The sequence below is a fragment of the Gordonia sp. VNK1 genome (genome assembly GCF_040049135.1).
Classification (GTDB): Bacteria; Actinomycetota; Actinomycetes; order Mycobacteriales; family Mycobacteriaceae; genus Gordonia; species Gordonia oleivorans.
Map to the genome: position 1 here is coordinate 1 of NZ_JBDZDJ010000016.1, position 115,343 is coordinate 115,343.

General features: G+C 67.8%; 87 protein-coding genes, 1 tRNA gene, 1 pseudogene and 1 riboswitch (1 of these 90 running past the window's edge). Of the genes and pseudogenes, 50 read left to right on the forward strand and 39 right to left on the reverse strand.

The genetic code is table 11. From position 1 onward, the window contains the following. The 4 genes from ABLE94_RS18215 to ABLE94_RS18230 all read left to right on the forward strand — a co-directional run. The coding region (locus ABLE94_RS18215; protein WP_348809461.1) for a transposase at positions 1–565 on the forward strand (565 nt) is incomplete at its 5' end. Between the two features lie 197 nt (positions 566–762). Continuing rightward, positions 763–942 (forward strand): hypothetical protein, encoded by a 180-nt coding sequence (locus tag ABLE94_RS18220; RefSeq protein ID WP_348809462.1) that lies wholly within the window; start codon positions 763–765, stop codon positions 940–942. 145 nt (positions 943–1,087) lie between these two features. Next, the gene (locus tag ABLE94_RS18225) at positions 1,088–19,435 is read left to right on the forward strand and encodes a non-ribosomal peptide synthetase (RefSeq protein WP_348809463.1); all 18,348 of its coding nucleotides are present in this window, start codon (positions 1,088–1,090) and stop codon (positions 19,433–19,435) included. 82 nt (positions 19,436–19,517) lie between these two features. Further along, complete coding sequence (locus ABLE94_RS18230; protein ID WP_348809464.1) at positions 19,518–20,450, forward strand: hypothetical protein; 933 nt, start codon at positions 19,518–19,520, stop codon at positions 20,448–20,450. 74 nt (positions 20,451–20,524) lie between these two features. On the opposite strand, the gene ABLE94_RS18235 is transcribed toward ABLE94_RS18230, so the two are convergent. After that, on the reverse strand, positions 20,525–20,881 hold the full coding sequence (locus ABLE94_RS18235) for a hypothetical protein (protein WP_348809465.1): 357 nt from the start codon (positions 20,879–20,881) through the stop codon (positions 20,525–20,527). 147 nt (positions 20,882–21,028) lie between these two features. Here ABLE94_RS18235 and ABLE94_RS18240 point away from each other — a divergent pair, with 147 nt between their 5' ends. Both ABLE94_RS18240 and ABLE94_RS18245 read left to right on the forward strand, forming a co-directional pair. Beyond that, entirely contained in the window at positions 21,029–21,451 is a 423-nt protein-coding gene (locus tag ABLE94_RS18240; RefSeq protein WP_348809466.1) for a nitroreductase family deazaflavin-dependent oxidoreductase, read from the forward strand. 66 nt (positions 21,452–21,517) lie between these two features. Then, entirely contained in the window at positions 21,518–21,883 is a 366-nt protein-coding gene (locus ABLE94_RS18245) for a VOC family protein (protein WP_348809467.1), read from the forward strand. Here the strand turns inward: ABLE94_RS18245 and ABLE94_RS18250 are convergent. Continuing rightward, a complete protein-coding gene (locus ABLE94_RS18250) occupies positions 21,844–23,187 on the reverse strand; it encodes an MFS transporter (RefSeq protein WP_348809468.1) in 1,344 nt (447 codons plus the stop codon). The two genes, ABLE94_RS18245 and ABLE94_RS18250, sit on opposite strands and share 40 nt — an antisense overlap. A 320-nt stretch (positions 23,188–23,507) precedes the next feature. On the opposite strand from ABLE94_RS18250, the gene ABLE94_RS18255 reads away from it, so the two are divergent. Continuing rightward, positions 23,508–24,095: a hypothetical protein gene (locus ABLE94_RS18255; protein WP_348805915.1), complete on the forward strand. Its 588-nt coding sequence runs from the start codon at positions 23,508–23,510 to the stop codon at positions 24,093–24,095. Here the strand turns inward: ABLE94_RS18255 and ABLE94_RS18260 are convergent. Next, positions 24,049–25,142, reverse strand: a pseudogene (locus ABLE94_RS18260) (threonine aldolase family protein). The gene ABLE94_RS18255 and the pseudogene ABLE94_RS18260 sit on opposite strands and share 47 nt — an antisense overlap. Positions 25,143–25,251: 109 nt before the next feature. Here ABLE94_RS18260 and ABLE94_RS18265 point away from each other — a divergent pair. Then, the gene (locus ABLE94_RS18265; protein ID WP_348805914.1) at positions 25,252–26,274 is read left to right on the forward strand and encodes an LLM class flavin-dependent oxidoreductase; all 1,023 of its coding nucleotides are present in this window, start codon (positions 25,252–25,254) and stop codon (positions 26,272–26,274) included. Between the two features lie 344 nt (positions 26,275–26,618). On the opposite strand, the gene ABLE94_RS18270 is transcribed toward ABLE94_RS18265, so the two are convergent. Further along, the gene (locus ABLE94_RS18270; protein WP_348805913.1) at positions 26,619–28,472 is read right to left on the reverse strand and encodes an acyl-CoA thioester hydrolase/BAAT C-terminal domain-containing protein; all 1,854 of its coding nucleotides are present in this window, start codon (positions 28,470–28,472) and stop codon (positions 26,619–26,621) included. Between the two features lie 110 nt (positions 28,473–28,582). Here ABLE94_RS18270 and ABLE94_RS18275 point away from each other — a divergent pair, with 110 nt between their 5' ends. From ABLE94_RS18275 to ABLE94_RS18300, 6 genes are all read left to right on the forward strand, one after another. Next, positions 28,583–29,584 (forward strand): hypothetical protein, encoded by a 1,002-nt coding sequence (locus ABLE94_RS18275; RefSeq protein ID WP_348805912.1) that lies wholly within the window; start codon positions 28,583–28,585, stop codon positions 29,582–29,584. A gap of 99 nt (positions 29,585–29,683) precedes the next feature. Next, a complete protein-coding gene (locus tag ABLE94_RS18280; RefSeq protein ID WP_348805954.1) occupies positions 29,684–32,125 on the forward strand; it encodes a Tex family protein in 2,442 nt (813 codons plus the stop codon). Between the two features lie 4 nt (positions 32,126–32,129). Continuing rightward, entirely contained in the window at positions 32,130–32,552 is a 423-nt protein-coding gene (locus ABLE94_RS18285) for an NUDIX hydrolase (RefSeq protein WP_348805911.1), read from the forward strand. 368 nt (positions 32,553–32,920) lie between these two features. Beyond that, positions 32,921–35,203, forward strand: coding sequence for an HNH endonuclease signature motif containing protein (locus ABLE94_RS18290; RefSeq protein ID WP_348805910.1), 2,283 nt, complete (start codon positions 32,921–32,923; stop codon positions 35,201–35,203). Between the two features lie 268 nt (positions 35,204–35,471). After that, positions 35,472–36,284 (forward strand): shikimate 5-dehydrogenase, encoded by an 813-nt coding sequence (locus ABLE94_RS18295; RefSeq protein ID WP_348805909.1) that lies wholly within the window; start codon positions 35,472–35,474, stop codon positions 36,282–36,284. A gap of 151 nt (positions 36,285–36,435) precedes the next feature. Then, the gene (locus ABLE94_RS18300; RefSeq protein ID WP_425476240.1) at positions 36,436–37,770 is read left to right on the forward strand and encodes a glycoside hydrolase family 183 protein; all 1,335 of its coding nucleotides are present in this window, start codon (positions 36,436–36,438) and stop codon (positions 37,768–37,770) included. Positions 37,771–37,775: 5 nt separating this feature from the next. Here the strand turns inward: ABLE94_RS18300 and poxB are convergent, their stop codons facing one another. The 3 genes from poxB to ABLE94_RS18315 all read right to left on the reverse strand — a co-directional run bounded on the left by poxB (position 37,776) and on the right by ABLE94_RS18315 (position 41,115). Continuing rightward, positions 37,776–39,509, reverse strand: coding sequence for a ubiquinone-dependent pyruvate dehydrogenase (gene poxB / locus ABLE94_RS18305; RefSeq protein WP_348805907.1), 1,734 nt, complete (start codon positions 39,507–39,509; stop codon positions 37,776–37,778). A gap of 10 nt (positions 39,510–39,519) precedes the next feature. Continuing rightward, entirely contained in the window at positions 39,520–40,644 is a 1,125-nt protein-coding gene (locus tag ABLE94_RS18310; protein ID WP_348805906.1) for a baeRF11 domain-containing protein, read from the reverse strand. Between the two features lie 81 nt (positions 40,645–40,725). After that, on the reverse strand, positions 40,726–41,115 hold the full coding sequence (locus ABLE94_RS18315; RefSeq protein WP_348805905.1) for a hypothetical protein: 390 nt from the start codon (positions 41,113–41,115) through the stop codon (positions 40,726–40,728). Between the two features lie 33 nt (positions 41,116–41,148). On the opposite strand from ABLE94_RS18315, the gene mug reads away from it, so the two are divergent. Beyond that, entirely contained in the window at positions 41,149–41,727 is a 579-nt protein-coding gene (gene mug, locus ABLE94_RS18320; protein ID WP_348805904.1) for a G/U mismatch-specific DNA glycosylase, read from the forward strand. 25 nt (positions 41,728–41,752) lie between these two features. Here the strand turns inward: mug and ABLE94_RS18325 are convergent, their stop codons facing one another. The 4 genes from ABLE94_RS18325 to ABLE94_RS18340 form a co-directional block, all read right to left on the reverse strand. Beyond that, complete coding sequence (locus tag ABLE94_RS18325) at positions 41,753–42,052, reverse strand: DUF503 domain-containing protein (RefSeq protein WP_348805953.1); 300 nt, start codon at positions 42,050–42,052, stop codon at positions 41,753–41,755. A gap of 7 nt (positions 42,053–42,059) precedes the next feature. Continuing rightward, positions 42,060–42,887 carry a polyphosphate kinase 2 gene (gene ppk2 / locus ABLE94_RS18330; RefSeq protein WP_348805903.1) on the reverse strand — a complete coding sequence of 276 codons (828 nt, stop codon included), beginning with the start codon at positions 42,885–42,887 and terminating at the stop codon, positions 42,060–42,062. Between the two features lie 84 nt (positions 42,888–42,971). After that, positions 42,972–43,961, reverse strand: a complete 990-nt coding sequence (locus ABLE94_RS18335) for a malate dehydrogenase (RefSeq protein ID WP_348805902.1) — start codon at positions 43,959–43,961, stop codon at positions 42,972–42,974. A gap of 104 nt (positions 43,962–44,065) precedes the next feature. Continuing rightward, a complete protein-coding gene (locus ABLE94_RS18340) occupies positions 44,066–44,605 on the reverse strand; it encodes an META domain-containing protein (protein ID WP_348805901.1) in 540 nt (179 codons plus the stop codon). A 53-nt stretch (positions 44,606–44,658) separates the two neighbouring features. Here ABLE94_RS18340 and ABLE94_RS18345 point away from each other — a divergent pair, with 53 nt between their 5' ends. Beyond that, entirely contained in the window at positions 44,659–45,801 is a 1,143-nt protein-coding gene (locus ABLE94_RS18345; protein ID WP_348805900.1) for a hypothetical protein, read from the forward strand. On the opposite strand, the gene ABLE94_RS18350 is transcribed toward ABLE94_RS18345, so the two are convergent. Then, positions 45,795–47,294, reverse strand: a complete 1,500-nt coding sequence (locus ABLE94_RS18350) for a hypothetical protein (protein ID WP_348805899.1) — start codon at positions 47,292–47,294, stop codon at positions 45,795–45,797. The two genes, ABLE94_RS18345 and ABLE94_RS18350, sit on opposite strands and share 7 nt — an antisense overlap. A 152-nt stretch (positions 47,295–47,446) precedes the next feature. On the opposite strand from ABLE94_RS18350, the gene secA2 reads away from it, so the two are divergent. From secA2 to gcvP, 8 genes are all read left to right on the forward strand, one after another. Continuing rightward, positions 47,447–49,999, forward strand: coding sequence for an accessory Sec system translocase SecA2 (secA2, locus tag ABLE94_RS18355; protein WP_348805898.1), 2,553 nt, complete (start codon positions 47,447–47,449; stop codon positions 49,997–49,999). After that, a complete protein-coding gene (locus ABLE94_RS18360; protein WP_348805897.1) occupies positions 49,996–50,628 on the forward strand; it encodes a CDP-alcohol phosphatidyltransferase family protein in 633 nt (210 codons plus the stop codon). The genes secA2 and ABLE94_RS18360 overlap by 4 nt, the downstream gene beginning before the upstream one ends. Positions 50,629–50,692: 64 nt before the next feature. Then, the gene (gcvH, locus tag ABLE94_RS18365) at positions 50,693–51,097 is read left to right on the forward strand and encodes a glycine cleavage system protein GcvH (RefSeq protein ID WP_348805896.1); all 405 of its coding nucleotides are present in this window, start codon (positions 50,693–50,695) and stop codon (positions 51,095–51,097) included. Positions 51,098–51,415: 318 nt separating this feature from the next. Further along, positions 51,416–51,865 carry a glycogen accumulation regulator GarA gene (gene garA, locus ABLE94_RS18370; protein WP_348805952.1) on the forward strand — a complete coding sequence of 150 codons (450 nt, stop codon included), beginning with the start codon at positions 51,416–51,418 and terminating at the stop codon, positions 51,863–51,865. Positions 51,866–51,908: 43 nt separating this feature from the next. Beyond that, complete coding sequence (gene ftsR, locus ABLE94_RS18375) at positions 51,909–52,589, forward strand: transcriptional regulator FtsR (protein ID WP_348805895.1); 681 nt, start codon at positions 51,909–51,911, stop codon at positions 52,587–52,589. Positions 52,590–52,673: 84 nt separating this feature from the next. Beyond that, positions 52,674–53,174 (forward strand): bifunctional nuclease family protein, encoded by a 501-nt coding sequence (locus ABLE94_RS18380; protein ID WP_348805894.1) that lies wholly within the window; start codon positions 52,674–52,676, stop codon positions 53,172–53,174. Between the two features lie 271 nt (positions 53,175–53,445). After that, positions 53,446–54,072: a MerR family transcriptional regulator gene (locus tag ABLE94_RS18385; protein WP_348805893.1), complete on the forward strand. Its 627-nt coding sequence runs from the start codon at positions 53,446–53,448 to the stop codon at positions 54,070–54,072. A gap of 101 nt (positions 54,073–54,173) precedes the next feature. Further along, positions 54,174–54,278: riboswitch (glycine riboswitch) on the forward strand. Between the two features lie 180 nt (positions 54,279–54,458). Next, the gene (gene gcvP, locus ABLE94_RS18390) at positions 54,459–57,413 is read left to right on the forward strand and encodes an aminomethyl-transferring glycine dehydrogenase (protein ID WP_348805892.1); all 2,955 of its coding nucleotides are present in this window, start codon (positions 54,459–54,461) and stop codon (positions 57,411–57,413) included. 2 nt (positions 57,414–57,415) lie between these two features. Here the strand turns inward: gcvP and ABLE94_RS18395 are convergent, their stop codons facing one another. The 9 genes from ABLE94_RS18395 to ABLE94_RS18435 form a co-directional block, all read right to left on the reverse strand. Continuing rightward, entirely contained in the window at positions 57,416–58,600 is a 1,185-nt protein-coding gene (locus ABLE94_RS18395) for a hypothetical protein (RefSeq protein ID WP_348805891.1), read from the reverse strand. Positions 58,601–58,670: 70 nt separating this feature from the next. Beyond that, the gene (locus tag ABLE94_RS18400; protein WP_348809469.1) at positions 58,671–60,863 is read right to left on the reverse strand and encodes a malate synthase G; all 2,193 of its coding nucleotides are present in this window, start codon (positions 60,861–60,863) and stop codon (positions 58,671–58,673) included. A 42-nt stretch (positions 60,864–60,905) separates the two neighbouring features. Further along, positions 60,906–61,844, reverse strand: coding sequence for a 3-methyladenine DNA glycosylase (locus ABLE94_RS18405; protein WP_348805888.1), 939 nt, complete (start codon positions 61,842–61,844; stop codon positions 60,906–60,908). Positions 61,845–61,867: 23 nt separating this feature from the next. Beyond that, positions 61,868–62,944, reverse strand: a complete 1,077-nt coding sequence (locus ABLE94_RS18410; RefSeq protein WP_348805887.1) for a hemolysin family protein — start codon at positions 62,942–62,944, stop codon at positions 61,868–61,870. Beyond that, on the reverse strand, positions 62,941–64,359 hold the full coding sequence (locus ABLE94_RS18415) for a hemolysin family protein (protein ID WP_348805886.1): 1,419 nt from the start codon (positions 64,357–64,359) through the stop codon (positions 62,941–62,943). The genes ABLE94_RS18410 and ABLE94_RS18415 overlap by 4 nt, the downstream gene beginning before the upstream one ends. A gap of 7 nt (positions 64,360–64,366) precedes the next feature. Continuing rightward, positions 64,367–65,800 carry a GMP reductase gene (guaB1, locus tag ABLE94_RS18420; protein WP_348805885.1) on the reverse strand — a complete coding sequence of 478 codons (1,434 nt, stop codon included), beginning with the start codon at positions 65,798–65,800 and terminating at the stop codon, positions 64,367–64,369. 20 nt (positions 65,801–65,820) lie between these two features. Continuing rightward, the gene (gene gnd / locus ABLE94_RS18425; RefSeq protein ID WP_348809470.1) at positions 65,821–67,278 is read right to left on the reverse strand and encodes an NADP-dependent phosphogluconate dehydrogenase; all 1,458 of its coding nucleotides are present in this window, start codon (positions 67,276–67,278) and stop codon (positions 65,821–65,823) included. A 349-nt stretch (positions 67,279–67,627) separates the two neighbouring features. Further along, positions 67,628–68,581, reverse strand: a complete 954-nt coding sequence (locus ABLE94_RS18430) for a M56 family metallopeptidase (RefSeq protein WP_348809471.1) — start codon at positions 68,579–68,581, stop codon at positions 67,628–67,630. 67 nt (positions 68,582–68,648) lie between these two features. Further along, positions 68,649–69,047, reverse strand: coding sequence for a BlaI/MecI/CopY family transcriptional regulator (locus ABLE94_RS18435; protein ID WP_348805882.1), 399 nt, complete (start codon positions 69,045–69,047; stop codon positions 68,649–68,651). A gap of 323 nt (positions 69,048–69,370) precedes the next feature. Here ABLE94_RS18435 and ABLE94_RS18440 point away from each other — a divergent pair, with 323 nt between their 5' ends. The 8 genes from ABLE94_RS18440 to ABLE94_RS18475 all read left to right on the forward strand — a co-directional run bounded on the left by ABLE94_RS18440 (position 69,371) and on the right by ABLE94_RS18475 (position 75,727). Beyond that, entirely contained in the window at positions 69,371–69,808 is a 438-nt protein-coding gene (locus ABLE94_RS18440; RefSeq protein WP_348805881.1) for a PaaI family thioesterase, read from the forward strand. Next, entirely contained in the window at positions 69,805–71,049 is a 1,245-nt protein-coding gene (locus tag ABLE94_RS18445; RefSeq protein ID WP_348805880.1) for a DUF6986 family protein, read from the forward strand. The genes ABLE94_RS18440 and ABLE94_RS18445 overlap by 4 nt, the downstream gene beginning before the upstream one ends. Positions 71,050–71,170: 121 nt before the next feature. Continuing rightward, positions 71,171–71,473, forward strand: a complete 303-nt coding sequence (locus tag ABLE94_RS18450) for an urease subunit gamma (RefSeq protein ID WP_348805879.1) — start codon at positions 71,171–71,173, stop codon at positions 71,471–71,473. 66 nt (positions 71,474–71,539) lie between these two features. Next, complete coding sequence (locus tag ABLE94_RS18455) at positions 71,540–71,869, forward strand: urease subunit beta (RefSeq protein ID WP_348805878.1); 330 nt, start codon at positions 71,540–71,542, stop codon at positions 71,867–71,869. Between the two features lies 1 nt (position 71,870). After that, complete coding sequence (locus ABLE94_RS18460; RefSeq protein ID WP_348805877.1) at positions 71,871–73,589, forward strand: urease subunit alpha; 1,719 nt, start codon at positions 71,871–71,873, stop codon at positions 73,587–73,589. 9 nt (positions 73,590–73,598) lie between these two features. Next, positions 73,599–74,264, forward strand: coding sequence for an urease accessory protein UreF (locus tag ABLE94_RS18465; RefSeq protein WP_348805876.1), 666 nt, complete (start codon positions 73,599–73,601; stop codon positions 74,262–74,264). Positions 74,265–74,330: 66 nt separating this feature from the next. Beyond that, entirely contained in the window at positions 74,331–75,014 is a 684-nt protein-coding gene (gene ureG, locus ABLE94_RS18470) for an urease accessory protein UreG (protein WP_348805875.1), read from the forward strand. Beyond that, the gene (locus tag ABLE94_RS18475; protein ID WP_348805874.1) at positions 75,014–75,727 is read left to right on the forward strand and encodes an urease accessory protein UreD; all 714 of its coding nucleotides are present in this window, start codon (positions 75,014–75,016) and stop codon (positions 75,725–75,727) included. Before ureG ends, ABLE94_RS18475 begins: the two co-directional genes overlap by 1 nt. Before the next feature lie 12 nt (positions 75,728–75,739). Here ABLE94_RS18475 and ABLE94_RS18480 read toward each other — a convergent pair whose 3' ends face one another. Both ABLE94_RS18480 and ABLE94_RS18485 read right to left on the reverse strand, forming a co-directional pair. Beyond that, on the reverse strand, positions 75,740–77,176 hold the full coding sequence (locus ABLE94_RS18480; protein ID WP_348805873.1) for an NAD(P)/FAD-dependent oxidoreductase: 1,437 nt from the start codon (positions 77,174–77,176) through the stop codon (positions 75,740–75,742). A gap of 113 nt (positions 77,177–77,289) precedes the next feature. Then, positions 77,290–77,865, reverse strand: a complete 576-nt coding sequence (locus ABLE94_RS18485; RefSeq protein ID WP_348805872.1) for a GNAT family N-acetyltransferase — start codon at positions 77,863–77,865, stop codon at positions 77,290–77,292. A 203-nt stretch (positions 77,866–78,068) separates the two neighbouring features. Between ABLE94_RS18485 and ABLE94_RS18490 the strand changes: the two genes are divergently transcribed. Genes ABLE94_RS18490 through recD form a run of 4 tightly spaced genes read left to right on the forward strand, consistent with a single transcriptional unit; the run spans position 78,069 to position 87,352 of the window. Then, positions 78,069–78,566 carry an acyl-CoA thioesterase gene (locus tag ABLE94_RS18490; protein WP_348805871.1) on the forward strand — a complete coding sequence of 166 codons (498 nt, stop codon included), beginning with the start codon at positions 78,069–78,071 and terminating at the stop codon, positions 78,564–78,566. 13 nt (positions 78,567–78,579) lie between these two features. Continuing rightward, on the forward strand, positions 78,580–82,014 hold the full coding sequence (gene recC, locus ABLE94_RS18495) for an exodeoxyribonuclease V subunit gamma (protein ID WP_348805870.1): 3,435 nt from the start codon (positions 78,580–78,582) through the stop codon (positions 82,012–82,014). Beyond that, positions 82,011–85,445, forward strand: a complete 3,435-nt coding sequence (locus tag ABLE94_RS18500; protein WP_348805869.1) for a UvrD-helicase domain-containing protein — start codon at positions 82,011–82,013, stop codon at positions 85,443–85,445. Before recC ends, ABLE94_RS18500 begins: the two co-directional genes overlap by 4 nt. A gap of 29 nt (positions 85,446–85,474) precedes the next feature. Beyond that, positions 85,475–87,352 (forward strand): exodeoxyribonuclease V subunit alpha, encoded by a 1,878-nt coding sequence (gene recD / locus ABLE94_RS18505; protein ID WP_348809472.1) that lies wholly within the window; start codon positions 85,475–85,477, stop codon positions 87,350–87,352. A 329-nt stretch (positions 87,353–87,681) separates the two neighbouring features. On the opposite strand, the gene ABLE94_RS18510 is transcribed toward recD, so the two are convergent. Further along, the gene (locus tag ABLE94_RS18510) at positions 87,682–88,434 is read right to left on the reverse strand and encodes a PIG-L family deacetylase (RefSeq protein WP_348809473.1); all 753 of its coding nucleotides are present in this window, start codon (positions 88,432–88,434) and stop codon (positions 87,682–87,684) included. Between the two features lie 189 nt (positions 88,435–88,623). Between ABLE94_RS18510 and htpG the strand changes: the two genes are divergently transcribed. Next, positions 88,624–90,615 carry a molecular chaperone HtpG gene (htpG, locus tag ABLE94_RS18515; protein ID WP_348805866.1) on the forward strand — a complete coding sequence of 664 codons (1,992 nt, stop codon included), beginning with the start codon at positions 88,624–88,626 and terminating at the stop codon, positions 90,613–90,615. Further along, the gene (locus ABLE94_RS18520; protein ID WP_348805865.1) at positions 90,612–91,670 is read left to right on the forward strand and encodes a hypothetical protein; all 1,059 of its coding nucleotides are present in this window, start codon (positions 90,612–90,614) and stop codon (positions 91,668–91,670) included. Before htpG ends, ABLE94_RS18520 begins: the two co-directional genes overlap by 4 nt. Before the next feature lie 23 nt (positions 91,671–91,693). Here the strand turns inward: ABLE94_RS18520 and ABLE94_RS18525 are convergent, their stop codons facing one another. Continuing rightward, positions 91,694–92,215: a hypothetical protein gene (locus ABLE94_RS18525; RefSeq protein WP_348805864.1), complete on the reverse strand. Its 522-nt coding sequence runs from the start codon at positions 92,213–92,215 to the stop codon at positions 91,694–91,696. Positions 92,216–92,337: 122 nt separating this feature from the next. Here ABLE94_RS18525 and ABLE94_RS18530 point away from each other — a divergent pair, with 122 nt between their 5' ends. Continuing rightward, complete coding sequence (locus tag ABLE94_RS18530; RefSeq protein WP_348805863.1) at positions 92,338–92,817, forward strand: nitroreductase family deazaflavin-dependent oxidoreductase; 480 nt, start codon at positions 92,338–92,340, stop codon at positions 92,815–92,817. Positions 92,818–92,863: 46 nt separating this feature from the next. Here the strand turns inward: ABLE94_RS18530 and ABLE94_RS18535 are convergent, their stop codons facing one another. Then, positions 92,864–93,691, reverse strand: coding sequence for a crotonase/enoyl-CoA hydratase family protein (locus tag ABLE94_RS18535; protein WP_348805862.1), 828 nt, complete (start codon positions 93,689–93,691; stop codon positions 92,864–92,866). A gap of 159 nt (positions 93,692–93,850) precedes the next feature. Between ABLE94_RS18535 and ABLE94_RS18540 the strand changes: the two genes are divergently transcribed. Together ABLE94_RS18540 and ABLE94_RS18545 are read left to right on the forward strand one after the other, a co-directional pair. After that, positions 93,851–94,804, forward strand: coding sequence for a helix-turn-helix domain-containing protein (locus ABLE94_RS18540; protein ID WP_348805861.1), 954 nt, complete (start codon positions 93,851–93,853; stop codon positions 94,802–94,804). Beyond that, a complete protein-coding gene (locus ABLE94_RS18545) occupies positions 94,801–95,391 on the forward strand; it encodes a dihydrofolate reductase family protein (RefSeq protein ID WP_348809474.1) in 591 nt (196 codons plus the stop codon). The genes ABLE94_RS18540 and ABLE94_RS18545 overlap by 4 nt, the downstream gene beginning before the upstream one ends. Here ABLE94_RS18545 and ABLE94_RS18550 read toward each other — a convergent pair. After that, entirely contained in the window at positions 95,378–96,466 is a 1,089-nt protein-coding gene (locus tag ABLE94_RS18550; RefSeq protein WP_348809475.1) for an NAD(P)H-dependent amine dehydrogenase family protein, read from the reverse strand. The two genes, ABLE94_RS18545 and ABLE94_RS18550, sit on opposite strands and share 14 nt — an antisense overlap. Before the next feature lie 131 nt (positions 96,467–96,597). Here ABLE94_RS18550 and ABLE94_RS18555 point away from each other — a divergent pair, with 131 nt between their 5' ends. After that, positions 96,598–97,332: a glucose 1-dehydrogenase gene (locus ABLE94_RS18555; RefSeq protein ID WP_348809476.1), complete on the forward strand. Its 735-nt coding sequence runs from the start codon at positions 96,598–96,600 to the stop codon at positions 97,330–97,332. Positions 97,333–97,377: 45 nt separating this feature from the next. Here ABLE94_RS18555 and upp read toward each other — a convergent pair whose 3' ends face one another. The 4 genes from upp to ABLE94_RS18575 all read right to left on the reverse strand — a co-directional run bounded on the left by upp (position 97,378) and on the right by ABLE94_RS18575 (position 101,318). Then, a complete protein-coding gene (gene upp, locus ABLE94_RS18560) occupies positions 97,378–98,007 on the reverse strand; it encodes a uracil phosphoribosyltransferase (protein ID WP_348809477.1) in 630 nt (209 codons plus the stop codon). Between the two features lie 41 nt (positions 98,008–98,048). After that, entirely contained in the window at positions 98,049–99,293 is a 1,245-nt protein-coding gene (locus ABLE94_RS18565) for a URC4/urg3 family protein (RefSeq protein WP_348809478.1), read from the reverse strand. Next, complete coding sequence (locus tag ABLE94_RS18570) at positions 99,290–100,549, reverse strand: GTP cyclohydrolase II (protein ID WP_348809479.1); 1,260 nt, start codon at positions 100,547–100,549, stop codon at positions 99,290–99,292. The genes ABLE94_RS18565 and ABLE94_RS18570 overlap by 4 nt, the downstream gene beginning before the upstream one ends. Before the next feature lie 175 nt (positions 100,550–100,724). Next, complete coding sequence (locus ABLE94_RS18575; protein WP_348805855.1) at positions 100,725–101,318, reverse strand: class I SAM-dependent DNA methyltransferase; 594 nt, start codon at positions 101,316–101,318, stop codon at positions 100,725–100,727. A 253-nt stretch (positions 101,319–101,571) separates the two neighbouring features. On the opposite strand from ABLE94_RS18575, the gene ABLE94_RS18580 reads away from it, so the two are divergent. Beyond that, a complete protein-coding gene (locus tag ABLE94_RS18580; protein WP_348805854.1) occupies positions 101,572–102,057 on the forward strand; it encodes an FBP domain-containing protein in 486 nt (161 codons plus the stop codon). A gap of 92 nt (positions 102,058–102,149) precedes the next feature. On the opposite strand, the gene katG is transcribed toward ABLE94_RS18580, so the two are convergent. Then, positions 102,150–104,378, reverse strand: a complete 2,229-nt coding sequence (katG, locus tag ABLE94_RS18585; protein ID WP_348809480.1) for a catalase/peroxidase HPI — start codon at positions 104,376–104,378, stop codon at positions 102,150–102,152. 36 nt (positions 104,379–104,414) lie between these two features. Beyond that, entirely contained in the window at positions 104,415–104,831 is a 417-nt protein-coding gene (locus tag ABLE94_RS18590; RefSeq protein ID WP_425476241.1) for a Fur family transcriptional regulator, read from the reverse strand. Positions 104,832–104,963: 132 nt separating this feature from the next. Here ABLE94_RS18590 and ABLE94_RS18595 point away from each other — a divergent pair, with 132 nt between their 5' ends. Continuing rightward, positions 104,964–105,725 (forward strand): GNAT family N-acetyltransferase, encoded by a 762-nt coding sequence (locus ABLE94_RS18595; protein ID WP_348809481.1) that lies wholly within the window; start codon positions 104,964–104,966, stop codon positions 105,723–105,725. 14 nt (positions 105,726–105,739) lie between these two features. Here the strand turns inward: ABLE94_RS18595 and ABLE94_RS18600 are convergent, their stop codons facing one another. Continuing rightward, entirely contained in the window at positions 105,740–106,360 is a 621-nt protein-coding gene (locus ABLE94_RS18600) for a LysE family transporter (RefSeq protein ID WP_348809482.1), read from the reverse strand. A 62-nt stretch (positions 106,361–106,422) separates the two neighbouring features. Between ABLE94_RS18600 and ABLE94_RS18605 the strand changes: the two genes are divergently transcribed. Together ABLE94_RS18605 and ABLE94_RS18610 are read left to right on the forward strand one after the other, a co-directional pair. Then, on the forward strand, positions 106,423–107,307 hold the full coding sequence (locus ABLE94_RS18605) for a hypothetical protein (RefSeq protein WP_348805848.1): 885 nt from the start codon (positions 106,423–106,425) through the stop codon (positions 107,305–107,307). A 458-nt stretch (positions 107,308–107,765) separates the two neighbouring features. Continuing rightward, positions 107,766–107,836, forward strand: a tRNA-Cys gene (locus ABLE94_RS18610). Positions 107,837–108,171: 335 nt separating this feature from the next. On the opposite strand, the gene ABLE94_RS18615 is transcribed toward ABLE94_RS18610, so the two are convergent. Together ABLE94_RS18615 and ABLE94_RS18620 are read right to left on the reverse strand one after the other, a co-directional pair. After that, complete coding sequence (locus ABLE94_RS18615) at positions 108,172–109,104, reverse strand: alpha/beta hydrolase (RefSeq protein ID WP_348805847.1); 933 nt, start codon at positions 109,102–109,104, stop codon at positions 108,172–108,174. Between the two features lie 3 nt (positions 109,105–109,107). Beyond that, complete coding sequence (locus tag ABLE94_RS18620) at positions 109,108–110,412, reverse strand: VWA domain-containing protein (RefSeq protein WP_348805846.1); 1,305 nt, start codon at positions 110,410–110,412, stop codon at positions 109,108–109,110. A gap of 121 nt (positions 110,413–110,533) precedes the next feature. Between ABLE94_RS18620 and ABLE94_RS18625 the strand changes: the two genes are divergently transcribed. Continuing rightward, on the forward strand, positions 110,534–110,965 hold the full coding sequence (locus ABLE94_RS18625; protein ID WP_348805845.1) for a PPOX class F420-dependent oxidoreductase: 432 nt from the start codon (positions 110,534–110,536) through the stop codon (positions 110,963–110,965). Positions 110,966–111,026: 61 nt separating this feature from the next. Further along, positions 111,027–111,980: an arsenic resistance protein gene (locus ABLE94_RS18630; protein ID WP_348805950.1), complete on the forward strand. Its 954-nt coding sequence runs from the start codon at positions 111,027–111,029 to the stop codon at positions 111,978–111,980. Between the two features lie 24 nt (positions 111,981–112,004). Here the strand turns inward: ABLE94_RS18630 and ABLE94_RS18635 are convergent, their stop codons facing one another. Beyond that, positions 112,005–112,454: a DUF8820 family protein gene (locus tag ABLE94_RS18635; protein ID WP_348805844.1), complete on the reverse strand. Its 450-nt coding sequence runs from the start codon at positions 112,452–112,454 to the stop codon at positions 112,005–112,007. Positions 112,455–112,509: 55 nt separating this feature from the next. After that, a complete protein-coding gene (locus tag ABLE94_RS18640) occupies positions 112,510–113,583 on the reverse strand; it encodes a DUF6745 domain-containing protein (protein ID WP_348805843.1) in 1,074 nt (357 codons plus the stop codon). Between the two features lie 241 nt (positions 113,584–113,824). On the opposite strand from ABLE94_RS18640, the gene ABLE94_RS18645 reads away from it, so the two are divergent. Next, positions 113,825–114,376, forward strand: a complete 552-nt coding sequence (locus ABLE94_RS18645) for a YceI family protein (RefSeq protein ID WP_348805842.1) — start codon at positions 113,825–113,827, stop codon at positions 114,374–114,376. Positions 114,377–114,530: 154 nt separating this feature from the next. Here the strand turns inward: ABLE94_RS18645 and ABLE94_RS18650 are convergent, their stop codons facing one another. Next, complete coding sequence (locus ABLE94_RS18650; RefSeq protein WP_348809483.1) at positions 114,531–114,974, reverse strand: GNAT family N-acetyltransferase; 444 nt, start codon at positions 114,972–114,974, stop codon at positions 114,531–114,533. Between the two features lie 65 nt (positions 114,975–115,039). Here ABLE94_RS18650 and ABLE94_RS18655 point away from each other — a divergent pair, with 65 nt between their 5' ends. Next, positions 115,040–115,343: the 5' portion of a (4Fe-4S)-binding protein gene (locus ABLE94_RS18655; RefSeq protein ID WP_348809484.1), read on the forward strand. 191 nt of this gene lie beyond the right edge of the window; the window shows 304 of its 495 coding nt (coding positions 1–304); the start codon lies at positions 115,040–115,042; its stop codon lies off the right edge, out of view.

The following is a 115,343-nucleotide window of genomic DNA, read 5'->3' on the forward strand; positions in this document are numbered from 1 at the left end:
CGGTGCGGAGTGGATCTGGTCGGCGGTGACCGCCCACGCCCCGCACGCCATTCCATGTCTGGATCTGTTCCACCTGATCCAGTGGGCTGGCGACATGGTCGACAAGGTGCGGCGCCGTACCGTGGCCACCCACGGAGGCCGGAAGGGTGCGATGTGGGCGGTCCGCAAGACCCATACCGATCAGTCACCCGAGCAGCGTGGCATCGTCGAGCAGCTCCGTGAGGACAACCGCGAGCTGTACGAGGCGTACATGCTCAAAGAGCAACTGCGCGATGCGATCCGCGCCACCGAAGGAAGGCGGTTCGTGTTGCTGACTGGGGCACAGGCATGGGCCCGAGACAGTGACGTCCCGGAAATCGCAGTTCTGGGAAGAACGTTGGAGCGTTACAATGCTCGTATCCGGAACGCGTTGCGTCACAACCTGACCAACGCGCGCACTGAGGCCACCAACACCCATCTACGCGCACTGACCAAGCGGGCCTACGGATTCCACACGCCAGAAGCGCTGATAGCGATGGCCGAACTCACCCGCGGCGGCGCCTGCCCCGAACTGCCCTGGCCGTAACCCACCCACAAGAACGTCAGGAGATCCGAAGGATTTCTGTGAGACTCTCATCGTTCGGTTCCGTCGCCAGGCGGAGAAATCGCTCCGAATCAAACGAAGGACATGGACGTAGTGTGTTCGCACTACCTCTTTGTGGGGGCTCGAATGAAGCCAAAAACATTGCTTAGCAATATATTACGAGTTCACGGGAGGGCCTGGTGGAGCGCGGCGACGATGTTTTATCCGAAATCGCTGGTTTCTTACAGTTTGCTGAGGGTATCGTCCATTTCTGTCGAGGAGTTGCCAAAAAGTCGCCAATCACGACGCTCGGGCGGGCGGTGGTCGGTGATGGAGGAAATGCGGACGCGACCGTGGTGACGAATCGAAAACGCGACTGACCCAAACCACAAGAAGACCACATATTCACCCAATTGATCCTTCTCGCTTCACGACGCGGAGGGACGTGGACGATGTGCGGCCGAAATCAACTCCGCGGGCGCCGACCGGCACCCCGGATGTGATGAGAATCTGCCTGGAGATCACATGGCCCTCTCCGAAGAGAACTTCGTGAACCCGCCTCGGCGGCTGCAATCGCCGGCGCCGAACGCGTCAGATCGATTCGGCCATCCCAGCCCGGCCACGTCGGCGGTGGTCCCACCCGGGGGCGCCCCGGTGAACCCGCCGGCCGAGACCCTGCCGCTCTCCGCGGCACAGCGCGGCATGTGGTTTGCCCAGCATGTCTCGGGTGATCTGCCGATCTCGGTGGCCCAGTACGTCGAGATCGACGGTGTACTGGACACCGATCGGCTCGAGGACGCGTGTCGCACCACCGGACTCGAGTTCGGTTCCGGGAACCTGCGTCTGATCGAGGTCGACGGCGAACCGCGCCAGTATGTGGACGAGACACGCGGTTCCCCGGTGACCACGGTCGACCTGTGCGATGAGGAAGACCCCGTCGCCACCGCACACGAGTTGATGCGGCTGGACTATTCGAGTCCCCTCGACCTGCTCACCGACGACCTCATGACCAGCGTCGTGTACCGCGTCGGGACCGATCGGTACCTGTGGTACGTCCGCGCGCACCACATCGCCCTCGATGGATTCGCCGCGGTCACGATGCTGCGCCGGATCACCGAGCTCTACAACGCGGATATCCGTGGCGAGGAGGCTCCGCGTTGCACCGCAAGCGATTTCGGCGACATCATCGCGCAGGACATCTCCTATCCCGGTTCGTCACGCCACGACAACGATCGCAAGTACTGGAGCGAACACCTCGCCGATGCGCCACCGGTCGTGAGCCTGGCGGGACGACTCGGCAAGCCGACACTGCATCCGGCGCTGGTCAGTACTCCGCTGCCCGATGACACCGCACAGCTGCTCGCAACGGCCGCACGCGAGGGTGCCGGTGGCGTGACCCCGGTGATCGTCGCCGCGTTCGCCGCCTATCTCGCCCGGATGACCGGTAGCCCCGAGGTACTCCTGAGCCTGCCGGTCTCGGGCCGGCACTCCGCGGTCCTGCGCCGATCCGGCGGCATGGTGGCCAACGTGGTGCCGCTGCGCGTCGGCGTCGCCGGACGCACACTCGCCGAGGTGACCGCGGCCGTGGCAGGCGAGTTGATGAGCGCTCTGCGTCGGCAACGTTATCGCCAGGAGGACATCTTCGCCGACATGGGCCTCACCCGGGATCAGGCGGCGTCCTTCGGACCCGCGGTGAACCTGATGATGATCGACAACGAGGTGGTGCTCGGTGACGTCACCGGGCGTCTGCACGTCCTGACCTCGGGCCCGACGTCGGATCTGTTCGTCAACATCTACCCCGGTGCGGGAAAGAGCAGTACGCACATCGACTTTCAGGGCAATCCGAACATCTACACCGACGCCGAACTCGCCGGCCACCATCAGCGCTTCGTCGGCTTCCTGCACGAGTTCCTCGCCGGTGCGCCCGACTGTCCGGTCGGGCGGCTTCCGCTGCTCGCCGAGGAGGAACGCGCCGAGATGCTGTCGGTGCGCGGCGATTCTCCGCTCCCGCCGCGTCTGCTGCCCGACATCCTCGCCGACGGCGCCCGCCGCCACGCCGACGCCGTGGCGATCTCCGCCCAGGGCCGAACCCTGAGCTATCGGGAACTGGACACCGCGACGTCGCGACTCGCTCGCCGACTCATCGGATTGGGTTGTGGTCCCGACACGGCGGTCGCCATCCTCCTCCGGCGTTCGGTGGCGTCGGTGGCGGCCGCCTGGGCGGTCGCGAAGTCGGGGGCCGCGATCGTGCAGATCGACCCGGACTATCCGCGTGCGCGCATCGAACACATCCTCGCCGACAGCGGCGCCGATGTGGTGATCACCATCGACGATCACCGCGACACCCTCGCGGATTCCCCGGTGGTTCCGGTCATCGTCGACGACGCCGACCCGGCGCTGGGAATCGACGACGCGATCGATGGCGGCGCGATCGGCGACGACGACCGAATCCGACCGGTGCGCCCCACCAACATCGCGTACATGACCTACACCTCCGGCTCCACGGGTGTGCCGAAGGGCGTGCAGGTCACCCACGGTGGCCTGGCGAATCTCATCGCCGACCGCACCGCCGCGCAACACCTGGGAGCGGGTTCGCGGGTGTCCTACGCACTGTCACCGAGTTTCGACGCCTCGATGGAACAGTTCCTGACCTGCTTCGCGACCGGATCGACGTTGGTGATCGTGCCACCGGCGGTGATCGGTGGCGAGCGGCTCACCGAACTGCTCGCCGACGAACACGTCAGCCACCTCACGTTGACGCCGACCATGCTGGCCACCGTCGATCCCGAGCCGCTGACCGATCTGCGTACCGTCGTCGTCGGGGGCGACGCCTGCCCACCGCATGTGGTGCAACGGTGGACGCGGACGGCGTCGATGATCAACGAGTACGGACCCACCGAGGCCACCATCACCGCGGCCGCTGCGAGGATCGATCCCGCGGCGGCCCTCACCGCCGGCGGCCCGATTCGTGGCATGTCGATGTTGATCCTGGACCCGACCCTGCAGCCGGTGCCCGCGGGCACGGCAGGTGAACTGTATCTCGCCGGACCCGGGCTGGCCCGCGGCTACGCACACCTGCCGGCCCAGACGGCCGGTCGATTCGTCGCCCACCCGTACGGTGGGGCGGCGGGGGAGCGGATGTACCGTACCGGGGACCTGGCCCGGTGGGTCGGAGAAGGGTCGACGAAGTCCCTGGAACTGTTGGGCCGCACCGACTTCCAGTTGAAGATCCGTGGCTATCGGATCGAACCCGGCGAGATCGACGCGGCGCTCGTCGGCCACGACGACGTCGACCAGTCGATCACGGTGCCGGTGGAGAACAATGCCGGCGCGACCGTCCTGGCCTCCTATGTGGCGCCGGTCGCCGGTCGCCGCATCGACCCCGTCGAACTCGGCCGGTACGCACGCGCCTGCCTGCCGCCGCACATGGTGCCGACGGTGATCACGTCGCTGGACGCGCTACCGGTCAACGCGTTCGGCAAGGTCGACCGGCGTGGCCTGCCCGCACCGGTCTTCGAATCCACCGGAGCCGGAAGGTCGCCCGCGACGCCGCGGGAATGCCAACTGGCCCAACTGTTCTCCGAGGTCCTCGGAGTCGCGCAGGTCAGTGCGGAGGACAGCTTCTTCGTCCTCGGCGGCGACAGCATCCTGTCCATCCAGCTCGTCGCGCGGGCCAAACTCGTCGGGCTCGCCTTCTCGACGCAGGACGTGTTCGAGAGCAAGACGGTCGCGGCGTTGGCCGCGGTGGCCACCGACGTCGGCCAGGGCGCAATGCTCCCCGAACTCCCCGGCGGTGGCATCGGAACGCTCCCGCTGTCGCCGATCATGCACGCCATGTTCGACCGCGGACACATCGACCGATTCACCCAGTCGGCGCTGGTGGAACTGCCCGACCACATCGAACGCGCCACGCTGGTGGCCGCGCTCGGTGCCCTGCTGGACCGCCACGACATCCTGCGCGGCGTCCTGTGCGGTGAGCACCCGCTCGATGGTCACGTCGAGGTTCGCGAGCGCACCGCGGTCGATCCCGATGCGGTCCTGCGCCACGTGTGGCTGCAACGGCGCGACGCCGCCGAGATCGACGCGCACCTGCAGGCGGCCGCCGACGAATTGGACCCGCGCGCAGGCCGACTGGTGCGATTCGTCTGGATGCAGGATCGTCGGGGCAGCGCACCGGACCTGATGTGGCTGGTGCTCCACCATCTCGCCGTCGACGGGGTGTCGTGGCGGATCATCCTCACCGACCTGGCCCGCTCGTGGCAACAGATCAGCGAGGGTGGTCACGTGCGACCGGGTCCCGCGACCACCTCGTTCCGGCGGTGGGCGCACGGTCTCGTCGAACAGGCACCGGCCCGGACCGACGCCGAACTCGAGCACTGGACCGAGGTCCTCGATCATCCCGGCCACCATCTCGGTACGCGCCCGCTCGACGCCGCCACCGATGTGCGTGCCACCGCCGGAACGGTCGAGGTCCGCGTCCCGACGGAGGTCACCGACGCGGTCCTCACCACCGTCCCCGCACGATTCCACGGCGGTGCCAACGATTCCCTGCTCGCGGCGCTGGCACTGGCGCTGGCCCGGTGGCGCCGGCGCCGCGGCATGGCCGGCGACGCCGAGGTGATCTCGCTGGAAGGCCACGGCCGCGAGGAGGGCGTCCTGCCCGGTGCCGACCTGACCGAGACGGTCGGGTGGTTCACCTCACGATTCCCGGTGCGACTCGACCTCCACGACGTCGACATCGACGACGCGTTCACCGGCGGTCCTGCCGCCGGTCACGCGATCAAGCGGATCAAGGAGCAACTGCGAGCGGTGCCGGACAACGGCATCGGCTACGGCCTGGTGCGCTACCTCGATCCACGCGGACGCGACGCCCTCGGGCCCCTCGCGGAGCCGGCGATCAGCATGAACTATCTCGGCCGGGCCGGCTCCCACGAGTATTCGGGACCGTGGGCGCCGGCCGCCGAGTTCGCGTCGCTGCGCGGCACCGACGACCCGCAGATGACGCTGTCGGCACTGCTGGACATCAATGCGATCGCCGAACCCGGCCCCGACGGTCCGGAGCTGGCCGCGACATGGGAATTCGCCTCGCTCGCACTGGATCGCGCCGACGTGGAGGAACTGGCCGGGCTGTGGGTACAGGCCCTGACCGCGTTGGCCGGGCATGTGCGCTCCGAAGGCGCGGGCGGTCACACCCCGTCGGACTTCGCACTGGTCGCGACGACACAGGACGACATCGATCGGTGGACTCAGCAGCACCCGTCGATGACCGACGTGTGGCCGTTGACGGCGCTGCAGTCCGGGTTGATGTTCCACGCGCTCTACGACGAGGCCGCCGACGGCTACACCGTGCAGGCCGAGCTGACTCTCCGTGGATCACTCGACCCCGAACGCATGCGGCGTGCCGCCCAGACGATCATCGACCGCCACGACAGCCTCCGTGTGTCCTTCGTCGAGTCGGGTTCCGGACCCCGGCAGATCCTGCTCCGCGACGCGACGGTGGACTGGACCTTCTCCGACGTGACCGGCTTCGCCGACACCGCCGACACCGACTCGTCGGCTCGCGCACGCGAGGTGCGGCGCCTGACCGCGGAATCGGCCGCCCCGTTCGACCTGGCCCGTCCGCCGCTGGTGCGTTTTCACCTGATCCGGGTCGACGACGACGAGTTCACGCTGGTCATCACCAATCACCACATCGTGCTCGACGGGTGGTCGGCGCCGGTGCTCATCGGTGAGTTGCTCATGCTCTACATCGGTGATGGTTACGCGGGCGACGGAGGGGCACCGGAACTCCCCGCTCCTCAGTCCTACCGCGAGTATCTGCACTGGCTGCACACGCGCGACCACGAGGCGGCCGTCGACGGATGGCGGCAGGTCCTCGCCGGGATCGAGAGTCCGACCCTGTTGACCGGCAAGCCCGAGCGCGCGGCCGGGGCCCAGACCGGTGAGGTCACACTCGATCTCGATATCGCGACCTCCGACTCGGTCCTGCGACTCGGGCGCACGCTCGGGGTCACCGCCAACACGTCGGTTCAGGTGGCGTGGGCCGTGCTGCTCACGATCATGACCGGCCGCCGTGACGTGGTCTTCGGCAACACGGTCTCCGATCGGCCCCCGCACATCCCGGGGATCGAGCGGATGATCGGACTGTTCATCAACACCGTGCCGGTCCGGATCCGGCTCGAACCCGACGAGAGCGTCGCCGACCTGCTGGCGCGGACCCAGGCTGAGCAGGCCGCCACCCTCGATCACCGTGACGTCGGGCTGGCCGAACTCCAACGGGCGACCGGCATCGCCGACATGTTCGACACGGTCACGGTCCTCGAGTCCTACCCGCTCGATCGGGCCGGCCTCGAGGCGACACTGGCCGACGCCGGCCTGTCCTGGGTCGATCTCGTCGCCCACGACGCCACCCCGTACCCGGTCAGCCTGCAGGTCACGCCGCCGCGTCCGGCCGGCGCCGGACCGTCGGTCACCGACGAGCCGAGCACCTTCGGGCTGACACTGCGTTTTGCCACCGACCGCCTCGACGACCGGTCGGCCGCCGCACTGCTCGACCGATTCGTCATGGTGCTGCGCCAGATGGTCGGCGATCCCGGGTGCACCGTCGCCCAGATCGCCACCTGCCGGGACTCCGAACGCTCGGAGCTGCTGTCGGTGCACGGTCCCGCACCGGTCGCCGAGCGGATGTTGCGCGACATCCTCCGCGACAGTGCCCGGCGCCATCCCGACGCGGTCGCGGTGCGCGCGGGTGAGCACGAGGTGACCTACCGCGAACTCGATCACCGCTCGGACCGGGTGGCGGCCGAACTCCTCCGCCGCGGTGCCCGACCCGAGTCCTTCGTCGCCCTGGCGATACCCCGGTCGCCCGAACTCGTCGTCGGAATGTGGGCCGTGGCCAAGACCGGAGCCGCCTTCGTCGCGCTCGACCCGGACAATCCCGCCGAACGACTCGCCGAACTCCTCGCCGACTCGTCCTGCCCGCTCGGGGTCACCGTCGACGCCGTCGCCGAGCGGCTGCCGGACGCCGTCGACTGGCTCCTGCTCGATGATGCCGCGACCGCCGGCGGACCCGTATGTTCCGGCGACTCCGTCGACTCCGTCTGGTCCATCGACTCCGGCGGCGGTCTGCGCCCGGACAATGCGGCATACCTGATCTACACCTCCGGTTCGACCGGTCGGCCCAAGGCCGTCCACGTGACTCACCGAGGACTGGCCGATCTGGTTGCCGCACAGGCCGAATCCTTCGCCGCCGGCCCGGGCTCGGCCGTCCTGCAGGTCGCCTCACCCGGCTTCGACGCGTGCGTGTCGGAGGTGTTGCTCGCCCACGCCGACGGGGCCTGCCTCGTGGTGGCACCGCCACACGTCTACGGCGGTCCCGATCTCGAGGAACTCGTGCGGGTACACCGTGTCACCCACGCGATCATCACCCCCTCCGCGCTGAACACCATGGATCCTGCTCACGTGCCGTCGCTGGCCACCGTCGCCGTCGTCGGTGAGGCCACCGGCGCCGACCTGGTGAACCGGTGGGCGCCGGGGCGTCGACTGATGAACCATTACGGCCCCACCGAATGCACGATCTGGGCGACCGGTGCCGACGACCTGCGGCCGGGGGAGCCGGTGACCATCGGACGCCCGATCTGCGGCCTGTCCGCCCTGGTCCTCGATGCCTGGCTGCGACCGGTACCCATCGGCGTCACCGGTGAGCTCTACCTCGGCGGACCCGGGCTGGCCCGCGGCTACTTCGACCGGCCCGGCACCACAGCATCCCGATTCGTCGCCGACCCGAACTCCAGCACCGCGGAAAGGCTTTATCGCACAGGCGATTCCGTCCGGTGGCAACGCTGCGCCGACGGGCTCCGGCTGGAGTACCTGGGACGCAACGATCAACAGGTCAAGATTCACGGGCTGCGGATCGAACCGGGTGACGTCGACGCCCACCTCGCGGCCCACCCGGCGGTGGCACAGGTCGCCACCGTCGCCCGGCCCGGGCCGGCCGGCCACCCGATCCTGGTGTCCTACGTCGTCGCCGCCGACGGTCACACGCTCGACATCGCGGCACTCCATGACGACCTCGCGGCCACCCTGGCCCACTACATGAACCCGACGGCCATCGTCGAACTGGACACGATGCCGTTGACGCGCACCGGAAAGATCGACCGCCGGGCGCTGTGTGAGCGTGAGTTCCGCGCCGACACCGACGGCCGGGCACCGCAGACACCGGCAGAGGAGGTGATGGCAGCGCTCTTCGCCGAGGTCCTCCACCTCGACACCGTCTCCGCCGACAGCAACTTCTTCGCGTTGGGTGGCGACAGCATCGTGTCGATGCAACTGGTGGCACTCGCGAAGTCCGCGGGACTGTCGATCACCCCCCGCAACGTCTTCGAGGCCAAGACGGTCGCCGCGCTGGCCGCGTTGGCAACCGACGACGACAGCGCCGCGGAGCCGTCCTACTCGACGCCGGCGCGGCGGGTCGCCCCGGAACGCGGATTCCGTCCCTCGGATTTCCCGCTCGTCGACCTCACCCACGCCGACGTCGACATGCTCGCCCGACGGTATCCGTCGCTCTCGGATGTGTGGTCACTCTCGCCGATGCAATCGGGCATCCACTTCCATTCGACGTTCGACGCCGGTGGATTCGATATCGGGGGATTCGACCCCGGTGGATTCGATACCGGCCTCCTCGACACCCGTCCCGGTGGCCACCCGGACGACTACACGGTGCAATCGACCATCGCCTTCTCCGGCGAGATCGACGGGGACCGGCTGCGTCGCGCGGCCCAGGCGCTCGTCGACCGCCACGACATCCTCCGGGCCGCATTCGTCGAGACGTCCACCGGCATGTGCCAGATCGTGGTCGGCGACGCCGAGGTCCGGTTCCGGGTACTCGACCTCACCGACGACCCCGACACCCGTCCGGACCTCGCCGCGGACGCCCTCGCCGCCGCGGACACCGCCGCCGGATTCGATCTGTCGGCGCCGTCGCTGATCCGATTCACCTTGGTGCGGGTGGGATCCGGCGCCTTCCGCCTCCTGATCACCAACCACCACGTGATCCTCGACGGGTGGTCGATGCCGCTGCTGATGGGTGAACTCCTCGAGTACTACGGAACCCCGGAACGCATCGACGAGGCCCGCCCGGCGTCGTCCTACGGTGATTACCTGCGCTGGCTGAACGAACAGGACGTCGACGCCGCCACCTCGGCCTGGGCGCAGGCATACGCCGACATCGACGCACCCACCCTTGTCGGCGACCGCCGGGTGGGCGGGGCGTCGGGCACCGCGGGCGAGGTGCGCGCGGAGATCTCGGCCGAGCAGTTCACCCACCTCCGAACGGTCGCGGCCGACGCCGCCGTCACCGTCGGCGCCGCCCTGGCCGCCGCGTGGGCGCTGAACCTGAAAGTCCTGACCGGCGAGGACGATGTGATCTTCGGTTCGGCCGTATCGGGTCGCCCACCGGAGCTGCCGCACGTCGATCAGACGCTCGGGATGTTCCTCAACACGGTGCCCGTGCGGGTGCCACTGGACCCGGGACTGTCGTTGCGGGAGTTGCTGATCCGCGTCCACGAACACCAGGCGACGATGCTCGATCATCACTTCGTCGGTCTGCCGGAGATCCACCGCAGCGTCGGCGTCCCGGATCTGTTCGACACCGCACTCGCCTTCCAGTCGTTCCCCCTGCACGAGGCGGCACTGGCGCAACTCGTCGAGGCGGCCGGACTCCGGGTGGAGGCGATCACCGGAGTCGACGCCACGCCGTATCCGCTGAGCCTGGTGGTCGCACCGACCCTCGACGGCGAGGGGAACGGGACCGGACTGTCGATCACCCTGCGGTTCCGGCACGACGTCGTCGACACCGGGCGGGCCCACGACATTCTCGATCGATTCGTCGGCGGACTTGTCCGCATCGCCGAGGCGCCCGCGACCCGACTGGCCGAGATCCCGGCCGGCGGCGCGGAGATCGCGTGGCCGGCGGGCGCACTCGCGCGGTCGGGATCGAGCACGCTGGGCGACATCCTCGAGCGCACCGCGCACCGTGAGCCCGACGCGCCCGCGGTCACCTACGGCAGCGCATCGGTGTCCTACCGCTGGCTCGACGAACGCTCCAACCGGCTGGCCCGCATCCTGCTCCGGCGCATCGCCGATCCGCACGGGGTGCTGGCGTGCGCGCTACCGCGATCCCTCGACGCCGTCGTCGCGATCTGGGCCGCGGCCAAGGCCGGTGTCGCCTTCCTGCCGGTGGACCCGAACCTTCCGGCCGAACGCATCGGATTCCTGCTCGCCGACTCGAACGCGACCCTGGGACTGGCAACCGCCGGTTCCCGGTCGGCGTTGCCGGGCATCGTGGACTGGCTCGTCGTCGACGGCCCCGACCTGTCCCGTGACATCGAATCCGAGAGTGCCGCACCGATCACCGCCGGTGAACGTGCGACATCGATCGGCGTCGATCACACCGCCTACGTCATCTACACCTCCGGGTCGACCGGCACGCCCAAGGGTGTCCGCGTGAGTCATCGCGGGCTCGCACCGCTGATCGCCGCGCAACGTCGGGTGCTGGGCGTCGAGCCCGCGTCGACCGTCCTGCAGGTCGCCTCACCGAGCTTCGACGCGTCGCTGTTCGAACTGCTGATGGCGCACGGCTCCGGCGGGCGCCTGGTGGTGTCCCCGCCCGACGTCTACGGCGGCCCGGAACTCGCGGCACTGATGCGCGGTGAGGAGGTCTCGCACGTCGTCCTGACCCCCTCCGCGCTGGCGACGGTGCCCGCCGACGGTCTCGAGGGGCTCGCGGTGCTGGCGACCGCGGGCGAATCCGTCGGACCCGAACTGGTCGATCGGTGGGCATCCGGGCGCAGCATGGTCAACCTGTACGGTCCCACCGAGGGCACCATCTGGGCGACGGCGAGCGAACCACTCGAGCCCACCGCACCGATCACGATCGGCACACCGGCCGGGCCGGTCGGCGTCGCGATCCTCGACACCTGGCTGCGACCGGTTCCCGACGATGTCGCGGGAGAGCTCTATCTCGTCGGGGCGGGCCTGGCCGACGGATACATCGGCAAACCGGGGACGACGGGGTCGCGCTTTGTGGCCTGCCCCTTCGGTGAACCCGGTCGACGGATGTATCGCACTGGCGACCTGGTGCGCCGGAACGTGCACAAGCAGCTGGAGTTTCTGGGACGCAACGACTTCCAGGTGAAGGTGCGGGGCACCCGGGTGGAGCTCGGCGAGATCGATGCGCTCCTGGGCAACCGGGCGAACGTCGCCTATGCGGTCACCGTCGGCGCCGAACACGACGGCCGCCCGCCCATCCTGGTGTCCTACGTCGTGGCCGATCCCGGCACCACCGTGTCCGGTGTCGAACTCCGCACGGCCCTGACGGAGTCGCTACCCGCCTACATGGTGCCGGCCTCGGTGATCGTTCTCGACGAGATCCCGCTGACCCCGACCGGAAAGCTCGATCGCGCCCGGTTGCCGAAGCCGGTGTTCGAGGCGTCGGGCTACCGGGCGCCGTCGACGTGGGTCGAAGGAAGGGTCGTCAGCGCTTATGAAGAGGTCCTCAAGGTCGATCAGGTCGGTGTGGACGACGATTTCTTCGGACTCGGAGGCGACTCGCTGAGCGCGTCACTGGTGGCCGCGCGCGTGGGCGCCGCCGTCGATGTCCGGATACCGGTACGTCTGGTCTTCGAGGCACCGACTCCGGCGACCCTGGCAGCGGCGGCGACCTCGCTGACCGGTGGCGGCCGTCCACCCCTGACCCCGACGATACGTCCGGACATCATCCCGTTGTCGCTGGCGCAGCAGCGGATGTGGTTCCTCAACCGGCTGGAACCGGACTCGCCGGCCTACAACATCCCGGTGACGCTGCGCCTGTCCGGCAGCCTGGACCTTCCTGCCCTGGAATCGGCTCTCGCCGACGTCATCGGCCGCCATGAGGTGCTGCGGACCATCTACCCGGAGACCGACGGACAACCACGGCAGATGATCCTCGACGACGTGCCGCTGAGCGTGGATATCCGGCACGTCGCGGCGTCGGAGGTCGGGCAGGTCGTCGGCGGACTCGTGCGCTCCGGTTTCGACGTCACCTCACGGATCCCGATCCGGGTGGGTGCGCTCGAACTCGACGATGAGCGCGACGGCGACGTCGGGGAGTACCTGCTGGTACTCGTGGTTCATCACATCGCCGGTGACGGTCAATCGATGGGTCCGCTATCACGGGATGTGATGTCGGCGTACGCATCCCGACTGGCCGGCCACGAGCCAACCTGGGAGCCGCTCGCGGTCGGGTACGCCGATTATGCGTTGTGGCAGCGGCAGATTCTCGGCGAGGCCGATGACCCGCAGTCGCTGATGCACGCGCAACTGGGATTCTGGACCTCGACACTGGCCGACGCGCCCGATCTGCTGGACCTGCCGACGGATCGGCCCCGCCCCGCGGTGGCATCGTTGGCCGGCGGTCGGGTGCCGGTGCAGATCGGCGCCGCCCTGCACGGAAAGTTGCTGGCGTTGGCGCGCTCGCGCGGGGCGTCGCTGTTCATGGTGATGCATGCGGCGCTGACGGCGGTCCTCGGGCGTCTCGGTGGCGCCGACGACGTGGTGATCGGCACCCCGGTCGCCGGGCGCGGCGAACCCGGCCTCGACGACCTGGTCGGCATGTTCGTCAACACCCTGGCACTGCGCACCGCCGTCGTGGGTACCGAGCCCTTCACCGAGCTCCTCGATCGGGTGCGCGACACCGACCTCGCCGCATTCGAGCACGCCGACGTGCCCTTCGAACGGATCGTGGAGGAGGTCAATCCGAACCGATCGACGGCGCATCACCCACTGTTCCAGGTGATGCTGGCGTTCCAGAACCTCTCCGATGTCCGGGTGGAACTGCCCGGGGTCACCGTGTCACGCGCACAGGCCGATACCGGGATGTGCCAGTTCGACCTGCAACTGGTGATCGCCGACGAGTACGGCCAGGACGGTGCGGCACAGGGCATCTCCGGCGTCATGATGTTCGCCCGCGACCTGTTCGACGATACGAGCGTCGTCGACGTCGTCCACCGGTTGACTCGCGTCCTCGAGGCCGTCGCCGACGACGCGGCCCGACCCCTCGGCGCCATCGAGTGGCTCGCCCCCGACGAACGCGCACATCTGCTGTCCCGGGTGGGTTCCGGCGCCGCCGGGGCACCGGTGCTGCTGACCGACGTGTTCGCCGCGGCCGTGCGCCGCAACCCCGACGGACCCGCCGTGATCGCGGGATCGACCGAACTCACCTATACCGACCTCGACCGCCGGTCGAATCGTCTGGCACGCCGGCTGATGGCGTTGGGTGCCGGTCCCGAGCAGCGCGTCGTGGTGTCGATCGAACGGTCGGTGGAGTCGCTGGTCGCCTGGTGGGCGGTGGTCAAATCCGGTGCGGCGTATGTGCCCGTCGATCCGCACTACCCGACCGCACGCATCGATCAGATGGTCGCCGATTCGGGAGCGGCACTGGGCATCACGACGCGGGCGGCCCGACCGGCGTTGCCCGACGAGGTGGACTGGGTGGTCGTCGACACGGCCGCGGCCGCCGCGCAGATCGCCGCGTCGGCCGACGCCCCGATCACCGCGGACGAGCGGACCCATCCGCTGCGGTTCACCAACACCGCCTGGGTGGTGTTCACCTCCGGGTCGACCGGTGTGCCCAAGGGAGTCGCCGTCACCCACGCGGGTATCGCCGACTATCTCGCCGGACTCCACGTCGATCCGGCCGACGGTCCCACCTCACGCGTATTGCATTTCGCGTCACCGTCATTCGACGCCTCCCTGCTGGAGATCCTGCTGGCGGTGAGCGCGGCCTCGGCGCTGGTGGTGGCGCCGACCGGGGTCCGCGGTGGCGACGAACTGGCCGATTTCCTCCGCGAACGACGAATCACGCACGCCTTCGTCACCCCCGCGGCTCTGGCCTCGGTGGACGACATCGGACTCGACGACCTGCAGGTGGTGTTGTCCGGTGGGGACGAGGTGCCCACCGATCTCGTCCGTCGGTGGGTCGGTTCCGATCCGGCCCACACCCGGGAATTCCGGGTCCTCTACGGTCCGACCGAGACCACGATCGTCGCGACGGCGTCGCAGCCCGTGCGCGCCGGGCAACGGTCGACGATCGGCAACCCGATGCCGGGAATGCTGGCGCTGGTGCTGGATTCGCGGATGCAACCGGTGCCCGCCGGGGTTGCCGGGGAACTCTACGTTGCGGGCCCGGCGCTTGCCCGCGGATACCTGAACAGGCCAGGAATCTCTGCGTCCCGGTTTGTCGCCCATCCCTTCGGGCCGGCCGGGCAACGGATGTATCGGACCGGTGACGTGGTCCGTTGGGGTGCAGACGGAACGCTGGAGTTTCTGGGACGCAACGATTTCCAGGTCAAGATCAACGGCTTCCGGGTGGAACTCGGTGAGATCGACGCGGCACTGGGTGCACGATCCGACGTCGGATTCGCCGTCACGCTGCCGCATCGCGACGAGGCCATCGGCCTTCGTCTGGTGTCGTATGTGGTGCCCGCCGCCGACGCGGTGATCTCGGGGGAGAAACTGCGTGCCCTGCTCGCCGAGGCATTGCCGTCGTATATGGTTCCGGCCGCGGTGATGGTCGTCGACGAGGTTCCGCTGACCCCGAGCGGCAAACTCGACCGCACGGCACTGCCCGCGCCGATGATCACCACCCGGGCGTTTCGCGCCCCGTCGACACCGGTGGAGGAGATCGTGGCGGGTGTGTTCGCCGACGTCCTCGGAATCGAACGCAACGTCGGCGCCGACGACGATTTCTTCGATCTCGGTGGCAACAGCCTCATCGCCACCCGGGTGGTGGCGCGGATCGGTGCGGCACTCGACACCAACGTTCCGGTGTCGATGATCTTCGAGGCATCCACGGTCGAGCGGTTGGCCGCACGTGCCGAATCGCACACCGACACCGGCCGGGTGGCATTGCGACCACAGGAGCGCCCCGAACACATCCCGCTGTCGTATGCGCAGCAACGGATGTGGTTCCTCAACCGCTTCGAGCCGGATTCGCCGGCCTACAGCATCCCGATCGTCGTGCGTCTGTCGGGGGAGTTGGACGTCGCCGCCCTGCAGTTGGCGATCGACGACGTCGTCGCCCGGCACGAGATCCTGCGGACGGTGTACCCGTTCGAGGCGGGTGCACCGACGCAGGTGGTCCTCCCCGTCGCCGCCCGACGCTCGTCGATGGTCGTCACCGACATCGCCGAAGATGAGCTTGCCCAATCGATCTCGGATCTGGTGCGAACTCCCTTCGAGGTGACCTGCGAGGCGCCCGCACGCATTCACCTGTACGCGCTCGGTGACGACGAGTGGGTGCTGGCCGTGGTGCTGCATCACATCTGCGGTGACGGTTCATCGCTGGCGCCGCTCGCGGGAGACATGATGACCGCCTACTCGGCCCGGATGCTCGGAGACGCACCGGGCTGGGCGCCACTGGAGGTGCAGTACGCCGACTACGCCCTCTGGCAGCGCGAGGTGCTCGGCTCCGCCGACGATCCCAACTCCCTGCTCCGCGCGCAGATCGACTACTGGACAAGACAATTGAGCGGAAGCCCGGCACTGCTGGAACTGCCGACCGATCGTCCCCGCCCGCCGGCGCAATCCTATGCGGGCGCGACCATCCCGCTGACGATCGACGCCCATCTGCACGCCGGGCTGCAGCGCGTCGCCCGCGAACACAACACGACCTTGTTCATGGTCGTCCATGCCGCACTGGCGGCGCTGCTGGCCCGGCTCGCCGCCACCGACGATGTCGCCATCGGAACGCCGTATGCCGGACGGGGTGCTCCCGAACTGGATGATCTGATCGGGATGTTCGTCAACACGCTGGTGCTGCGCACCCAGGTGCGGGGCGGGAAGTCGTTGCGCGAGTTGATCGACAGCGTTCGCGAGACGGATCTGGCCGCGTTCGGACATGCGGACGTACCCTTCGAGCGTTTGGTGGAGGAACTCAACCCGGTGCGCTCGCATTCCTACAATCCGCTGTTCCAGGTCATGCTGGTGTTCCAGAACCTGGCCGCCACCGACATCGCATTGCCCGACCTGTCGGTGTCGGCGGTGGAGTCCGAGAGCGACGTCTCACTGTTCGACATGCAGGTGACCGTGTCGGACACCTACGACGACGCCGGCGCGCCGGCCGGCATCACCGGTGGCGTCACCTACGCCACCGATCTCTTCGACGCCCCGACCGTCACCACCTTCGTCGAACGCCTCATCCGGCTGATGTCGGCGCTGGTGGACGACCCCACGCAGGCCGTGCACGACATCGACCTGCTCGACGCCACCGAGCGTGACGAGATCGCGGCACAGTGGGATTCGACGACCCACCCGATCGACTGGGACGAGACACTGGCGTCGACATTCACCCGATCGGTACGCGAGCACGCGGATGCGCCCGCGGTCACCGTCGACACGGTGACCTGGACCTACGGCGAGTTCGCCGCCCGGGTCAACCGGCTGGCGCGATGGCTGATCGCCGAGGGCGTCGGTCCGAACTCCCTGGTGGCGCTGCGGATGCGGCGTTGTGTGGATCAGCTGACCGCGATGTATGCCGTCCACGCCGCCGGTGCCGGATACGTTCCCGTCGATCCCGATCACCCGGCCGAACGCATTGACTACATGCTCGAGTGTGCCGAACCGGTGGTGGTTCTGAGTTCGCTCCAGACCATCGAGCTGAGCGGGTTTGACGACGCACCGATCACCGACGACGAACGGATCGCACCGCTACGGCCCGACGACATCGCCTATGTGCTGTTCACCTCCGGTTCCACCGGGCGGCCGAAAGGCGTTGCCGTATCCCATCGTTCGGTGGTGAATCAGATCCGGTGGATCGCGCAGGCCTATGCCCTGACCGACACCGATGTGGTGCTGCAGAAGACGCCGGCCACCTTCGACGTCTCGGTGTGGGAACTGTTCGCCACCCTCGCCGTGGGTGCCCGACTCGTGATCGCCCGGCCCGACGGGCACACCGACCCTGCATATCTCGCCGAAACCATTGCCGCGCAACACGTCACGATCACCTCCTTCGTACCGTCGATGCTCGCACTGTTCACCGCGACGGCCCCCGCCGGGTCATTGGACTCCTTGCGGGCACTCTTGGTCGCAGGCGAGGCATTCGGCCCGGATGTGGTGAGCGCGGCACGGCGGGTGCTGCCGCGCGTCGCGCTGCACAACCTCTACGGTCCGACGGAGTTCACCGTCCACGCCACCGCCCATCAGGTGCGGCCCGCCGACACCGGGGCCGTCCCGATCGGAACGCCGGTGTGGAATGCCCGTGCCTATGTGCTGGATTCGCGTCTGCGTCCCGTTCCGGCGGGCGTCGCCGGCGATCTGTACCTGGCTGGCGTTCAGGTGGCCCGCGGATACCACGGGCGGTTCGGTCTCACCGCCGAACGATTCGTACCGGATCCGTTTGTCACCGGTGAGCGGATGTACCGCACCGGCGACGTGGCCCGCCGGAACGCGGGCGGCGAGTTGGAGTATCTCGGCCGCAACGATTTCCAGGTGAAGCTCCGCGGTCTCCGGATCGAGCTCGGTGAGATCGAATCGGTGTTCGCCGGCCACCACGACGTCGCGCGGGCGGTGGCCTCGGTCAGGGCCACCGACGCCGTCGAGTACCTCGTCGTATACCTCGTGCCTGCAGTCGGGGCCGTGGTCGACACCACCGAGGTCACGGAGTTCGCGGCCGCCTCATTGCCCGGCTACATGATTCCCACCGCAGTGATGGTCCTGGAGACGGTGCCGCTCACCGCGTCGGGCAAGTTGGACCGCGCGCGGTTGCCGATACCGACGCTGGTTGCCGCCGAAGGGTTCCGCGAACCGTCATCCTGGCTCGAAGGCGAGATCGCGCACACCTTCGAGGAGGTGCTCGGCCTGCCACGGGTGGGTGCCGACGACGACTTCTACTCGCTGGGTGGCAATTCGCTGCGATCGGTGCAGGTCGTCAATCAGCTCACCAGTGAACTGCATGTGGACATCCCGGTCCGGTGGATGCTCTCCGACCCGAATCCGGCCGACCTCGCCAAGCGGATCGAGACCGGGATGCGGGAGGGAATCGACGCCACCGAGCCCAGCGCGCTCGGCCTCGAGGTCCTGCTGCCGATCCGCACCACCGGTGAACGGGAACCCCTGTTCTGTGTGCACCCCGCCTCCGGTCTGGCCTGGTGCTATCACGGCCTCGAACAGCAGATCGGTGCCGATCGTCCGATCTACGGCCTGCAGGCACCGCAGATCGGTGGGGAGAACCCCGGTCCGACAACCATGCCCGAGATCGCCCGGCGTTACGCCGCGGAGATCCGGACAGTACAGCCCCAGGGCCCTTATCACCTGCTCGGGTGGTCGCTGGGCGGCGTGATCGCACATGCCGTCGCCGCCGAGCTGCGCGCCGCCGGCGAGGACGTCGCCCTGCTGGCGTTGCTCGACGCCGAGGCGGATGGCATCGATGCCTCGTCGGCGACCACCGTCACCGCGGGAGAGTTGATCGCCAATCTCGGCCCGGTACTCGGGATCGACTTCGTCGACCCGGACGCCACCGCGGCGGAGGCGGCCGCGGCGATCGCCGACCACCTCGGGGACGGCCTGGGTATCGACGAGGCGACGATCGAACGGCTCACCGATGCCTACAACCTGATGATCCGGGCCGCAGGTGACTGGCAGCCGCCGGTCGTGGATGTCGATGTGCAGTACTTCACCGCGACGCGGGATCGACGCCCGGACGCCACGGGGCATCACGGGTGGCGTGCACACGTTCACGGGACGATCGCCAACGTCGACATCGACGTCGATCACCTGGGGATGACCGACACCAACTCGATCGCGGCGATCGCCGCGGTCCTCAACAAACAGATGGGTTGATCACATGGCCGGACGGCATCGTCGTAGCGAAAACTCCTGTTGTGCAGTAGCTCTCGTCTCCCGATCACCAGTGAGGTACCCCATGAGCGAATCCGCCGGCCCGGTCTCGCACCGCCGTCCTCAATCCCATCTCCCGGTCGCCACGCTGCTGGGTGCGGCGATGACGGTCACGGTGCTGGCCGCGGCTCCGGTGCTCGCCGACGCACCGACGTCCGCGGCCACGGCCCGGATGACTCCGCTCGCGGTCCCGATCGTCGGCGACGCGACACCGGTCCATCCGGTCGTTCGGAACGCGCTCGATGCCGCAGACGCCGTGTCGGGGGTGGTGCCGTGGACCACGCCGGGTGGCGTGGCAGGCGTATCGCAGGTCGTGCCGGGGTCACCCGCGACAGCGGCCGATACACGTCTCTTCGGAATGGCGGTGCCCGCATCCACGTCGACGCCGGCGGCGGATACGGACATGGTCGAGGTGGGCCACCTCCGGCTGCATCGGCCACGAGCGGTTTCGCCGGCGCTGGCGGCTGAGATCACCGCCACGTCAGGGGAAGTGGTACAAGGGATTTCCGATGTCCTGCAGAGCAACGGAGTCGGGCCGGAACGTGCGGACACGGTCGCCGAACACATGGTCGGCGACGCCGCGGTCGGCGCGGTGGTCGGTGGTGTGGTGGCCGCGCCGGTCGCCGCGACCGTCGGTGCGGTGGTCGGTGGAACGGCCGGTCTCGTCTTCGGGATACCGTTCCTGCCAACGGGTCTCGTGGTGGGTCCGCTCGTCGGTACCGCCCTCGTGGCATCGCTGGTGGAGATCCCGGCGGTGACGACCGGCGCAATCGTCGGTGCGGCAACGGGATACCAACGCGGCTGGGAGGTACCCCTCGACACACCCACCTCGACGCCCCGTCACGACGTGTCCCAGCAGGTCGTGGTCGCCACACCGGCACCGAGCGCGGCCGCATCGGCTCAGCCGGTGTCGCATCCGTCGGCTCCGCTGCCCCTGCCGCTTCCCGCCCTGAGGTGAGGTGGCGCGGAGATGACAACGCACGAGGCGGGTGGGCGCCTCGTGCGTAGTCGGGTGTGATCAGGCGGGTGTGATCAGTCTGCGACGGGATTGAACGTCGACGTCGCAATGGGAACGCCGAGCACGGAATTGATCGCCTTGTATCCGTCGGCGGTCTTGATGAAGGTCACCCGGCTGACCGGCTCGATGTCGGCATACGCGCCGTTGGGTGTGCTGATGAGGGTGAGCGGGGTGTTGGCGGGCCCGATGAGCTTGTCGCCCTCCACCCGGTATTCGTTGCAGCGTTCCTCCACCGAGGAGCCGTACTGGGTCTGCACGCAGTAGTTGTAGGTTCCCTCGGCGACCGCGGCGGAGGAATGTCCGGCCCCGGCGGCCATGGCGGCAACGGCTCCGGCTCCGGCGGCAACAGTGATGATCATCTTCTTCGACATATCGCGAAGATTGCCGTAGCCTAACCTAAGAAGTCAAGCCCGATGTGTCCGTCCGCAGGCGTGAGGAATGTCGTATTCGTCCGGTCGCCGGTCGAGCCGCGAGACGGCGGCCGGAATAGGGGAGGCCGACCGGTGTTGTCTCCGGGTATGACCGAACAACCAGAACTCAGCCCCACCGAGTGGGTCCGCACCCAGACCGAGACGATTCTCGAGCAGGGGACCACCGACGGTGTGCAGGTGCTGGACCGGCCCATCGTGCTGTTCACCACCACCGGCGCCAAGTCGGGCAAGAAGCGGTACGTTCCGCTGATGCGGGTGGAGGAGAACGGCCGCTACGCGATGGTCGCGTCCAAGGGTGGCGCGCCCAGCCATCCGTCGTGGTACCACAACCTCAAGGCGCACCCGGAGGTCACCGTCCAGGATGGTGACACCGTGCGGGACATGACGGCGCGCGAGGTCGACGGCGACGAACGCGAGCACTGGTGGACGTTGGCCGTGGCGGCGTATCCGCCGTACGCGGAGTACCAGACCAAGACCGACCGCCTGATCCCCGTCTTCGTCCTGGAGTAATCCTTTCTGCGATGACGGCGGGCCCGCGCCTGGCGCTCCCGATCCGCCGCATCCACAATGGGTTCCATGACTCTGACCGTGGGCATGATCACCGTCGACTCCACCGATCCCATCCCGCTCGCGCGGTGGTGGGCCGAACGCATCGGCGGCACCGTCATCGCCGAGAACGACGGTTTCTTCGTCATGGTGTCCGGTCCGGCGGCGGGCGCTCCGGTGCTGGGCTTCCAGCAGGTCGATGATCCGACGCCCGGCAAGAACCGTATCCATCTCGATCTCACCACCACCGACATCGACGCCGAGGTCGAGTCACTCGTCGCCGCCGGTGCCACGAGAATCGCCGATCACGAACTCGGCGATTTCGCGTGGGTCACGCTCGCCGACCCGGACGGCAATCAGTTCTGCGTCTCCCTGGCACACGAGCCGTCCGCGTAGTCGTCGTCGTTTTCGGGACGCGGACTCCTCGCCGCACGGGTCCGTCGGTACTCCCGACACACCATCGTCGTGCCCACGAGCCACAGCGGGATCTGCCACAGCATCGCCACGCGGAACGACGCCGGATCGTAGGTGCCGGGCGAATCCGACGCGAGATTCAGCGTCACACCGATCAGCAGGATCGCGATCACACTGGCCAGGAATCCGCCGGCGTTGACGATGCCGGTGGCCGTGCTCAGCCGGTCGGCCGGATTGTATTCACGGGCGAAGTCAAACGCGACGATCGACGCCGGACCGCCCGCGCCGATCGCCATCGCGAGCAGATAAAGCACCCAGTGCGGTGCCGTGCCCGGGTAGAGCAGAACCGCTCCCCACGCCAGCACCTGACCGGCGACGAGCCCGACCACGAGGTGAACACGCCGAGCGGGGAATCGGGCGGAGATCAGGCCGAGGACGGGGCCGGCGACCACACCCACCAACACCGAAGTGACCAGGACCGTTCGTGCGGTCGACTCGGGCACGCCCTCGCCCGCCACCAGGAAGGGAAAGCCCCACAGCACCCCGAAGGTGTTGGCGGAGAACGGGGTGACGAAATGTGTCCAGAACGCCAGCCGGGTGCCGGGCTCGGTGATCGACGCGCGCAGGCGGGCACCGACCGCCGAACCCGATACGCCGATGGTGGTGGGACGTCGACCGTCGCTGACGATCGCCGCCGACAGGACCGCCACCAGCACCGCCGTCGCGGCCAGGAGCAGGAAGCCGGACTGCCAGCCTTTGGCGTGCACGAGATGGGCGAAGGGGATGATGCTGACGACCTGCCCCAACTGCCCGATCACCGCGGTGATCTGCACCATCAACGGCGCCATCCGGCGCGGGAAGCGAATCCCGATGATGCGTAGCACGCAGGGGAAGACCGCGGCGTCGCCCGCGCCGAGCAGCACGCGGGCCGCAATGGCGATCCACACGCTCGGTGCCACCGCCAGCACCACCTGCGACACCGCCATCAGCCCGACACCGACGGTCAACACCGCCCGCGATCCGTAACGGTCCAACGCCATGCCGACCGGTATCTGTGCCACGCCGTACACGCCGAGCTGGATCACCGCGAACAGTGACAGTGTCGCCGGGTCGATCGAGAAGTGGTGGGCGGTATCGATTCCCAACGCCGACATCGAGGTGCGATTGGTGATGGCGACCAGATAGGCCAGTGCACCCACCGCCCATGTCGCACCCACCGCGAGGCCAGGTTGGCGGTGCCGCACCGACGGGTTCCGCACCGACGACGGGGCGGACACAGCAGACATGACGCCTTTCGGGCACGACGAGCAGGGATGGGCGGGCGGACTCGCCCTGCGATGCTACGCGGATGCGCGCGCGATCACGATCGCGTCCCGGCGGGGTGCCCGGAGGCATGAGTGGTTGTCCCGCAACGCTTGTGGGCGTGAAGCCGGCCCCTGATGGTCCGCGTAGTGGCCAGGATCACTCTGTGGCATGCCGCACCGGGATCCCGCACTGACGACGCCTGCCGAGGAGAAACGGCCCGGCTTGTGGATATCGGCGGATGTGTCCACAGATCGCACCGAGGGCGCCGATCTGTGGACCGGCGGCAGCAACCATGTGCGACATGACAAGTCGCTACTACGCCTATCCGGTGCGCGCGGACGCCGTCGAGGCCGCGCGCCGTGACCCGATCTCGGTCATCCCCGCCGATCCTCTCGCCGATGCCTGGGGTCTGGTACCGGTGGCGGTCGGTTCGGGGGCGTTCGCCTCGGGTATCGGTGCCCACGCCCGTCCCGTCGTCTGGACGATGGTTCCCGAGATCCGCAACGTCGACATGTTGTGCCTCGACGACCGGTGGCTCGTGCTCAGCGCCATGCTGTGGCGCGGACCGGGACGCGGCGCCCCGCCACGCCCGGCCTCGGCACTGGTTGCGCCCGGTGCCGGAACCCGTGACGCGGTGTGCCGGCGACGGACGACCGTCCTGGACGCAGGGCAGGTGGCCGGGGTCGCCGCCGACATCGCGCTGATCGAACCGGTGACCGACCGCGATCCGATCCTGCGGTATGCGCCGGGGTGGACTCCCGCCGACATCAACCACACGATCGGCCGGACGCGCCGGTTCGTGGCCGGAGTCGCCTCGCGCAGAATGGGACTGGCGTACTCGATCAGCCCCGCCGAACCGGCGACCCGGATGCGAACTGCTGCCGGATGATCTCGGCGAACTGATCGACATCCGCGGGAGTGGTGTCCCACGATGTCATCCAGCGCACCTCACCCCGCTCGCGCGCCCAGTCATGGAAATGGATCTTCTCGCGGATGGCGTCGGCGATGTCGGTGGGGAGCGTGGCGAAGATCGCGTTGGCCGGGCTGTCCTGGGCGAAACCGAAACCGGGCAGCGCGCCGTCTGCCATGGCGGCCTCGAGATGGGTACGCAGCCGCCGGGTCATGGCATTGGCGTGGCGGGCGTTGCGCAGTCCGAGATCGTCGGTGAACATGGCCTCGAGTTGCGCCGACAGGAACCGCATCTTGCTCGGCAACTGCGCGGCGGCCTTTCGGACGTACTCGATACCCGCGACGCGATCGGGGTCGATGACGACCACCGCCTCGGAGCCGAGCGCACCGTTCTTGGTTGCGCCCAGGCTGAGTACATCCACCCCGACATCGGTCGTGAACGCACGGAAGGACTCTCCGAGCGCGGCCGCGGCGTTCCATAATCGGGACCCGTCGAGGTGCACCGGCAGACCGACGTGGTGTGCGGTCTCGCAGATCGCGGCGATCTCGTCCACGGCGTACACCGTGCCGAGCTCGGTGACCTGGGTGATGCTCACCGCGGACGGCTGGGCGCGCTGCGGATCTCCCCGGGCGGCGGCCTTCTCGATGATCTGATCGGGAGTGAGTTTTCCGTCGGCGGTCGGGGCCGTCAGCAGTTTGATACCGGAGATCTGTTCGGGCGCAGCACCTTCGGACGTCGCGATGTGAGCGGTGTCGGTGGTGATGACCGCTCCCCACCGGGGGGTGAGCGCGGTGAGGGCGACCACGTTGGCGCCAGGTTCCGTTGAAGACCAGGCAGCACCTCGGCTCGGGGACCGAAGACGTCGCGAATCGTCGCGCGCAACGCGGCGGTGTGGGTGTCACCACCGTAGGCGGGTTGGTGTCCGGGGTTGGCCCGCGTGATGGCGGCGAGCACATCGGGGTGGACGCCGGCGTGATTGTCGCCGGCGAAAGTGTGCCGACCGGCGTCGTTCGATGTCGGGGTCATGCGAAACAGACTCTCACACCACACAATCGGCGACGGCGCAACCGAGTCGTATCGATGGTGTGAGACTGTTGGGGACGACGCCGCGCCGGTACGAGAGGAACCCGTAGTCATGCCCACCCCGGATCGGCCGTTGCGCAAGCTCGGCTTCCTCACCATCGGATCGTTCGATCCCGACCGCCCCCGAGAGGGTCATCTCGAGACACTGTCGGTGATCGAACGCGCAGAGGACCTCGGATTCGACAGCGTGTGGTTACGTCACCGGCACCTGCAGTACGGGATCTCCTCGCCGGTGGCGATGATGGCGGCAGCGGCCGTGCGGACCCGTCGCATCGAGTTGGGTACCGCCGTCACCCCACTCGGCTGGGAGAATCCGCTGCGGTTGGCCGAGGATCTCGCCACCGTCGACCTCCTGTCCGGTGGACGCATCAATCCGGGTGTGTCGGTGGGGACGCCGATGCGATACGACGACGTCAAGGCGGCCCTGTACCCCGACACCTTCGACATCGAGGACTTCTCCAAGAACCGTGTGCAGCGGCTGCTGACGTGCCTGCGCGGGGAGCCGGTCAGCGACTTCGAAGGGCTCGTCGGAATCGAATCGTTCTCCCGCCGCGTCCAGCCCCACTCGCCGGGGCTCGCCGATCGGGTCTGGTACGGCGGTGGTCGGGATTCGGCGATCTGGACCGGGCAGCAGGGACTGAACTACCTGACGTCGTCGGTGGTGTCGATCGAGGGCACCGAGTCGCGCGATTTCGCGACGATTCAGGCCGAGCACATCGACGCCTACCTCGCCCATCATCCGAATCCGGCCGCGGCCCGCGTCTCGCAGGGGCTCGTGGTGATCCCCACGGACTCCGCCTCACCCGATCAGATCGATCGGTACCGGGCCTACGCCGCATCACGATTCGAACGCACACTCACCCCACAGGGACCCCGCGGCATGATGTTCGCCCCCGACTTCGTCGGGCCCAGCGAGGAGATCGCCCAGATCCTGCACGCGCACGCCGGTTTTCGGCGCGCCGACGAGGTGGCGTTCGCCCTACCCTTCAGCTTCGCCGCCGAGGACTACGCGCAGATCATCACCGACATGGCGCAGCGATTGGGGCCGGCACTGGGCTGGACGCCGAAGAGTTGATCTCAGGGTTTCGCGGTGCGATGCGAATTCGTCAGCGCGGCAACGGCTTCGTCGTCGACGGTGGGTAGCTCGCGATGAGCTCCATGTAGTACGCGTTCGGCGCGAAGGGGTACATGTAATGCCAATCGCCGAACGGTCCGCGCTGTAGGTAGGTCACCGACCGGTTGCCCGAGATGGTGAAGCAGTAGATCCCGGCGGTGCCGTAGGGGCTGAGATAGATCGGTCCTCTCGAGTGGTGGTGACGCGTGCTCGTGGTCGTTCCCCCTCTTCATCGCGCTGACGATTGTCGTGTTACACGTCGTGTGACACCGACGGTCCGCGGTCACGCGGTCACCGAACGCGCGTCACCCGGCAATGAATGTGACGATGTCGTCGGTGAGGGCGAGGCATGCCGAGGCGTGCTCTGCCGCACGCCCGCCCAAGTCGATCCCGCCGGCCAACTGCACGGTCGTCGGGAATAGTCCCGGGCGAAGGAAGTGGCCGGCGCCCTCATACCGGATGTGCTTGTCCGAGGGATTGTTTCGTCGGCCGAGGAGGGCATCGGCCATGTGTTCGGACGGCCAGAGCGCATCGTCGGAGCCGCTGATGCACAGCATGGGGCCGACGATCCGCTCGGATGCCGGCTGGGCCTCGGGGTCGATGCCTCTGCGCAGCCCCTCGTCGTAGGCGGGGTGCAGTCGAAGTACGGTCGGTCGCTGGGCGCCGACGTCGCGCGACAATCGCCACGCATTGCCCACCAGTTGTGGCATCAGTGCGCCGGTGGGCACCGCGGCAAATGGGCATGGCCGGGCGTCGAGGGTCCACGACGACGTGCCGGGTATCTCCCCGTCGGGGCCGATGGCCTGCCAGACGACACTGCTGGGACTCAGCAGGATCACTTGGGACACATCGAGATCCGGGCGGCGGGAGAGGGTCGCGGTCAGCCCTTCCGCTCCCCGGGACAGGCCCACCGCCGCCACCGATGAACCACTGCGAGCGCTCAGCCACGAGATCGCCGAGGCGAATCGCTCGAGCGGGATCTCGCTGACCGGGGCGGCCTCGGGGTCGTCGTCGAGCCAGCCGTACGCGAGTGCGGTGTGACCGCGGGAAGCCAGGGCGCCGATCATCGCACGCTGGGAGTCCACCCCGCCCTCCGAGCCGCCGAAACACACCACTGCCGGCCCGGTCGCGGACGCCGGTGAGGCGAGTAGCCCAGGCCGCCCGTCCACCACGACATCGGTGATCTCGACGCCGGCCGCGACCGGGTGCCGTCGGCACGTCACCGCGGTGCGGTGATCTCCGGCCCGGGCTTCCACCCGGAGGAGCCACGGTTCGATCGGCGGGATGAAGAGGTCGGCGTGATCGGCGGGTCCGTCGAACTCCATCGCCCAGATCGGGACGTTCGTGATCTCGGCCGAACCACTCACATGTGTGTTCCAGCGCCACAGCCCGCCGTACAGGTCGGTGGTCGTCGTGGTGAGATCGACGGTCTCGCCGGTGGATTCGAGGGTAATGGTCAATGGTTCGTCGTGGCGGGAGTCCTCGGGGACATCCACCCCGAGGCGCGGGTCGATCGATGCCGCCTGCGCCGGTGGCTGGGGCACCGGGCTTCCCGGCGCCAGCGACGCGTCCCGGCGCGCCATCTGTGCCGACTTCTTGTCGAACCACGCCGGGAACACCCCGGACGCGGTACCGGCGATCCCCATCAGCGTGAACGGAAGGACCCAGTAACAGATGATCGACAGTGTCGATCCGCCGTCGCGAATGGTGGCGTCGCCCTGCACGATCGGCGGGATGAGCGAGACAACGGTCATCAGGCCGAACACCGCGGTCCACATCCAGGTCATGGCGGTGGTGATGACGCGGAAGCCGTCGGTGGCCGCCGTCGCCGAATCGACCGATGCGGTTGCGTACTCGCGGACGAATGGTCGCCCGACGAGCAGACCGGCCAGGGCGACGAGGAAGATTCCGGCATTCCCGAGTGGCTGCAGCCAGCGTTCCAGGAAGGCGTCGCTGACCGAGAACGACAGTGCCGAGAGTACGACGAACACCGCGACCGCACCCACCTCGAGGGAATGCCACGGGCGACGGAGCACCCGGTTGATCACCACGGCAAGTGCCGAGAGTCCCAGGGCGATCAGCACAGCTCCCCGAAACGGCATGTTGCCCACCAGAATCCAGTACACAATCCACGGGGAGAAGCCGATCAGAAATCCCACTCCGAACACCTCCGTGATCAAGTGCCGACCCTGCGTGGAAATGGTATGCCGCACGTGTGGTGGCGTGTGGGCAATCGCGACAGACCGACGGATGTGACACCCTGATTCCCATGAGCGATGACGTGGCGCAACGACTCCTCGACGCCCAGATCGCCTTCACCCGACGCCAATTGCTGACGCCCGCCGAGTACGGGAGCCTCGTGGTGGAGGTCGTCGACGCATTCCTCGACGACGCGGCGACACTGACCCTCGACAATGTGGTCACCCGCGAGCTCATCAAACTCGTCGCGCACAAGTACACGGTGCAGATGCCGGTGGAGGGGTCCATCCCGGAGCTGGTCGGCGAGATCGGCGGACGCATCTACCGGCACCGGGCCAACGACGAGTACCGACTCGCCGACATCGCGGACCCCGCCGAATTCGACGCACTGATCACCGCGATCACCGACACCGGGCTCGTCCGGCGTGTGGCCACCCAGATCATCGAGAGTCCGGCCGCGATGGACGCCTGCGTGGAGCTCGTGACGCAGACCGTCGATGCCGCGATCGAGGAACGACGGGCGGGCGGCGAGACCGACGGGGTGCGTGCGGCGGTGATCCGTGCCGTCACCCGAGTGACCGCACCGGCGGTTCCGGTGCTCGAATCGGGCGTGGAGCGAGTGGCCCGGATCGGTGTGCGTCGTCTGGCGATGATGGCCGAACGCGATGGGGACGACGTGCTCGGTGCCGCGGCGCGGGATGTCTGGCGGCAGCGCTCGGATGAGGTGATCGGCCGTTTCCGTGATGTGCTCGAACCCGGCGATGTCGAGGATTTGGTGGTGGTGGCGTTCGAGTTCTGGAAGTCGTTCCGTGACACCGACTATTTCCGGTCCCTGCTCGACGAGGGCATCGATCACGTCTTCGACAAGTACGGCGAGGTAGCGCTCACCGACCTGCTGGCCGACCTGGGGATCGGTCGGGCAGATCTGATCGAGGAGGGACTGCGGTTCGGGCCGGTGGTTCTGGCCCGCCTGGACGAGCAGGACATGCTCGAACCGCTGCTGCGACGTCAGTTCGCGCCTTTCTACTCCTCTCCGGAGTTCCGGGCGGCGCTGGGTGGTGACGGTCTGTGAGACCTCGAGTCCCCGGTGCGGATCTCGAGTCTCTGGCGGGGACCCCGAGAACCCGACACACCTCGCCGGGCGCCGAGCCTGTCGGTGGTCTTCGGTAGGGTGCTGCGGGTGAGTTCGAGCGCACCAGCAGTACCCGGAGTGAAAACAGTCAACGCGCGTCTGGCCGAGGAGTTGGCGGTCGGCGAGAACCAGGTGGCCGCGGCCGTGCGGTTGCTCGATGACGGGTCGACCGTCCCGTTCATCGCGCGCTATCGCAAGGAGGTGACCGGAAGCCTCGATGACGCGCAGTTGCGCACCCTCGACGAGCGGCTGCGGTATCTCCGCGAACTCGACGAGCGCCGGGCGGCCGTTCTGTCGTCGATCGAGGAACAGGGCAAACTCACCGACGCGCTCCGCGCCGCCTTGGTGGCCGCCGACACCAAGTCCCGCGTCGAGGACATCTATCTTCCGTACAAACCCAAGCGGCGCACCAAGGCTCAGATCGCCCGCGAGGCGGGTCTGGAACCGCTGGCCGACCGGCTGCTCGCCGATCCCGCGCTCGTCCCGGACGAGGCTGCGACCGCCTTCCTCTCCGACGACGTCGCCGATGCTGCCGCCGCACTCGAGGGTGCTCGTCACATCCTGATCGAGCGCGCGTCCGAGGACGCAGAGTTGGTGGGCGCGGTGCGCGAGAAGTTCTGGGCCGACGGGGCGCTGCGGACCACCCCGCGATCCGATCAGGCCGCCACGTCGCCTGCGGGACAGAAGTTCCGAGACTACTTCGACTTCTCCGAGCCGCTGGACACGATGCCGTCGCACCGCGTGCTGGCGGTGCTGCGCGGTGAGAAGGAGGAGGTGCTCTCACTCGATTTCGACGGCGGCGAGGACGACGCCTATCAGGCGATGGTTGCCGCGACACTGGGTGTCGACACCTCCCACCCCGGACCGGGGACGCCGTGGCTGACGCAGACCGTGCGCTGGGCCTGGCGGACCAAACTGATGGTGTCCACCGCCGTCGACGCGCGGGTGCGTCTGCGGCAACGGGCCGAGGAGGCCGCGGTCGCGGTCTTCGCCACCAACCTCAAAGACCTGCTGCTGGCCGCGCCGGCCGGCGAGCGCGCCACCCTGGGCCTGGACCCGGGTTTCCGCACCGGAGTCAAGGTCGCCGTGGTCGATTCGACGGGGAAGGTCCTCGACACCTGCGCGATCTACCCGCATCAGCCGCAGAAGCAGTGGGATCAGGCCAAGGCGACGCTCGGGGCGCTCGTCGCGCGTCACGGTGTCGATCTGATCGCCATCGGCAACGGCACCGCGTCCCGCGAAACCGACGCTCTGGCAACCGAACTCATCGCCGACATCAAGCGCTCAGGCGCAGCTGCGCCCACCAGGGCGATGGTCAGTGAGGCCGGCGCATCGGTCTATTCGGCTTCGGAGTACGCCTCCCGCGAACTGCCGGCGCTCGACGTGTCACTCCGCGGTGCCGTCTCGATCGCCCGGCGACTGCAGGATCCCCTGGCCGAATTGGTCAAGATCGAGCCGAAGTCGATCGGCGTCGGCCAGTACCAGCACGACATCACCCCGGGCACCCTGGCCCGCAGCCTCGACGCAGTGGTCGAGGATGCGGTGAATGCCGTCGGTGTCGACCTCAACACCGCGTCGGTTCCGCTGCTGTCGCGGGTCTCGGGGGTGACCACCACTCTCGCCGAGGCCATCGTCGCCCACCGGGACAGCGTCGGCGCGTTCCGCAACCGCAAAGCCCTTCTGAACGTTCCGCGGTTGGGTCCCAAGGCATTCGAACAGTGCGCCGGGTTCCTGCGAATCCGCGGGGGAGACGACCCGCTGGACACCTCGGGTGTGCATCCCGAGGCATACCCGGTGGTGCGCCGCATCCTCGACCGCTCCGGGGTCACGCTGACCGAACTCATCGGGAACGAGCGGACGCTGCGTGGCCTGCGTCCGGTCGACTTCGCCGACGATCGCTTCGGCGTGCCGACGGTGACCGACATCCTCGCCGAACTCGAGAAGCCCGGTCGCGATCCGCGTCCCGCCTTCACCACCGCGACGTTCGCCGACGGCGTCGAGAAGGTCGCCGATCTCAAGCCCGGGATGGTGCTCGAGGGTGTCGTCACCAATGTCGCCGCCTTCGGTGCCTTCGTGGATGTGGGTGTGCATCAGGATGGGCTCGTGCACGTGTCCGCGATGGCCGACCGATTTGTCTCGGATCCGCATGAGGTGGTGAAGTCGGGCCAGGTGGTGCGCGTCAAGGTCGTCGACGTCGATGTCGAGCGGCAACGAATCGGGCTGAGTCTGCGACTCAACGACGATGCGCGTCCGTCTGGGGGTAAGGGCGAGGCGCGTCGCGGTGGTGCGCCGCAGTCCCGCGACAAGCAGTCCGGCAATCAGGCTGCCGGTGAGCGACAGCAGAATCGGCGCGATCAGCGAAACGGCAACGGGCGCGGCAAGTCCGGACGTGGGGGACAGGGCGGCAACGATCGTCGGCGCGAGTCCGCACCGAACGGTTCGATGGCACAGGCGTTGCGCGACGCCGGTTTCGGCCGTTGATCTGATGCCCGCCGAGCCGGTTGACGACGACCAGGTGATCGTCGTCAGTGCCGTGGTGCTCCGTGACGCCGCAGGCGCGTTGCTGACGGTGCGCAAGGCGGGCAGCACATTGTTCATGCTGCCCGGCGGCAAACCGGAACCAGGCGAAACGCCTCGGCAGACCGCCGTCCGCGAGTGCGGTGAGGAGATCGGGGTCTGGCTCGACGCCGAGGAACTCACCGCACTCGGCGAGTTCACCGCTGCCGCTGCCAACGAGGCAGGCTACGCGGTGCGCGCGAGTCTCTTCTCCCATCCGGCGATCCCGGACGCTGAGCCGGGTGCCGAGATCGCCGAAGTGCGTTGGCTGACCGTCGATCCCGTCGACCGCGAGACACCGCTCGCGCCGCTGCTGCGTGACCACGTCCTCCCGCTCCTCCGGTCGCGCTGACCCGCCGACGGGCGGGCAAGCCGGCCGACGATAGCCCGCGTTGGCGGTCGCCGGCCGGTCGGGCTTGCCGGCGCGATAGCGAGACCCACATCCAGCTGGTCGTGCCCCAATCCCGCTGGTCGAGCGCCCCCACTCCGGTCGGTCGTGTCCCAATCCGGTCGGTCGTGCCCCTAATTCGTTGGTCGAGCCGGGCGGAGCGCTAGCGGAGCCCGTGTCGAGACCACGCAAGCCGACGCGAAAACCCAACCACCCCAACCACACTGACCTATGCACATCCTGTGGATAGAAAACACTTGCGAGTCTTGTAAAAAGTGGCTATAATAGAACACATACGCCACAACGGCCTTCTCGGGGGAGGTGACATCAGCATGGCAGACACCACCGACACTCCCATGTCGCAACCACTGCAGCTGATGCACCAGATCAACGCGTTGCTCGACGAGTTGGCCCAGACTCCGATGACCGCCTGCTCGGACACCGAAGTCATCGAAGCAGCGAAACTGTCCGAACAGATCGCCATGCGCACCCACTTCCAAGGTGACCGGGCGATCCTGGAAATCTCTGATCGCAGTGTGCACCGCAAGGTCGGCAAAGTCAGCCTGTCGAACTTTCTGAACTTCGATCTGCGGATCGCGCAACCCACCATGCGCATCGCGCACATGAAAGCCACCGCCCGCTTCCACGGACTGACCGGACAACCCGAAGAACCGAAATACCCGACCCTGTCGACCGCGTATGAGCAGGGCTTGATCGGTCACACCCACCTGTCGGCGGCGTTGGAAGCCCTGGACAAGATCCCGGGCGCCGTCCCGCATGACAAGAAGGCCGCAGCCGAAGCCACTTTGGGTGAGAAAGCCACCGAACACATCCCCGCCGACATCACCAAGATGGGTGCCCGGATCTTGGCGCACCTCGACCCTGACGGGCAGTTGGTGGAGGAGAAGGAACGCCAACAGCGCCGTAATCTGTGGATCAACCAGTCCCGGGTCGATGGGATGGCGAAACTCAACGGGCACCTGCCGCCGGTGACCCGGGCTCTGTGGGACACCATGTTGGATGCGTGGGCCAAACCTGGAATGAATAATCTTCACGATCCGGAATCTCCGACCGGTGCTATTGGTGACGCCGACCCCGACCAACTCGCGGCCGCGGTCAAACGCGACGACCGCAGCCAAGCCCAACGCAATCTTGATGCGATGCACGTGTTGTTGGTGTCGGCGATGAAAGAAGGCGTCCTCGGCAAAACCCACCGAGGCCTGCCGGTCGCGTTGATCGCGAAAGCGTTCGTGACGGATCTACTGGCCGGCGCCGGATACGCCACCACCGCTTCAGGTTCGACCATTCCCATTCCGGATTTGCTCAGTGCGTTGGGAGACATCGAAGATCCCACCGATGTGCAGCAGTTCCTGGCGGTGTTCTCCGACGCCATCGACCTGCCCCTGTATCTCGGACGGTCCCGCCGCCTGGCGTCGACCGAGCAGCGGATCGCGTCGTTCTCCCGCACCGGTGGCGAAGTGTGCTCCTTCCCCGGCTGCGGGCAACCCGCCTCGCATTCGGAGATGCATCACGCCAAAGAGGACTGGGCCGATGGCGGGAAAACCGACATCTCCGATTTGGCGCCGGCGTGCGGGCCGCACAACCGGATGGTCGGCCCCAACCCCGGGCAGTACACCACCGGCATCTACGAAGACGGCCCGCTCGCCGGTCGGTGTTGGTGGCAACTCAACGCCGCACCTGGCATGCCGGAAAACCCGAAGATCGTCAACGACCGCCCCGATATCACCGCCCTCTACGAGCAGAAGCTCGACCAGATCCGCGATCAGATCCACCGTGACCACAGCAGCAGCGGCACCGATACCGACAGTGACACCGATACCGACAGTGGTGCCGGCGCAAGCGAACCCGCACACAGCGAGGTGAGTGACGCCGATGTGCTCGATGCCGACACCGCCGTTGCCGAAGCGGTGGATGTCGAAGTCGCTGACGTGGAGGGTGAGTCCGAGTCGGTCGACAACCACATCGACGAACCGGCCGCTCCCAACTCTGACAGCGATCACCAGGACGCGGCACCGACCGTCGAGGCCGAAACCCCTTCCGATCGTGGGGTTTCGAGGGACGATCAGGCTCCGGACGCCGACTCCTCGACCAACGACGACAGCATCGATATCGCAGACAGCGTCGACCAGGACGCCGATCACGAGTCCGGCGTCGCTGAGCAGCCTGACCCAGGTGTCGACGAACATGAGTCGGGCGCAGCTCAATCCGATCCCGTCGAGCCTCGACCGCCCGACCAGTGGGATGGGCCCGACGCCACGGGCGATGCGCAGCCCGACGAACCTGGTGTCACCGACACCGGGGACATCGACCTGGTCGTCTTCGACGGGGACGGTGTTCCGATCACCGGCGATCCTGCCGACCCTGCCACCGCTGCCGGGCTCGAACGTGCCTCACACACCCGCATCAGCCTCCGCGACAAGACCACCGAAGAACAAGCACGCGAACGTCGCATCCGTGATGGCGGATTCCGTATCAGCCGCGTCAACATCGAACGTGAGCTTGATGAGCTGGCCGCCATCGGCATGAATCCTCGTAACAGCCGGATCGAACGTGTCCTGGCCGCCCGGCTCCACTACCGGCTCGACACCTCCTGAACCAGCGCGCCCTCCGGTACTGGCCGGGCCGCACGGCCACAGAAATGTTGTGGCCGTGGGGAGTTCCAGCCTTGCCTTACGAGGCCTCGACACGACCTCCGTTTCGACGGGGCTCAACGCGGCGGCTGGCGCTCCGGTCGGCTCGACCACCGGAATGGGTCGGCTCGACCACCGGGACGGGACCTCGACCTCGACAAGCTCGGCCCGGCGGACAAGCTCGGCCCGGCGGACACGACTTCCGCCGGCGCTCCTGGGATAGCCTGAGTCGGTGCCAATCCTGAACAAGGACATGACGCTGTGCATCTCCCTGGCCGGGCGGCCGTCCAACATCGGCACCCGGTTCCACAACTACCTGTACGACGAGTTGGGGCTGAACTACATCTACAAGGCGTTCACCACCGACGACATCGCCGGCGCGATCACCGGGGTCCGCGCGTTGGGCATCCGCGGGTGTTCGGTGTCGATGCCGTTCAAAGAGGCCGTGATCCCGCTCGTCGACGACATCGCGGAATCGGCATCGGTCATCGAGTCGGTCAACACGATCGTCAACGACGGCGGGCGCCTGTCGGCGTCGAACACCGATGTGGAGGCGATTGCCGCGCTCATCGTGGACCACGAACTCGATTCCGACGCATCGGTTCTGGTTCAGGGTTCCGGTGGCATGGCCAAAGCAGTGACCGGAGCATTCCGCAACGCCGGATTCGCCGATGTCACCGTCGCCGCCCGCAACGAGGTCGCAGGCAGTGCCCTCGCGGACAAGTACGGCTACCGGTACATCCCGGCACCAGTCGCCGGACCCGACATCGTCGTCAACGTCACGCCACTGGGTATGCGGGGTGCCGACGCGGAGGTGCAAGCCTTCGACGGCGACGTCATCGAAGCCGCGCGGGTTGTCTTCGACGTGGTGGCCTTTCCGTCCGAGACTCCGCTGATCGCCGCCGCACGCGCAGCCGGCAAGGCAGTGATCACCGGTGCCGAGGTGATCGCGCTGCAGGCCGCGGCCCAATTCGAGAAGTACACCGGGGTCGCGTTGACGGCCGAACAGGTGGCCCGGGCGTCGGAGTTCTCGCGGGCCGAGTGAGCAGCACCGTCACAGCTGGTTCCAAGCTGAGACACAATCGTGACCGCGTCGACCGGGGCTGGTGTTCTCCATCTGATCTGATGTCACACCAGTAACATCAATCACTTCCGTCACGGCCTACCGCTGTGTCGGGGCTGGGAGACGACACCGGATGACTCGACGGCGGATCAGGCCCACTCGGGTGATGGCGTGTGCGCTGACCGTGTCCGCCACGATGGTCGGCGCGTCACTGCTGGGCACCGGGACCGCCGCTGCATCCCCGTGTGGCAACGCGTCCTCCGGGTCGAGTGGATCCAGTGGATCGTTGGACCTGGGTTCACTGGGGGGCCTGGGGTCGGGGAGTTCGTCGAATCCCAGCACCGGTCCGCAGGGTGCGTTGCCGATATATGCCACAAATGTCTCACGCACCGTTGCCTGGGTCACCGGCCCCCGCAGTCCGAACCTGACATTCAGCCGCTTCACGATTTCGGGCACCGATCTCGGGGTCAGCTGGGACAACGGCTACGGACAGACCCTGATGGCCTTCGGCGACACGTTCGGCGACTGCTCGGTCAGCGGTCAGCAGTGGCGGCACAATGTGTTGCTGCGCACCGACGACAAGAACCTGACGGACGGGATCACTGTGCCCGACGCGGACCCGACTTCCACGACGTCGGGCAGTGTGGTGACCGCCGACCGGCCGACCTACGCCCAGCAGCTGATCTCGGCAGTCGGCTTCCAGGGCGTCGAGGTGACCACGATCCCCACCGCGGCCATCTCGCTGCCGAGACCCGATGGCCCCGGTTTCCGGCAGTACATGAACTACATGTCGGTGCGGTCGTGGGGCTCGGCCGGGAATTGGGTGACCAACTTCTCGGCGATCGCCTACTCCGATGACAACGGTCAGACGTGGACCACCGACACGGACACCATCCTGATCAACGCGCCGGTCGACTTCGAGTTGCCTGAAGGCTGGCGGCCACTGGATACCAACAACGGCAAGTTCCAGCAGAACGCATACTTCCGCGGCCATGGAGCCGACAGCGAATGGGTGTACCAATTGGGCACGCCGAACGGCCGTTTCGGCGCCGCGTTCCTGGCACGGTTCCATCCCGACGACATTCTCGACCTGGACAAGTATCAGTACTGGACGGGCACTGGCGACGTATGGGTGGACACGATCCGCGAGATCCCCGAAGGCACGTCGCAGATCGTGCCGCCGCCGGTCACCGAGGTCTCGGTGTCGTGGAGTCCCTACCTGAACAAATACATCATGCTCGACGGGGACAACGGCATTCGGATTCGCACCGCCGACAAGCCCGAAGGGCCATGGAGTTCGGCCTTCACCCTGGTGGAGCCGGGCGCGGTGGTGCTGTATGGGCCGATGATGCTGCCCCAATCGCCGGCCTTGAAGGGTACGGGAAAAGAACTGTACTTCAACGCATCCCGGTGGAGCGACTACAACGTCATGCTGGTCCAGAGCGATCTGTCGAAGGTGCCGAAATAGCGCCGTCAGTCGAATAGCCGCCGGAACAGGTTGGTTTCGGCGAGGTCGACGAGTTCGTCGCCCCGGCCGGACAGCACGGTACGGATGGCATACAGAGTGAATCCCTTCGCCTGGGCCGCGGTGACCGTCGGCGGAATCGACAGTTCCTGACGCGCGGTGGCCACGTTCAGTACGGCCGGTCCGTCGTGGGCGAGGAACTCCTCGACGGCGGCCTCGAGATCGCCGGGTTGCTCGACCCGTCGTCCGAAGATTCCCATCGATGTCGCCATCGCAGCGAAATCCGGGTTCTCCAAATCGGTTCCGTAGTTGACGAATCCGGCGGCCTTCATCTCGACCTCGACGAAGTTCAGTGACGAGTTGTCGAAGACGACGACCTTGACCGGCAACCGGTTCTGGGTCAGGGTGATCAACTCGCCCAAGAGCATGGTCAGGCCGCCGTCGCCGGCGAGCGCGATCACCTGCCGCCCCGGGAACGCGGCCTGGGCACCGATGGCCTGCGAGAGGGCGTTGGCCATCGAACCGTGCGTGAACGAACCGATCAGCCGACGCGAACCGTTCATCTGCAGGTAGCGCGCCGCCCAGACCACCGGTGACCCGACGTCGGGGATGAACACCGCATCGTTCGCCGCGTGGCGGCTGAGCAACGTGGTCAGGTACTGCGGGTGGATCGGTGTCTTGCCATCATCGACGGCCAGGTCATCCAGTGCTGCACGGGTTTTGCGGTAGTGATCGCGTGCCGCCTGCAGGTGGTCGGACGATCGGGCGCCGCTCAACAGGGCAGTCAACGCGGGCAGTGTGTCGGCGACGGTGCCGACGAGAGGGACGTCGACGGGGGTCCGTCGGCCGATCTTCTCACCCCGCACATCGAGCTGGATGATGGTGGCCTCGGACGGATAGAACTGCTGATAGGGGAAGTCGGTGCCCAGCATCACCAGGGTGTCGCATCGCTCGATCGCACGGTACCCCGAGGAGAAGCCGAGCAACCCGGTCATCCCGACGTCGAAGGGATTGTCGTACTCGACGAACTCCTTGCCGCGCAACGCATGCACGATCGGCGCCTGCAGGGTCCGGGCAAAATCCAGCAGAGCGGTGTGGGCCCCCGCCACCCCGGCGCCGGCGAGGATCGTCACCCGCTCGGATTGATCGAGAAGTCCTGCGACCCTGCGTAGTTCGTTCTCGGGTGGGGTGACAACGGTGGGAATGGCGCGGATCGGGGAACCGGACCGGCGTCCTGACGACTTGGCCAGAAAGATCTCGCCTGGCACGATCAGCACGGCGACACCGCGGGTCTCGACGGCGGTGCGCAACGCGATGTCGAGCAGTCGAGGCATCTGCTCGGGCGTCGACACCATCTCACAGAACGAACTGCATTCGGCGAACAGTCGCTCCGGGTGGGTTTCCTGGAAGTAGCCGCTGCCGATCTCCGGTGCCGGGATGTGCGCGGCGATCGCGAGCACCGGTACTCGCGACCGGTGCGCGTCGTAGAGTCCGTTGATCAGGTGGAGATTGCCCGGCCCGCAACTGCCGGCGCAGACCGCGAGCTCACCGGTGAGCGCGGCATCGGCGGAGGCCGCGAAAGCGGCCGCCCCCTCGTGGCGGACGTGGACCCAGTCGATCGAGCCGTCACGGCGCAGCGCGTCGGTGAAACCGTTGAGCGAGTCGCCGGGGATTCCGTAGACCCGAGTCACCCCGGAGCCCTTGATGGTCTCGACCAGATTGTCAGCGACGGTGGACGCCATCGAATTCCTCTCAGGAGAGCGGATAACGGAGCGCGGCAACGGCGACGCCGTTCCACAGGGAGTTCGTGATCTCCGCGTCGCGCACGGCGACGACCTCACCTCCGCGATCGAGGACGGTGATCACGATGGAGGACAGCACGTCGTATCCGTTCTCCGCACGCGTGAGGGCGCCGGTGGTGGGATCGACGGAGCCGAGCACGTCGACGGTGAAGTCGTAGACGAGGGTGGCCACGGCGCCGTTCGACGCGGCCCGGCTGATGTCGTCGAGGTCGGTGGCCACCAGACCAGCCGACGTGCCGTCCGAGATCCGTTCGAGCAGTGCATTGTTCGTGGCCGCGTTGAGATCGGGTAGCTGTGCGCGGATCGCCGTGTCGACCTGATCGGCGCGGAGTTCGTCGGGTGCACCGGGAACGGCGATCACATTCCGCGCGCTCTCGGCGTTGCGATACAGATCGAGCAACGGGTCGGTCGCGAAGAGGAACAGCGGCTGGGTGCGTCCGGGATCCCGCTGGGCGAGTTCGGTTTTCACGGCGTCGGCGACCCGCCGCGCATACTGATCGAGTAACACCTTCTTGCCCTCGTCGCCGACCAGGCGACGCACGTGTCCACGGTCGCGAATCGTGGCGCGATGAGTGGCGTCGGCGGCGTCGGTACCGTAGTCGCCGGTCAGTTCCATTTCGGTGGCGACCGTGGTGGCGGTGGCCTCCCACAGGTTCCACCCGTTGGCCGAGAGGGTCAGCGCGTAAGCCGACTGCGGCGACACCACCGCGCGGACCAGTTGACCGAGGTCGAAGCGGGAGCCCACCTGCATCTGGTTCTCGAGATGATTGGGCAGGACGAACAACTCCCAGGTGTCGGGTGTGAGGAAGATCGCCACCGACCGGGAAAGTCGCGACCACGCCTCATCGGTACGCACCTTCTCCCACTGGTCACGCAGGGATTCCTCGGCGGCATGGCGAATTCCGTCGTCGCGCAGTGTCCGGACCGCGCGATCGAACGCACTTTTCGCCGTCAGATAGCTGCCGTCACGACCGTCGGGCGCCGGGGATGTCTCCGCGTAGATGGTGATCGCATGGTCTCGGTCCGTGCCGAGTTCGCGCAGCGTCGCGAGGGTGGGGAGTTCGTATCGGGCCATGTCGTGTCCGTCCTTCGTCGGTCGTCCGTGTGTGGCGTGCTTCCCACTGTAGACATCCGCCGTGGGCCGATGTGTCCGATTTCAGCGGGGCACCGCCGAGGGACCGAGGACCGAGGCTCCCAATTCGCCTACTCGCCTGCGTAATTCGCGATCCGCGGTGACAACGGTGACGGCCGCGTCGGGATTGCCACGCACCACGTCGACGATGGCGTCGTCACCGGATCCCGACGCATCGATCACCTCCACGCCCTCGGTCGGGTGGACGCCTCGTGCGCGGCCCTCGGCCACCAGCACGACGTGGAGTGGGCCCGCCAGTCCTGCGAGTCCGGTCACGGCCACCGGTTCCAGCGCGTCGCGCAGACGCTCGGTGGCACCGCGCCGATCCCGCCACCAGCCGTCGGGCACCGACCCCACCACATTGGCGGCGTCCACGACGAGCACCCGGCGAGCGGCATTTGGGTCGGCGACCATGCTGTCATCCAAGCACCCGGCTACCGTCGGTGTGTGGGCTACACCAGATCCGAATTGCTCGCCTACCGCGGTGTCGAGATCGACGACCTGATCGGCCCGGGCTGCCGGTTGCTGTTCGTCGGGATCAACCCCGGGCTCTGGAGTGCGGCGACCGGTGCGCATTTCGCGCGGCCCGGTAACCGCTTCTTCCCGGCACTGGCCCGGGCGGGGATCGTCGACCACGTCATCGACGCGTCCGACGGTATGAGCCCCGACGACGCGGCGCAGCTGCTCGGCCGCGGTATCGGTATCACGAACGTCGTGGCGCGGGCGACCGCCACCGCCGCGGAGTTGACGCGCGCCGAACTCCGCAGCGGCGGTGCGGCGCTGCGGGATCGGGTGCGTCGCATCCGGCCCCGGGTGGTGGCCGTCGCCGGCATCACCGCATACCGCGACGCCTTCGGTGACCGACATGCGCGGCTCGGCAGACAACCGTCGGACTGGGACGGAGCTGCGGTCTGGGTGGTTCCCAATCCGAGCGGACTCAACGCCCACGAAACCGTCGACTCGCTCGCGCGGGCGTATCGGGAGGTCGCCGTCGAGGCCGGAATCCTCGAGCGCTCGCCCGACTGAACCGCACGTAGCGGCATTCGGCGGGTCACTCGACGTCGTCGGAGCGGATCACCCGGATGCGCGCCGACAGCAACTGGACGTCGGGTCGCGCGGCCGCATAACGCTCCACCGCCGCGAGGACTTCCACCGCGTGTGCGTGGTCGCCGGACACCACCGACACGCCGATCACGGTGCGGCGATGGACATCTCGATGATCCACCTCGGCGACCGACACCGAGAAGCGCTGCCGGATCTCGGCGATGATGGGTCGGATCACCGACCGTTTGTGCTTGAGAGAGCCGACGTCGCCGAGGAGATAGTCGAACTCCGCGAACCCGATCCACATTCTCGGCTCAGACATCGCCCATCAGAGTCGAGACATGGTTGGGCACGTACTTCGACAGCGATCGCGGTGGCCGGTGATAATTGCCGGTCTCGATCGGTTTCTTGGGTAGCGACACCTTGGGCAGCGGAACCTCGTGATAGTCGATGGTCGAGAGCAGATGCGACATCATGTTCAGCCGTGCGTGTTTCTTGACGTCGGACTCGACCACGTACCAGGGGCTCATCGAGGTGTCGGTGTGGACCATCATCTCGTCCTTGGCCCGCGAGTAGTCCTCCCACCGGTAGACCGATTCGAGATCCATCGGACTCAGCTTCCACTGCCGTACCGGGTCGTTCATCCGGCCGCGGAATCGACGCAACTGCTCCTCGTCGGATACCGAGAACCAGTACTTGCGCAACAGGATTCCGTCGTCGATCAGCATCTGCTCGAAGATCGGGGTCTGGCGCAGGAACCGGGTGTGCTCCTCCGGGGTGCAGAACCCCATCACCTTCTCGACGCCGGCGCGGTTGTACCAGGACCGATCGAACAGGACGATCTCACCGGGGGCCGGGAGGTGGGCCACGTATCGCTGGTAGTACCACTGTCCCCGTTCCCGATCGGTGGGCGCGGGCAGCGCCGCCACCCGCGCCACGCGGGGACTCAGATACTCGGTGATGCGCTTGATGGTGCCACCCTTACCCGCCGCGTCGCGGCCCTCGAAGATGACCACCACGCGCGAGCCGGACTCGCGGACCCACTCCTGGAGCTTCACCAACTCGGTCTGCAGGCGGAACAACTCGGCCTCATAGACCTTGTTGGAGATCTTCGTCTTGTCCGACTTCTCCTTCTTTGCCATGGGGGACAGGATAAGCCGCGCGCGGGTTCTGTGGGTGCGGGACGGCGCGACGTGCCCGTCACACTCGGACGGGTGTGGCCACGGCTACGACGACAGCGCGGCCACCGCGTCGAGCTCGGACTGCAACTCGGCCACCGAGGCGTCGATCCGGGCACGAGAGAAGTCGTTGATCTCCAACCCTTCCACCACTTCCCACCGACCGTCGACCGCCCGCACCGGAACCGAACTCACGATGCCCTCCGGGATGCCGTAGGCGCCCGTGGACGGCAGCGCGGCCGATGTCCAGTCGCCGTCCGGTGTTCCCAGGACCCAGTCGTGGACGTGATCGATGGTGGCGTTGGCGGCCGAGGCCGCCGACGACGCACCCCGCGCCTCGATGATGGCGGTACCGCGTTTGGCGACGGTCGGGATGAACTCGTCGACCAGCCACCGTTCGTCCTCGGCGACCTGTGCACCCGACACGTCACCCACCTGGGCATGGAAGATGTCGGGGTACTGGGTGGCGGAGTGATTGCCCCAGATCGAGACCCGGCTGATCTCACGCACCGGGGCACCGGTGTGCCGCGCGAGTTGGGCGATGGCACGGTTGTGGTCCAGTCGGGTCAGGGCGGTGAACCGTTCGGCGGGGACATCCGGGGCGTGCGCCGCGGCGACGGCGGCGTTGGTGTTGGCCGGATTTCCGACGACGATGATGCGGATGTCTTGTGCTGCAACCTCATTGATCACCTTGCCCTGCTCGGCGAAGATCGCCGAGTTCGCGGCCAGGAGATCGGCTCGCTCCATGCCCTTCGAGCGTGGCTTGGCGCCGATGAGCAGCCCGAACTGTGCGCCGTCGAAGGCCGATCGCGCGTCGTCGAAGATGTCGACCGACTGCAACAACGGGAAGGCGCCGTCCTCGAGTTCCATCGCGGTGCCCTCGGCGGCGGTGACGGCCTGCGGGAGTTCGAGCAGACGCAGCCGGACGGGGCGGTCGTGTCCGAGCATCGCTCCGGCGGCGATCCGGAACAGCGACGCGTAGCCGATGCTGCCGGCCGCGCCGGTGACGGTGACGACGGCGGGGGAGAGTTCAGCCATGATGAAGTCCTTCTCTGGTGGAAAGTGATGGCCAGCGGGTTGTCGGTGGTTCGGTCGGGTCGGCGTGTGGGTCGGTTCAGGCGCGTGGTGTCAGGTGGGTGGTGTCAGTTGGGTGTTGTCTCGGTGAGGACCACGGTGGAGTCGGGGCCGGACAGCGTCAGGGTGGTCTCGTCACGCCGCCAGGTCAGCGGGCCGCGGGCGAAGTCCGAGAGCCAGGCGTCGGCGCCGTCTCGGGGTGGCGGGCAGGCCATCATCGTCGACGCGAGTTGACCGATGGTCACCGAATCCGGGCCGAAGTCGACGGCACCGATGTGTCGGTTGCATCCGGCGCCGAGCGCGATCCGGCCGGTGTCGGGGAACGCGACGGTCAACGGACCGCCGCCGGGAATCGGTCTCCCGGTCACCGACACCGAGCTGTAGGACGAGCCGGCGGGCGGGGGTGTCGGTGCCGCCGGTTCCTCGCCGGCATCCGGTCCCACGGCGATGGCGATCGACACCGCGGCCACCGTGATAGCGAGAATCGCCGCCATCGTCAGCGTCGCGCCGACCACTCGCGAACCATGCGTGGGGTTTCGCTGCGACGTGTCCGAATTTAGGGTGGGTGGAGTCCGATCGATGGGCGCGTTCGGGTCCTCGGTGCTCACGGGACACACGGTAGTCCAGTGACGGCGGTCGAACACGGTGGGAGGTGGCGAGGATGGTGTCGGTGACCGCTCGAACCGAGTACGTCCGCGGGGTGCATCAGGTCTGCTCCTATGGTGCCGCGGCCTCGCTCGTCGCGGGTCTGGTGGCGTTGGTGATGATGCCCGCTCTCGGTGCGTCGGGCCTCGTGACCGCGGGGGTGACCGCGGGCCTGGTGGTGGTGTCGCTGGCCGCGACCGCGCTGAGCCGGATGCTGCCCCGCGGCGCGGTGCTGCTCAGCGTCGACGGTGACAGCGTGTACTTCGGAACCGAGGAGCACGGTGTCACCAGCCGTGGACTGTCGCAGCTGGTGTCGGCGACGCTCGGGCCGGTGGCCACTCGCACCGAGATCGGCGGCCGCAACCTGCTGATCGGTGGAATGCGTTACCTGACAATGATCTTCACTACCGGCATCGACGCCGACGGGGATGGCCACGAGGATATCGAGCGGTGGAGTGTGGTGGTCGCCGACAGTGACCCGGCGGCCGCCCGCGCCGTCGAACGTCTCCGGGTGGCGGCGCCCGGAACCCCGTCGCGGATGGCCGACGGGGGCCTCACGCCGGCCGAATCGGCCTCGCCGGTGAGCCCGTCGGATTCCGAGGTGATCTCCGGGCCACGGATCGTCGACGCCGGGAGCGAGGACGCGGCCCGGCGACTGTGGGAGGAGACCACCCGGCGACACGACGACGTGCTCCGTGCCTACGGGAACTACGAGACCGACCCCGCGATGATGCTCGCCTATCCCGCCGTCACCGACGTCACCCTGGATCAGGTGCAGAACTTCCAACTCGCGCTGGAGAACGCGGATGCGCTGCGCACCGAACGGTATCCGGGGTCACGCGACCGCGCGGGTGCCTACCAGCGGGCGGTGGAAAGCCTGCGTCGCGCCTGGGTCACCTGTGAACGCGACGGCCGGCGCATCGGGACGAGGTATCTGCGGGCCGCCGACCAGGACGACATGACCACCGCGCTGCGCCTGTACCGGCACGCCCGGGGCGAGAACACCGAGGACGCGCAGGATGCCTACACCCGCGTCCGCACCATCGTCGGTGACCTGATCGATCGTGGGAGCCTGCACCCGCCGCAGGCCGCCGTCGCCGAACTCGATGCCACCGCGGGGGTGACGGCGACGGCGCCGCCGGCGTCGCACGGTCAGTGATACCCGGCGCGGAGGAACTCGCCGCGCAGGGTGTAGGTGCCCTCGGATCCGTCGGAATCGCCCATCGCGACCAGGATCACCGGCACCCCGTCGGAGCGGAAGTCGGTGGTGGCCTGGATGTCGAGGGCGTTGCGGTCGACCGGTTCGACCCGGCCGCGGACCATGGCCTGGCGCCGCACGGAGTCGAAGGTCGCCGCGGTCACGTCGTCCATCGCGAACCCCGGAGGCCGGTAATCCGAAGGGCGCGTGGTCAATTCGGGGAATCGCCCGGGTACCGCCGACACCTGCCCGTCGGTGGTGCCGGTGGCGAACTCGGCCAGCGCGCCGCCGCTGTTCTGAATCTGCCCGGCGTACATGATCGGCGTGTTGTCGGCGATGCCGCGGATCTCCCACCTCGTGAACACCGGCCCATCGGTCGGGATCCCGGCATCGGCGAGGGCGGCACGCAACACCGAAAACGCGTGGGTGAAGTCGCCCGGCTCGAAATACGACGCGACGTTGCCCTGCGGCGTGGCCTCGATGACGTGGTCATCGGTGATCTGCTCGGGATTCTCGAAGGTACCGGTGAGCAGCACGCCGTCGTCGGGTCTCGGTCGGGCCACCCGCAGATCGGAGAAGTCCACCGAGCCGGCGAACGCCTCGGTGCGACGCTCCATCTCGTCGGCGATCGCGGTCATGTTCGTCGCGGCGACCTCGGTCGCGTCGAAGGTGCTGCCGCTGCGCAGGGTCGTGGTCGAACGGCTCTGCCGCACCGTGTCGCCGTCGACCCACAATCCGACGGATTCACCGGTGCCCGGGTCGTAGATCTCGGCCCGATCCGAGCCGTCGGCGAAGGTCAGCGACAAGATGTTGGTCGACGCCGCCGGTCCGGACGCGGCGACGGCCGACAGCAAGCGGTCGCGGCGCTGATCCAGGGTCGTCTCGTCGCCGAGGCGCAACAGCGATCCCGGTGATCCGATCGGGGCGTCGACATCCCAGACCGCGGTCGGGATGCCGAACAGCACCGCGGCGCCGATGGTCGCGGCCACCGCCGGGTAGAGGAGGGCGCGGGTGCCGGGTGACGACGCGAAGCCCGGGGTCGCACCGCTGCGGTTCGGCAACTGCTCGGGTGGCAGCGTCGTCGTCGGGTCGGCGGCGACCGCGTCGAAATGCGCGCGCGACATCGCCGAGATCCAGCGGGCGTCGTATGCGGTGTCGTGGCGCGGCGTGATGTGTGCGGTCACCAGCGTGGGCTGGTCGTCGCCGGCGGCGAGGGTGCTGCGGGTCAGTGCCGAGACCTCGATGGGTACGGCGTCCTTGGTGACGCCTCGTCGGAACAGTGGCAGTTCGGATGTCCGGGTGGCGCGCGGGATGAGGGCCACCCCGGCGATCACGAGGGGAACGCCGACGACGAGAGCGGCCCACCACGGGTTGAACGCACCCAGACCGATGCCCATGGCGAGGATCGCACCGGCGACCGCCGATCGGATGACACGCACCGTGATCCGGTTCATCGCAGTCCTCGCAGGTCGCGGCGTGGCGGTCGAGAAGGGTCCCGGACGGATACCGGTGTCGAAGATGATACGGCGCCTCTCGCCGCCGTAGGGGTGCCGCGTACCGTGGACGGCGATTCTTTCTCGAGATCAAGTGGCAGGAGAGATGCTCGGTGGGAAAGCTGACCAACAGCATGTGGCGTTTGCTGGGAGCCCAGAGTTCACGCAATCAGTCCAAGTCGCTCGGCCTGCTCAAGGATGCCGATGCCCACACCGAGTGGGCCGCCGAACTCGACAGTGCCGACTTCCGGTCCGAGGGTGAGAAACTCGACATCGGGTCCGACGCCGGCGACCGGGCCAAGTTCCTCGCACTGGCGCGCGAGGCCGCCGACCGAACCCTCGACATGCGTCCCTTCGACGTGCAGCTGCAGGGCGCCCTGCGACTCCTCGAGGGTGACGTCATCGAGATGGCCACCGGTGAGGGCAAGACCCTTGCGGGTGCGATCGCGGCCGTGGGCTACGTGCTCGAGGGGCATCGCGTCCACGTCATCTCCGTGAACGACTATCTCGCCACCCGCGACGCCGAGTGGATGGGTCCGCTGTTCGACGCATTCGGCATCGTGGTGAACGCGGTGTCGGAGAACTCGTCCCGGGACGAGCGCAAGCGCGCCTATGACGGCGACGTCGTCTACGGCTCGGTCAACGAGATCGGCTTCGACGTGCTGCGTGATCAGCTCGTCGTGTCCGCCGATCAGCTGGTGTCGCCGATCCCCGACGTCGCGATCATCGACGAGGCCGACTCGGTGCTCGTCGACGAGGCGCTGATCCCGCTCGTGCTGGCCGGCTCCACCGACGTCGAGGTCCCCGACGCCGCCATCCACGACGTGGTGGCACGCATGAAGAACAAGCACTACGAGGTCGACGTCGATGGCCGCAATGTGTCGCTGACCGACGAGGGGGCGGCCTTCGTCGAGGAGGAACTCGGCGGGATCAATCTCTACGACGAGGAACACGTCGGCACCACCCTCGTCCACGTCAATGTCGCGATGCATGCGCATTACCTGCTCGAGCGCGACGTCCACTACATCGTGCGCGACGGCGGCGTCCACCTGATCAACGCCTCCCGCGGCCGGGTCGCCCAGTTGCAGCGGTGGCCCGACGGCATGCAGGCCGCGGTGGAGGTCAAAGAAGGTCTGGCACAGACCGATTCCGGTGAGGTCATCGACACCATCACGGTGCAGGCACTCATCGGGCGCTACCCGAAGGTCTGCGGCATGACCGGTACCGCCATCGCCGCGGGCGAGCAGTTCCGGCAGTTCTACGATCTGCGCGTCTCCCAGATCCCGCCCAACACCCCCAACGTCCGCGAGGATCTGCCCGACCGCGTCTACGACACCAAGGCCAACAAGGTCGAGGCCGTCGTCGCCTACGTCAAGGAGATCCACGAGACCGGGCAGCCGGTGCTCATCGGCACCCACGACGTCGCCGAGTCCGAGGAACTCGCCTACTTCCTCGACAAGGCCGGGGTGTCGTGCGTGGTCCTCAACGCGAAGAACGACGCGGAGGAGGCCAAGATCATCGCCGAGGCCGGCGCCCGCGATGCGGTGACCGTGTCGACGCAGATGGCCGGCCGCGGCACCGACATCCGGCTCGGCGGTTCCAGCGACGACGAGGATGCACGCGAGGAGATCGTCGAACTGGGCGGCCTGTGCGTGGTGGGTACCGGACGCCACGACACCGAACGGCTCGACAACCAGTTGCGTGGGCGCGCGGGACGGCAGGGTGACCCGGGGACCTCGGTGTTCTTCAGCAGCCTCGAGGATCCCGTCGTCACCCGCAATCTGTCCTTCAAACGGGATCCGGTGTCACAGTCCGAGGACGGCTTCATGGGGGCCAAGGGCATCGACCTGATCGAACAGGCGCAACGCGTCGCCGAGGGCGTGATGCTCGAACTGCATGCCAACACGTGGCGCTACAACAAGCTGGTCAACCAGCAGCGCGAGATCGTGGTGAAGCGGCGCATGGAGATCCTGACCACCGATACCGCGGTGAAGGAACTGCGAGATCTCGAACCCGAGCGATATGCGGTCCTGACCGGTACCGCCGAGAAGAAGACCGGGGACGAGAAGAAGACCGCGGACGAGAAGAAGACCGCGGACGAGAAGAAGACCGCGGACGAGAAGAAGACCGCGGACGAGAACAAGGCCGGGGACGAGAAGACCGCGGACGGGTCGACCGGCGACACGGCGATCGCGGAGGACACCGCGACCGACGAGTCGGCCCCTGACACTTCGGCCGACGAGTCGGCCTCTGACACCGAGGCCATCGAGGGCACCGACTGGGCCCCGGTCGAACCGATCGACGAGAAGGTCCTCGAACAGGCCGCGCGCGAGATCATGCTCTATCACCTCGACCGTGAGTGGGCCGATCATCTGGCCTTCGTCTCCGACGTGCGGGCGAGTATCCACCTGCGGGCCATCGGCCGGGAGAGCCCGCTCGACGAATTCCACCGGCTCATCCTCGAAGAGTTCGGGGAACTGCCGGAGCGTGCGATCGAGAAGTCCCGCACCACCTTCCGCGATGCCGTCATCACCGCCGACGGCGTCGACCTCGGCGCCTCCGATCTGCATCGGTCGACGATGACGTGGACCTACATGGTGCACGACAACCTCTTCGCCTCCGGTGGTGCCAAGACGCTGCAGGGAATCATCGGCATCTTCCGGTGACCTCCAGGGGAGTGCGCGACGATTCGGCACCGGCCACCGACGCCGGGTTCTTCACCGTCCCCAATGCGCTCAGCGTGCTCCGGCTCGCGCTGATCCCGGTGTTCGTGTGGGTGTTGCTGGTGGTCAAGGCAGAGGGCTGGGCCTTCGTGATCCTGATGGTCTCCGGTTTCTCCGACTGGCTCGACGGGAAACTGGCCCGACTGCTCGGACAGTCGTCGCGGATCGGGGAGTTGCTGGACCCGGCCGCCGACCGTCTGTACGTGGTCGTGATCCCGATCTGCTTCGGGCTGCGGGACTTCGTGCCGTGGTGGCTGATCGGCGTGATCATCGCGCGTGATGTGCTGTTGTTCGCGACCGCGCCGCTGCTCCGATCACGGGGACTGGTGGCGCTCCCTGTCCTCTACGTGGGCAAGGCGGCCACCTTCGCGTTGATGAGTGCGTTCCCGTGGTTGCTTGCCGGACAACTGGATTCGGTGATCGGCACCATCTGCTACCCGATCGGCTGGGCCTTTCTGATCTGGGGCGTCGGAATGTATGTGTGGTCCTTCGTCCTGTACTGGGTGCAGACCATCATGGTGATGCGGACGATGCCGTCCCTGCGCCACGTGCATCCCGATGCGACGGGCTAGAGTCTCGACTGACCTGAAGTTCCCGACTGACCTGAAGTTCCCGACTGACACGAAAGGGGCACCGGTGACCGATACCAATGTGCCGGCCGAGTTGACCTACACCCCCGAACACGAATGGGTGCGCAAGGTGGCACCGACGACGGTGCGCATCGGCATCACCGACTACGCCCAGGACGCGCTCGGCGACGTGGTGTTCGTGCAGCTGCCCGAGGTGGGTTCGGAGGTCGAGAACGGGGAGTCGTTCGCCGAGGTCGAGTCGACGAAGAGTGTCTCGGATATCTTCGGTCCGCTCAACGGGACGATCGCCGCGGTCAACGAGGAACTCGAGTCGACCCCCGATCTGGTGAATTCCGAGCCGTACGATTCGGGGTGGCTCGTCGAGATCTCGGTCGATGATGCTGGGGCGCTCGATGCCCAACTCGCCGATCTCCTCGACGCCGACGGATATCGGCAGGTCATCGAGGGCTGATCGGTTCCGGGTGGGCCGCATGCGCGGAGAAGGGAACGGGAAACGGCCCCCAACCCGCGTATCGGCCCTGCCCGGGCGGCTATGATCAACCGGTGTCCTTCTCGGGCGGTTGGGGTCGATTGGCCCCGTGCGGCCGAGGCCTGTGAATACGTTGGGTTCGACTACTTGGGTTCGACTACGTTGGGTTTCGACCGGCGACGCCGAGATCGGTGAGAAGTCGCACGGTTTCCGGGGGCCGGGTGATCCGGTGATCGGTGACCGAGCGCGCCGAGGGCGTCGTGATCGACAGGTGACAGCATTGCGGACGACGAAGGAGAGATAGTGAGCGATAACGACAACGGCTTCGAGGCGCCCGTGGAGACCACATCGGTCTTCCGCGAGGAGTTCATCAACGAACTCGACGCGGCCGCAACCTCGAGTGAGCCCGCCGACACCGGGGTGGAGCGTCTGCAGCCCGGCACGGCGCTGCTTGTCGTCAAGCGCGGACCCAACGCGGGCTCGCGGTTCCTGCTCGACCAGCCGACCACGTCCGCGGGCCGGCATCCCGACAGTGACATCTTCCTCGATGATGTGACCGTCAGTCGTCGGCACGCCGAATTCCGGCGCGGCGACGGGGAATTCCAGGTTGTCGACGTGGGCAGCCTCAACGGCACCTACGTGAACCGGGAACCGGTCGACACCGCGACGTTGAGCAACGGTGACGAGGTCCAGATCGGCAAGTTCCGGCTGGTGTTCCTCAGCGGCCCGCGCGAGGGATCGGCTTCCTAGGCACGTGCCGGCATCCTCTGCGGGACAGCGCGGCGACGGACCGATGTCGATCGGCACGGTCCTGGCGTTGCTGCGCGAGGACTTCCCCGACGTCACGATCTCCAAGATCCGATTCCTGGAATCGGAAGGGTTGATCAGCCCGGAGCGTGCACCGTCGGGGTATCGGCGATTCACCGCCTCCGACTGTGAACGACTGCGATTCGTGCTGACCGCGCAACGTGATCGGTACCTGCCGCTCAAGGTCATCAAGGAACAACTCGAGGCGATCGACAACGGTGATGGTGGGGGTGGCGGTCCCCGGTTGTTGTCGTCCGCGCGGTCGTCGGTCGCGCCGGCCACCGACTTCGGCGCTCGGGGCGGCCGGGTCTCCCGTGAGGTGCTGATCGAACGGACCGGCGTCGACGCCGCGTTCGTCACCGAACTGCAGCGCAACGGTCTGCTCACCGCCGGTCCGGCGGGGTTCTTCGACGAGGACGCGGTGCGTCTGGTCGAGGCGGCGGCCGCCCTGGCGAGTTACGGGGTGGAGGCCCGGCACCTGCGCGCGTTCAAGGTGTCCGCCGATCGGGAGGCCGGTCTCGTCGCCCAGATCGCGAACCCGATCGCCAAGGGCAAGGGGACCGGTGCGCGTGACCGGGCCGAGGAATTGATCCGCGAGATCGCCGCGTTGTCGGTGACGCTGCACACCCAGCTGGTGAAGGCAGCGGTTCGCGACGTGCTCGACTGACTACAACCGTCGCCGCGGCGTGCCGCGGTGTAGCGTCGAGACCAACCATGAAGGTCCGACGTCGAGGCGTGGAGGTGTCAGGTAATGAGCGAGATGCGCGTGGTGGGTATCCGGGTCGAGCCGCCGCAGAGCCAGCCGGTTCTCCTGCTTCGCGAGGTCGACGGTGCCCGCTACCTGCCCATCTGGATCGGGCAAAGTGAGGCGGCCTCTATTGCCTTGCAGCAGAAGGGGATCGAACCCCCGCGTCCGCTGACGCACGACCTGATCGTGAACCTCATCGAGGAATTCGGGCAGACGCTGGTCGAGGTGCGCATCGTCGACATGCAGGAGGGCACGTTCTACGCGGAGATGGTGTTCGCCAACGACATGCGTGTCTCGGCGCGGCCCTCGGACTCGATCGCGGTCGCGATGCGCGCCGAGGTACCGATCATCGCCGACGAGGAGGTCCTCGCCGAGGCGGGACTGCTGATTCCGGACGAGGAGTCCGATGAGGCACCCGACGAGAAGGAGGACGAGGTCGAGAAGTTCAAAGAATTCCTCGACAACGTCTCGCCGGACGACTTCAAGGCCAGCGGCGGTGCGTGACGGGTTGCCCCGGTTTTGTCGGGTAGCGACACGTCACGGAACGGCAACCGTCTGATCTCCGTCCGCCTCCATCTCGAGTAGAGGTCGAGGTCCCCGGGCGCGTCGCGTTGATTCGGGGTCCGGCCCCGGCATACCGTCGCTATCGAGAACGTCGCCGGACACCGGCGACGAGAACGACATCGACCGGTCCCCGGGCGCGTAAGGTAGACCACCGAAGGTGGTCGACGAGCGACGTCCGACCACCGGTTCATACCCAGGCGAGGAGTCTGCAGTGGGCGATCAGCCGTTGGACAGCGACCCGACGACCGGCACCGGCGACGTGACACGCCCAGCGCAGGCGACTCAGGGGAGCCTCGAGGACATCGCGCCCGGACTCTTCCCCAACGACACCGTTCCGGACGAATTGGTCGGCTACCGCGGCCCGAGTGCATGCCAGATCGCCGGCATCACCTATCGCCAGCTCGACTACTGGGCCCGGACCTCGCTGGTGGTTCCGTCGATTCGCGGCGCCGCCGGATCGGGCAGTCAGCGGCTCTACTCGTTCAAGGACGTCCTCGTCCTCAAGATCGTCAAACGACTCCTCGACACCGGCATCTCGCTGCAGAACATCCGTGTCGCCGTCGATCACCTCCGGCAACGCGGCGTCGAGGACCTCGCCCGGATCACCCTGTTCTCCGACGGCACCACCGTCTACGAATGCACGTCGGCCGAGGAGGTCGTCGACCTTCTGCAGGGTGGCCAGGGTGTCTTCGGCATTGCGGTCAGCGGTGCGATGCGGGAGCTGACCGGGACGATCTCCGACTTCCCCGGTGAGCGCGCCGACGGCGGCGTCACCGAGACCGCCCCGGAGGACGAACTCGCCGCGCGTCGCAAGAGCCGCGCCCGCCGGACCGGATAGTCACCTCACGCGGGCGGGGTGAATCCTGCCGGTCCGGTCACCGGGCGGTGGGCCGACGGTGACTGCTGGTGAGGTCGCCAGAAGGTACACTGTGTGCGCGTCGCTGCATCACGGGAGAGCGTCGCCGGACCCGAGGGGTAGCGGCGGCCGCCGAAGGAGCAACACCTCCTCGTCAAACTCTCAGGCACCCGGACCGTGATGAAAGACGGCGTCTCTGGAAAGTGACGGGTTCTCCCGTCCGCCCACGGTGAAAGGCCCACGCGTCGGTGACGCCGCGACGGACCGAATCTCTCAGGCGCTGCCCGACCCCGGTCGGGGGGCATGACAGAGGGGGAGGACCCAGCCGATCCGGCATACGCCGGATCCCCCGAGAGGTCGCTCCCGTCATGACCCGTCCCGCCGGTTCCGCCCATCCCGTGACCGCTGCCGCAGCAGATCATCTCGCGTTCGTCGACCGTCACGTCGGCCCCGACGACGCCGAGACCGCCGGCATCCTCTCGGCCCTCGGCGTGTCCTCACTCGACGAACTCGGTGAGCGCGTCGTTCCGTCGGTGATCGCCGATCCCGTCGGCGACAATGGCCTCTGCGAGAACGGACTCAGCGACAACGGACTCGACGCACTGCCCGCACCCCGGACCGAGCCCGAGATCCTCGCCGAACTCACCTCACTCGCCGCCCGCAACACCGTGCGTCGCTCGATGATCGGTCTCGGGTACTACGACACCCACACGCCCCCGGTCATCCTGCGCAACGTGATCGAGAACCCGGCCTGGTACACCGCCTACACCCCGTATCAGCCGGAGATCAGCCAGGGCCGCCTCGAGGCGCTGCTGAACTTCCAGACGATGGTCGCCGACCTCACCGGCCTGGAGGTCGCGAATGCGTCGATGCTCGACGAGGCCACCGCCGCGGCCGAGGCCATGACTCTGCTGCGGCGGGCCGGCAAGTCGAAGTCGTCTCGTCTGGTCGTCGATGTCGATCTGTTCCCGCAGACCCGTGCGCTCATCGACACCCGCGCCGAGCCGCTGGGCATCGAGATCGTCGAGGCGTCGTTGCACCCGGATCTGCCCGGGCACGGACTGCCCGACGGCGACTATTTCGGCGTCATCCTCCAAGTCCCCGGTGCGTCGGGCCGGATTCGCGACGTCGCGCCGATCATCGCGGCCGCCCACGGGGCCGGCGCCCTGGTGGCCGTGGGCGCCGACCTGCTGGCCCTCACGCTCATCACACCTCCCGGCGAGCAGGACGCCGACGTCGCCTTCGGGACCACGCAACGCTTCGGTGTGCCGATGGGATTCGGTGGCCCGCATGCCGGTTACCTCGCCGTGCGTGCCGGCTACACGCGGCAGTTGCCGGGCCGCTTGGTCGGGGTGTCCAAGGACGCCGACGACAATCTCGCCTACCGGTTGTCGTTGCAGACCCGTGAACAACACATCCGCCGGGAGAAGGCGACCAGCAACATCTGCACGGCGCAGGTGCTGCTGGCGGTCGTCGCGGCGATGTATGCCGCCTACCACGGACCGAGCGGCCTGCGTGCGATCGCCCGCCGCGTCCACGAACGGGCCGCGCTCATCGCCAACAGCCTGACCGCGGCCGGATTCGCGGTCGAGCACGCCGATTTCTTCGACACCGTCGAGGTCCGGGCACCGGGTCAGGCCGGCCGGATCGTCGACGCCGCCCACCACGCGGGAGTCAATCTGTGGCAGGTGGACGACGATCGGCTCCGGATCGCCTGTGACGAGACGACCACCGACGCCGATGTCACCGCGGTTCTCGGCGCCTTCGACGCCGGCAAGGTCACGCCCCGTGACTTCGCGCAACCGATCGAGGTGCGCACCACGGAGTATCTGACCCACCCGGCGTTCAATCGGCATCGCACCGAGACGTCGATGCTGCGCTACCTGCGGGCGTTGTCCGACAAGGACATCGCGCTCGACCGCAGCATGATCCCGCTCGGGTCGTGCACCATGAAGCTCAACGCGACGGCCGAGATGGAGCCCATCACCTGGCCGGGTTTTGCCGGTCTGCATCCTTTCGCTCCCGTCGAGGACGGCGAGGGCATCCGCGAACTGATCGCGACCCTGGAGTCCTGGCTGGTCGCCATCACCGGATACGACCGGGTGAGCCTGCAGCCCAATGCCGGATCGCAGGGTGAGTACGCGGGACTGCTGGCCATCCGCGGCTATCACCGCAGTCGCGGTGACCTCGACCGCGACGTCTGCCTGATCCCGTCGAGCGCGCACGGCACCAACGCGGCATCCGCGGTGATGGCCGGGATGCGGGTCGTGGTGGTGGCGTGCCGGACCAACGGCGACGTCGACGTCGACGACCTGCGCGCGAAAATCGACAAGCACGGTGAGCGTCTGGCCGCGATCATGATCACCTACCCGTCGACGCACGGTGTGTTCGAGCACGACATCGCCGAGATCTGCGCCGCGGTGCACGACGCCGGCGGGCAGGTGTACGTCGACGGTGCCAACCTCAATGCCCTGGTGGGGGTTGCGCGTCCGGGTCGGTTCGGCGGGGACGTCAGCCATCTGAACCTGCACAAGACCTTCTGCATCCCGCACGGCGGGGGCGGTCCGGGTGTCGGCCCGGTGGCGGTGCGCCGGCATCTCGCCGCGTTCCTGCCCGGCCACCCGCTGGCACCCGAGCTGCCCGGCGGTCCGACCATCTCGGCCGCGCCCTATGGTTCGGCGTCGATCCTGCCGATCACCTACGCCTACATCGCCATGATGGGTGCGGCCGGACTGCGCCGCGCCACCCTGACCGCGATCGCCTCGGCCAACTACATCGCGCGCCGTCTCGCCGATCACTACCCGGTGCTCTACACCGGGCACGAAGCCGGGTCCGGGGACACCGGCAGCGTCGGCGGATGGGTGGCTCACGAGTGCATCCTCGATCTGCGGGGGTTGACCAAGGCCACCGGTGTCACCGTCGACGACGTCGCGAAACGCCTCGCCGACTACGGATTCCACGCGCCGACCATGAGTTTCCCGGTGGCCGGGACGCTGATGGTGGAGCCCACCGAAAGTGAGAACCTCGACGAGATCGACGCGTTCTGTGAGGCGATGATCGCGATCCGCGGCGAGATCGATCAGGTGGCCGCGGGTGTCTGGCCGGTCGACGACAACCCGCTACGGGGTGCGCCGCACACCGCGGAATGTCTTGTCGGACAGTGGGATCACCCGTACTCCCGGGAGCTGGCGGTCTATCCGCAGGGGCTGCCGTCGGCGGGGGCACGAGCGAAGGTGTGGCCGGCGGTGCGCCGCATCGACGGCGTGTTCGGTGACCGTAACCTGGTGTGCAGTTGCCCGTCGGTGGAGGCGTTCGCCGACTGACCTCAGGTGAGTGGCCCGTAGACCAGGCGATTGATGTCCACGATCGCCTGGTCCTCCGGACCGGGCATCGGATCGTTGGTCATCGGAAAGGTGACGGTCGCCGTCTCGGGTGGCATCGGTGCGTCACCGCGGAATCCGAGCGCGGTCAGGGCGCGGAGATGGTCGGGGTCCTCGACGAACGTCACGAACTCCGACACCGCGGCCGCGGCGAATTCGGGGACCCGGTCCCCTTTGAGGCGGATGACCGGGAAATCGGCGATCGGGGTGGGGCCGAGCGGGATGACCTCGCTCAGCCGGGGTGTCGTGTCGTCCTTCGTGAGTTGATACAGGCGTTGTTCGGTGATCGGCACCGCGTGGATGTCGGCGGTGGCGGGATCGGCGGCCTCGGCGATCGCGGTGGCCGCACCGACCGGTGTGCCATCGGGGGATCGCGGCGCCGCCCCGGTGAGCGCGCGGATGCTGGAGGACACGCGCTCGGTGGACGCGTCGGCGGCCGTCAGGGGTCCCGTCGTCCGGCTCACCCGCGCGGCGACCGCTTGCGCGGCCAGCGCCGACGGATCCGACTGTGCCTCCCGCGGCATCGCCATCCGCAACGATCCCCAGCCGCGTAGGCCGAGGTCGTCGAGGCTGTCGTCGCGCGTGGCCAGGGTGGGCAACCGGCCCCAGTCCAGCTGGTCGGCCTTCGCGCCGAGTTGCGGTGCGGTGGCCAGTACGACCGGCGAGGTCACCAGCGAGTCCGGGGTGCCGTCGACGAGGTCGGGTTCGGCGATGACGAGTTCGGCCGCCCACACCGACGACTGCGGGATCCAGGCGGCCGGGTGATCGCCCATCGACGCGACATCCCAGGAGCCGGTCAGTGACGTCAGGGCGACCTTCGCGTCGCTGGGGCGGATCGCGATGGTCACACAGTGATCGCGCACCACAGGATTGCTGCGCGTGTAGACCTCGGCGAGCGAGATGAGCCCCGGCGCGATGTCCGGGTCCGCGGCGATGGTCACCGTCGCCTTGCCGTCCACGCACGTCGCGGCGGCGGCGTCGCCCTCACGGTCGACGTGATCGGCGATCTGGAACCAGACGACGACGCAGGCGGCCACCAACACCACCGACAACAGGGCGAGGACCAGACCGCGACTGACCCCACGATGCCGAAGCCTGTTGCGGTCATCGGCGACGCGATGGTGTGCCACCGGGTGGTCCTCCCATGGAAGGATCTCTCATCGGGAGGTGGAGATCACCGCCCGATGAGAGATCATCGGCTCATGCCTGCGCTGCTGCCTTGTACTCGCGGCGCCGGCGATGCAGGATCGGCTCGGTGTACCCGCTGGGCTGCTTGGCGCCCTCGAGGATCAGCTCCTTGGCGGCCTGCCAGGCGATGTTGGTGTCGAAATCCGGGGCCAGCGGCGAATAGGTCGGGTCGCCCTCGTTCTGACGATCGACCACCGGCGCCATCCGCTTGAGCGCGGCGACGACGTCGTCCTCGCTGACGATGCCGTGGCGCAGCCAGTTGGCCAGCAGCTGGCTCGAGATCCGCAGCGTCGCACGGTCTTCCATCAGTGCGATGTCGTGGATGTCGGGCACCTTGGAGCAGCCGACGCCCTGATCGATCCACCGCACCACATAGCCCAGGATGGACTGGCAGTTGTTGTCGAGTTCCTCGCGCTTCTCGGCCTCGGACCAATCGGTCTTCGGGGCCAGCGGGATGGTCAGGATGTCGTCGACCGAGGCCGGGTCACGCTTGGCGATCTCGTCCTGGCGCTCGAACACGTCGACGAGGTGATAGTGCATCGCGTGCAGCGTCGCGCCGGTGGGCGAGGGCACCCACGCGGTGGTCGCGCCGGCCTGCGGCTGACCGATCTTCTGCTCGACCATGTCGGCCATCAGGTCGGTCATCGCCCACATGCCCTTACCGATCTGCGCCTTGTGCTGCAGACCGGCGTGCAGACCGATGTCGACGTTGGAGTCCTCGTAGGCGAGCATCCACTTCTGCTTCTTCATCTCGCCCTTGCGGATCATCGCACCCGCCTCCATGGAGGTGTGGATCTCGTCGCCGGTGCGGTCGAGGAAGCCGGTGTTGATGAACACCACCCGGTTCTCGGCGGACTTGATCGCGGCCTTGAGGTTGACGCTGGTGCGGCGCTCCTCGTCCATGATGCCGACCTTGAGGGTGTTCTCCGGCAGCCCGAGAACCTTCTCCACGCGGCCGAACAGTTGCGAGGTGAACGCCACCTCGTCGGGTCCGTGCATCTTCGGCTTGACGATGTAGATCGACCCGGTCCGCGAGTTCTGCAGGCCGCTCTCGCCGCCGGAGAGTCCGTGCATCCCGATCAGCGAGGTGAACAGCGCATCCTGGATGCCCTCGGGGATCTCGTTGCCGTCGGCGTCGAGGATGGCCGGATTGGTCATCAGGTGACCGACGTTGCGCACGAACAGCAGCGAACGGCCGTGCAGATCGAAGCCGGTGCCGTCGGGTGCGGTGTACTCGCGGTTGCCGTTGAGTACGCGGGTGAAGGTCTTGCCGCCCTTGGTGACCTCTTCGGCGAGGTCGCCCTTGTTCAGGCCGAGCCAGTTGCGGTAGCCGAGGACCTTGTCGTCGGCGTCGACGGCGGCGACCGAATCCTCGAAGTCCATGATCGTGGTGATCGCCGACTCCATCACGACATCCTTGATGCCGGCCGGGTCGGTCTGGCCGATCGGGGAGGTCGGGTCGATCTCGATGTCGAGGTACAGGCCGTTGTGGCGCAGCAGGATCGACGTCGGGGTGCCGGCCTCGCCGCGGTATCCGGCGAAGGCGGACGGGTCGGCCAGCGTGGAGGTGGTGCCGTCGGCCAGGGTCACCGTGACACCGGAGTCGGTCACCGCGAACTTCGTGACGTCGGTGTAGCTGCACTGCTCGAGCGGGACCGCCTTGTCGAGGAAGTCCTTGGCGTAGGCGATCACCTTGTCGCCGCGAACCTTGTTGTAGCCCTTGCCCTTCTCGGCGCCGTCGGCCTCGGAGATGACGTCGGTGCCATACAGCGCGTCATACAGCGAACCCCACCGGGCGTTGGAGGCGTTGAGGGCGAAGCGTGCGTTGAGGATCGGCACGACGAGCTGCGGGCCCGCGGTCTCGGCGATCTCCCGGTCGACGCCCTCGGTCCCGATCTGGAAGTCGTCGGGGACCGGGACGAGGTAACCGATCTCGGTCAGGAAATCCTTGTACTCACCGAAGGCCGCCGGATCGGTGAGGTCGGCGCCCTTGTGGTCACGGTGCCAGTCGTCGATCTTCGCCTGCAGGGTGTCGCGGATCGCGAGGAGTTCGGCGTTGCGCGGGGCGAGATCGGCGATCACCGATGCGGCACCCGACCAGAACGCGTCCTTGTCTACACCGGTGCCCGGCAGCGCCTCATTGGTGATGAAGTCGTAGAGAACGGGGTCGACCTGCAGGCCGTCGACGATGATGCGGTCCGACATGTGAGCCTTTCTGCTCGGGGTTCGCGCTTGCGGCCTTCCATGTTACTCGCCGGGAACTTCGCCTCCGGCACGGCGTTGGCCTGCGGCGATGACCGACCGCAGCTGTCCGAGTGCGGCACCGATGTCGGCCCGCAGAGCGGCGCCCCGCGCGGCGATCCCGGTCTGCTCCCGGACGTAGGCGGCCCGGCCCGCCGGGGTCTCGATCAGCACCGGCTCATAGCCGAGTGCGCTCAGATCGTAGGGGCTGGCGCGCATGTCGAGTTCGCGTGCGTCGCGGGCGATCTCGAACGCCGACACGGTCAGTCGCGCGTCGAGCAGCGGTGCCAATGTGAAGCAGGTGCGGTACAGATCCATCGTCGCGTGCAGGCAGCCGGGCTGGTCCCGCTCCAGGCGATCCGACGGTGTCAGCGAGATCTCGTTGCGGGGCCGGGCGGCGTCGGTGAAGAACCGGAACGCGTCGAAGTGGGTGCAGCGCAACGGCATCGATTCGACGACGGCGTCGGTGCCGGTGGCGCCCAGCCGTAGCGGGTAGGCGTGGCGGGTGTCGTCGGTGCGGTAGACCATCGCCCACTCGTGCAGACCGAAGCAGCCCATCCGGGCGGGGCGGGCGGCGGTGCGGGCCAGGAGTGTGTCCGCCGACTCGACGGCCCGCGCGCGTTGCCGCAGGTACGCCGGATCGACGGTGACTCCGTCGGGTACCCGGTGATAGCCCCGCAGCCCCAGATACTCGCGGGCCCGGTCCCTGCCGGTGTGGGTGTCGTCGATCTGCAGGGTGACCCCGAAGCCGGGATGCCACCGCGTGACGTGGGACGGGCGGGACGAGTAGTAGGTGAACAGGAAGTCGAGGACGGGATGTTTGTGGCCCCGTCGCCGGGCGCGCAGGTAGTCGCCGATGATCTCCTCGACGCGACGTTCGTGTGCCTCCCGCCGTGCCTGCCACTCCGGCGTGGTGAGAACCGTGTTCACCGCGGTGAGGGTCATGACGGGATCCGGGTCATGACGGGTCACACCCGATGCGTTTCGTCGCGGACGGTGCCGACGAACTCCTCGACCAGATCGGCCAGGGCGACGATCCCGATGGTCCGGCCGCTGTCGTCGACGACGGCACCCAGATGTGAACTCGTGCGACGAAGCGTCGCCGTCGCCTCGTCGATCGGGGCGTCGGCCGCGATCACCGGTAGCGGGCGGATCTTGTCGATGCCGATGATCGTGTCGGGTCCGACACTGTCGTCGAGAATGTCGTCGAGGACGTCCTTCAGGTGCAGGTACCCGGTGTAGGTTCCGTCGATGCTGCGCACCGGGAACCGGGAGAAACCGGTGTCGCTGACGGCCCGTTCCACCGAGCCGAGACGGGGACCGGTACCGCCGGTCACCGGATCGCGTTCGACGTCGACGCTGCGCATCCGGTCCAGCGGTATCAGCACCTCGGAGACACTGCGGGTCACCGAACGCAGCGCACGGTCCAGACGCGCGTGCTCCTCGGCGTCGATCAGCCCCTCCTCCCGCGACTCGCCGAGCATCTGCGCCAGTTCGACCGGCGACACCGTCGAATCGAGTTCGTCCTTGGGTTCCACCCGCAGCGCCCGCAGGGTGATGTTGGCCAGCCAGTTGTAGAACGCGACCAGCGGGCGGGCGATCGTGATGAAACGCAGATGGATCGGCACCAGGAGCATCGCCGAGGTCTCGGGGCCGGCCAGCGCGATGTTCTTGGGCACCATCTCGCCGAGCAGGATGTGCAGGACCACCACGAGCGCCAGTGCGACGGCGAAGGCGATCGGGTGCAGCAGGGACTCGGGGACGTGTGCGAGGTGCAGCGGTCCCTCGATGAGGTGGGCCACCGCGGGTTCGGCGACCCGGCCGAGCAGGATCGAGCAGATCGTGATGCCCAACTGTGCGGCGGCCAACATCAGCGACAGGTGTTCGCCGGCGCGGATGACCGTGCGGGCCCGCGACTTGCCCTCGTCGGCGAGGGCCTCGAGGCGGTCGCGCCGCGCGGAGATGAGGGAGAACTCGGCACCGACGAAGAAGGCGTTCCCGGCGAGCAGTGCGACGGCGAGGACGATCGCCCAGATGTCGTTCATCGCGTCTCCGTGGTCGTCGGTTCCGTGGTTGTCGGTTCGTCGTCGGACAGCGGTTGCAGTGAGACGACGTCGACCCGGCGGCCGTCCATCTGCGTGACGGTGGCACGCCATCTCGTCTGCGAATCCGGATCGAACTCGTCGCCGTCGGTGTCGTCCTCGTCGTCGGTCGACGGTGTCCGCGCGGGGAGTTCGACGCTGTCGCCGACCTCGGGGATGCGTCCCAGGACGAACATCACCAGGCCGCCCAGGGTGTCGAACGAGCCCTCGGGCGCCCGGTATCCGGTGGCATCGAACAGTTCGTCGGTGCGCAGCAGGCCCGCGCACAGGAAGCCGTCGCCGTCGGCGGCGACATCGGGATGCTCGAAGTCGTGTTCGTCGGTGACATCGCCCAGGATCTCTTCGATGAGGTCCTCGGTGGTGACGATGCCCGCCGCACCGCCGTATTCGTCGATGACGACACCGAGTTCCATCCCGTCGGCCCGGATCTGTTCCATCAGCGCGTCACCGTCGAGGCTGACCGGTACGCGGGTCACCGCTCGCGCTATCGACGCGAGCGAAGTGGTGGTCTGCTCGTCGGGCGCGATGGTGAAGGCCTGTTTGATGTGCACGACACCGATGAGCTCGTCGAGACTGCCGTCGTCGACGATGGGGAATCGGGAATGACCGGTGCGGGCGCACGCGATGATGAGGTCACGCACGGTGTCGGTGCGTTCGAGGCATTCGACGGTGACCCGCGGCGTCATCAGATCCTCCGCGGTCAGGTCACCGAACCGCAGCGATCGGTCGACGAGCGTCGCGGTGTCCTGATCGATGGCACCCTGGCGTGCCGAGTTGCGGACCAATGACGCCAGTTCCTGCGGTGACCGACCCGACCGCAGTTCCTCGGCGGGTTCGATTCCGAGACGCCGGACCAGCCAGTTCGCGGCGCCGTTGAGTCCGGTGATCATCGGCCGGAAGATCGCGGAGAAGCCGGTCATCGGACCGGCGGTGAAACGGGCCACCGACAGCGGATGAGCGATGGCCAGATTCTTCGGCACCAGTTCACCGAGCACCATCGACAGCGACGTCGCGATGATCAGCGACAGCGCCAGGGCGATTCCCGTCGACCATCCGGCGCCGAGACCGGCGGCCTGCAGCGCTGGGGTGAACAGCTGGGCGAGGACCGGTTCGGCGATGTAACCGGTCACCAGGGTGGTGATCGTGATGCCCAGTTGCGCCCCGGACAGCTGGAAGGAGAGCGTGCGATGGGCACGCTGCACCATCCTCGACCGCCGATCGCCGCGCTTGTCGACGTCGGAGTCGATGGCCGACCGTTCCAGTGCGGTCAGTGAGAACTCGGCCGCCACGAACAGCGCGGTGCCGAGGGTGAGGGCGACGAACCCCACCAGTCCGGCGATGTAGAGAACGATCTGCACCCGCCGATCACCACCCGCCCGGAAGCGGCCGGCCCTCGGCGAAACCGGCGGGGGACTGCACGCCGAGCACCACCCGTTCGTGGAGTTCGGCGATGCTGCGGGCACCGGCGTAGGTCGCGGTGCTGCGCACCCCGGCACAGATGTGGTCGACGAGATCCTCGACGCTGGGCCGTTCCGGATCGAGGGGGATCCGCGAGGAGGAGATGCCTTCCTCGAACAGACTCTTGCGGGCCCGGTCGTAGGCGTTGTCCGAACTCGAGCGGGCGGCCACCGCGCGTTTGGAGGCCATGCCGAAGCTGACCTTGAAGGCGCCCCGGGCGTCGTGGTGGAGATCGCCGGGGGCCTCGTAGGTGCCGGCGAACCAGGAGCCGATCATCACGTTCGACGCCCCGGCGGCCAGGGCCAGCGCCACATCCCGGGGATGGCGGACACCGCCGTCGGCCCAGACATGGGCACCACGCGCGCGGGCGGCCTCGGCACAGTCGGCCACCGCGGAGAACTGCGGGCGGCCGACGCCGGTCATCATCCGGGTGGTGCACATCGCACCGGGACCGACCCCGACCTTCACGATCGTCGCGCCCGCCTCGATCAGGTCGACGGTGCCCTCGGCGGTGACCACGTTCCCGGCGACGATGGGTACCCCGAGGTCGGCCGCGGCGACCGATTCGAGAGCCGAGATCATCCGCTCCTGATGTCCGTGGGCGGTGTCGATGACCAGGAGGTCGGCACCGGCCGCGACGAGTCCCTTGGCCTTGGCGGCGACGTCACCGTTGATTCCGACGGCCGCGGCTATCCGGAGCTTGCCGGCGGCATCGACGTTGGGTCGGTACACCCCGTGCCGCAGCGCACCGACCGCGGTGAGGACCCCGGCCAGGGTGCCGTCGGTGTGGGTGAGCACGGCCAGCGATTGGTGGACGTCGGTGAGCGCATCGAAGATCTCGCGGGGCGGGGTGTGGATCGGGAGGGTGACGACGAGTGGATCGAGGACGTCGCGGACCCGCGCGAACCGGTCCACATCGGCGCATCCGGATTCGGTGACCACGCCGACCGGCACCTTGTCGCGGACGACGACGGCTGCGCCGTGGGCGCGTTTGTGCAGTAGGGCCAGCGCGTCGGACACCGAGTCCTCGGTGGTGAGCACCACCGGGGTGTCGGCCACGAGGTCACGGGACTTGACGAACTCGATGGACTCGGCGGCCGCCGCGGTCGGCAGGTCCTGGGGCAGCACGGCGAGTCCGCCCCGACGTGCGAGTGTCTCGGCCATCCGCTTACCGGTCACCGCCGTCATGTTCGCCGAGATGATCGGCACGGTGGCGCCGGAACCGTCCCGCGTCGACAGGTCGACGTCGAACCGGGACGTGACGTCCGAACGGTTCGGGACGACGAACACGTCGTTGTAGGTCAGGTCGTGGGTCCGTTGATGACCGTCCAGGAATCGCACGTCGGGGCTTTCGGGCAGACCTACTGCTCGACCTCGGTGCGGTCGCCGCCCCACAGGGTGTGGAAGGTGCCCGGCTTGTCGATCCGCTGGTAGGTGTGCGCACCGAAGTAGTCGCGCAGTCCCTGGGTGAGGGCGGCGGGGAGGCGTTCGCTGCGCAAGCCGTCGTAGTAGGACAGCGAGGACGCGAAGGCCGGCACCGGGACTCCCATCAGGGCGGCGGTGGACACCACACGACGCCACGCATCGACCCCGGATTCGACGGCGTCGCGGAAGTACGGGTCGAGGAGCAGGCTGGGCAGGTCGGGGTTGTCGGCGTAGGCGTCGCGAATCCGGTTGAGGAACTTCGCGCGGATGATGCAGCCACCACGCCAGATCGTGGCCAGTGATCCGCGATCGACGTTCCAGTCGTATTCCTTGCTGCCCGCGGAGATCTGGTCGAATCCCTGCGCGTACGCGACCACCTTGGAGGCGTACAGGGCGGCCCGGATGTCGTCGACGAACGCGTCCTTGTCGGCGGGTGCGGTGCCCGCGGTGCCACCGGCGAGGCCCTGGGCCTGTTTGCGCTGACCCGACGAGCTCGACAGTGCGCGGGCGAAGACCGCCTCGGCGATACCCGTCGTCGGAATGCCGAGGTCCAGGGCGGACTTCACGGTCCAGCGCCCGGTGCCCTTCTGGCCGGCCTCGTCGACGATGACGTCGACGAGGGGCTTGCCGGTGTCGGCGTCGGTCTGTGCGAGCACCTGCGCGGTGATCTCGATCAGGTAGCTCTCGAGATCGCCGGTGTTCCACTGGGCGAACACGTCGGCGATGTCGGCCACCGGCAGATCGAGCACGCGCCGCATGAGGTCGTAGGCCTCACCGATCAACTGCATGTCGGCGTACTCGATACCGTTGTGGACCATCTTGACGAAGTGGCCGCTGCCGTCGGGCCCGATGTGCGTGCAGCAGGGCTCGCCGTCGACGTGCGCGGAGATCGACTCGAGGAGCGGCCCGAGGGATTTGTAGGATTCGGCCGGGCCGCCCGGCATGATCGACGGGCCGTTGAGTGCGCCCTCCTCACCGCCGGAGATGCCGGCCCCGACGAAGTGCAGCCCACGGTCGGCCATCGCCTTCTCGCGGCGGATGGTGTCGGTGTAGAGCGAGTTGCCGCCGTCGATGATGATGTCGCCGGGTTCCATGGCGTCGGCGAGTTCGTTGATGACGGCGTCGGTGGGGTCACCGGCCTTGACCATGATGAGTACCCGGCGCGGCTTCTCGAGCGCATCGACGAATTCGGCGATCGTCTCCGACCGGATGAACGACCCCTCGCTGCCGTGCTCGGCCAACAGTGCGTCGGTCTTGGCGATGCTGCGGTTGTGCAGGGCAACCGTGTAGCCCTTGTGCGCGAAGTTGCGGGCGATGTTGGAGCCCATCACGGCCAGGCCGGTGACACCGATCTGGGCCTTGGCGGTGGGGGAGGTCGAGGCGGTGTTTGTCATGTCTCCACCCTATGGTGTCGGTCCGGACGGTGGTGCGCGCGCATGGTCGCGGGTCCGATCCGGGAATCGGGCGTCGGGCCCCGCGCCGGTCGGATGCGCCGCCCCCCGCCGGTCGAATGCGTCGCCCCCCGCCGGTCGAGTGCGTCGCGCGAGCGAAGCGAGCTCGTCGCGTATCGAGACCTCGCAAGCCGAAAACCCAACGCATGCACCAGCTGCGCCTCACCAGGTCTCGAGGCTCGTCGCCCCAGGGGGCTCCTCGCGCCTCGACCGGCGGAAGGACGCCTCGGAAGTGGTCAGTTGGCGAACGCGGCGGTGACCGTGCCGCTATCGGAGATCACCGCTGTATGGATCAGCGGTGCGCGGTGAGCAGCCGGCTGATCTCGGTGAGCCACGGGATCGCGACGGCGAGCGTCGGGATCACCAGAATCGCCGCGGCGCCGGCATAGGCGGCGATGACGATGAGCGGGGTGGGCCGCCCATGCCGCAGCCGGTGCACCCGGGCCAGCGTGGTCGGTCCGCCGACGGCCATCGCACCGCGGGGAGCGACCGCGTCGGCGCAGGCCACCAACGCGCGGCCGAGGGTCGTGGGAGTGGTGGCGCGGACCGCCTGATCGTCGGCGAGCGCCTCGACGAGGAGTTTGACGGCGTCGAGGGCGGAACTGCTGCGGACGAACCGGGGGAACGCCTCGTGCAGTGCGATGAAGGCCTCGAGGACGAGGTCGTGGCGGGCGCGCAAGTGCGCACGTTCATGCGCGATGACGGCGACAAGTTCGTCGCGGCTCAGGCGGGCGACGACGCCCTCGCTGAGGACGACGCGCTGACGCAGGCCCGGCAGACAGTAGGCGAGCGGCTCCTGGACATCGAGCATCCGGATGTCACGCGCGAAGAGCGGATGCGTGTGATCGGAGCGATCGCAGCGGTCGAGGATGTCGATCAGCTGCCGGTGGGTGGACCGGCGGGCGCGTGTGCGCAGCCCGACCCGGATGGTCGTGAAGAACAACCGGGCGCCGATGAGCAGCGTCAGCGCAAAGACACCGACGTAGAGCAACCACAGGGGGAGGCCGAGTCGTTCGATCTCATGAACCGGGTGCGTGGTGGGGGTGCCGTCCGGCCCGGGGGCCAGGAGATTCGCCGCGATCGCCAGACCACAACTGAACGCCGACAGCACCGCGGCCAGGGCGATGGCCTGCCACAACGTCATCGCGGCACGGGGCGCCCGGATCGGCCACGCCGACCGCGACAGCCATTCCGGCACAGGACCGACCAACAGCAATGTCATGATGCCGAAGAGCAGGGCGGTCATCGATGGCTGTCCTCGCGGTTGGGCTGTGCGGGCGGTGCGGTGGGGTGCTGAGCGCCCCGAAAGAAATCTAGCGTGTGATCTCCGGGTTGCGTGCGGCTTCGAGTTCATCGAGCGCCGATCGCAGGGCGGCGGCTTCGTCGGCCCCGACGCGACCCACGAACGACACCAGCGCGGCGTGGCGTGATCCGGGGGCGTCGGCCTCGCTGAGGGCGTCCACCATCAGCGACGCCACGAGGTCCTCGCGGGGATGGGTGGGGACGTACTTGTGGGCGCGGTCCTCACGGATCTGGGTGACCAGATTCTTCTTGGCGAGGCGCTGCAGGACGGTCATCACCGTCGTGTAGGCCAACGACCGGCTCTCCGACAGGGTGGCATGAACCTGGCGCACGGTCTGAGGGGTGGGAGTGGCCCACAGCGTGTCCATGACCGCCCGCTCCAGGTCTCCCAAGCCATTCATCTTTCGCATTTTACTGCCGATTCTCCTCGATGCCGCATCCGGCTTCTCTGCCCAGGTCATCGGCGTGCCCGGTGCGCCGACGGTGTGGTCTCCAGTGGTTGTTGACGTGGTGCTTCCCACGGATATTCCCCAACCGCTTGACACCGTTGGTAAGGCTAGCCTACATTAAGTACACGTTGGACCGCGCGAGAGTCCTGAGGGCTGCAGAGACCCCCGGTCCACGCAACGGTAGGCCCCACATCTCGAACGAGATGTGGGGCCTATCGGTTCCCCGGGGCCCTCTTGGTGGCGCGTGCGACGCGCCCCCACCCGGCTCATGACACTCTTGTCCGATGACCGTGAACAACGAGGATTACGTGAAGGCGGCCGGATCCCGCGGCCTCGACGGGGTGCTGGGAACCGTGATCGAGAGCGTCGGACCCGACGGCCTGGTGGCCACCCTCTCGCTCGATCCGCGACATCATCAGCCCTTCGGCATCGTGCACGGCGGTGTCTACTGTGCGGTCGCCGAAAGTGTCGCGAGCATGAGCGCCTACGTGTGGCTGCAGGAGTCGGGCATCGGCGGCACCGCGGTCGGCGTCAACAACAACACCGATTTCCTGCGGTCGATCAGCGAGGGCACCGTGACCGCGCGGTCGGCACCCATCCATCGCGGCCGACGCCAGCAACTGTGGGCGGTCGAGATGTTCGACGACGCCGATCGACTGCTGGCCCGCAGCCAGGTCCGGCTGCAGAACATCGAGATCCCCGACGGTGCGGTCGCCGGGTGAGCGACACATCGAACGGCCTCGACGCCTCGGCCCGCGCCGCCATCGAGGAGATCCTGACGCCGGTCGATGCCGACCTGGCGCGCCTGTTCCCCGGTGACCGTGACGAGATCCAGCCCGCCCACACCGTCTATGTCAGCGCCGCCGACGTCGACGTCGACACCCCCGAGCGATGGGCCGCCGCCGCCGGGCGTCTCGAGTCCTCGCCCGTCGTGGCCGACCTGGCCACCGACGATGTCCGCGCCATCGCCCATGCGCGTCTGATCGAGAACCCGATCGAGGATCTGCGCATCGATCTCGAGGACGGATACGGGTGGCGCAGCGACGCCGCCGAGGACGCCGACGCCACCCGGGCCGGGACGATCCTGGCCGACTGGGTGAAACGCCGGCCGTACGCGCCGCGTATCGCGGGCGTGCGCGCCAAGGGGCTCGGCGCCGCCGAACGCGGACGCGGAATCCGGAGCCTGGAACGGGTGCTCGACGGCGCGGGCGGTGTGCCCCCGGGTTTCGTCATCACCATCCCGAAGCTGCGCGACGTCCGGCAGGTCGACGCGGTGTCGGTGATGTGCGCCGGCTTCGAACACGCCCACGGACTGACCGAGGGGGCGCTGAAGGTGGAGTTGCAGGTCGAGATCCCGCAGGCGATCCTCGGTCCGGACGGACGTGCCACCGTCGCCGAGGCGATCCATCGAGGAACGCCGCGCGTCGTCGGATTACATTACGGCACTTACGATTACAGCGCGGCATGTGGAATCGTCTCGGCCCAGCAGTCGCTGGAACATCCGGTGGCCGATCACGCGAAGGCGGTCATGCAGGTGGCCGCCGCGCAGACCGGGGTGTGGGTCAGCGACGGCTCGACGCAGGTGATGCCCACCGGCACACCCGAGCAGATCGACGCCGCGTTGCGTCGCCACCACCGCCTCGTCACCCGATCCCTGGAGCGGGGCTTCTATCAGGGCTGGGACATGCATCCGGGACATCTGGTGACGCGGTGGCTGGCCGTGACCGGGTTCTTCCGCTCGGCGATGCCCGCGGCGGCGACCCGGCTGCAGGCGTACTTCGAGCGGCGATCGGGTGATGTCGTCGACGAACCCGCCACCGCGATGTCGTTGGCCCTGGTCATCCGACGGGGACTGGCCGCGCGCGCGTTCGCGGCCGACGAGGTCGCGACGATCGCCCCGCTGTGCACGATCGACCGGCTCGACGACCTGGCCGCCGGTGGGGGAGCACTCCGGTCCGACTGAGCGGCGTTCACTTGCCGCGCCGTCGGCCTTCGGCCGTGGCAGGATGGCGAGACCGGCGATCCCCGATGATGTCGGGTCACCGCGGGGAGACGCCAGAGGACGAGACGATAGAGAGGGACCGGTGCGACTGTCGCCACATGAGCAGGAACGTCTGCTCATCTCCTACGCCGCCGAACTCGCCCGCCGCCGGCAGGGTCGCGGGCTCAAACTCAATCATCCCGAAGCGGTGGCGATCATCACCGATCACGTTCTCGAGGGTGCCCGCGACGGTCGGTCGGTGGCCGAGCTGATGTCGAGTGGACGCGAGGTCCTCGGCCGCGACGACGTCATGGACGGCATCCCGGAGATGCTGCACGACGTCCAGGTCGAGGCGACCTTCCCGGACGGCACCAAACTCGTCACCGTGCACCATCCGATCGGCTGAGCCGCGGCTCCTCACTCTTTGCCGAACCATCCCTCCCCAGGACAGAAAGCCCAGGACAGGAAAGCGATGTCGGAGAACAGATCTGCGGTCATACCCGGCGAGGTGATCGCCGCCGAGGGAACCATCGAACTCAACGAGGGGGCCGACGCGGTGGTGCTGTCGGTCATCAACGAGGGTGACCGTCCGGTCCAGGTCGGCAGCCACGTGCATTTCCCGCAGGCCAATGCCGCGCTGGCCTTCGATCGCGAGCGGGCGCGCGGTCGGCGCCTCGACATCCCGGCCGGCACCGCGGTCCGATTCGAGCCGGGCATCGAGATGACGGTGACGCTGGTACCACTCGGCGGATCCCGTGAGGTGTACGGGATCTCCCTCGACGCACCCGGAAAGGTCGACTGACATGGCGATTCTGGGACGCGACCGGTACGCGCAATTGTTCGGCCCGACCACCGGGGACCTGATCCGGCTGGCCGACACCGATCTGCTGATCGAGGTCACCGAGGACCGCAGTGGCGGCCCCGGGCTCGCCGGCGACGAAGCCGTCTTCGGTGGCGGCAAGGTCATCCGGGAATCGATGGGACAGAGCCGCGCCACCCGCGCGCAGGGCGCCCCCGACACCGTCATCACCGGTGTGGTGATCCTCGACCATTGGGGAATCATCAAGGCGGACCTGGGAATTCGCGATGGCCGCATCGTCGCGATGGGTAAGGCCGGTAACCCCGACACGATGGACGGGGTGCATCCCGATCTGGTCATCGGGGCATCGACCGAGATCATCGCGGGCAACGGCAAGATCATCACCGCCGGCGGCATCGACTGCCACGTCCACTTCATCTGCCCGCAGATCATGGACGAGGCCCTCGGCAACGGCATCACCACCCTGATCGGTGGCGGTACCGGGCCGGCGGAGGGTTCCAAGGCCACCACGGTCACCCCCGGCGCCTGGCACCTCGCCTCGATCCTCGCGGCCACCGATCACTGGCCGCTCAACATCGCCCTGCTCGGCAAGGGCAACACCGTCAGCGCCGAGGCGATGCGTGAGCAGATCCGGGCCGGCGCTTCGGGATTCAAGCTGCACGAGGACTGGGGGAGTACCCCGGCGGCGATCGACGCCTGTCTGCGGGTGGCCGACGAGACCGGCGTCCAGGTGGCGCTGCACTCCGACACCCTCAACGAGGCGGGATTCGTCGAATCCACCCTGGGTGCCATCGCCGGCCGCAGCATTCACGCGTATCACACCGAAGGTGCCGGTGGCGGTCACGCGCCCGACATCATCACCGTGGCGGCGGCCCCGAACGTGCTGCCGAGCTCCACCAACCCGACCCGCCCGCACACCGTCAACACCCTCGACGAGCACCTCGACATGCTGATGGTGTGTCATCACCTGAATCCGACCGTGCCCGAAGACCTTGCGTTCGCCGAGAGTCGGATTCGGCCGTCGACGATCGCCGCCGAGGACCTGCTGCACGACCTCGGGGCGATCTCGATGATCGGCTCCGATGCCCAGGCGATGGGCCGCATCGGCGAGGTGGTGCTGCGCACCTGGCAGACCGCCCACGTGATGAAACGCAAACGCGGCTCCCTGGAGGGCGATGGCCGCGCGGACAACCACCGCGCGCAGCGCTACGTCGCCAAGTACACGATCTGTCCGGCGGTGGCACACGGATTCGACGACGAGATCGGCTCGGTCGAGATCGGCAAGCTCGCCGATCTGGTGCTGTGGGACCCGGCCTTCTTCGGCATCAAACCCGATCTGGTGATCAAGGGCGGCGCCATCGCCTGGGCGCAGATGGGTGACGCCAACGCCTCCATCCCGACACCGCAGCCGGTGTTGCCGCGCCCCATGTTCGGAGCGGCGCCTCCGGTGGCCGCCGACACGTCGATCAGCTTCGTCGCCCCCGGCGTGGACGACGATCTCGCCGACCGTATCGGTATCCGCCGTCGCCTGGCACCGGTGAAGAACACCCGGTCGATCGGCAAGGCCGACATGCCCGGTAACTCGGCGATGCCGACCATCGAGGTCGACCCCGACACCTTCACCGTCCGCGTCGACGGTGAGGTGTGGGAGGCGCAACCGGTCGCCGAACTGCCGATGGCCCAACGATATTTCCTGTTCTGAGGGTCACCGATGACGCAGACCGATCCCCGCGCGCGTGGCGCGTCGCCGCTGGCGATGATGCTCACACTGGCCGATTCCCGGCTGCCGGTGGGCGGGCATGTGCACTCGGGTGGGGTGGAACAGGCCATTGCCGACGGCTTCATCCGGGGCGTCGACGATCTCGCCGCATTCCTGCATCGTCGGCTGGTCACCACCGGTCTGGTGTCGGCGTCGATCGCGGCCGCCGTCGCCGACGGTGCGCTGGATGTGCCTGCCGCACAAGGTGAGACCGACGCCCGCACGCCGTCGGCGGCCGCCCGCAAGGCGTCGCTCGCACAGGGCCGGGGGATGGCGCGGTTGGCCCGGCGGATGTGGCCGAACCTCGACTGGGGCGAGCACACCCCGACGACACATCTACCGGTCATCAGTGGATCGGTGGGAGCCGCATCGGGTCTCTCCGGTTTCCACACCGCGCTGGTACTCGTCTACACCACCGTCAGTGGCGCGGCGACCGCCGGGCAACGGTTGCTGGCCCTCGACCCCGCCGATGTCGCACTGATGATCGCCGACCTCGGTGCCGACTGCGAGAACATCGCCGCGCAGGCCGCGATCGGACTGGCCGACCTGTCGGATCCGATCCTCGACGTCTTCGCCGAACGCCATGAGCGTCGCGGCATGCCGCTGTTCATGTCCTGACCCCCGTTCTGACATTTTCGTCCTGAGAAACGTTGTCCCACAATCCTATCCGGAGAGGAACCTCCCATGCCCCCGCATCTGATCGACGGTGAACCGCACGACCACACCCACGACCGGCCGCGGCGCCACCGCGAACCCGGCGAGGCGCTGCGCATCGGGATCGGCGGCCCGGTCGGCTCTGGGAAGACCGCCCTGGTGGCCGCGTTGTGCCGGCAACTGCGCGACGAACTGTCACTGGCCGTCCTCACCAACGACATCTACACCACCGAGGACGCCGACTTCCTGCGGCGCAACGCCGTGCTGCCCGACGAACGCATCACCGCCGTGCAGACCGGGGGCTGCCCGCACACCGCGATCCGTGACGACATCACCGCCAACCTCGACGCCATCGACGATCTGGTGGCCGCCAACCCACCGCTGGATCTGATTCTCGTCGAGTCCGGCGGCGACAACCTCACCGCCACCTTCTCCACCGGCCTGATCGACGTGCAGATCTTCGTCATCGACGTCGCCGGCGGCGACAAGGTCCCCCGCAAAGGTGGGCCCGGCGTGACTTACTCGGACCTGTTGGTGATCAACAAGACCGACCTCGCCTCGCGGGTGGGCGCCGACCTCGGGGTGATGCGACGCGACGCCGACAAGGTCCGTGACGGCCGCCCCACCGCGATGATCTCGCTCACCGACGACCCCGCGGCCACCGACGTGTTGGCCTGGGTGCGTGCCCAACTCGCCGTGCCGGTCACCGGATAGTGCGCACCGACGTCGAGATCATCGCCGACCCGGCGCGGTCGTTGCGGACACGGTGTTCCGGTGCACTCGCGGTGCGGCAAACCGGCCGCCATGCCGCCCACCTGGTGGGGGCGGCCGCGACACCGCTGGGTGGTGATCACATCGAGATCGTCGTGCGGGTGGCCGACGGTGCCTCGCTGGATCTGGGTTCGGTGGCCGCGACCATCGCGTTGCCGGCCGCCGATCGGGCCGATTCGACGTCGCACTGGCACATCGAGGTGGGCGCGGGAGCGCGGTTGCGCCTCGACCCGCAACCGACGGTGATCGCCGGTGGCGCCGATCATCGTTCGCGTATCGACGTCATCGCCGCCGGCGACGCGATCGTCGATGTGCACGAGCACATCCAGATCGGTCGCTCCGCCCATCGGCATCCCGACGACGAGCGCGGCAGGTGGCGCGGCACGCTGAACGTCGACGTCGACGGCAGGCCGATCCTTCGACACGGGGTGGCGCTGGGCGCCGGCTCCACCGCCGCCGCAGCCGGATGCCACGCACTGACCAGCGTGTTCCGGCGACCGGACACTTCTCCGGATGCGGTCGATGCCGCGCACTTCGCGGCGCGACTGGCGTTGGCCGATGACGCCGGGACCCTCACCACGGCCCTGGCAAGCACCCTCGCACAAGCGCGCGAGCGCTGCGACATCCTCGATGTCGCAGCGCTCGCGATCAGCTGAGGCCGACCGGGGTCAGCTGGCCTCGGCGGTCTTGTCGCCGTCCGGGGCGGGGTCCTCGGCGCCCACCGATTCGGCCTCCACCTCGGGGATCGATTTCTTCTCCAGTTCCGACAGCTGCCCGATCGCGGTCCGCGCGTAGACCTGCTGCTCGGTGACGGCGAGCTGGGTACGACCACGCGTGGAGAACGCGAAGAACCAGTTGACGATCGTGTTCAGCCGGTTGCGGAAACCGACCAGGTACACCAGGTGCAGCGCCAGCCAGCCGAGCCACGCGAAGTAGCCCTCGGTCTCGAACTTCTTCTTGGTGCCCGGGATCGGCACCTGCATGACCGCGCTGAAACGGGAGATCGTCGCCATCGATCCCTTGTCGAAATAGCTGAACGGCTTGCGCTGATCCGGCGTCTGTCCCTTGAGCTCCGCCTTGATCGCGTCGGCGGCATACCGCCCGCCCTGGATGGCGCCCTGGGCGACACCGGGCACGCCGTCGACGGCCATCATGTCGCCGACGACGAACACATCGGGGTTGCCGGGGATGGACAGGTCGGGGCCCACCTTGACCCGGCCGGCGCGGTCGAGTTCCACACCGGACTGCTCGGCCAGTTGCTTGCCCAGCGGGCTGGCCTGCACACCCGCCGACCACACCTTGCACTGGGATTCGATGCGGCGGGTGGTGCCGTCCTTCTCCTTGACGGTCAGACCGTCGTAATCGAGGTCGACGACCATCGCGTTCAACTGGATCTCGACGCCCATCTTCTCCAGCCGGGCCGCCGCCTTGCCGCCGAGTTTCGGACCGAACGGCGGGAGCACCGCGGGCGCGGCGTCGAGCAGGATGACGCGGGCCTCGGTCGGATCGATGTTGCGGAAGGCCCCCTTGAGGGTCTTGTCGCTCATCTCCGCGATCTGCCCGGCGAGTTCGACACCGGTGGGGCCCGCGCCGACCACCACGAAGGTCAGCAGCTTGGCCCGCTCGGCCGGATCGTCGGACAGTTCGGCCTGCTCGAAGGCCCCGAGGATGCGGCCGCGCAGTTCGAGGGCGTGGTCGATGGTCTTCATGCCGGGCGCGTACTCGGCGAAGTGATCGTTGCCGAAATACGACTGGTCGGCGCCGGCGGCGATGATGAGCTTGTCGTACGGGGTCACCGTGACGCGCTCGAGCAGACGTGACGTCACGGTCTGCGCCTCGAGATTGATCTCGAAGACATCACCCATGAGCACCTTGGTGTTCTTCTGCTTGCGCAGCACCACACGGGTGGCCGGTGCGATCTCGCCCTCGGCGACGATGCCGGTCGCGACCTGGTACAGCATCGGCTGGAAGAGGTGGTGCGTCGTCTTGGCGATGAGCGTGACGTCGACATCGACCTTGGCCAGCCGCTGAGCGGCGAAGAGACCGCCGAAACCGGAGCCGATGATGACGACTTGTGGACGCGCCGAAGGGGTGGGGCTGCTCATCCGAGAACGTCTCCTTCTCGATTGTGGGCGTGCGTGTGCAACGCATCTCTACGGTAGTCCCCGCGCGACGATCGGTCTCGGTGAGGCGGCGAAGGCGGCGAGGGCGTGTCCGCTCACGCGGTGAGGTCGGTCGCGGCGCCGTACCGCGCGCCGCTGATCTCCCAGTGCCGCCGCAGCATTTCGTATTCGACCTCCGGTTCGCCGGCACCCGCGGGATCGGTGCAGGCGTCGCGCGCGCACATCCGCATGCCGAGTTTCTCCATCACCCGCCGCGACGAGGCGTGTGTCGCGGTGGTGCTCGCGAACAGGCGTTGCGCGTCGAACTCGGCGAAGGCGACATCGGTGACGACGCGGGCGGCCTCGGTGGCCAGGCCGCGACCCCAGTACTCGCGTCGCAGACGGTAGCTGAGTTCGAGTTCGGGCTGCACCGAATGCCGCGGGGCGCGCAGCGACACCCAGCCGAGGAACTCCCCGTACCGTCGATCGGTCGCCGTCCAGATTCCGCCACGCCCGGTCTGCAACTCGGCCTCGGCGCGCGGAACCACGAAGCCCTCGATGGTCGATCGGGGCGTGGCCGTTCCGCCGGTCACGAAACGCATCACCTCGGGATCGCTGTCGAGTCGGACGAGGTGATCGACGTCGCGACGATCGACCGGACGCAACAGCATCCGCGATGTCTCGACGATCACCCGGCCCCCAATGCCTCGACCCCACTGCACTCACCTGTCAGAACCCCGGCCGCGATGCGGAGCGGCGGGTGCTCTGATGGATGTCGAGTGTACGGACTGATCGGGGTGTCCGTCGCCGATTGTCGGCCCGCGTGTCGGGCCATGAGATCGGCGTCCGGTCCGGGCCGCGGTGATGTCGGTCCGAACCGATAGGCTTGCCACTCGTGGCTCCAGAACAGTCCTCCACCGCCGCCGTCTCCGGCGGCAGCCGTGCTCCCGTGGCCGACCAGTCCGATGTCGGTCCGGTGGAGATCGAGCTCCAATTGCGTTGGGGCGACATGGATATCAACTCTCACGTGAATAATGTGCAGTTTGCGCGGCTGCTCGAAGAGGCCCGCGTACGGGCGTTCTCCCGGTGGTTTCCGGCCGGCGTCGACCGGGTGCCGCTGCTGGTGGTACGCCAGGACATCGAGTTCCGCGCGCCGCTGCTCTACAGCGTCGATCCGGTGCGCGTGCGCCTGGCCATCACGCGCCTGGGCACGTCGTCGTACACGATCGGCGCGACGATGGCCGCCGCCGACGGCACCCTGGTCGCGCTGGCCCGGACCACGATGGTGGCCATGGATCGGGAGAGCGGCGCACCCACCCCCATCCCGCCCACGGCGCGGGCCGTCCTCGAGGCGCACCGCGGGGAACTACCGGCGCTGCGGCCCCAGGCCTGATCCGGGTTCCTCGATGCTGACCCTGCACCGCGCCGAACGCACCGATGTCCTCGCCGATGCGCTGGGGCAGGTGCTGACCACCCCGCTGGCCGACCCCATGCGCACCGAGGTGGTGGCGGTCCCGGCGCGTGGCGTGGAGCGGTGGCTGTCGCAACGACTGGCGACGCGACTGGGCGTCTCCGGAGCCGACGGAATCAGTGCCGACCGAATCGCTGCCGACGGGATCGCCGCCAACATCGACTTCTCCTCACCGGCTGCCCTCACCGACCTCGTCATCGAGCAGGTGACGACGTCGGGAGCGGAGTCCACCGCCACCGGCCTCTGGCAGCCGGGCTCGCTGGTGTGGCCGGTTCTCGACGTCCTCGACGATCTGATCACCGATCCGGCGCTGCGTGTCCTCGCGCGCCACGTCGGCCTGGGACCCGACGCCCGGGCCGACGACCCGCGGGTGGGTCGCCGGTATGCGACGGCCCGTCACATCGCCGACCTCTTCGAGCGGTACGCGCGTCACCGTCCGGGAATGCTCACCGGCTGGGCGTCGGGTGACGACACCGACGGCTCGGGACAGCGGTTGCCCGACGACATGACCTGGCAACCCCGGTTCTGGCGTGAGGTGCGCTCACGGATCGGTGCCGCCCATCCGGTCGAAGCGCTCGACGCGGTGTGCGAGCACCTGGCTGCCGACGCGACCACGACCGACCTGCCCGAACGGCTGTCGGTGTTCGGGCCGACCCGGGTGACCGAATCCTTCCGGCGGGTCGCCGCGGCCCTCGCGGTCCACCGCGACGTCCATCTGTTCATCCCGCATCCCGGACCCGCGCTGTGGGAGGCGATCGCGTCGCAACCGGCACCAACCGACCGGCGCCGCGCCTCCTGGACGCCGCCCACACTGCGAAATCCCCTGCTGGCCGGTCTGTCCCGCGATGTGCAGGAACTGCAACTGCGCATCATGGGTGACCTCGACGCCGACATCCACCATGCGCCTGCCGAGCCGACGGCCTCGCCCACCTCGGTCCTGGCGGCGGTACAGGAGGGCATTCGCGACGACACCGACCCGCGTGACCGGTCGGGCGCCCTGGCCCCGGACACCTCCGTCGAGGTGCATGCCTGCCACGGGCCCGAACGCCAGGTGGAGGCGCTGCGTGACCGGCTCCTGCACCTGTTCGACGCCGACGCCTCCCTGCAGCCGCGCGACGTCATCATCATGTGTCCCGACGTCGAGACCTTCGCGCCGCTGATCCGCGGCGTCTTCGGCCAGCCCGGGCTCGACCACCCCGCATCCGCGCTCCGCGTCCGGCTGGCCGACCGCGGACTGCGCCACGTCAATCCGATCCTCGACGTCGTCGCCCGTGTCGTGGAACTGGCCGCCGGCCGGGTGAGCGCCGGCGACGTCGCCGACCTGCTCGCCCTCGAGCCGGTGTCCCAACGGTTCGAGATGACCGACGACGACCTGGAATGGGTACGGGAATGGTTGTCGCGCACGGGTATCCGATGGGGGATCGACGACACCCAGCGCGCCCGATTCGGGTTGGCCGGATTGGCGCAGGGCACCTTCGACGTGGGTCTGGACCGCATCGCCCTGGGCGTGGTCGCCGGTGCGGGTGAGGGCCTGTGGTTGGGAACCGCGCTCCCGATGGAGGGACTGGAGAGTACCCAGATCGATCTCGTCGGACGGCTCGCCGAATTCGTCGACCGGCTCGGGGATCTGCTCGCCCGCATGGCCGAAAGCGCGCCGGCCGCCACGTGGGCGGCGGCGCTCCTCGACATCGTCGCCACCCTCACGGCAACCGCCCCCGGCGAGGAGTGGCAGACGGCGGCAGCAACCCGGGCGCTCACCGAATCCCTGGGTGACGGTGCCGATCCGGAATCCGACACCTCGTCGCGGGTGCTGCGGCTGTCGGATGTGCGGGATCTCGTGGCGACGATGATCGCGGGACGGCCGACGCGCGCGAACTTCCGTACCGGTGAGTTGACGGTGTGCACCCTGGTACCGATGCGGTCGGTGCCTCATCAGGTCGTCGTGCTGCTCGGCATCGACACCGATGCGTTTCCGCGCGCATTGCGGATCGACGGCGACGACGTCCTCGGCCGGGTGCCGATGCTCGGTGAACGGCAACCCCGCGACGAGGATCGGCAACTGTTTCTCGACGCCGTCAACGCCGCTCAAGAACACCTTCTCGTCTTCTACACCGGGGCCGACCCGGTGCGCGGTACTCGGGTACCGCCGGCGGTGGTGGTCAGCGAACTCACCGAGGTCGTCGCGGCATTGACCGGCACCGAACCCGACGCGGTGATCTGCCGGCACCCGCTGCACGGTTTCGACGCCCGCAACTTCACGCCCGGTGCGTTCGACGGCGTCGACGGACCATTCGGCTATGACACCGCCCTGCTCGCCGGGGCGCGGGCGGTCGGCGGTGACCATCACGCCCCCGCACGGGTCGCCGACATCACCATGCCCGCCGACTCGGAATCGGTGTCCGCCGACATCGAACTCGGTTCGCTCACCGCCTTTTTCGGGAATCCGATCGAGGGGTTCATCCGGCAGCGTCTCGGTGCCCGGCTGCCGGACGACGACGCCGAGGACTCCGACCGGCTCGACGTGGCCGTCGCCGGCCTCGACGAATGGGCCATCGGCGACCGACTGCTACGTCAGACACTCGCGGGCGTGGACCTGCGCACCGCCCAGATGGCCGAGATGCGCCGGGGGAGTCTGCCGCCCATCGAGTTCGGGCGCCGCGAACTGATCCGCATCTCGCAGCAGGTGGGCAACGTGCATCGGGTGGCGGCCGGGCTGCGCACCGGGTCGGGCGGCACCCGCGATGTGGTGCTCGACCTGCCTGACGGCGGCCGGCTGCACGGCAGTGTGCCGGATGTCCACGGCGAGAACATCATCGAGGCGACCTACTCCAAGATCCGGGCGAAGCAACGCCTCGCCGCATGGATACGGCTGCTCGCGACGACGTCAGCGCAGCAGCAGCAGTCCGCGCCGAGTGGCGAGAGAATCCGCACGGCGGTCGTCATCGGACGTGCCGACCGCAAGTCATCCCACGTGACGGAGGTGAACCTGCGGGTCCCCGACGATCCGACCGCGGTACTCGCCGACCTGATCGCGATCTATCGCCTCGGATTGTGCGTGCCGTTGCCCGTCCCGCTCGATCCCGGTCTGGCATACGCCGAGAAGTGTGTGCGGGGCAGCTCGGCGGAGATCGCGCGCCGCGCGGCGGAAGCGAAGTTCGACTATCGCTTCGGCGCGCAGGCCGATCCGTACATCCGACTCGCCTACGGTGACGACGTCACCACCGCGGTGGGATTCGACGCGCTCACCGAGGTGCCCATTCCCGACGATCGGCGGTGGTCGGCGATCGGTCTGGTACCCGGCGAGCCGATGTTCGGCGCGCTGGCCACCCGGATCTGGGAACCACTGCTGGCCCACGAGGTGATCCGATGACATCGCACCCCGAGGAATTCCCGGACACGGCAATGGCCGAGGCCGGGACGCGGGCCCCGCTCGCCTTCGACATCGTCGAGGGCGTCGGCGGTAAGACCACGGTCGTGGAGGCCAGCGCCGGCACCGGCAAGACCTACGCGATCGTCGACATCGCGGCCCGTCACATCGCCGAGGGGGTGGCCATCGACGAACTGCTCCTCGTCACGTTCAGTCGTTCGGCGACAGCGGAATTGCGGGAGCGGATGCGCAGCCGATTGTGGCGCGTCGCCGAGGCGATGAGTCCGGCGGCCACCACCGACACCGAGGCCGACCCCGGCACCGACCCGCTGCTGCGGATGCTGCTGACCGGCGATCCGGCCGACGTCGCGTCCCGCCGTGACCGACTCACCCGGGCACTGTCGGATTTCGACGCCTCCACCATCGCCACGACGCACACCTTCTGCAATCGCATGCTCGAGGCCCTCGGATTCCTCGGTGAGCGGGAACTGATCTACGAGATCGTCGAGGACGTCGACGATCTCGTCGATGACGCCGCCCGCGATCTGTACTTTCAGGGGTTCGTCCGCGACGCGGACGAACCGGTCTTCGGCCTCGACGACGCCATCGTCATCGCGAAGGACGCCGTCCGCAATCCCGGTGTGGCACTGGCACCGTCGGATCCGGTGGGGGAGAACGCCGACGCCGATGACCGCATCGCGGCCCGCCGGGTCCGCTTCTGCAACCGGGTCCGCGACATCGTCGACGAACGCAAACGGGTTGCGCGGGTGCGCACCTACGACGACCTCCAGATGATCCTGTATTCCATCGTCACCGACACCCATGTCGGCGACGACGCATGCGCTCGCATCCGCGACGCATTCGGTCTGGTCCTCGTCGACGAGTTCCAGGACACCGACCCCTTCCAATGGGAGATCCTGCGGCGCTGCTTCCACGGACACAAGCCGCTGGTGCTGGTCGGGGACCCCAAACAGTCGATCTACGCCTTTCGCGGTGCCGAGGTGCTCAGCTACCTCGATGCGGTCGCGGTGGCCGACGAGCGTCGCGCCCTCGAGAACAACTGGCGTACCGACGGTGACCTCGTCACCGCGCTGTACCGGGTGTACGGCGGTGCCAACCTGGGCAGTTCGCAGATCACCGTGTATCCGGTGGAATCGGCACATCCGGGCAGTCGCCTGCGCGGGCCGGGGGCGACCCCGCTGCGGGTGCGCTGGTTCGACGTCGACGACTTCCCGGTGCGCGGCCGCGGCGGATTCGCACCGGTGGGCGCGATTCGCGATGCCGTGATCGCCGATGTCGCAGCCGACATCACCCGACTGCTCTCGTCGGGTACCGAACTCACCGTCGACGGGCACACCCGGCCGGTGCATCCGGGTGACATCGCGATCCTGGTGGTGGCCAACAAGACGATCGAGCCGCTGCAGCGCGCGTTGGCCGATCACGGCGTCGGATCGGTGGTCGGCACCGGGACCAGCGTCTTCTCCACGATGAGCGCGCGGCACTGGTTGTGGCTGATCCGGGCGATCGAGTCGCCGTCGCGGACCGACCGGGTGGCGCTGGCCACGATGACCCCGTTGATCGGCTGGACACCCGAAGAACTCGCCGACGCGAGCGACGACGCACTGACCGAGTTGGCGGCCCAATTGTCGGACCTGGCAAAGGTATTCGACATCGGTGGCTTCGCCGCACTGGTGCAGCGGGTGCTCGGTGACCGGCGAGTGGCGGCCAGGGTGCTCGCCACCGCCGACGGTGAGCGTGCGTTGACCGACCTGATGCAGGTGGCCACGGTCTGCAACCGGCATGTGGTGGAGAACGATTGCGGTCTGTCGTCGGTGCAGGAATGGCTGGCCGATCGTATCGAGGATGTGTCGCGGTGGCGGCGATCCGACGAGCAGACGCGGCGCCTGGACCGGGACACCCACGTTGTGCAGATCATGACGGTGCATGCCAGCAAGGGACTCGCGTTCCCGATCGTGTACGTCCCGTTCGGCTGGGATGGCGCGCGGGTACCGTCTCCGAAGACGTTCCGCTTCCACGACGAGAACCAGACGCGGTTTCTCGACGTCGGTGGACCCGACACCACCGGACGGTCGCAACGTTTGCGCCGCAGCATCTCCGAGGAGTCGGGGGAGGATCTGCGGAAACTGTATGTCGCGCTCACCCGGGCCGCGTCGCAGGTCGTGATGTGGTGGGCACCGTCGCAGGGGACATCGCATTCGGCATTGCATCGCCTCGTATTCGGCCGTGCACCGGGATATCTCGCTCCGGGCACCGACATCCCGGAGACGGTCCCCGTGCCCGAACCGGCGGAATGCGCGGCCCGGCTGACCCAGCTGGGTGCCGGCACCTCGGCGATCAGCGTCGAACGCGCGGTCGGCGCGGACCCGGGTCGCTGGGAGTCGGGCACCGACGGTACCGAACCGGCGGAACTGTCGGCGGCGATCTTCGGCGGGAAGATCGACACCTCCTGGCAGCGCACCTCGTATTCGGCCATCATCGCCGGCGCCGCGCACGGTCCGGCCGCCGAAACCCCGGATGCCGGAAGCGAACCCGAGGCCGAGGTCATCGTTGACGAGCCGACGGATCCCGGTGGCGTCGCCGACGCCATCGATACCGGGACCGGCGGGGCGGCAGACGACGCCGGTATGTCCCTGATGAACGGCATGCCCTTCGGTGCGGCGTTCGGGACGCTCGTGCACGAAGTCCTCGAATACGTCGACACCGCGGCGCCGGATCGCCACGCCCATGTGCGCGATCTCTGCGCCCGGTCGGCGGCGCGATACGCACTGTCGGTGGACGCCGAATCGCTGACCACCGCCCTCGAGGCGGTGCTGACGACGCCGCTCGGTTTCGGAGACCTGTGGAGTGTCCCGCCGCGCGATCGGCTGGCCGAACTCGACTTCGAGCTTCCGCTGGGCGACGCCGACGGGGCGGCGGCACTCTCCGAGATCGCCGCGTTGATGGCACGGATGTTGCCCGACGACGACCTGCTGCGTGACTATGCCGGCATTCTCGGGGCACTGCCCGCCAGAACGCTCCGCGGCTTCCTCACCGGAAGCATCGATTCGGTGCTCCGAACACCGCAGGGGCGCTTCGTGATCGTCGACTACAAGACCAACCGGCTACGTCCCGGCGACCTGCACGCAACCGATTTCTCGGCTCCGGCGATGGCCGGCGAGATGATCCGTTCTCACTACCCGCTGCAGGCCTTGCTGTATTCGGTTGCGCTGCACCGGTATCTGCGATGGCGACTGCCGGGATACGATCCGGCCGAGCATCTGGGTCCGGTCCAGTATCACTTCGTGCGCGGCATGATCGGACCCGACACCCCGTCGGGGTGTGGGGTCTTCGAGTGGAACGTCCCCACCGAACTGATCACCTCGCTGTCGGATCTGTTGTCGGGGTCGGGGCTCGCCACGCGAGGCGCACGGTGAGCCGGGGTCCGGGCGAGGGGAGTGGAGTCGTGACGACATCCCTGGGGCCACAACGGGTTCTGGCCGCCGAGGGAATCCTCGGGCGTGCCAACGTCGCCGGATTCCTCGACGCCGCGGACGTGCACGTGGTGTCCCGCCTCGTCGACCTGTGCGGCGAATCGGTCTCCGAGGTCGCGCAACTCGCGGCCGCCTTCGCGGTCCGCGCGGTCCGTCAGGGTTCGACGTGTCTGGCGCTGGCCGACCTCGACCCGGTCGGCAGCAATCCGGCCGACATCGACGACGAGGATGCCTCGGCCGACCCGATGACACTCCCCACGGTCGACGAGATGGTGGACGCACTGCGCACCTGCCCGCTGATCGTGGGATCGGAGTCGGGACCCCTGCGTCCGCTGGTGCTGGTCGACTCCGATGACGGCCCGTTGCTGTATCTCAGTCGCTACTTCGAGCAGGAGGAGATCATTCGCACCGCGCTCGCCGAGCGTGCCGACGACGGTCCCGCGGTGGCGATCGCAGACATCGTGGCCGCCGTCGACGACGCGTTCGCCACGAGCCCGACCGCCTCACCCCGGCAACGACTCGCTGCCGCGATCGCGGCATCACGATGGACCTCGGTCCTGACCGGCGGGCCCGGCACGGGCAAGACGTACACGGTCGCCCGGATCCTCGCCGTACTCGATCGGCTCGGCGGGTCACGCCTGCAGATTGCGGTGTGCGCTCCCACCGGCCGCGCGGTCGCCCAACTGCAGGCGTCGCTGGACGGGATGCGTGGAAGTGACGCCACCGCGGACCCGGCGGTCCATGCGGTCACCGTCCACGGGCTGTTGGGGTGGCGACCGGGTTCGGTTCCGAGGTACGGACGTACCAACCGGTTACCGCACGACGTGGTCGTCGTCGACGAGACCTCGATGCTGTCGGTCACCGCGATGAGTCACCTGCTGGAGGCGGTACGGCCGACCGCCCGTCTCATTCTCGTCGGCGACCCGCACCAGCTCGCGTCGGTGGAGGCCGGAGCCGTCCTCGCCGACCTCGTGGAACGCGAACCCTCCGGGGTGCCGATCGACGCCGCGCTCGCGGATCTGGTGGCCACCGCCGGTCTGGCCGATGCCGAACTGCCCAGACTGGCCGACGGGATCGTCGCCCTCACCGACAATTTCCGCAATCGCGGCGGGATCGCCGAGGTGGCCGCGGCGGTCAACGTCGGCGACGCCGACCGCGTCCTCGAACTGGTCGCCGACGATGCCATCGACGACGTCGTCCTCGTCGAACCCGATGATCCGGGAATCCGCGCCGCCGTCGTCGCCTGGGGGCGGGCGCTGCGGTCCGCCGCGACGAGCGGTGACGCGTCCGCCGCACTCGACGCCCTCGACACCCACCGGGTGCTGTGCGCGCACCGGGAGGGCCAGTGGGGAGTGGAGGGATGGACCCGACGGATCGTCGAGTGGCTCGCGGAAGCCGCCGGACACGGCCATCTGATGCTGGACCGCACCCGCCCGATTCCCGGCGTGCCGATTCTGGTCACCGCCAACGACCGGCAGAACAAGGTGTTCAACGGTGACTGCGGGGTGATGATCCACCGCGCGGAGGGCGACGCCGTCGCCTTCCGGCGCAGCGAGTTCAGCGAGCCGGTGATGGTGGCGCCACATCGGCTGGCCGAGACGATGTGGGCGTATGCGATGACGATTCACCGCAGTCAGGGCAGCCAGTTCGGCGCCGTGACCGTGGTGTTGCCGCCCGCCGACTCCCCGCTGCTCACCCGAGAGTTGTTGTACACCGCCATCACTCGGGCCCAGTCGACGGTGCGGATCGTGGGAACACCCGAGATGCTCCGGGCGGCCGTGGACCGGCGGGTGCACCGCGCCAGCGGCCTGCGTTCGGCCATCCGCCCCATGATCGACCCCGAACCATGATCGACCCCGAACCCGCGCCGACCACCGAGCCCGATCCTCACGCAACGACGCCACCAACAACCTCCTGATCAGAGGCGTGTTGCGTCGATCACGTGAACCCGCGTCGTTGACAGCGCTCTGGTCCACGTTGACGGCACTCGCCCCCCGGTGGTCGAGCCCGACGAGGCGCTAGCCGAGGAGGTGTCGAGGCCTCCGACGCCTGGGCTGGAAAGCGTGTCGGAGAACGTCGCACGACATGGGCGCTGTCAACGCAGCACCGAGCGCTGTCAACGCAGCACCGAGCGCTGTCAACGCAGAACCGGGCGCCGTCAGGGGTTCTCCAGGGGGTCCTACAGATCGATGCCACCGCGCACGAGATCGCGCCGGATGTAGTTCTCGATACCGAGCAAGGGGTCCCGCTTCTCCGGGGGCAGGTTCATGAGGTGGGAGATCATGTAGCTGCGCTCGACCTCGGAGCGGTGCGCACGAATGGCCGCCGCCTTGCGATCCACCCACTTCGACACGTCGAGTTCGAGGTCGATCATCGCGGGCTGGGTACCGGGCAGGGCGTACTTCGACATGGTCGGGAACAGGTCGTCGGCGACGGCCTCGACCATCCAGATGGGCACGGTCGCCAGATAGAGCGACTTCACCCGCCACGGAGGTCCGGTGCTGCGGTGCAGCATGGGTACCGCGGCGGCGTCGGCCGCGGCGCAGGCGAGTCTGTTGGCGTGCACGTGATCGCGGTGCCCGTAGATCCCCGCGGCGTCGTAGGTGATGACGATGTCCGGCTTGAGGCGCCGGATGTGCCGGACGAGTTCTTTGACCTGGCGGTCGAACCTGCCGTCGCAGAATCGCTCACGCCCCGGTGCGGACTCGGGCACACCGTCATCGGCGTAGCCCATCATGATCGGTTCGGAGGTCACACCCAGTTCCTGCAATGCCTGACACAACTCGGCGTGCCGTGAGGTCCCGGGCGCCCAGGTGGTGGTCACCACCGATATCTCGCCACCGAGGTCGACGTGACGGGCGATTGTGCCACCGGTCCACAGGGACTCGTCGTCGGGGTGGGCATGAACGCACATCACGCGGGGGAGCGTCATCGGCGGCGCGGCCTCCCATGGGTTCTGGTGTCGGGGGGTTCTGGTCTCGGGGGTTCTGGTGTCGGGGTCGAGCGATGGTCGGGCGGTGGGCAATCCCTTGCCGGAATCGTCACACCCTGTTCAGGGTACTTGTTCCGGTGCTCGCTAAGATTCTTCGTTGTTCGATCAGCTGTCACGTGGAGGTCGTCGTTGAGTACTGAATCCGAAGTCCGGGAATTCCAGGCCGAGACCCGGCAACTGCTGGACCTGATGGTCCATTCGATCTATTCGAACAAGGACAGCTTCCTGCGCGAGCTGATCTCCAACGCGTCCGATGCGTTGGACAAGCTGCGCCTGGAGTCCTTGCTGAACAAGGATCTCGACGTCGACACGTCGGATCTGCACATCACCCTCGACGCGCAGGGCGGCGGCGATGACGCCGACGGTGCGCCCCGCACGCTGACCGTGCGCGACAACGGCATCGGCATGTCGCGCGAGGAGGTCATCGAACTCATCGGCACCGTCGCCAAGTCGGGCACCGCCGAACTGCGCAAGAAGCTCGCCGAGGCGGGCAAGGCCGGCGACGCGGCCACCACCGAGGAACTCATCGGTCAGTTCGGTATCGGCTTCTACTCGACGTTCATGGTGGCCGACTCCGTCGTCCTGGTCACCCGCAAGGCGGGCGAAGAGACCGGAACGCGCTGGGAATCCACCGGCGACGGCACCTACACCATCGGTGACGTCGACGACGCGCCCCAGGGCAGTGCGGTCACCCTGACGCTCAAGCCCGTCGACACCGAGAATCACCTGCACGACTACACCGACCCGGCGACGCTGCGTTCGCTGGTGAAGAAGTACTCCGACTTCATCGGCTGGCCGATCCGGATGGACGTGGAGAAGACCACCACGACACCGGCCGCCGAGGAGGGTGGCGAACCGACGACGGTCACCACCGTCGAGGCCGAGACCATCAACTCGATGAAGGCCCTGTGGGCACGCTCGCGTGACGAGGTGTCCGACGAGGAGTACGAGGAGTTCTACCGGCACGTCTCCCACGGCTGGGACAAGCCGTTGGAGATCATCACCCTCAAGGCCGAGGGCACCTTCGAATACCAAGCGCTGCTGTTCATTCCGACTCAGGCGCCATTCGACCTGTTCATGCGGGAACGCAACGTGGGCATCCAGCTCTACGTCAAGCGGGTGTTCATCATGGACGACTGCGACGAACTGATGCCGGAATACCTGCGGTTCGTCAAGGGTGTCGTCGACGCGGCGGACCTGTCGCTCAACGTCTCTCGCGAGATCCTGCAGCAGGACCGTCAGATCCGAGCCATCCGGCGCCGCCTCACGAAGAAGATCATCTCCACCGTCAGCGAGATGCGGGCCGCGCGCGCCGAGGACTACCAGACCTTCTGGACCACCTTCGGACGCGTCTTCAAGGAAGGTCTGGTCAACGATTTCGACAATCGCGACGCCATCCTGAAGGCCTCGGTCTTCGCCTCCACCCACAGCGACGACGACCTGACCTCGCTGGCCGACTACGTCGGACGGATGCCGGAGAACCAGAAGTCGATCTACTACATGACGGGCGAATCGCGTCAGCAGATCGAGAGCTCACCACACCTGGAGGCGTTCCGTGCCAAGGGAATCGAGGTGCTCGTCCTCGACGACCCGGTGGACGAGATGTGGGTCGGATCGGGCCTGGAATTCGAGGGCAAGAGTTTCCAGTCGGTCGCCAAGGGTGCGGTGGATCTCGACGCCATCGACGGCGAGTCGGAATCCGACGACGCCGCAGACGAGACCAAGTCCGCCGAGTTCGCGCCGCTGCTCACGTGGCTGGGTGAGGCGCTGTCCGACGACATCACCGAGGCGCGGCTGTCCAAGCGCCTCACCGAATCCGCCGCCTGCCTGGTGGGTGACGACTTCTCGATGTCGCCGCAGCTGGAGAAGCTCTACCGCGCCTCCGGCCAGGAGGTCCCCAAGACCAAGCGCGCTCTGGAACTCAACGCCGATCACCCGCTGGTGACCGGTTTGAACACCGCATTCGGGGCGTCGGAGGATCATTCGGCGCTCATCCCGACCGCACGCCTGGTCTACGGCATGGCGCTGATCGCCGAGGGCGGCGAACTCGACGACCCTGCGGCGTTCGCGCGGCTCCTGGCCACCCAGCTGACCGACTCCCTCGCGACACCGCAGGGGTGAGTCTGCCGCCGACCACCCCGCGCGCATCCCGGTGGCGATGGATCGCCGGGGGTGCCGCGGTGGTGGCGGCGGCCGTCCTGCTCGTGGCGGTGCTCATCGTGCGGGTGCCGACCACGGCCCCGGAGCAGCCGACCACACCGGAGGAGACGGTGCGGGCCTTCCTCGATGCACTCGCCCGCACCGACGGCGCCACGGCCCGACGGCTCATCGTGACGGGGCCGGCTGCGGGGCCGTCAACGACATTCCTCACCGACGACGCGCTGGCCCGCCAGCAGGAGGCGGCCCCGATCGGTGACGTGCGCATCACCGGCACCGGCACCACCGGCACCAGTGAGGCCACTGACACCACCGCCGAATCGCCCGCACCGACCGGCGACCGTGCGGTCGTCGGTGCGGCGTTCCGCATCGGTGATCATGCGGTGAGCACCACCTACACGCTCACCAGGAACCAGGGACGGTGGTTGCTAGCCGATGGGGTTCGGTCGGTCTCGATCGCCGCGAGCCCCATCCCCGGGCTCACCCTGTTCGGCATCCCGGTGGCCGGTCACGCAAGCGCGTACGTGTTCCCGGGGCGCCTCGTGTGGGGCAGTGCCGATCCGTATCTGGCGGTGGCGGCCCCCGACGGTACCGCCACCGACGCCGCCGACGTGCCCGGCGGCTCCGCGGCAATACCGACCCCGGATCTCGTCGCCGCGCTGAGCGAGTCGGGACGGCGCGCCGTCGATGCCGCCCTCACCCGCCATCTCGACGGCTGTGCGTCGTCACGCCAGGCCGACGCGTCGACGGACCGGCCCGGCTGCGTTCAGCGGCTCTTCCGGGATGCCCGGCCAGGCTCCGTGCAGTGGACGGCACCCGACGACCTCGACGACCTCGTCGTCGACGTCGACCAGGCGGACCCGACCCGGGTGTCAGTCTTCGGCAGCGTCACCTGGCATGTGGGCTACACGCCGACCTACGGTGACCGACCGGTCCGGACCACGGTGGAGCAGCCGACGGAGGGCACCGTGGACATGACCGGCACCCCGACGCCCACCTATACACCGTCGGACGGGTGACGGTTCGGATGCCATGATCTCGATCAGGACGCCTCGTCGAGTGGTCGGTCGTCTGCGATCGCGCGATGGTGCGCCTCGAGTCCGACCACGTTGATGTCGTTGGCGCGGAACATCGGCTGCAGTCGAACACCGTGGCGTGCAGCGCATTCGGTGAGCAGGATCGCCCATCCTCGGTCGCGGGGCGTGATGCCGTCCGCGCCCGGGCGACTCAGCAGGCACGCCATCGACATCCCGATGGTGTTCTGCAGCGTCTCGCCGAACCGGAGCATGAGCAGATCGATCAACTCGGGGTCCGGCATGGTCGGCAGTGGAAGCTTGTTGATGGCCTTGATCAGGCGGCTGTCACGCTCGACGAACAGCAGCCACAACATCGGTTCACCGAATCCCAGCGGTCCCATGAGTGCGCGCCAGCGTTGCCTCAGATCGTCGGCGTCATGGAACGGCAGGTCGGCGGTGTCGATCGGTGGGATCGGGTCGGCGTCGGGCAACGCGTCCGGCGGTGTGGCGGTCGTCGGATCGGGGATGGGTGAGGTGTTGTGTGTCATGGTCTGATCGTGCGCCCGATCTCGGGTCGAGCGGCCGGCACGATCCACACCTGTGGATGCCGACGTTGACACCGGCGGCACAGTTCGGCCATGATGTCCGGCCACCATGACAGACTCGGGTGATGGGCATACTCACCCCCGTGGCGGTCAGGATCGGGTCGATCCCGTGGATGCCGCGGTATCTCCCGCAGATCGTCAAGTGCGACAACGCTCTTCGAAAGGTCACCGGCGAACGCTACGGCCTGCTCGACATCGCCGGACTGCCCAACACCACGGTCGTGGTCGCGGGCCGCCGCAGCGGTGTCGAACGCCAGACCCGGCTGCTGGCGGTACCTCGCCCGGGCGGCTCGTGGCTGATCGCGGGTTCCTACTTCGGCGGTCCGACGACGCCGCAGTGGGTGTACAACCTGCGTGCGACCGACACCGCCGCGATCCTCGACCGGGGAACGGCGGTGCCGGTGCGGGTGCGCGAGTTGCACGACCAGGCGCGTGCGGATGCCTGGCAGGATCTGCGCGCGGTCTGGCCCAACTTCGACCTGTACGAGGTACGCACCGATCGGCTGATCCCGGTGTTCGAACTGACACCGATCGAACCCGGGTGACCGCCCGGAGCGTCTTCTGAGGGGCTCCGGTTCCGAGGGCTCCGGCTCAGGACCCGCTGAAGTTCGGCTTGCGCTTCTCGAACACGGCGGTGATTGCCTCGGTGAGGTCGTTGCTCGGCAGGAACGCGGCGTTCCACGCGGCGACGAACCGCAGGCTGTCGGCCTGATCGGCGATGCGGCCGTGATCGAGGACCTCCTTGATGCCCGAGACGACCAGCGGCGGGTTGTCGGCGATCTCGCGGGCCGTCGCGCGGGCGGCGTCGAGGGCCTCGTCGGGGGTCGGGTAGACGTCGTTGACGAGCCCGATCTTCTCGGCGCGGGCGGCGTCGATGTCCTTGCCGGTCAACGCCAACTCGCGCAGGTGGCCGTCGCCGATGATCCCGGGGAGGCGGGCCAGGCTGCCGACGTCGGCCACCATCGCCACCCGGACCTCGCGCACGCTGAACTTCGCCTCGGCGCTCGCATACCGGATGTCGGCGGCCGAGATGAGGTCGACTCCGCCACCGATGCACCATCCGGAGATGGCGCAGATGACCGGTTTACGACAGTCCGCGACGGCGGTGATCGCCGCCTGCATCCGGGTGATGACTCCGTGGAAATCGGTGCGGGCCTTGGCCTTCGCGCCGTCGGCGAGGGCGGGTCCGAGGTCGCCGGCCATGGCCGCGAGGTCCAGGCCGTAGGAGAAATGCTTGCCCGCCCCGCGCAGGATCACCGCGCGGACGGCGTCGTCGGCGTCGAGGCCGGCGAACAACTCGGGCAGTTCCTGCCAGAAATCCGGTCCCATCGCGTTGCCCTTGCCCGGACCGATCAGGGTGACTTCGGCGATGTGGTCGTTGACGGAGACCTCGAAGGCCTTCCAAATGTCCTCACTCATGGCTAGGAGGTTACTCGGTGGTCACTTGAGGCCTGTCGGAACCGCCGTAGCACGTCTCGACCGCGTGGAGGGCGTCACGTCGAGGAGGCAAGAACGGTCAAGCACATCCGTGCCGACGCCGCGGATACTTGCTCTCATGACGACGATGCGCGGTCGACGATGACGGGCCCGGGTCACGACCGCATCCGGCAGTTGCTCGATGCAGTACTCGACGACGACAACGACACCCTGGCAACGATGGCCGAGCGGGCACATTCGTCGGCGTTTCACTTCGGCCGGCAGGTGAGCAGGTATTCCGGTGAGGCACCCCTGGCCATGCGTCGGCGGGTGATGCTCGAACGCGCCGCGTGGTATCTGCAACGCGGGTCCCGGGTCACCGACGTGGCCTTCGATTCCGGGTACGAATCGGTGGAGGGATTCAGCCGCGCGTTCGCCCGTGCCTTCGGTCATCCACCGAGCACCGCACCGGCGCGGCGTGATCGGGGGCACTGGCTCCCCGCACCCAACGGTATCCATTTCCACTCGCCGACGGTGCTCTACGTCGCCGCCGGGCGCGGGACCGACCAGTACGACGAGGCCGCATCCGGCGACATCCTGGCGATGATGATCCGTCACGACATCGACGACACCACCGCACTGCTGTCGGCCTCGGCGGTGCTCGACGACGCGGACTATCGTCGAATCATCTTCCCCGGCAACAAGATTCTTCAATGGCAGGGCGACGACGACTCGATCGCCCACGTGCTCACCCATCTGGTGACCGACAAACGTCCATGGCTGGCGTGCATCGAGGGTGGCCGGGCACCCGAGGCGGTCTCCGACGACCTCGCCGGACTCACCGCACTGCATCACGAGGTATCCGCGGAGTGGATCGCGTTGACGCGTGACATCGACCAGCGCGGCGCGTGGTCGGACCGCGTCATCGACGCCCTGTGTGAGCCACCGGAATCCTTCGTACTGTCCCAGATCGTCGCCCACGTGCTGACCTTCGCCGCCCATCGTCGGCAACTCGTGCGCATGATGCTGCGCGACGCCGGCGTCGACGTCACCACGCCGTCCCTCGACCCCGACCCGATCATGTGGCACCGCAACCGATCCGGAGGATTCCGATGACCGCTTTCCGCTACTTCACGGCCACCACCCTCGACGGCTTCCTGGCCGATGACGACGACAATCTCGACTGGCTGCTGAGCCAACCCATCGACGAGTCCGGACCCATGAATCACACCGACTTCATCGCCGACGTCGGCGCACTGGTCATGGGTGCCACCACGTATCGGTGGCTCCTCGATCACGAGGTGACCGCCGGCAGGCCGTGGCCGTACTCGGTGCCGACCTTCCTGTTCACTCACCGTGACGACGCTGCCGTGTCGCAGACGATCCGCGTGGTCTCCGGTGATCCGAGGGATCTGCGCGCCCAGATCGTCTCCGCCGCAGGCGATCGGGACGTGTGGGTGGTCGGCGGGGGAGATCTCGCCGCGCAGTTCGCCGACGCGGGCATGCTCGACGAGATCCTGGTGTCGATAGCGCCGGTCACCTTGGGCAGCGGTCGACCGTTGTTCACCGCGGCCTACGATCTCACTCTGACGTCGGTCGAGCGCAACTCCGCATTCGTCTGCGCCCGTTACGATGTCGTGGGTCCGCGGCGCGCCGGTGTGGGCCCGGGGGATGTCGTCTCGGGGGCCCTCAGCCCGGGGTGAGTGCCGGACCGGCGATCAGCGGCAGGTCGAGTGTGGTCCGTAGTCCGGCCGGTCCGGCGACGATCGCCGGGATCGCGTTCACCACCCGGCCGACGCCGGCGACGATCGCGGCGTGATTGTGATCGCCCTTGCGGCTGGTCGGGCAGATGTCGACGCGATAGGACGGTTCGCCGGTGATCTCGACGCGGTAGCAGCCCCCGTCCTGGGCGGGCTGTGCCCAATCCGGTCGCAGATCTCCGCGGAGTCTGGTCACGTGTTCGACGACGATCGCCGGACGTCCGTCGACCATGCCGATGATCTCGAAGCGCACCGCCGCGCGGGTCCCCTTGGGCACCGTTCCCGCGGCGATCTCGAATTCCTCTGGCGCGGGCTCACTCTCGTGCCGCTCGATGATCTCGTCGATCACGATCCCGGATGCGGCGGCAAGCTCGTGAATGGTGGTGCCCCACGCCAGAGCGAGCACACCGGGAAGGAACAGCATCGGGGTCTCGTCGAGCGGTTTGGCGAATCCCATCACGTCGAACATCACCTCGGCGCCGTCATAGGTGGCGTAGTCGGCGATCTCCATGCAGCGGATCTGCTCGATCCGCTGACACGTTCCGGCGAACGCGAGGGGGATGAGGTCGCTGGCGAATCCGGGATCGACGCCGGAGATGAACACGCTCGCGTCGTGTTCGGTGGCGACCGCCACGATCTTGTCGATGGCCTTGTCCGGCATGGCGCCCCACGGATACTGCAGGGTCACCGGCGCGGTGCCGACGACGTCGATGCCCGCGGCGAGGATGCGCAGCACGTCGTCGAACGCCTCGATCGGCCGGGTGTCACCCATGGCGGTGTAGACGATGCAGTCGGGCTTCGCGGCGATCAGCGTGTCGAGATCGCCGCCGGCGCTGACGCCGGTGACGGCGCTTGTCCCGGCGAGGGCGCCGGCATCGCGCCCGATCTTGTCGGGGTTGTGCACGCAGACCCCGACCAGCTCGAATCGGGGGTCGTCGATCAGCTGGGCGAGGGCCAGGCGGCCGGCGTTTCCGGTCCCGACCAGGCCCACACGGATCGCTGCTGCTTGTTCGGTCACTCTGCCATCGCTCCCGTCGTGGTGAACGTGTGTCCGTGGTGAACATCTGTCCGGACTCCTGTCCACATCAGTAGACCATGTTCGGTAGAACGTGTTCTCATTTTTGCGTTTCGGCTGTATGGTTGCTCGCCATGGGACGTGTGGACGGCAAGGTCGCAATCATCACCGGCGGTGCCAGAGGTATGGGCGCCGCGCATGCACGGGCGCTGGTCGCCGAGGGTGGCAAGGTCATCATCGGCGACATTCTCGACGACGAGGGCAAGGCGCTCGCCGCGGACATCGGTGACGCCGCGCGCTATGTACACCTCGACGTGACCTCGCCGGAGGACTGGCAGGCGGCGGTGGCCACCGCGACCGACGACTTCGGCAAGGTCAACGTGCTGGTGAACAACGCCGGCATCGTCAACGGGTCGACGATCCAGAAGTTCCGCCTCGACAAGTGGAAACAGATCATCGACGTCAACCTCACCGGGACGTTCCTGGGCATCCAGACGGTGGCCGATCCGATGATCGCCGCCGGCGGCGGGTCGATCATCAACGTGTCGTCGGTGGAGGGATTACGCGGAAGTCCGTGGGCGCACGGCTATGTCGCGTCCAAGTGGGGTGTGCGCGGACTCGCGAAGTCGGCCGCCTTGGAACTGGCGCCGCACAACGTGCGCGTCAACTCCATCCATCCCGGTCTGATTCGCACACCGATGACCGAGGGCCTGCCCGAGGACATGGTGAAGGTGCCGATGGGACGGGCGGCCGACTCGTCGGAGGTCTCGACCTTCGTGGTGTTCCTGGCCAGCGACGAATCGTCCTACGCCACCGGCGCCGAATTCGTCATGGACGGCGGGCTGTCAGCGGACGTGCCGCACAAGTAGATCCGGCACCGTTGCCTCGTTGTCGCACGTGCCCTGCCGCAACCGTCACTCGGTGCCGTAGATCCGGTCGCCGGCGTCGCCGATACCCGGCAGGATGTACCCGCGGTCGTCGAGTTCCCGGTCGATGCCCGCGGTGAAGATCGGCACCTCCGGGTGTGCGCCCTGTAGCGTCGCGATGCCCTCCGGGCAGGTCAGCACGCACACGAATCGGATCGATCGGGGGTGGTATTCCTTGAGCCGGTCGACGGCGGCCACGGCCGAATGTCCGGTCGCCAGAAGCGGATCGACCACCACGACGTCGCGCTCGTCGAGTTCCTTGGGCATCTTGAAGTAGTACTCGACCGGGATGTGGGTCTTGGGATCGCGGTAGAGACCGATGTGTCCGATGCGCGCGCCGGGGACCACGGTCAGCATGCCGTCGGCCATCGACGTACCACCGCGCAGGATCGCGGCGAACACCAGCTTCTTGCCGTCGATCACCATACCGGTGGTGACCTCCATCGGCGTCTCGACCTTGACCTCCTGCATCGGGATGTCGGCGAGGACGTCGTAGGTCATCAACGTCGAGATCTCGTCCAGGAGACGCCGAAAGTCATTGGTGGAGGTCTGTTTCTGGCGCATCAGGGTGAGTTTGTGTTGCACCAGTGGATGATCGATGACGTGCACGTCGTTCATGGAGGTCTCCTCACGCGAATCCGTTGATGTGAAGCCGTCGGTCAGAAGACCGTGCCGTCGCTGGCGATGTCCAACGGCGGCAATCCGTCTCGGAGTGTGCGGGCGGTTTCGCGTCCGGCCGCCCAGGTACCGCCCTCCAGGACGCAGGCCAGCGGCAACTCGGCCGCGGTCATGCCGAGACGATCCGCGACCAGGGGGGCGATCTCGTCGAGTAGTGCGACGGTCAGGGCCCGCCACTCGACGATGAACTCGTCGTCGACATGCCACCGGGCCGTCAGGGCGTCGGAGGGCACGGGAACGAGCACCGCGGTGTCGAGGAGCAGACCACCGTTGCGGTACTCGGGCAGTGCGGTCAGCGCGCCCAGATCCCCGACGTCGATGCCGGCCCACTCGAAGGGTTCGAGCAGTGAATAGGTCAGCCATTGCGACAGTTTGTGAAACGGCATCCACCCGGCGGTGCCGCCCGCACCATTAACCGCGGTGTGGTGCCAACAATCGCCCAGCGCGACCTCGCCGATCCGGTTGTCCGACGGCCAGATCGGCGACAGCGTGTCGAGCAGCAGCGACAAGATGTCGTGCGCGTCGACCGCACCCCCCGCGGCGGTCAGGCGATCGTAGAGGTCACCCGGCCGCCGGGAGGAGAAGACGTCGGGCCGGGCGTCGAGGGCGTCGGCGAGCCGATGCAGAACCGCCAGGCGGCCGGACAGGCCGACGAGCGGTGTGGTGGGACCGACGCCGAACGCGGCGGCGAGTGCGGCCTCGTCGATGGACCGCAGACCCGCGGCGTCGACCCGAAGCGGGACATCGGGATCCGAGGAGAACAGGCCGCCGGCGAAGGCGTGCACACTGGCCACCGCGAGGCCCTCAGATCGACGCACCCGCTGACCGGTGCCGGGTTCGTCGAAGTACCACTCTGCGCCCGCGCCGGCGTCGAGCAGAACGCTGACGACGGCGAGGTCGATCTGGGTGCGGGCCCGTTCGGCGGCGCCGACCTCACCGAGTCGGACGTCGAGGTCGGCGACCCGATCCACGCCGCCGACCTCGAAATGCCGCCATCGGCTGTGATACGGGATCGCGAGGTCGGGATAGCGGGCGCGGGTGACCTCGGCGACCAGTGCCACCGCGTCGCCGATGCGGTCGTCGTCGACGCGGAACCACGACGAGGCGCCGGAGCGCGACCGATCCAGCAATGCCGTTGCGCGACTGCGGATCTCCGCAGTCGACCGCAGCGTCGCGACGGCGTTCGCGGTGTCGGGCGAACCGGCGACCCGGGTGCCGGCGGTCATCCGGAGAGCCCCCGGCCCTTGACCTGACGTAGATCGTCGGTGGACGGCACCGCACCCCTGGTGAAGTAGCCGGCCGCCATCTTGGCGTCGATCTCCACTCGGGCGTCGGCCGGGATGAGTTCCATCGGGATGTCGACGCGCTCACCGACACTGATCCCGGAACCGGTGATCGCGTCGTACTTCATGTTGCTCATCGACACCAGGCGGTCGATCTTGGTGATACCCAGCCAATGCAGCACGTCGGGCATGAGTTCCTGGAATCGCATGTCCTGCACGCCGGCGACGCACTCGGTACGTGCGAAGTACTGGTCGGCGGTGTCGCCACCCTCCTGACGTTTGCGGGCGTTGTAGACGAGGAATTTGGTGACCTCGCCGAGCGCGCGGCCCTCCTTGCGCGAATAGGCGACCAGGCCCACTCCGCCGCGTTGCACCCCCTGGATGCATTCCTCGATCGCGTGGGTGAGGTAGGGGCGGCAGGTGCAGATGTCGGACCCGAACACGTCGGAGCCGTTGCATTCGTCGTGGACCCGGGCGGTGAGCTCGGTACCGGGATCCGACAGCTTCGTCGGGTCACCGAAGATGTAGACCGTCTGGCCGCCGATCGGGGGCAGGAACACCTCGAGATCCGAACGTGTCACCAATTCCGGATACATGCCGCCGGTCTCCTCGAACAGCACCCGCCGCAACTCGGTCTCGGTGCAGCCGAACCGCTCGGCCACGCCCGGCAGCCACCACACCGGTTCGACGGCAGCCTTGGTCACCAGGGCGGCACCGGTCGGCAAGAGGACCTCGCCGTCGGGATGCAACCGCCCCGACGCGATGGCCTCGGCGATCTCCGGGAGGATGACGTGCGCCTTGGTGATGGCGATGGTGGGTCGGATGTCGTAACCCCGGGCCAGCAACTCCGGGAACGACTCCGCGATCGTCGCGCCCCACGGATCGATGCTGACGATCGACTTCGGATCCGACCACTGCGGATGAGGTCCGACGATGTCGGTGGGTGAGGTGTTGGTGAGATCGGCGCGGTGCTCGCGCGACAACGCACCGGCGGCGACGGCCAGCGCGCGGTACACGCTGTAGGAGCCGCTGTGGGTTCCCACGACGTTGCGGTGTGCGCGATCGGTGGTGGTCGCGATGACCGGCCCGCGCGCCTCGGCGGTCGGCGCGCCCCAGGTGATCGACGGTGCCGCGGATCCGCCGCTGTGGGAGGTCAGGCGGATGTGGCCGGGGGGCCGCCCGCTCGCTGTGGTCGCCATTGCCCATCCTCTCCGCGTCGTCCCGGTCCTTCACCGGAAACGATCGACGTTCTGGTGGATCCCGCTGTGGTGGATCCGTCGATACCGGTCTCACCGGTGTCGAGGAAACCGCCAGCATAGTCACGGATCCGGGCGCCTGCCCGGCGAAGCACACGCGGAGTACCCGCGGTGGCGCTCACCGTTGGCTTCCTCGTCGATGCACCGACACCGCGTAGTCGCCTCCGGTGAACCGATCCCCATCCCAGGTGGCATATCGGTCGACCGCCGTGAGGCCCGCCGTCTCGGCGTGACTGTCGTAGTCGGACAACGACAGTCGTCCCGGCCTCACCGAGAACCCGGCCACCAGCAGACCACCCGGACGCAGTCGCGCCGCGCACTGAGCGAGTACCCGCGACTCGGAACCGGGGGTGAGAAAGATCATCACGTTCCCGGCGAGCACGACGACGTCGAACCGGTCGGTCACGTGATCGGAGAGTTCGGCGAGATCGGCTGTCACCCAGTCGATGTCGCCACACTTGTCCCGGGCGGCGGCGAGCATGCCGTCGTCGGCGTCGACACCGACGACGGAGTATCCGCGTCGATGCAGTTCGATGCCCACCCGTCCGGTCCCGCAACCCGCGTCGAGGACCCGGGTGCCGTCGACCTCCGTCAGCAGGGATTCGACGAGATCGGCCTCCCCGTGGATGTTGTCCCCGGATGCCGCCAGCTGCTCCCACCGCTGGTCGTAGTCACGGCCGCGCGGCGCCGACGTCGTATCCCATCGTGTCATCACTCCAGTGTGCTCCCGGGCGCCGGCGGAAACCACGTTGACCGTTGTTCGCACCGAGTCCAGACTGGCCGGGTGATCGCTTCATCGGGTGTCGGCGCACTGCGCCGTGAGGGGGTTTCCGGCGTGCGCGCCGGCAGCAGATAGCTCTCGTCATCGGAACGCGGACGTCACCAGGTGACGTTCGCGCCCTGAGTCACGCCCATCGGGCGCGTCCCCATCTCATTCCCGACGATCACCAGGAGTTCTATTTCTCATGCACCCATTGTCCGAATCCGACATCCGTACCGCTCTCGTCAACGCCTCGGTCTCCGAACGCAGATCCCTGCACCTTCCGCCCGACTTCGACGAGATCGGTTGGGCCGAAATCGATTACCTCGGGTGGCGGGATCCCAAGTCGCCGACCGTCGGCTATCTCGTCATCCAGCGCGACGAACGTCCCGTCGGTCTGATGCTGCGAGCGGGTGCGGTACCCCCACGCACCCGGCCGCAGTGTGTGCTGTGCGAGGACATCTCGCTCCCCAACGAGGTGGTGTTGTTCAGTGCCCGCCGCGCAGGTGCGGCCGGACGCAAGGGAGACACCGTCGGCACCCTGATCTGTGCGAACTTCGAATGTTCGCGCAATGTGCGGCGGCTACCATCCTCGGCGATGGCCGGCGACGACCCCGAACGTGTGCGCCTGGCCCGCATCGACGGGCTTCGTGAGCGCGTGCAACGTTTCGTGGCGCGGGTGTGCTCGTGACATGACACGACAGGGGCCATGACACGACAGGGCGCCCCCGGGAATCCGGGGGCGCCACCGCGTCACGAAGCCGCATCACGCGGCAGGTGCGATCAGTCCAGGTCGTACCGATCGAGTTCCATCACCTTGGTCCACGCCTTGATGAAGTCGACGACGAACTTCTCCTTCGAGTCGTCCTCGGCGTACACCTCGGCGAGGGCACGGAGATCGGAGTTGGCACCGAACGCCAGATCGACGCGGGTCCCGGTCCACTTCTGTGCACCCGTCTCCCGGTCGGTGGCGACGTAGGTGCCGTCATCGGCCGGCGCCTTGCTCCACTCGACATCCATGTCACAGATGTTGACGAAGAAGTCATTCGTCAAGGTGCCGGGCGTCTCGGTGAGCACACCATGGGCAGAACCCTGGTAGTTCGCACCCAGCACCCGCAGACCACCGACGAGGACCGTCATCTCCGGCGGCGACAGGGTCAGCAGATTCGCCTTGTCGACCAGATTGAACTCGGCAGGCAACTCGTTGCCCTTGCCCTCGTAATTGCGGAAACCGTCGTACTTCGGCTCCAGGTAGGCGAACGACTCGGTGTCGGTCTGATCCTGGGTGGCGTCGGTCCGGCCGGGCGTGAACGGCACCGACACGTCGAATCCGGCGTCCTTGGCCGCCTTCTCGATGGCGGCGACGCCACCGAGGACAACGAGATCGGCGAACGACACCTTCGGTCCGCTCTCGACGTTGAAGGCCTGCTGCACACTCTCGAGCTTGGCGATCACCTGTGCCAGCTCGTCGGGTTCGGCCGATTCCCAACCGAGTTGCGGCTGCAGGCGGATGCGGCCACCGTTGGCGCCGCCGCGGTAGTCGCTGCCACGGAAGGTCGCGGCCGACTTCCACGCCGTCGATACCAGTTGCGCGACACTCAATCCCGACTCGAGGATCGATGCCTTGAGGCTGTCGGCGTCGGAATCGGAGATCGTCGGGCCCTGCTGGGCGGGGACGTTGTCCTGCCACAGGTAGGTCTCCGACGGCGCGAGCGGACCGCGGTACCGGATGGCCGGTCCCATGTCGCGGTGCAGGAGCTTGAACCACGCCTTGGCGAACTCCTCGGCCAGCTCCTCCGGATGATCGAGCCAGCGCCGGGTGATCTCACCGTAGGCCGGGTCGAAGCGCATCGTCAGGTCGGTGGTCAGCATCGCCGGGTGGGTCTTGCCCTCGCCCTGGGCCATCGGGACGGAGTTGGCCCACCCGTTGTCCTTGGGCTTCCACTGGTTGGCGCCGGCCGGGCTCTGAGTGAGTTCCCATTCGTTGCCGTAGAGGATCTCCAGGAAGCTGTTGTCCCACTTGGTCGGGGTGTGGGTCCAGGTGACCTCGATACCACTGGTGATGGTGTCGTTGCCCACTCCGGTGCCCTGCGGATTCTTCCACCCCAGACCCATCTGCTCGAGCGGTGAGGCCTCGGGCTCGGGGCCCAGCAGGTCGGCGTCACCGTTGCCGTGGGTCTTGCCGAAGGTGTGCCCACCGACGATCAGGGCGGCGGTCTCCACGTCGTTCATCGCCATCCGGCCGAACGTCTCCCGGATGTCGGCCGCGGCCGCGAGATAATCCGGGTTTCCTTCGGGGCCTTCGGGATTGACGTAGATCAGACCCATGGTGGTGGCGCCCAACGGGTTCTCGAGATCCCGCTTGCCGTCCTGATAGCGCAGGTTGGTGCCCAGCCACACCGACTCGGCGCCCCAGTACACCTCCTCGGCCTCCCACTCGTCGGGCCGCCCGAAGGCGAAGCCCTTGGTGTGAAAGCCCATGTCCTCCAACGCGACATTGCCGGCGAGGACGAGCAGATCCGACCACGACAGGGCCTTGCCGTACTTCTTCTTGACCGGCCACAACAGGCGTCGGGCCTTGTCCAGGCTGACATTGTCCGGCCAACTGTTCAGCGGAGCGAAACGCTGCATGCCGGTGCCGGCACCACCGCGGCCGTCCTCGACGCGGTAGGTGCCCGCGGCATGCCACGACATGCGGACGAAGAACGGTCCGTAGTGCCCGAAGTCGGCGGGCCACCACGACTTCGAGTCAGTCATCACGGCCTTGACATCGGCGACGAGGCCGTCGACATCGAGGCCGGCGAGCGCCGCGTCGTAGTCGAAATCGGGTTCGCGCGGCCGGATGACATCCGGATTATGGGCCAGGACACGGAGATTCAGTTTCTCCGGCCACCACTGGTCGTTGCCACCGCCCTCCACGGGCGGCCGGATGTGCATCGGACAGCCTGCAGGCTCTCCGGCATCGGTGTTCGCCTCTCCGATCGGGGGGGAGGCGATGTTCTCGTCAGACACGACATTCCTTTCGGTGTGGGGTGATCCGGGCTGTGATCACGGTCGTGACCCGGGGCTGGAAGAGGCTGCGCATTCGGGGCACAACCCCCAGTAGATGACCTCGGCCTCGTCGAGAACGAAACCATTGTCGTCGGACGGCGTCAGACATGGACGTTCGCCGACCGCGCAATCCACATCGCCGATGGTGCCGCAGGAACGGCACACCGTGTGATGGTGATTGTCACCGACGCGCGCCTCGTATCGAGCCACATGACCTGATGGCTGGATACGGCGGACGAGCCCGACGTCGGTGAGTGCGGCGAGGATGTCGTACACAGCCTGCCGTGAGACGTCCGGCAGGTCCGCGCGTGCGGCCTGGAAGATCGACTCGGTGTCGGCATGCGGTCGTGCATGGACAGCCTCGAGTACCGCCACCCGGGGGCGGGTGACGCGGAGTTCGGCGGAACGCAACATGCCCGCGAAGTCCGACGGTGAGGTCACGGCGATCAGTATGCGCGCCTTTCTGGAATGATTCAGGACTTTCGCAAACTGAGACGACGTCCTGCCCGCGCAGATGTCCGACGCGCCGCATGCCAAGCTGGAACGATGCGCGCGACGTCGGACGAGGTGATCTCGGAGTCGCTGGCGTGGCGATCGTCGTGGCATCCGCAGGGGTCGCAGCACCATCGCGACGGCCCCTTCGAGTTCTACGTCCTCGAAGGTGAGGCGACGCTGCTGCACTATCACGGCGGCGACACCGATCCCGTGCGCGTCCTCGACTCCGCGGCAGCGGTGATGGCGCGGCGCGGCGCCTCGTCGGCACGCATCACGGTGGGCGTGGGAACCTTCGCCGGCCTCGACGAGGACACTCTGCGGCGCCGCGGCGCACGCACCGTGGCCGTCGTCGACATCGTCGCGCTTACGCTCGGCGACGGTGCCGATGCCGCGATCGTGGTGCCGGAGCGCATCACCGTGCGCCGCGTGATGACGCCGGACGATGTCACCGAGTTCGCCGACGTGTCCGAGCGCGCCTGGGGCTTCCCACCACACATTCTCGCCGAGCCGGATTTCCGCATCGACGACCCGCACATCCGGCTCTTCACCGCCTCGGAGCGCGGGACTGCCGTCGGGATCGGCGGCTACCAGTTGTGCGGCGACGTCGCCCGGTTCTGGGGTGCGGCGATCCTGCCCGAGCATCGAGGCCGCGGCGCATACCGGGCGCTGATCGCCGCGCGCCTCCGCGATGCCCACGATGTGGGCGCCCGACTCGCGCTGGTCCACGCGGAGCAGACGTCCTCGCCGATTCTGCAGCGGCTGGGATTCGTCAAATACGGCGAACGGCGGCTGACGTGGCTTCCGCTCCCGTGACCCACACGGAACACTCAGGCCACCGCAAGCAAGATGCCCACCCCGATGAACAGGGTGCCGAAGAAGATGTTGAGGCGGCGCTGACCACGTTCGCTGCGCGTGGCCCGGGCGAAACCACGGCCGACGAGGGCGAAGAACAACCACATCACGACGATGTCCACGACGACGATCGTGATGCCGATGATCAGGTACTGCAGCAGAAATCCGGTCTCCGGTCGGACGAATCCGGGGATGAACGCCAGGAAGAACACGATGGCCTTCGGATTGAGCAGATTGACCCACAACCCCTGAACGAACATCGCCCACGCCGTCTGGGTGCGGGTGCTGGCGGTGGGATCGGCGGTGGCCACCGGTCGCTGAAGAATCTGTCGTACACCGAGATACACCAGATAGGCGGCGCCGGTGTAGCGGATCACCTCGAACGCGGTCGGGGAGCGGGCGATGATCACACCGAGGCCGGCGGCCACGATCGCGAGTTGGATGATCAGGGCCGCCTGCTGACCGAGGACTCCCCAGATCGCACGCCGATGGCCGACCGCGATGGCGTTCGACATCGTGTTCACCGCGCCCGCTCCCGGCGTGAAACTGATGAGAAGGCAGGCGAGCAGCAACGTCACCCAGGTGGACCACGACACGTCGCGTCAGAGTAGCCGCCCGATCCGGGCACGGTGTGCGCCGGGCATGGTGTGATCGAGTCATGACCGACGCCCCCGCCGATCTCGATGAGATCGCCGACGAACTGTACGGGCTCACACCGGCGGACTTCACCGCGCGGCGTAACGTGTATGCGAAAGGGGCACGGCAGCGCGGCGATCGGGACCTCGCGGCCACCATCACCGCGCTGCGGCGCCCCACACAGTCCGCCTGGATCCTCAACCAGTGGATTCGACGCCACCCGGACGGCATCGACGCGATCGTCGAACTCGGCACCGCACTGCGTGAGGCGCAACGACGCGGTGCCCTCGGGCGGCTGCGCGACCTCGCCGACCGACGGCGGCACGTCATCGTCGATGCGGCCGCCGGCATCGGCGAGGTGGCCGCCGACCTCGGTGCCCGGATGTCGCCGGCGACCGAACGGGAGATCACCCAGACCCTGCGGGCGGCGATCGCCGACGAGGCCACCGCGCGCCTACTCGGCCGCGGCCGGCTGGTGGTCGCCGCCGAATACAGCGGATTCGGTCCGGCCGGCATCGTCGCCGTGCCCGATGCGCCCACCGAGGACCCGGCGGACCAGGCGAATGCCGGCGCGGACGATGCCACCGAAGCGGCCGAAATCGAGACGCGACGTCGCCACGCCGAAGCCGAACTGCGACGTGCCGAATCCCGCCGCGACGACGCGCAGCAGGCGGTGAGCGATGCGGCGGAATCGGTTTCGGCCGCCGCCGCCGAGGTGGGCACGCTGACCGACGAAACCGACCGGCTCCGAGCCGAACTCGCACGCGCCGAGCAGGAGTTGGGCTTCGCCAGGCGACGGCACTCCACCGCCGACGACGCGGCCACGGCCGCGGCCGGCGAACTCCGTTCTGCCGAGCGGGCCGTCGCCGCCGCACGCGAGGTGCTCGACCGCCTGCCCGAAGCCTGACAAGCCCGGGCGTTAATTCCGTTGCGCCACCACGTTGTGGCCTTCTACAGTCTGTATTTCGTGGCATGGCACATAAGCCGGGGCAACCCGGTGAAAGGCGGGTGACATCCGTCGCCGGGGAGAGATTTCCGGTACCCCATGCACTCCGAGTCGGAACCTTCACCTCCGGGTGGAGGCACACCCGAAGCGAATCCGACGGCCGCAGGGTCGGGAGAGCCAATCGGTGACCCATCGTCACGCCAGGACGATGTCGGTGGCAACGGTGTGTGCGACAGAGGAAGGGACATCGGTCCGAGATCGTCAGTCGAGGGCGTGTCCCATGACCGTGAACACGGGGCGTGGCGGCTTCGTTGCAGCGGAAGAGATCTGATAGGCCCGACAGCCGAAGGATCGAGGGTGTGCGGTATTCCGTCCTCCAAAGGGACGGAGCCGCAGGGAAAGCGCATCCTCCGTCGAGAAATGCAGTAGCTCAATTGGACAGAGCAGTTGGTTGCAGACCGACAGGTTATCGGTTCGAATCCGATATGCGATACCCAGCGAAAGCCTTTCCCCGGCGACATGTGACAGTGTCCTAATCCCTGACCCGGCAACGGGAATCGGGGCATCGCACGGCCCGCAAGGCCGGACGGTGTTCATGCGTGAGTAGTGGTAGCGAGGGACCGGCCAGTCCCGTCGTGACACCAAAGCGGTGGAGAAGCGGTCGCCGATACGCGTGGTGCCACGAACGGCACTGGACACGGTGGGTACCGTCGAGAGGCGGTGGACACGCGAAAAACCCCTCCCACAGGGGGAATACAACTCGCCAGAGCCCACCGAGAGCCGGGAGCACGTCTCACTCCCGGCACTCACACTCTCCCCGGCGCGTCACCAGGTGCCGATGACCCCGGCCAGGATCTCGCACTGCCGACCGAGGAATTCGCGGGACACCCGGAGTTTCGGTGCGACGATGTCGAATCCGTGGAAGGCGCCGGGCACGGTGTCGAACGTGACGGGAACACCGGCGTCGGACAGGCGGCGCGCGTAGGCGAGATCCTCGTCGTGGAACAGGTCGCGGGTGCCGACGCCGATCCACGTCGGTGGTAGACCGTGCAGGTCGTCGCGACGGGCCGGGGCGACGAGAACCGGGTCGGCGCCGCCGAGGTAGGCCGCCCACGCCACGCGATTGGAGCGCGGACTCCACACACGCAGCCGGGCGGGATCGCCGGCCGGGTCCTCGGTGGTGCGGTCGTCGATCATCGGGTAGACCAACAGCTGAAAGCGTGGTGCGAAGTCGCCGACGTCGCGGCACCGCAGGGCCAGTGCCGCGGCCAGTCCGCCGCCCGCGCTCGCACCGCCCAGGATGATGCGGTCGGCGTCGACGTCGGATTGTCGCGCAAGCCATTCCAGTGCGAGGTGGCAATCCTGCAGCGGTACCGGATACGGATGTCCGGGCGCCAAACGGTACTCGACCGCGGCCACGACGATGCCGAGGCGCCGAGCGAACTCACTGCACCGCTGGTCGTCCCCGGCCGCCGAACCGATCACATACCCACCACCGTGCATCCACAGCATCGCGCCACCGGACGACGCCGTGGTGACATCGTCGTCGGCGGGACGATGAACACGGACGGCGACGCCGTCGCCGAGATCGTGAACGTCCACACCCGCGGGCCGGCGGCCGGCGAGTCGGCGACTCAACGCCTTCAAGGGGCGGATCGTGGCGCCCGTGACGATCGTTCGAGGAAGCAGTCGGGCGGCGAGTCTCAGGTCGGGATGGACGGGATCGTCGGTGGGTGATCCCGGAGCGTCGTCGTACATCGGCTACCGCGCACCGTATCGCGCGTCGACGATGCCGAGCCGGACGACCTCACGCAACCAGTCCGGGAATTCGGAGAGCAGTTGCTCGTACAGTTCGGCGTCACTCATCCTGTCGACATCGTCGATGGCGAAGAATCCGGCGTTGTCCACGACCCGGCCGGTGAGAGTGTCGAGTTCGGTCAGGATTCCGAAACGGTTGCGGCCCAGACCGATGAACTGCCAGAACACCGGCAGGCGGGCGGCGTCGTGAATGAGCGACCGGATCTTGGGAACCTTCGAATGGAATCCGCCGTCGGTGAAGAACAGCACCAACACGGGCTGACGATCGGTGACGTCACCGAGGAGTGCGTTCATGATCGGCAGCTCTTCGTTGACGCCACCGATCTGGCGGTCGTAGTCGATCTCCGGACCCAGCGGGGGTCCGTGCCGGCCGGTCAGGTGTACGTAGGTGTCCATCCAGCGGTCGGCGTCGGCGACGGTGACGTCGGGGAGTTGCGCGTACCCGCTGCCGTAGAGGTAGGCCTCCAAGTTGCCGTCGCTGTCGAGTTGGGTGGCCACCGGGATCATGCGCTCCACCACCCGGTGGACGGTGCGCTGCTTGTAGAGTTTGCGCATCGACATCGTCTTGTCGATCACCAGGATCACCCGCGCGGTGGCGCCGGCGGCACCCTTGGTGAGAAGGACCTTGTGCACCTGCTCTTTTCGCAGGTTCAGTGTCTGACGTTTCTCCAGGGACAGCTTCTCTTCGCCCTTGACCATGCGAATGGCCGGTGCGGCCGGAACGCCCGGGTTTGCGGGCGCCGCAGGTGGTGTCGCAGTCGGTTCGTCATCGACGTCGACGCCGTGCTCGCGGACGAGCGCGGCGAATCCGCCCTCCCAGCCGGCCGATTCGCTGCGGACCTTCCAGCCGGCGCCACGTCGGTACACCTCGACGAGGACGGCGGCCCGCTCGACGGTCAGTCCCTGCGCCGGGGCGCTGATGGTGTCGGCGCCGTCGGTGATCGTGGTGGTGATCGACGAGGCACCCAGCGTCGCCGGAGCGTCGATCGACAGACCGATGGCGATGCGATCCACCTCGGGAGGCAACGCCGCCAGGTCGATAGCGAGGGTCGACGGTCCGGTGAGAATCACCCCGCCCTCCGGACTCCGCGGATTGTTGAAGAACACGAAATCGGCGTCGGTGCGCACGCGTCGGTCGGTTGCGAGCAGAAACGCGACGATGTCGACCGGCGCTCCGCTGACCGCGATGGTCAGCGATGGCGATGACACAGTGGTGTTCTCTCCGCGCCCGAGTGAGCGAGCAGCCATGGTGCGGCATCCTCCGAATTGTCCGTTTTCGATGTCCCTCGAGAACCCTACGTGGTGCCGCCGACAGTATCGGGCGCAGCGTCTCGAAATGCACGAACGGACGACAGAGTTGGCCATGGACATGGCTGACTCCGAATTCGACCCCCGAACGCTTATCGCCGAAACCCGGCTGGCGATTCTCGCCACCATCAAATCCAACGGAATGCCGCAATTGTCGCCGGTGACGGCCGTCTTCGACGCCGACGCCGACATCATCCAGGTGTCGATGACCGAGGGACGCGCCAAGACCGCGAATCTGCGTCGCGATCCCCGGGCGGCGATCGAATTCACTGGCCCCGACGGGTACACCTGGGCGACCGCCGAGGGAACGGTCACCTTGACCGGACCGGGCACCGACCCCGACGGACCGGAGGTCGACGCACTCGTCGACTACTATCGGCTCGGCGCGGGCGAGCATCCCGACTGGGCGGAGTACCGCAGCGTGATGGTGTCGGACCGCCGGGTGCTGATGACCTTGCACATCACTCGCGTCTACGGCGCCAAACTGCGCTGATCCGGCGTCGGAGGCGCGCGCCGGCACGCGAGGGGAGTGGTGAGTCGGCGTGGTCGACCGGATGGAACGCCATCAGGTGCCGCTGTATCTGGTGGCGATCGCGGTGGGGATGATCGTCGGACTCGGAGTTCCCGACGCCGGGCCCACTCTCGAACTTTTGATCAGCCCCGCACTCGCCGCGCTGCTCTACGTCACCTTTCTCCAGGTGCCGGCGCGGGCACTGCTCACCGCGCTGCGCGACGGCCGATTTCTGCTCGCCGTGGTGGTGATCAACTTCGTGGTGGTCCCGGTGGTGGTCGCGGCGATGTACCACTTCCTGCCGGTCGATCAGGCCATCCGGGTCGGTGTGCTGCTGGTCCTGCTGTGTCCGTGTGTCGACTACGTCATCGTGTTCAGCGGACTGGCCGGCGGTGACGGTCGCCGGTTGCTGTCGGCCACGCCGCTGCTGCTCCTGCTGCAGATGGTGATGCTGCCGGTGTTCCTGTGGGCGTTCATGGGCGCCGACCTTGCCGATGTGGTTGACGCGCAACCGTTTCTGATGGCCTTTCTCACCCTCATCGTGATCCCGCTCGCCGCGGCGTGGCTCACTCAGTGGTGGGCGTCGGCGCATCGGTCCGGTCGGCGATTCTCCTCGGGGGCATCGGCATTGATGGTGCCGCTGATGATGGTGGTCCTCGCGGTCGTGGTCGCCTGCCAGATTCCGGCGGTGCGCGACGGTCTCGGTGCGGTGGCCGAAGTGATCCCGTTCTACGTCGCCTTCATCGTCGTGATGACACTCGTCGGTGTGGGTGTCGGCAAGTGGTTCGGGTTCGGCGTGCCGGCTCGGCGCGCCGTGGTGTTCACCGGCGTGACCCGCAATTCGCTTGTGGTGCTTCCGTTGGCGCTCGCGCTGCCGGCCGGGCTGGAGTCCGCGGCGGTCGTGGTGGTCGCCCAGACGCTGGTCGAGGTGATCGGGATGGTGGTGCTGGTACGCGTGGTTCCCCGACTGGTGCCGGCGCCGCAGCCTTCCGCCTGACCGCGGAACCGTTCGCCGCGGGGCTCAGTCGACGACGAATCGTCCGCCGGGGCGAGTGCCGACGCCCCCTTCGCGTTGCCGCCGGATGACATATCGGCCCGGTGCGATACCGCTCGCCCCGTGTTCGGGGTGGATCAGATAGGCCGTTGTGCGAGTGTCGAGGACGCCGAGCGTGAGGAATTCGGAATCGTGGTGACCGGTGGTCCATTCGCATCGGTCGTCGTCGGCGATCAGGGTGTGCGGATTCCCGCCGGAACCGCTGCGCAGCACTTCGATCCCGGCCTGCGGAACCGTCGTCCACCGTGCCCTGAGGTGGACGATGACGACGTCGGCGACGACGTCGAATGGGATGACGATCAGGTCGCCCTGGGCCTGCATCCCGGCGGTCACCGGGATGGCGATGTAGCGGTCGAGATGATCGAGGACGTCAAGTCCGGATCGCGCGGTGAGTTGGGTCAGCGTGGGTGTGGTCATGAGGTCACCTGTGTGTGGTCGGGAGTGGTTGGGGGAGTGACGGATCAGGGGTCGGTCAGGTGCGCCGGGTGAGCTGTGAATAGGTCTCGGCGCTGAGGCCGTAGGTCCATCCGGCGGCGGCGAGGCCTGTCGGCAACCATTGCGGCACGGTGAGTCCGTAGCAGCGACGAGTGCCATCGCGTTCCACAGAACCGTTGGTCGCCAGCAATATTCGATCACGACGTCTCCATTCCGGCGGTGGTGCGTACAGGCGGAGGGGATGGCCCGCGTTGCCCGGGTCATCGGTCTCGTCGACCAGTGACAGTCGGGCCGACGCCACGTAGGTGTCCCAGCCGATGCGTTCGATGGCGCACCGTCGGATCTCGATGTTGCGTTCGGCCGCGATGCGTTCGGGCGACGGATCGTCGAGAACCCAGTGCGGCACGGTCGTCCCGTGGATCGCGAAAACACTTTGCCCGTCGGCGAATTCGACAGCCTGTGAAGAATTGGCATGGAGACGGCGTTCGTCGTGAACGGCGCCCGGGGTCGGTTCGGTACGCAGCCCGGTCGGCCGCTCGGACATCACGCACACGCCGTCGAGCGGCCACCACCAGCCTGTGGACTCGGCGATCCGAATCTGCAGGTCCAGCACGTGAAGTTCACGGCGGGTGAATCCGATCAGTCCGAGCGCACGATAGACGTCATGACACGCCAGACGATGCGCCTCGTGCTGTCCGTACCACGTGACGACGTTGGGTTGTGCGGGCACGAGGGTGCGGATCGCCGGTGCGATCGAATCGAAGATCGTCGTGCGCAGTGCGTCGTGCAGGGCGGCGCGGATCACGTCGTCGACACCGATACCTTCCCGGATGGCCATATCGATCGACAGGAACCTGGCCTGTGGCGCCCGGCGATAGGGGTACGGTTCGGTATTCATCCGCAGGCGGATGCGCTGGTCGATCCGTGATCGCGTCCCGGTGATCAGCGAGGCGATGTCCCGCGATGCGTGATCTGTTGCACCACTGACGATCCCGGCCCCAGATTCCGGGGAGTCGGTCCAGGTGAAGTGCGGTCGGGGGCGGTTGCAGAGGTGATACAGCTCGGCGACTGTGTCTTCGGCGGCCGACCGATCCGAGGGCTCGGTGGACATCCCGATACGGAGCCACCGGTTGCGGGCGCACACGACCGCGTGTGATTGATCGGTCAGAAGGGAATCGGCGAGCGAACCTCGGGAAATCGTGGTTCCCCGAGTGGTACCGCGCCTCATGCGATGGAGGCGGAGTACGCCTTTCCGTGAGTCATGGTGACCAAGGATGGCAGGAATCCTTCACGGCCGCAAGGGGCATTCGGCACCAGTGACATTGCCGACCGCGCGATCTAGAGTCGCAGGCATGAGCGAGCGCACCTGGGATTTCACCGCCGACGATGGTTCGGTGACCGCGCACACCGGCGTCACCGGTCCCGCGGCGCGGACCGGACATCGCCTGACGATCGAGTGGGAGAAGTGGTCGGCGACGGCGATCCTGGACGACGACGAACCGGTGAGTCTGGCGGCACATATCGAGGTGGACTCACTTCAGGTGCGTTCGGGTGAAGGCGGCGTGACCCCGCTGAGCGGTCCGGAGAAGCTGGTTGCCCGCGCCAATGCACTGAAGTCGTTGAAGGCCAACAAGAATCCGGCGATCTCCTATCGATCCGCCTCGATTGCGAAGACCGACAACGGGTATCGCATCGACGGAGCACTCACCATCCTCGGCCGGGACAGGTCACATCCACTGGAGGTGACGGTGACCGAGTCCGCCGAGGGCTGGGAGTTCGGTATCGACACGACGATCACTCAAACCGACTTCGGAGTGAAGCCGTACGCACTGATGATGGGTGCGCTCAAGGTCGCCGACGACGTCCGGGTGGTCGTCGTCGCTCGGCACGCGACCGGGCTTTGAGCGTGGGCCGCAGGTCGGTGGCCTGCAGTCTCCAGCGTTCCGCGGAACGCCTGCCCCGGTGGTCAGGCGGCGTGGGCGAGTTCGGTGGTGCGTTGTTCTCCGACAGAATCGGCCTCCGAGCGTTCCGCGGAACGCTCGGGACGCCCGACGACCCTCAGTCGACCTCGACCTCGTAGACCACGAACTCGCTGGTGGCGAGCCGGTCGTAGAGTCGACGCGCGGTCGAGTTGTCCTGCGCGGTCTGCCAGTACACCTTGGGAAGGTCATGCGCGGCGGCCCACGCCGTCACATGCTCGATCAGTGCGGCCCCCACACCAGAGGATCGTGCATCGACCGCGACGTAGAGATCTTCCAAGTAGCAGTACGGCTTCTCGCTCCACGTCGATGCGTGGGTAAGCCAATGGACGATGCCGACGACGACGCCGTCGGCGACGGCCACCGCACCCCACATGTCGACCGCGTCGTCGAGCAGTCGTCGGAAGGTGAGCTCGGTCTGCGCGTCGCTGAGATGATGACGATAGAACTCGAGGTAGCCGCACCACAGTGGCAGCCAGGAATCGTGGTCGTCTGCGGCCAGCGGCCTCACGTGCGCCTTCATCGGTTCAGTATTTCTCATCGGGCCCCGCTGAGTGTGTGGCCGGGTAGGCCACCCTTGGTGGCGGCGTGGAGACCGGACGCGAATACTGGGCCGGGCAAGGCAAATCCTCCACCAGCCCAGGAGACGTGATGGCCGACGATATCGACCCCTTCGATGAAGGCAAGCATTACGCGGCACCGGATATCACCGTCAGCTTCGATGCCGCACGATGCCGGCACTTTGCCGAATGCGTTCGCGGACTTCCCGCGGTGTTCGACACCGGACGCCGGCCGTGGATCGATCCCGCGCAGGCCGACGCGGATGTCGTGGCCGAGGTCGTGCGTCGCTGTCCCAGTGGCGCATTGCAGTACCGGCTGGACTCCGGCATAC

What these genes read in the sequence shown, in the direction of transcription:
- ABLE94_RS18350 (WP_348805899.1), bottom strand. Translation starts at nt 47,294, where the DNA reads ATGAACCGGATCACGGTGCGTGTCATCCGATCGGCGGTCGCCGGTGCG.
- ABLE94_RS18225 (WP_348809463.1), top strand. Translation starts at nt 1,088, where the DNA reads ATGGCCCTCTCCGAAGAGAACTTCGTGAACCCGCCTCGGCGGCTGCAA.
- ABLE94_RS18435 (WP_348805882.1), bottom strand. Translation starts at nt 69,047, where the DNA reads ATGCGAAAGATGAATGGCTTGGGAGACCTGGAGCGGGCGGTCATGGAC.
- ABLE94_RS18440 (WP_348805881.1), top strand. Translation starts at nt 69,371, where the DNA reads ATGACCGTGAACAACGAGGATTACGTGAAGGCGGCCGGATCCCGCGGC.
- ABLE94_RS18265 (WP_348805914.1), top strand. Translation starts at nt 25,252, where the DNA reads ATGCCCACCCCGGATCGGCCGTTGCGCAAGCTCGGCTTCCTCACCATC.
- ureG (WP_348805875.1), top strand. Translation starts at nt 74,331, where the DNA reads ATGCCCCCGCATCTGATCGACGGTGAACCGCACGACCACACCCACGAC.
- ABLE94_RS18605 (WP_348805848.1), top strand. Translation starts at nt 106,423, where the DNA reads ATGACCGACGCCCCCGCCGATCTCGATGAGATCGCCGACGAACTGTAC.
- ABLE94_RS18480 (WP_348805873.1), bottom strand. Translation starts at nt 77,176, where the DNA reads ATGAGCAGCCCCACCCCTTCGGCGCGTCCACAAGTCGTCATCATCGGC.
- ABLE94_RS18455 (WP_348805878.1), top strand. Translation starts at nt 71,540, where the DNA reads ATGTCGGAGAACAGATCTGCGGTCATACCCGGCGAGGTGATCGCCGCC.
- ABLE94_RS18590 (WP_425476241.1), bottom strand. Translation starts at nt 104,831, where the DNA reads ATGTTGCGTTCCGCCGAACTCCGCGTCACCCGCCCCCGGGTGGCGGTA.
- ABLE94_RS18500 (WP_348805869.1), top strand. Translation starts at nt 82,011, where the DNA reads ATGACATCGCACCCCGAGGAATTCCCGGACACGGCAATGGCCGAGGCC.
- ABLE94_RS18565 (WP_348809478.1), bottom strand. Translation starts at nt 99,293, where the DNA reads ATGACCGCCGGCACCCGGGTCGCCGGTTCGCCCGACACCGCGAACGCC.
- ABLE94_RS18575 (WP_348805855.1), bottom strand. Translation starts at nt 101,318, where the DNA reads ATGACACGATGGGATACGACGTCGGCGCCGCGCGGCCGTGACTACGAC.
- ABLE94_RS18640 (WP_348805843.1), bottom strand. Translation starts at nt 113,583, where the DNA reads ATGTCCACCGAGCCCTCGGATCGGTCGGCCGCCGAAGACACAGTCGCC.
- ftsR (WP_348805895.1), top strand. Translation starts at nt 51,909, where the DNA reads ATGTCGATCGGCACGGTCCTGGCGTTGCTGCGCGAGGACTTCCCCGAC.
- ABLE94_RS18250 (WP_348809468.1), bottom strand. Translation starts at nt 23,187, where the DNA reads ATGTCTGCTGTGTCCGCCCCGTCGTCGGTGCGGAACCCGTCGGTGCGG.
- ABLE94_RS18530 (WP_348805863.1), top strand. Translation starts at nt 92,338, where the DNA reads ATGGGCATACTCACCCCCGTGGCGGTCAGGATCGGGTCGATCCCGTGG.
- ABLE94_RS18300 (WP_425476240.1), top strand. Translation starts at nt 36,436, where the DNA reads ATGACTCGACGGCGGATCAGGCCCACTCGGGTGATGGCGTGTGCGCTG.
- recC (WP_348805870.1), top strand. Translation starts at nt 78,580, where the DNA reads ATGCTGACCCTGCACCGCGCCGAACGCACCGATGTCCTCGCCGATGCG.
- ABLE94_RS18335 (WP_348805902.1), bottom strand. Translation starts at nt 43,961, where the DNA reads ATGGCTGAACTCTCCCCCGCCGTCGTCACCGTCACCGGCGCGGCCGGC.
- ABLE94_RS18230 (WP_348809464.1), top strand. Translation starts at nt 19,518, where the DNA reads ATGAGCGAATCCGCCGGCCCGGTCTCGCACCGCCGTCCTCAATCCCAT.
- ABLE94_RS18635 (WP_348805844.1), bottom strand. Translation starts at nt 112,454, where the DNA reads ATGACCACACCCACGCTGACCCAACTCACCGCGCGATCCGGACTTGAC.
- ppk2 (WP_348805903.1), bottom strand. Translation starts at nt 42,887, where the DNA reads ATGGCAAAGAAGGAGAAGTCGGACAAGACGAAGATCTCCAACAAGGTC.
- ABLE94_RS18245 (WP_348809467.1), top strand. Translation starts at nt 21,518, where the DNA reads ATGACTCTGACCGTGGGCATGATCACCGTCGACTCCACCGATCCCATC.
- ABLE94_RS18650 (WP_348809483.1), bottom strand. Translation starts at nt 114,974, where the DNA reads ATGAAGGCGCACGTGAGGCCGCTGGCCGCAGACGACCACGATTCCTGG.
- poxB (WP_348805907.1), bottom strand. Translation starts at nt 39,509, where the DNA reads ATGGCGTCCACCGTCGCTGACAATCTGGTCGAGACCATCAAGGGCTCC.
- ABLE94_RS18325 (WP_348805953.1), bottom strand. Translation starts at nt 42,052, where the DNA reads ATGTGGATCGGGTTCGCGGAGTTCGACTATCTCCTCGGCGACGTCGGC.
- ABLE94_RS18380 (WP_348805894.1), top strand. Translation starts at nt 52,674, where the DNA reads ATGAGCGAGATGCGCGTGGTGGGTATCCGGGTCGAGCCGCCGCAGAGC.
- ABLE94_RS18510 (WP_348809473.1), bottom strand. Translation starts at nt 88,434, where the DNA reads ATGACGCTCCCCCGCGTGATGTGCGTTCATGCCCACCCCGACGACGAG.
- ABLE94_RS18290 (WP_348805910.1), top strand. Translation starts at nt 32,921, where the DNA reads ATGGCAGACACCACCGACACTCCCATGTCGCAACCACTGCAGCTGATG.
- ABLE94_RS18255 (WP_348805915.1), top strand. Translation starts at nt 23,508, where the DNA reads ATGACAAGTCGCTACTACGCCTATCCGGTGCGCGCGGACGCCGTCGAG.
- ABLE94_RS18310 (WP_348805906.1), bottom strand. Translation starts at nt 40,644, where the DNA reads ATGGCCCGATACGAACTCCCCACCCTCGCGACGCTGCGCGAACTCGGC.
- upp (WP_348809477.1), bottom strand. Translation starts at nt 98,007, where the DNA reads ATGAACGACGTGCACGTCATCGATCATCCACTGGTGCAACACAAACTC.
- ABLE94_RS18460 (WP_348805877.1), top strand. Translation starts at nt 71,871, where the DNA reads ATGGCGATTCTGGGACGCGACCGGTACGCGCAATTGTTCGGCCCGACC.
- ABLE94_RS18645 (WP_348805842.1), top strand. Translation starts at nt 113,825, where the DNA reads ATGAGCGAGCGCACCTGGGATTTCACCGCCGACGATGGTTCGGTGACC.
- ABLE94_RS18545 (WP_348809474.1), top strand. Translation starts at nt 94,801, where the DNA reads ATGACCGCTTTCCGCTACTTCACGGCCACCACCCTCGACGGCTTCCTG.
- ABLE94_RS18630 (WP_348805950.1), top strand. Translation starts at nt 111,027, where the DNA reads ATGGAACGCCATCAGGTGCCGCTGTATCTGGTGGCGATCGCGGTGGGG.
- ABLE94_RS18345 (WP_348805900.1), top strand. Translation starts at nt 44,659, where the DNA reads ATGGTGTCGGTGACCGCTCGAACCGAGTACGTCCGCGGGGTGCATCAG.
- ABLE94_RS18400 (WP_348809469.1), bottom strand. Translation starts at nt 60,863, where the DNA reads ATGTCGGACCGCATCATCGTCGACGGCCTGCAGGTCGACCCCGTTCTC.
- ABLE94_RS18540 (WP_348805861.1), top strand. Translation starts at nt 93,851, where the DNA reads ATGACGGGCCCGGGTCACGACCGCATCCGGCAGTTGCTCGATGCAGTA.
- ABLE94_RS18315 (WP_348805905.1), bottom strand. Translation starts at nt 41,115, where the DNA reads ATGGTCGCCGACCCAAATGCCGCTCGCCGGGTGCTCGTCGTGGACGCC.
- ABLE94_RS18555 (WP_348809476.1), top strand. Translation starts at nt 96,598, where the DNA reads ATGGGACGTGTGGACGGCAAGGTCGCAATCATCACCGGCGGTGCCAGA.
- ABLE94_RS18410 (WP_348805887.1), bottom strand. Translation starts at nt 62,944, where the DNA reads ATGAACGACATCTGGGCGATCGTCCTCGCCGTCGCACTGCTCGCCGGG.
- ABLE94_RS18240 (WP_348809466.1), top strand. Translation starts at nt 21,029, where the DNA reads ATGACCGAACAACCAGAACTCAGCCCCACCGAGTGGGTCCGCACCCAG.
- ABLE94_RS18405 (WP_348805888.1), bottom strand. Translation starts at nt 61,844, where the DNA reads ATGACCCTCACCGCGGTGAACACGGTTCTCACCACGCCGGAGTGGCAG.
- ABLE94_RS18535 (WP_348805862.1), bottom strand. Translation starts at nt 93,691, where the DNA reads ATGAGTGAGGACATTTGGAAGGCCTTCGAGGTCTCCGTCAACGACCAC.
- gnd (WP_348809470.1), bottom strand. Translation starts at nt 67,278, where the DNA reads ATGACAAACACCGCCTCGACCTCCCCCACCGCCAAGGCCCAGATCGGT.
- ABLE94_RS18525 (WP_348805864.1), bottom strand. Translation starts at nt 92,215, where the DNA reads ATGACACACAACACCTCACCCATCCCCGATCCGACGACCGCCACACCG.
- ABLE94_RS18570 (WP_348809479.1), bottom strand. Translation starts at nt 100,549, where the DNA reads ATGGCGACCACAGCGAGCGGGCGGCCCCCCGGCCACATCCGCCTGACC.
- ABLE94_RS18275 (WP_348805912.1), top strand. Translation starts at nt 28,583, where the DNA reads ATGAGCGATGACGTGGCGCAACGACTCCTCGACGCCCAGATCGCCTTC.
- ABLE94_RS18620 (WP_348805846.1), bottom strand. Translation starts at nt 110,412, where the DNA reads ATGGCTGCTCGCTCACTCGGGCGCGGAGAGAACACCACTGTGTCATCG.
- ABLE94_RS18595 (WP_348809481.1), top strand. Translation starts at nt 104,964, where the DNA reads ATGCGCGCGACGTCGGACGAGGTGATCTCGGAGTCGCTGGCGTGGCGA.
- gcvP (WP_348805892.1), top strand. Translation starts at nt 54,459, where the DNA reads ATGACCCGTCCCGCCGGTTCCGCCCATCCCGTGACCGCTGCCGCAGCA.
- ABLE94_RS18285 (WP_348805911.1), top strand. Translation starts at nt 32,130, where the DNA reads ATGCCCGCCGAGCCGGTTGACGACGACCAGGTGATCGTCGTCAGTGCC.
- ABLE94_RS18615 (WP_348805847.1), bottom strand. Translation starts at nt 109,104, where the DNA reads ATGTACGACGACGCTCCGGGATCACCCACCGACGATCCCGTCCATCCC.
- ABLE94_RS18235 (WP_348809465.1), bottom strand. Translation starts at nt 20,881, where the DNA reads ATGTCGAAGAAGATGATCATCACTGTTGCCGCCGGAGCCGGAGCCGTT.
- ABLE94_RS18430 (WP_348809471.1), bottom strand. Translation starts at nt 68,581, where the DNA reads ATGACCGCCCTGCTCTTCGGCATCATGACATTGCTGTTGGTCGGTCCT.
- ABLE94_RS18580 (WP_348805854.1), top strand. Translation starts at nt 101,572, where the DNA reads ATGCACCCATTGTCCGAATCCGACATCCGTACCGCTCTCGTCAACGCC.
- ABLE94_RS18625 (WP_348805845.1), top strand. Translation starts at nt 110,534, where the DNA reads ATGGCTGACTCCGAATTCGACCCCCGAACGCTTATCGCCGAAACCCGG.
- ABLE94_RS18465 (WP_348805876.1), top strand. Translation starts at nt 73,599, where the DNA reads ATGACGCAGACCGATCCCCGCGCGCGTGGCGCGTCGCCGCTGGCGATG.